Below are 115,343 nucleotides of genomic sequence, written 5' to 3'. Positions count from 1 at the left end.
TCCAGGTGTCGGTGCCCGCAGCCGTGCCGGCCTTGCCGGAGGCTGTCACGGTCAACGCCGTACGGCCGGCCGCACGATCAAGCGTCGGCGTGCCGTCCACAATGGTAGGCGAAGTCAACTCAGAGGTGGAACGAACCGCAATCACGGTACCCGCTGGCGTTGCCAGACCCTTGGGGGTACCGATGTACAGCGTGGTGCTGCCGAACTTGCAGGCCTTGGGGTCCAGCAGAGGCAGGGTCACGCTGGTGACCAGCTTGCCCGATGCGTCATACAAGGCCGCATCGCCTACGGAAGTCACCCACACGTGCAGTGTGTCACTGATCAGCGTACCCTGGCCTGTTTGAGTGGAGAACACAACGGGAACCTTCACGCCGTCATCGGGACGTGGATTCTGCACCTGGTATTCGACCGAGCAGCCACCATTGGTCGTCGTGCAGCCGCCGCGGCCGGACGTACCCACACGGCCATAAGGAGTCTGGGCCACAACCGGCACGCCATCGGCGACAGGGTTGCCATTCTTGTCCACGATCTTCACGTTAAGGGTGGAGGAGTCGCCGGACAGATCCGCATCCAGATTGAACTTGGAAGCCGACAGGTCAAAACCCAGTTGCGTCGATACGCCCGTGGTGACGGTCAGTGTGTCGGATTGCGAACCAATATTACGGCCACGCACCGTTGCCTTGACGATCACGGAGGTCGGCTGGCTCTTGGAGTTGACAGAAGCCGTGATTTCGCCGGAGGAGTTGCTCGTTCCGGAAGTCGTGTTCAGCACGACGGCACCTGCAGGCACTACGCTGAAATCAACCACCACACCCTTGATCGGCGCGCCGCTGTTGTCCACAACGGTGAACGTGAGCAGAGCAGTTTCGGAACGGCCATTACCGCCCGCACCCGCGATCACGATCGATTGATCCGCCGGAACCGCGCCCTTGAAGTTGAGGGCTGTCGCTACAGCCTGCGGGTCCTGGATCACGGCGGCAGAGACCGACACATTCTGCTTGCCGGACAACGTCACTTCGGCGCCGGTCTTGTCAGTGATGGCTGCCTCAGCGACCAACTGTGTCGCACCCAAGGCCGTCAGCGAGGATGCCTTGAGTTCGACCTCGGCAATGCCACTCGCATTGGTCAGGGCCGTGGCGGACTCTGGGGCGAATGTGAGGATACCTGCACCACTCTCAGAGAACTTCACGATGGCATTCGCAATGCCCGCACCGGCCTTATCTTTCAAGGTGGCCTTGGCATGCACGGTCAGATCGGAGGAAGCGAAGTTACTGATGGCCGCATCCGCGCCGGCCACCGTGCCATATGCCTGAACGGTCAGGGTGCCATTAGCTCCTGGCCCCGTTCCGTCATCAGGCTTGGACGCGTTACCGCCACCTCCACCACATGCAACCAACCAGAGCAACGATGCAATCGTCGCAATTTTCCCTACTACTTTCATTTCATTCACCTTGCAAATTAACGGACGGGGCCTCGATCAGAAATCACCTTGGGGGTAATGAATACCAGTACTTCATTCTTGGTGGATTCACGCGAGCGGTTTTTGAACAGATTACCCAGCACGGGTACATCACCCAGCACGGGGATCTTGTTTTCCTGATTGGTTTCTTCCATGGTGAAAATACCACCGATCACGACGGTTCCACCGTTCTCAACAAGCACTTGCGTCTTGACGTGCTTGGTATCGATGGCGACGCCCTGCATCGTCGTCTCGCCGCGGCTGTCCTTGTTGACGTCCAGATCCAGGATGATGTTGCCTTCCGGAGTGATCTGCGGCGTCACCTCCAGCTTCAGCACAGCCTTCTTGAACGAGATGGTGGTAGCCCCGTTGGGTGCCGTCACCGAATATGGGTACTCCGTACCTTGCTCGATCAATGCCTTGGTCTGGTCAGCCGTAATGAGACGAGGGCTCGAGACAATCTTGCCTTGGCCATCCGCCTCCATCGCCGACAGTTCCAAGGTCAGGAATCGGTTGGCCGCAGAATTGAAAATCGACAATGCGAAATTCCCGAAATTAGGAACGTTCGACAACGAAGCAGGCAAATTGACAAATTGCCCTGGCGTGTATCCGGTCCCATCCACACCGGCTGCATTGGAGGCATTTCCATAGCTGGTGCCCAGTGCAACGCGGTTGCCCCCTCCAATGCTGTACCCGCCATCGCCTCCCTTGTTGGCCCGCAAGTCACCGCCACCCAGCCGAATGCCTAGGGCACGCCCGAACGTGTCACGTGCTTCGACAATGCGGGCCTCAATCAAAACTTGGCGAACCGGCACGTCCAGATTCAGGAGCAATTGGCGTACTTCCTCCAGTTTGCTGGGCGTATCCGTCACGAACAGCTGGTTGGTGCGTGGCTCTGCGATCGCATTGCCGCGTGCCGTCAGGAAGCGGTTATTGCCACCAGAACCGCCACTGCTGGTATTGGTCGTCAGTTGCGCCAGCATGTCGGCCGCCTTCGCATAATTCAACTGGAACGACTGCGTGCGCAGGGGCTCGAGCTTTTCAATCGCCAGCGCTGCCTCGAAGTCCTTCTTCGTGCGCTCGTCGATCTCGTCCTTCGGTGCAATCCACAGCACCGTTCCAGACTTGCGCATACCCAGGCCCTTGGCATCCATGATGATCTGGAGCGCCTGATCCCACGGAACGTCCTTCAGGCGCAGCGTCAACGCACCCGTCACCGTGTCGGAGGTCACGATATTGAAGTTCGTGAAGTCCGCGATCACCTGGAGCAGCGAGCGTACTTCAATGTTCTGGAAGTTCAACGACAGCTTTTCCCCCGTGAAACCCGGACCTTGCGAGAGCTTGTTCAGATCCACCTTCTTCTGGCGAACCTCGATCACGAACTGGTTGTCGCTCTGATACGCGCTGTGCGTCCAGTCACCTACGGATTCGATGACCATCTTCACGCGCTCACCGTCCTGGCTGCTGCTGATCATCTGAACGGGCGTGCCGAAGTCGGAGACATCCAAACGACGACGCAGGCCTTCAGGCAACGACGAGCGCATGAACTCGACGACCAGCGACTTGTTCTGCTGCTTGATATCCACGCCGACCTGACTGTTGGTAAGGCCGACAACGACACGTCCCGCGCCATCTGCGCCACGGCGGAAGTCCACATCCTTGAGCGGCAGAGTATCGCGATTCTGGTCTTCCGAGAACTTGGTGGCCACTGGCGCAGGCACCGAGGCATTGCCCCCCACCGCGCCCAGGATCACCAGCAGGCTGTTGCCCTGGATCTCCGTGGAATAGGTCGTTGCCTGCTTCAGGTTGATGACCACCCGCGAACGGGAGGCTCCCTGTGCAATGTTGGCCGACTTGACATTGCCTTGGTTGATCTCGATGGCATTCTTGCCCGTGCCATTGGAGACATCCGCAAAGTCCAACGCGATCCGCGCAGGAGTCTGCACGACAAAGCCCGCGGGAACTTCCGTCAGCGGTTCGGAAAGATCGATGCGTATCACCTCTGCACCGCTCTGGGTGAAACCTGTGACGGACTGGATCACCCCCCCGGCACTGGCGAGCGTCGAGCCCGCCATGGCAAACAAGGCGATGCCCGCCGTCCACAGTTTCTCTCGAAGATTATTTTTCTTGCTGATCATTGCTTTCCCTCTGGACCTTCCTGCAGGTCGAGCGTTGCCGGACGTTCGATCCAGTCACCCGTCGGGTCCTGGACAATTTCTCTCATATGAACGTTGGTTTCCGAAATCTTCGTCACAAGCCCGTAGTTCGGGCCCAGGTGATTGCCGACCCGTACCTGATACAGCAGCTTGTCCACCCTGATCAGGGCGATCGGCACACCGTTCTTGTTCATGCTGCCCACCATCTTGATGGCGTCCAGCGGATACGCCTCGAGAGGCTCCTTGCGGCGCGCAAGCTCGGGGGTAATCAACGCCGAGTTGGCGGACGCATTGTTGGAGTCCCGCTTCAACGCCTGCGTGAGACGCAGGGATGCAAAGGGGTCCTGGCCGCTGTCCGCTGAATAATCAGCAGGGAAAAACTGTTTGGGCTCGTCGATCGGAGTGATCCGCGGTTTGATCGTTGCCCGTTGCTCCGTCATCCAGGTGCGCAATTCGTCTTCGTCGTCTGACGCGCACCCTGACAAAAGCACAGAGTTCAAAGCAATCAATATCAAGAGGGTTGAGTGCTTCATTTCTTCTTCCTCGCAGCATCCGCAGCCTTCTTTTGCTCGAGGATTTCCTCTTGGTCGAGATAACGGAAGGTCTTGGCCGTGGCTTCCATGGCCAGCGTTCCCGCCTCCTTGCCGACAGGGCTGAGCGACAGATTGTTGAGTGTCACGATGCGAGAAAGATTGGCAATATCGGAAGCAAATGCACCAATGTCCGGGTAGTTGCCGGTCACTCGAACCGCGATAGGCAATTCAGCGTAGTAGTCCTTGAGAACCACCTGTCCCGGCCGGAATGTCTCGAACTGCAGGCTGCGGCCCAAACCGGCTTGGTTGATATCCGATAGCAACGCCGACATTTCAGCCTTGCTCGGCAGTTGCTTTTCAAGCTGCGTCACATATTGCTGCACCTGCTCACGCTGCTTCTTCAATGCTTCAAGACTGATCGCCTTCGTCAGCTTCTTGGTGTAGTCCTCGCGCAGCGTCAACTCCGTGGCTTGCTCTGCCTTGAGCTGATCCTCGGCATCCTGAAGCCACATATACCAACCAATACCGATCACCACCACGGCAATCATGATGCACAGAAGCAACTTGGGCAGTACGGGCCAAAGCGATGGATCCTTGGGATCCAGGTTCGAGAACTGCCTCTGCAGAGTCGTCTGAAACTGCGAGAAATCCAATTTGGGGGAGCGTTTACTTGCCATTCGCATTCCCCTTGGGCAGCTTGGCCTTTTCCGCCTTCTCCGCCTTTTCAGCGGCATCGGCTTCTTTCTTCAAATCCGAGGCCCGCATCAAACGGAAACGCATCTTGAATGACGCCACCCTGCGCACATCTTTCGGAGAAAGAGTTGCATTGGCCGCCACGATTTCCAGCAATTCAGGCTTGGCAAACCATGGGGTATTGCCGGAGATATTGCGAAGCAGTTCAGACACACGTTCCTGGGACTGCGCCATGCCATGCATCTCAACCGTCTGATCCACTTGCTTGACACTGGTGATGTAAATACCATCAGGCATCTGCGCCACCAACTCGGTCAGCAGATGCACCGGCAGATTGCGATCGGCCTGCAGATCCTCCACGGCCTTCTGGCGTGCGCGCAGTGCGGCGATCTCGCTCTCGATCGTGGCAATTTCCTTGATCTGTTCGTCAAGTTGCTTGATTTCCCGAGTCAGGAACGCATTGCGCGCCTGCTGGTTCTCGATCTGGTTCTGGAACCACCAGTACACGCCACCGGCAATGGCTGCGCCGATCAGCGCCGCCATGACCATGGTGACTTGAAACGCCTCTTTCCTGCGTTTCTTTGCAGCTTCTCTATGAGGAAGCAGGTTGATCAAAATCACTGCAGAAACCTCCGCATCGCCAATCCGCACGAAGTCAGATAGGTTGGCGCCTCTCGCACCATTTTCTTCAGACGCACCGAGCCGGCAATCTCCATGCCGTCAAAGGGATTGACCGTGGAGCATGCAAATCCAGTGCCCTTTGTCACGGCCTCGGTCAGCCCTGAAAGCGGAGCAGAACCACCGGCCAGCATGATGTGATCCACGCGGTTGTAGGGTGTGCTGGTGAAGAAGAACTGCAGCGCGCGCGCAATTTCCTGCGACAGGCTGTCCACGAAGGGGCGCTGCACCGCGGAAACATAATCCTCCGGCAGATCACCGCCGCGCTTCTTGGATTCGGCCTCTTCCTGGGAAAAGCCGTATTGGCGGACGATCAGCTGCGTGAGCTGTGCACCACCGAATGCCTGATCCCGGTCGTAGAGCACCTCGTCGTTGCGGAGTACCTGCATGCTGGTGGTCATCGCGCCAATCTCGAACAATGCAACGACGGCATCCTTGCCCTTGTTGGGCAGTGATTCGACGAGACGGTTGGCAGCCATGCGTGATGCGTTGGACTCGATGTCCACCACTACCGCCTTGAGGCCTGCGGCCTCAGCCAGTCCCTGGCGATCCTGCACCTTTTCCTTGCGCGATGCAGCAATCAGGACGTCGACGTCATCGGGCGCCGACTTGCTCTGCCCAATAACGCAGAAATCGAGGCTCACCTCGTCCAAAGAGAAAGGGATGTATTGATTTGCTTCAGATTCGACCTGAACTTCCATCTCCTGCTCGCTCAATCCGGCGGGCAGAGTGATGCGCTTGGTGATCACTGCCGACGAAGGCAGTGCCAGGGCCACGTGCTTGGTGCGCGTTCCGCTTTTCTTCACGAGACGCCGGATGGCCTCGGCCACCTCATCGAATTTTTCGATGTTGCCATCGGTGATCCACCCTCTCTCCAGTGGCTCGATGGCACAGCGCTCGAGCACCAGGTTGCCTGTCTTGTCACGGCCCAACTCCACGAGCTTGACGCTGGACGAACTGATGTCTATCCCAAGCAATGGGGCAGACTGCCGACCAAAAATAGACCCCATTGCTATCAAGATCGCCTCCCAAAATTTCTACCTATGCAGTGCAACAATACTTAACACTTCACATGAATGCTATCAGTAAGGTACTTATCCAGCAAAGAGTTTTGGCTCGCGATAGTGATCCAGCCGTTGTCAAAAGCAGACGTTCCCCCCGAGACGAGCACCCCTGCCTCCCGCAGTTGTGGTGCTACACATGATGAAACGCCGGGCAACACGACAGTTTTTATAATGCACGGCTATCCTGTGAGAGCCTATGCCGCGAACCGACACTCCTTCGACCCCCAAAAATACACCTCACCCCCACCGCTCCGTGCTGTCATGGATCACTCGCATCCTTGCTTGGCTGGTCGGTATTGCGGTAGCGGGTGTGGTGGCAGGTGCCATCGTGGTGGCCATCGGTCTGGCCATGGCCTACCCCAACCTGCCGGATATCTCGCAGTTGGCTGACTATCGCCCCAAACTGCCGCTCAGAGTCTACTCACAGGAAGGCGCTTTGCTGGGCGAGTTCGGAGAAGAACGCCGAAATTTGACTCCGATCAATGAGATTCCGGATGTCATGAAGAATGCCGTGCTGGCCATCGAGGACTCGCGCTTCTTCGAGCATGGCGGTGTGGACTACAAGGGCATGGTGCGAGCCGCTCTCGCCAACCTCGGCAAGGTCAAAAGCCAGGGCGCCTCGACCATCACCATGCAGGTGGCCCGGAATGTCTATCTGTCATCCGAAAAGACGTTCACCCGCAAGATCTACGAAATCCTGCTCACGTTCAAGCTCGAGCATCTGCTGACCAAGAACCAGATTCTCGAGATCTACATGAACCAGATCTATCTGGGCAATCGCGCCTATGGTTTTGCTGCTGCGGCCGAGACCTATTTCGGCAAGCCACTGAAATCCATCACCATCGCCGAGGCCGCGATGCTGGCCGGCCTGCCCAAGGCGCCTTCGGCCTACAACCCCATCAGCAACCCCAAGCGCGCACGCAGCCGACAGCTCTACATCATCGAGCGCATGCAGGAAAACGGCTTCATCACGGCCGCACAGGCAGCGGAAGCCAAGCAGGAGGATCTCAAGCTGCGCTCCGGCAGCGACGACACCCGCATCCACGCCGAATACGTGGCCGAGATGGTGCGCCAGATGATCTTCGCGCAGTACGGCAACGAGGCCTACACGCGCGGACTGAACGTCTACACCACGCTGAATGCCGGCGACCAGGAAACTGCCTACCTGGCCCTGCGCAAGGGCATCATGGACTATGAACGTCGCCAGCACTATCGCGGCCCCGAGCGCTTTGTCGAGCTGCCCAAGGATGCCGCCGAGGCTGAGGACGCCATCGACGACGCTCTGGCCAACCACCCCGACAACGGCAACGTGCTTGCTGCCGTCGTGCTCGAGGCATCGGCCAAGAAGGTGGTGGTGGCACGCGCGAATGGCGAGCCCATCACGATCACGGGTGACGGCCTCAAGCCGGTGCAATCCGGACTGAGCGACAAGGCACCGCCCAACATCAAGCTTCGCCGCGGGGCCATCGTGCGCGTCGTCCAGACACCCAAGCAGGGCTGGGAGATCACGCAACTGCCCGAGGTGGAGGGCGCATTCGTCTCGTCCGACCCGCGCACGGGCGCCATCAAGGCCCTGGTGGGGGGATTCGACTTCGACAAGAACAAGTTCAATCACGTCACCCAGGCATGGCGCCAGCCAGGCTCGAGCTTCAAGCCGTTCATCTACTCCGCCGCGCTGGAAAAGGGCTTTTCCCCCTCCACGGTCATCAACGATGCGCCGCTGTTCTTCAGCGCGGGTGTCACCGGTGGCCAGCCCTGGGAGCCCAAGAACTACGACGGACGCTACGACGGTCCCATGACCATGCGCACGGGACTGGCGCGCTCCAAGAATCTCGTCTCCATCCGCGTGCTGCAGGCCGTGGGGCCGAAGTTTGCCCAGAGCTGGGTGACGCGCTTCGGCTTTGATGCGGACAAGCAGCCTGCCTACCTGACGATGGCGCTGGGCGCGGGCTCGGTGACGCCCATGCAGCTCATGACGGGCTACTCGGTCTTCGCCAATGGCGGCTACCGCGTGAATCCCTACCTGATCGCCCGCGTGACGGACCACCGCGGCCATGTGATCTCGGAAGTGCAGCCTCCTTCGCTCGCCAATTCCGAGCGTGCCATCGATGCCCGCAACGCCTTCATCATGGACAGCCTGCTGCAGGAAGTCGCCCGTTCGGGCACCGCGGCCCGCGCGCAGGGCACGCTCAAGCGCCCCGACATCTATGGCAAGACAGGGACGACCAACGACGCATTCGATGCCTGGTTTGCCGGCTTCCAGCCGACGAACGTGGCCGTCACCTGGATCGGCTACGACACGCCGCGCAACCTGGGTAGCCGTGAAACCGGCGGCGGCCTGAGCCTGCCCATCTGGATCAGCTACATGGAGCGGGCACTCAAGGGCGTCCCCGTTTCGGAACCTACCGTGCCGCCTGGCCTCGTGAATGTGAGTGGTGACTGGATGTACGAGGAATATGCACGCAGCGGCGGTGTTGCCAACGTGGGACTCGACTCCGGGGGGGCTGCATCCGGCGTTGCACCGACCGCACCGCCCGCCACCGAAGAGCGCAACAAGATCCTGGATCTGTTCCGCAATTGAAACAGGCCGCCATCAGGCGGCCTTTTTTATTGAAGTACCGAGTCAACAACATTCGGCACGCAAATGAAGCGCTATACGCCTGCACTGGCATGCTCAAACGAAGCCTCCGGCTTCGACTGTTCAACCGTGCGGAGGCGCCGATACAGGGCTTGATCCTTCGTTGCGCCTCCTTGCCTACCAAAAGGTATGTCTGCGTCGGCGACGCCTCGTCTCAAACCCTGTCTCGGCGTTGTGGTGCGAGTTCCAAGCGCCTCGGTCACTTCGCAGGCTCACTGCTCAAGCAAAAGCGGAATCCACCTCCTTTCGGCAGCCCCTTGTCAAGCTTCGATCTTGAAAACGAGTGCCTGCCCTGACTGCGCGCTCGCATCGCGGCTCAGTTCTGCGAAGAACTCGCCACTCCCCTTGGTGTCGCGCCACACCTCGCCATCGAACTTGTAGTGGTAGCCACCACTCTGGGCCGCCATCCAGATTTCGTGCAGCGGCTTCTGCAGGTTGACCACGATCTGGCTGCGGTTGCTGAAGGTGATGGTCACCAACCCGCCGGAGCGCTGGCTGTCCAGGTCGGCATCCGTGTTTTCGTTGATGGTGTCGCAGCATTGTTCGATGGCCAGAAGAACTTTTTCTGCGCGATCCATGAATTCAAGGTCAGTCATTACAATTCAGATATGTTGAAGTCTTGCCAAATTCTATTCAGGACCATTGCCCTTGGCGGGATTGCGGTGGTCACTGTTGCCTGCGGGCAGCGCGGCCCGCTGTATCTGCCGACCGAGCCGGCCGCCGCACAGCGCGCCACCCTGCCGGAAACGCTGAATCCAGCCAGGAAGCCGTCCCGGGAGGCGGCCCCCGCAAGCACCGCCGAGCCCAGCCCGGCCTCCCGTTCGCAGCCATGATAGCGTGAGGCGGCAACGACACTCCTTGCCCTCGTGTCTCGCCCTGCCCCGGGTCGCGTCTTGATTTCAATCAATACGACTTATTGATATCCCGCATAAATTGCAGCTTTTGATTCAAAGCTGCTTTATGTCACTGGAACCCGTAGAACTTTACCGAGACAAGCGCCATATCTGCCTGATGTTCTCGGACCTGATCGAGGAAGATGGCGCGGCAGTTCAAGCGAATCAGTTCCTGATCGTCGACGGCGATACCGGTGCCATCCTGGATCCGGGCGGAAATCTCGCGTTCAACGAACTGTTCATGGGAATGACGAAGTACTTCCCGCCGAGCAGGCTCTCCTATCTGGTGGCCTCCCACGCCGATCCGGACATCATCGCCTCGCTGGATCGCTGGATGACCAGCACCAAGGCGCAATTGGTCATCTCGCGCATCTGGGAGCGCTTTGCACCGCATTTCACCAAGGTTGGCAAGACGGAAAACCGCGTGATCGGCGTCCCGGACCAGGGCGCACAGCTTCCCCTGGGGCAATCCGTGCTGCACCTCCTGCCCGCGCACTTCATGCATGCGGAAGGCAATTTCCACTTCTACGACCCCATCAGCAAGATTCTGTTCAGCGGCGATCTGGGCGTGTCGATGATGTCGGGCACGGAAGCTCGCGAGCCCGTGACCGATCTGCTCCCGCACATCGCGCGCATGGAAGGCTTCCACAGGCGCTACATGGTGTCCAACAAGATCTTGCGGCTGTGGACACGCATGGCCCGGCAGCTGGATGTCGCCATGATTGTTCCGCAGCATGGCGCCCCGATCAAAGGCACCCAGGCGATCAACGACTTCTACAATTGGCTGGATGGCCTCGCCTGCGGCATCGACCTGTTCGATGAACGAAGCTACCAGTTGCCCACGGGCAGGATCGACCCGGTCTCCCGCCAGTTTCGACCCTGATCCTGCCCAGCGCGCTGACTGGTTCGCCGACTATTTCGCTGCTGTCGGCAGCAGGCACTGCCGAGTCCTTCAGGCCGCCGCCTGCCGCCGGCTGCGCAGCCGCCACGCCACCCGCGCCAGCAGCAGCCCGGCCACGATGAACGCATAGACAAAGACTTCGGCAAAGTTGTTCTTGCCTGCGCGCATCCAGAAGAAATGCAGCAGTGCAAGACCAGCGCAGAGGTAGACGGCGCGGTGCAGCATCTGCCAGCGCTTGCCGCCCAGGGCCCTGACGGCCGCTTTGGGGGATGTGATCGCCAACGCGGTCAGCAGAAGGAATGCCGCGAATCCCACCAGGATGAATGGCCGCTTGGCGATGTCACGCAGCAACTCGGGAAGCTCGAACCCCATGTCGAACCAGGCATAGGAAAGCAGGTGCAGTGCCGCATAGAAGTAGGCAAACAGACCCAGCATGCGTCGCAGCCTCCCGAGCGATGGCAGCGCCAGCCATTGCCGCAGGGGCGTGACTGCCAGCACCACGCAGAGCATGCGAAGCGTCCAGTCCCCCGTGGAACGCACCAGCGCCTCGGCTGGGTTGGCGCCCAGCTGATCATTGAACGCGGCGTACAGCAACCATGAGAATGGGACAAGGCACAGCATGAAGGCCAGCGGCTTGACCCACCGGCCGCGCAGCACGGCATCCGTCGCTTGGGAAGAATTTTTCTGCATCACGAAAGAATGAATGCCGGCCCGCCGAACCTCAAGACCCCGCCCTGTCCATCAGTAGTACTTCTTGAGATCCATGCCGGCATACAGCTGGCCGACCTGCGCCTCGTAGCCGTTGAACATCAGCGTCTTGCGCTTGCGGGCGAACAGGCCGTCTTCACCGATGCGCCGCTCCGTGGCCTGGCTCCAGCGCGGATGGTCCACATCGGGATTCACGTTGGAGTAAAAGCCGTACTCATTCTTCGCGGCCTTGTTCCAGGCCGTGCCCGGCTCCTTGTCGGTGAGCACGATCTTGACGATGCTCTTGGCACTCTTGAAGCCGTACTTCCATGGCACGACCAGGCGCACCGGCGCACCATTCTGATTCGGCAGCACCTCGCCATACATGCCGAAGGACAGCAGCGTGAGCGGATGCATCGCCTCGTCCAGCCGCAAGCCCTCCGTGTAGGGCCAGTCCAGCACGCGCGAGCCCACGAACGGCATCGTCGCCTTGTCGGCCAGCGTGACGAACTCCACATACTTTGCCGCCGCCGTCGGCTCCACACGCTTGAGCAGCTCCGACAGCGAATAGCCGATCCAGGGAATCACCATCGACCAGCCCTCCACGCAGCGCAGCCGGTAGACACGCTCCTCCTGGGCGCTGAGCTTGAGAAGCTCCTCGATGCCGAAGGTCATGGGCTTGCCGACCAGCCCCGTCACCTCCACCTTCCACGGTCGGGTACGCAAGGTTCCGGCATGGCGAGCGGGATCCGACTTGTCCGTGCCGAACTCGTAGAAGTTGTTGTAGGTGGTGGCGTCCTTGTAGGCCGTGAGCTTTTCCATCGTGGCCGCCCCGCTCACCTTCGAGCGCATGGAAGGCAGTGTGGCCAGCTTGCCCGACAGGGTATAGCCCGCGTCCCCCTGGGCGGCCTGTGCCACGCCTGGCAACAGACCCAGGGCACCGGACGCCGCCGCCCCTCCGGCCACCAGCCCCTGCATGAATTGCCGGCGCTCATAGGCCGCACGCGGTGTGATCTCCGAGGGATGAGGGTGGTTGAAACCGCTGTCGTTTGTACGAATCAACATGACTTGTGCCTCCGCATCTGTTGCGCATGGGCCCGCACCGGAGAGCACGGGCACATCACATGGAGTCAGCCGGACCGCTCAAAGTTCACCGTAACTGTGCAGGCCGCTCAGGAACATGTTCACGCCGAGGAAGGCGAAGGTGGTGACCGCCAGCCCAACCAGCGCCCACCAGGCCGACATGGTGCCGCGCAGGCCCTTCATGAGGCGCATGTGCAACCAGGCTGCATAGTTCAGCCACACGATCAGCGCCCAGGTCTCCTTCGGGTCCCAGCTCCAGTATCCGCCCCAGGCCTCTGCCGCCCACAGCGCGCCCAGCACGGTGGCAATGGTGAAGAAGGCGAAACCCACGGCGATCGCCTTGTACATCACGTCGTCCAGCACCTCGAGTGCAGGCAGGCGCTCCGCGATGGTCTTTCGTGCCAGCAGGATGCCCGCGACGATCAGGGCGGAAATACCGAAATAGATCATCCAGTAGGAGCTGCCCGTCTGCTGCGTCTGGCGGAACGCCAGCGGCTCGAAACACAGCGCCACGCCCAGCAGCCACAGCGGTGCCAACTTGTACCAGCGCGTCTCACTGGCCTGCTGCTTGATCAGGTAGGCAAACGCCACCATGGCCGACAGCGCGAAGGTCCCGTAGCCAACGAAGTTGGCCGGCACGTGCAGCTTCATCCACCAGCTCTTGAGCGCAGGAACCAGAGGCTGGATCTGCTGCGCATCGCGCGCCACGGTGTACCAGAGCAGAAATCCGACTGCGGCGCTCACCACCAGCATCACGAAGCCGCCCAGCGCACGCGTCTTGTACTGGCCTTCGAAATAGAGGTAGAACAATGCCGTCATCCAGCAGAACATGACGAACACTTCATACAGGTTGCTGACCGGGATGTGGCCGATGTCCGGACCGATCTGGTAGCTCTCGTACCAGCGCACCATCGTGCCGATCAGCGCCATGCCGACGGCAGTCCATGCCACGCGGGAACCGAGCTTCATCATCGTCTCGCTCTCGCCCTTCACGAACATGCCGACCCAGTAGAACACCGTGCTGATGAAGAACAGCATGCTCATCCACAGGATCGCGGACTGGCTGGAGATGAAGTACTTGAGCAGGAAAACGCTGTCGGCACGCGCCAGGTCGCCCGCCCCGTCGTTCTGATACAGGCCGATCGCCCCCAGTGCCGCCGCGGCGACCACCAGCATCAGTGTTGCGAGCGGGCGCCAGAACCAGCCCAGCCAGATGGCGCAGGGAATGGTTCCGATCAGGATGCCCTTCTCGTAGACATCCATGGCATGACCATAGCGCTGCAGCGCGAAGATGCCTCCCGCCGCGACAAGCAGCGCGAACACCCAGTCGAACCAGTTGCGTCGCGCGAAAAACCCCTCATTGAGGGTCATGGTAGTGGTCGTCGTCGTGGCGGTGTTCATGTTGCGTTACCTCCGGGGTGGCTTGCGATCCCCAATAATTTTCCGCTCAATGTCTCGAACTCTTTGTCTCCGTCCAGAGTCTTGCGATTCGTGGACATGGCCATCACGGCCTTCGAACCCTGGTCTGCCGGTGTGAACCAGATCCAGATGCGGCGCTCGCGCACATACAGCATCGCGAACACGCCGATGATCAGGAACAGGCAGCCCAGATACACGATGGTCTTGCCAGGAGCGCGAGCCACCTGGAAAACACTCGCCTGCACCTGCTCGAAATTCTTCAACTCGAAGAATACCGGCGCAGGATACAGCTGTACATCACTGAGCGACAGAACGGCCTGGGTCATGAAGGCCTGTGTCTTCTCATCGGGAGCCATCGGGGCCAGACCTGCCTTGTGCCGCGAAAGCTGTGCCAGTTCGTACAGCGCACCGTTGAGGATGCGGACCAGCACCTCGCCCGCACGGCTGCGTTCCGCCTCCGGCACATTGGCCTCGATGAAATCGGATACCGCCTGCAAGCCCACCAGTTTCTGGCCGTTGCGCGAGTCGCCTTCCGCAAACAGCGTCAGCGCACGCAGCGCGGACTGGTAGAGCTGGTTGGAGAGTTCCGGCCGCTTGTCATCCAGCGCCTGCATGGTATAGCGCTTCACAGCAGCCTCGCGCGCCGCAGGGTCTGACAACGCCTGGCGCAGGCGCAGGAAGCCGTCGATGGAGCCCTCCGTGTCCACGGGCACGCGCAGGTAGCGGAATGGATCGGCGGGCGTCTCGCGCACGCCCAGCAGGAAGACCGGCAGGCCATCCCCCGTGTCGACCGGCAGCATGTAGTTGACGAACTCGCGCGCCTGGCCCGACGCGTCGCGCAGCTTGTAGGTGATGCTCGGGCCCACATTGCGCAGGTCGCGCTTGGTCGCACTCTTGTTGCCTGCACCCAGGCGCGACTCGATCGAGTGCTTGAGGTCGACCTTGCGCACGTCCACTTCGGAGCCGCCGCCACCGCTCAGATTTTCCACGTTCAGCACGCGCAGCGCGGTGAATTCGAGCGTGGCCGGCTGGCCGCCGATCTCCTCGGCGGGCAACTTCAGCGAACCGCCGATCTCGCCCTCCACCATGAACGGCCTGATGCCCTGCTGGAACGAACGCGCCTGCAGATGCACCTTGGAGCCTCCGTCATCGAAGCTCGACTGGTAGATCTCCACGCCCTTGTAGCTGGCCGGGTGATTCACCTCGACACGCGTTTCCTTCTTCTCGCCCGTTTCCTTGTCGTGGATGATGATCTCGCTCGCGAACAGCTTGGGCATGCCAGTGGAGTAATAGTCCACGATGAACTTCTTGAGCTCGATCGCAAACGGCAGTTCCTGCAAGAGAATGCCGTCGGACTGGTTGAGGATCGCCGTGCTCGACTGCGTTCCTTCGGCCACCAGCAGGTTGCCGCGGAACGTGGGGTTGCGCTCGGAGAGACGATGCGTATCCGAAACTTCCGAGATCAGGCCACCGCCCGTGTACGGTGTCTTCCCGCCCAGCAGCATCTGCGCACGGACGACCAGGTCGCCGTCGAACAAGCCCCCCAGGCAGATCAGCACGATGGCACTGTGGGCAGCGATATAGCCCAGCTTGTTGGCCGCGCCGGCCTTCGCCGCCAGCATCCAGCCGGTGCCAGCTCCTGCGGCCGTGTCGCGCTGCTGCAGCTTGACTTTCCAGCCTCCGGAGACCAGCAGCTTGCCCAGGCGCTGCGCCTCGTCCTGCGGAGCGCCGGTCAGCTCCGCGCTGGCCTTGTGGTGAAAGGCGTTCAGGCTTTTTTCGCGGATGTTTTCCTTGTACGTGCGAATGTCCGCCAGATACTTGGGCGCGTGCCTGGCAACGCACAGCGATGTGCTCACCACCAGGAACGCGAGGATCAGCAGGAACCACCAGGCGCTGTATACCGCATTGAGCTTGAGGGAGAGGAACAGGTCCGCCCAGAACGGGCCGAACTGGTTCACATAGTTCACCGCGGGTTCATGCTGCTTGAGCACGGTGCCGATCACCGAGGCAATGCAGATCACCGTGAGCAGTGATATGGCAAATCGCATCGACGCCAGCAGTTCTGTCAGTGAGCGCCCTTTCTGGGTGCTGGTTGACGCGGGAAGTTCAGGAGCAGCGTCGGACATGAAATCGAGGGACGTGAAGAATGAAAAGGGCGGGCCATCTCGAGAAGATGAGCCCGCCCGTATTGGGTTTGATTATCGGCGGTTGGTTCCGTCAATATCTCCCACGGAACAGAATCTGGCTTTGAGCGAAATACTTTAACGCAGGCCAGCAATGTAATCGGCCACCGCCTTGATCTCGCGATCGTTCAATTTGGAGGCCTCCTGGGTCATGACAAGATTGTTGCCACGCTTTCCGTCACGGAAATCCACCAGCTGCTTCGCTGTGTAGTCGGCATGCTGGCCGCTGATGCGGGGATACTGGGAAGGAATACCGGCACCATTGGGGCTGTGGCAGGCCGCACAGGCAGCGATATTGCGATCCTGAATGCCGCCGCGGTAGATCTTCTCGCCCAGCGAAACCAGCTCCTTGTCCTTGGAGAAGCCCGGCTTGGCCTTCTTGGAGGCCAGCCAGGCCGAGACATTGCGCATGTCATCGTCGGACAGCGTGGCCGCCATGCCCTTCATGACAGGATCATTGCGCTTGCCGGACTTGAATTCCTGGAGTTGCTTGACCAGGTACTCGGGATGCTGCTGCGCCAGGACCGGATTGGCGGCAATCGCGGAATTACCGTCGGCGGCGTGGCAGGCCACGCAGATGGCATAACTGGCCTCGCCCTTTGCAAGGTCTGGCTTGGAAGTTTTGGATGCCGGCTCACCGGCAGCAAACGAAGGAACGGCAGCTCCGGCAACCGTGATGGCCATCAGCAAGGAGGCAAGCAACTTCATATCGAGGGTTCTTTTCTTATGAGTGCAAAACTCCGCCATTCTACAATGAGGGGCTTTTTGCGCCATCCCTTGGAAACCCGATATATGTCAATAAATCAACAAGTGTCTATGACTGATGCTTCAAACACAGTACCCGACGCAAAGACGGCAATGGGATGGATGCATACAGCACGATTTCTCACCACTGCCGCGCAGCTGGACCAGCTGCCTGTCGTGTCGGTGCCGGAAATCGCCTTCGTCGGCCGCTCGAACGCGGGCAAATCCACCTGCATCAATACGCTGACGCAGCAAAAGCAGCTGGCCTTTGCCTCGAAGAAGCCCGGCCGCACGCAGCACATCAACCTTTTCTCTCTCGGCAAGCAGGGCGTGACCGACGCGGTGCTGGCCGACCTGCCCGGCTACGGCTATGCGGCCGTGTCGCGCTCCGACAAGCTGCGCTGGCAACGCGTGATGCTCAACTACCTGGTGAGCCGCCCCAGCCTGACCGCCATCGTGCTGCTGTGCGACCCGCGCCTGGGGCTGACCGAACTCGACGAGGCACTGCTTGAGGCCGTGCGCCCGCGCGTCGAGCAGGGCCTGAAGTTCCTGGTGATCCTGACCAAGGCCGACAAGCTCACCCGCAGCGAGCAGGCCAAGGCGCTGTCCATCACCCGGCTCAATGCGGGCGGCGGTGAGGTGCGCCTGTTCTCGGCGCTCAAGAAGCAGGGAGTGGACGAGGTGGCCCAATTGCTGTGGCAATGGGCGCACCCGCCGGCAGGAGAGCCCGCCCCCGGAGCACAGGCCCCGGACGATGGCGGCGTGCAGGATGCGGAGACCCCGTCAGAGGACGACTGAGCCACTCCCGGAGGAGCGGCGGCTACCGCTCAGCTCCGCTCATAGAGCGAAGGCTGACCTTCAGGACGTGTCTTGAACCGCTTGTGCACCCAGTAGTACTGCGACGGCATCCTCATGATCGCCGCCTGCAGTTCCCGATTCATGCGCGCGGTGTCGGCGACATGGTCCTCGGTGGGAAAGTTTTCCCAAGCAGGCGTGAGGTGCGCCACGTAACCCTCGGGCGTCATTTCGTTGTACAGCGCCACCACCTTGGCACGCCCCAGGCGCGCAAAGCGTGACAGCGACGGAATGGTGGCCGTATCCGGCACGGCAAAGAACGGGACGAAGACTGAATCGTTCCTGCCATAGTCCATGTCGGGCAGCAGGTACAGCAGCCCGCCCTTGCGCAGGCACGAGATGATGGGCTTGACGCCGTCTGCGCGGTTAAGCATGCGTACACGGCCAAAGCGCTGGCGCCCCTGCATGAACCATGCGTCCAGCACCGGATCGGGGTTGGTCGCAAAGATCGAGGTGAATTCGCGCTCGGTGTTGAGCGGCAGCGCCAGCCCCCCCGCGTCCATGCTGTAGAAATGCGGTGCAAAGACGATGGTGGGCGTATCCCCCTCCAGTTCATCGATGGCGCCCTCGAGCCTCACCCGGCTGCGCACCAGCGCCTCGGATCCGAACCACAACCAGCTGCGATCGAGGAAGGTCTGGCAAAAGGCCTCGAAGGTCTGCTTCGCGAGCGTCCGGCGCTCGGATTCCCCCATCTCGGGAAAGCACAGTTCCAGATTGCGCAATGCGACACGGCGGCGCTGCCCCGCCAGCACGAACAACAACCGCCCGACGTACTTTCCCAGCGCCCGCAGCAGCGGCAGTGGCAGCTTCGCGAGCAGATGCATCATGCCCACCCCCAGGCTGCTCAAGCTCATGCCTGCCCCTCCGCTGCGCTCTCGCCGGCTGCAGCCGGTGACTCGACCCGCGGCTGCTTGTATCGGCCGTAGCCCCACAGGTACTGCTCTGGGCACTGACGAATGGTCCGCTCCATGGCGGCGTTGATTTCCTGCACGGCGATTTCCAATGTCGGCGACAGCGGCGTCGCCAGTTCTTCCAGATACAGCACGTAGCCGCGCCCCCAGGAAAGGCGTTCGCAGCGCGCCACGATGATGGCCGCCCCGGTCTGCAAAGCCAGGCGTGCGGCCAGCGTCATCGTATAGGCATCGCGCCCAAAGAACGGAGACCATACCCCCAGTCCCTGCGGAGGCACCTGGTCCGGCAGCAATCCCACCGCCGCGCCCTTGCGCAGTGCCTTGATCATCTGGCGCACGCCGGCAAGCGTGGTCGGAACCGCCTGTACGCCGGGCCGGTTGCGCGCCGTCTCCAGGATCTGCGCAAGCCAGGCCTGACGTGCCGGACGGTACAGCACCGTGATGTCGCCATGCTGCGACGACCAGCGCCGTGCCGCATCCTGCACCGACAGCTCGAAACACCCGATGTGCGGCGTGAGGAACAGAATGCCCTTGCCCCTGGCATAGGCCTTGAGCGCGACCTCCTCGTTGACCATCGTGCAGCGTGGTAGCTTGCCAAGCCAGATGCGCGGCATCTCGAACACCATGCGTCCCGCATGCCCCACGGCGGCACTCACTGCGCCGAAGCCGTACCCCGCCTGCCTCGCGTTGGCGACAAAGCGCCTGCGGTAGGTGGGCGACAGCGCAAACGTCACCCAGCCCATGGCCGCCCCTACGCTGTGAAGTAGGCCTATCGGCAATGCGGACAACAGTCGAAAGAAGGAAAGCATTAGAATGTGAGCTGTCGCTGAGTTAATGAGCAACTTGCAGGGCGACGTAAAACAAGTCTGCTAAAGCGTTCGCCAAGGCTCCTATGCTTGGGCAACGCCCCAAAAGCTGAAACTAGGAGTTTATTCAATGGCGAGCGACTTTCTCTTTACATCGGAATCGGTATCCGAAGGCCACCCCGACAAGGTGGCGGACCAGATCTCCGATGCGATTCTTGACGCTATTTTCGCGCAAGACCCCCACAGCCGCGTGGCAGCCGAGACACTGACCAACACCGGTCTGGTGGTATTGGCTGGTGAAATCACCACCGGCGCCAACGTGGACTACATCCAGGTGGCCCGCGACACCATCAAGCGCATCGGCTACGACAACACCGAATACGGCATCGACTACAAGGGCTGCGCCGTGCTCGTGGCATACGACAAGCAGAGCCAGGACATCGCCCAGGGCGTGGACGCCGCGAGCGACGACCAGCTCAACATCGGCGCCGGTGACCAGGGCCTGATGTTCGGCTACGCCTGCGACGAAACGCCGGAGCTCATGCCCGCGCCGATCTACTACGCGCACCGCCTCGTCGAGCGCCAGGCGCAACTGCGCAAGGACGGCCGCCTGCCGTTCCTGCGCCCCGACGCCAAGAGCCAGGTCACGATGCGCTATGTGGACGGCAAGCCCCACAGCATCGACACCGTCGTGCTGTCCACCCAGCACAGCCCCGACCAGTCGGAATCGGCCACCAAGATGAAGGCCAGCTTCACCGAAGCCATCATCGAGGAAATCATCAAACCCGTGCTGCCCAAGGAGTGGCTGCAGGAGACCAAGTACCTGATCAACCCCACCGGCCGCTTCGTGGTTGGCGGCCCTCAGGGCGACTGCGGCCTGACCGGCCGCAAGATCATCGTCGACACCTACGGAGGTGCCTGCCCCCATGGCGGTGGCGCCTTCTCCGGCAAGGACCCAACGAAGGTGGACCGCTCGGCAGCCTACGCGGCCCGCTACGTGGCAAAGAACGTGGTGGCCGCAGGCCTGGCGCGCCAATGCCAGGTGCAAGTCGCCTATGCGATCGGCGTGGCTCGCCCGATGAACATCACCGTGTACACCGAAGGCACGGGCGTGATTCCCGATGCGGAAATCGCCAAGATCGTGGCAGCCAACTTCGACCTGCGCCCACGCGGCATCATCGAGATGCTGGACCTGCGTCGCCCGATCTACCAGAAGACGGCAGCCTACGGCCACTTCGGCCGCGAAGAACCCGAGTTCACCTGGGAAAAGACTGACAAGGTGGCTGCACTGCGTGCAGCCGCAGGCCTGTAAGGCCTCGCGCCTGCGTGCTTGGCAGGCTTTCGGTGAGGCTCATATCGCTTGCGATGTGAAGGGCCAAAGGCCCGTGCCGGAGCCAACGCACGGACAAAGTGGCAGCGCTTCGCGCGGCTGCAGGCCTGAAATAAACTGCGCGGAGACCCCTCCTCCGCGTCCTTGCTCGAAGAAGCCGGACATGCCGTCACCACGGCGTGGCTGGCTTTTTTGCTTGCGTGACACTGCCACGCCACCGACGTCCCGCTGTCGTTCTTTGCCTACGCGCGATGTTCGCATGCACCCACCGCCCCTACCTCCAGTGCCGCTTAAGCTGCTTATACAGATTCGCCTCGCGGCGGATCCATGGATCGCAGACACTCATCAAGCCACTGGAGGTTTTCATGCTCAAATGGGCCATCATCTTTGCCATCATCTCGTTGATTGCAGGCGTATTCGGTTTCACTGGCGTCGCGGCAGGCGCCGCCAGCATTGCCAAGCTACTGTTCTTCATCTTCCTGGTGATCGCAGTGATCTTCATCGTGCTGGCCATTCTGGGCATCGGCGCCGTCAGCTAGCCCCCGTCTCTCTCGAGAAAGAACTGCCCGCAGCGATGCGGGCATTTTTCTTGCCGGAGAGAGCATCCAGCACACCCCGAGCTACAGCCCGCGCTCCAGCATCGACAGGCGCTGCCGATAGGCCTCTCGCACCCTGTACAGCTGAGCGGGACGGTGCGCGGCCCCACCCTGCATGGCCCCCTCCACTGGCTCGAGCACATTGAGCTCCTCCATCTTGCGCCGGAAGCTCACCTTGTTCAGCGGCTCGCCGAGCACCGCCTCATAGGTACGCTGAAGCTGCGGCAATGTGAACTCCGCGCCGCACAGATGGACGGGCAGCGAGGAGTATTGGCTCTTGCTGCGAACGCGCTCTATCGCGCCCGCCACCATGGCGTCATGGTCGAACGGCAAGCGCCCCAGGTTTGCCGCATCGTGGAGCCTTGCCACTGACGGGCGTGTGGTGCTCCGCCGATGCAGCGCCTGCTCCAGATCCTCCAGCGGCACCAGCGCACAGTACACCACCGCGATCGACCAGCCACGCGGGTCGCGCGCCAGGCCCGAATAGGTGCCCAACTGCTCCAGATAAGGCGCCTCGAGACCTGTTTTTTCCCTGAGCACACGCGTCGCGCTCGCTGCGGCGTCGGCATCCTCCTGCGGATGCACGAACCCACCGGGCAGCGCCCAGGCGCCCTCGAATGGAGCCCTGTCTCGCTGCGCGAGCAACACCTCCAGCCGTGTGTCGCGCAGCGTCAACAGCACGACATCCACAGTGCAGATGACGGATGGATGCAGGGACGGCGTGGCGGAATCGGACATGTCGGACAAGTAACCCAAGGCAGCTCAAGGATGGTTCAATGCGGACCCTGCACTGGCTGAAGGGGCCTCGTTAGATTCAAAGTATTACAAAGGCGCTAGCGTAACAGCAAGCCTCCCTCCCATCCAGTTCTTCTGTCCTAGAGTGTTCATCACATCTTAGTTGCATTATTAAACTAACATGGATACACTGCAGTCCAAGAGCTTTGATTGAAGGGCAGACATCCATGACAGCAAACTCCACCAGCGGCGACCAGTTGCTCATCATCGATCCGCAAAATGACTTCTGCGATCTTCCAGAAGACTGGTGCGGCATGGCACCGCGCACCCGGGACAGAACCGCGCCCTCTCTTCCGGTGAAGGGCGCGCATGCCGACATGCAGCGCCTCGCGCAATTCGTTCAGCGCAATGCAGCGCACATCTCGGGCATCACCATCACGCTCGACTCCCACCAGCGCTACGACGTCGCCCATCCCGGCTTCTGGCGCACGCGCGAGGGCGGCGAGGTGACGCCATTCACACAGATTACAGCCGCGCAGGTTCGCAGCGGCGACTACCAGCCACGCGACATGCAGTCCATCGAACGCGTCCTCGCCTACATGGATGCATTGGAATCCCAGGGCCGCTACATGCTGATGGTCTGGCCCGTGCACTGCGAGATCGGCAGTTGGGGGCACGGCGTGCACGCCGACGTGCTGGCCGCTTGCGACGCATGGCAACTTGCGCACTCCAAAGCGGTCCGCAATGTCTTCAAGGGCATGAATCCCTGGACAGAAAACTACAGCGCCATCCGTGCCGAAGTTCCCGATCCGGCGGATCCGCAGACCGCAACCAACACGCCATTGCTGCTGGATCTCGCGCAGGCCGACCGTCTCATCATCGCGGGCGAAGCCAGCAGCCACTGCGTGCGCTCCACCACCGAACACATCGTGCAGATGCTGCCGGGGCTGGTTCCCGGATGGACGGCAAAGCGCATCACGCTGCTCACCGACTGCATGAGCCCCGTGGGCGGATTCGAATCCGAACATGCCGCGTTTCTCGAATCCATGCACACTCTGGGAGCACAGTTGGCACAATCGCCCACGCTCTGAAGGCCCGGACACCATGCATAACCCCGACAAGCCCGTCATCACCAGCCTGCTGGACACCGACCTGTACAAGTTCACCATGTGGCAGGCGCTGCTGCATCGCCATCCGCAGGTGCAGGTCGAATACCGATTCGTGTGCCGCAACAAGCCGGCCTATCCGCTCACCGAGCTGCTGGATGAGCTCAACGCGGAACTCGATTCGCTGTGCAGCCTGCGGTTCGCTCCCGACGAGCTCGACTACATCGGCTCGCTGCGCTTCATGAAGAGCGACTTCATCGACTTCCTGCGCATCTTCCAGTTCCAGCGCTCCTTCATCCAGGCGCATGCCGAAGGTGAAACGCTGCACATCGTCGCCAGCGGCCCGCAGGTGCACGTGATGGCGTTCGAGATCTTCGTGCTGGCCATCGTCAACGAACTGTATTTCCGCCGCGCCGACCAGCAGGCCGCCATCGCGGAAGGACGCCGGCGCCTGGCCGAGAAGATCACCCATGTGCAGGCGCTCGCACGCGAGGCGAAGCGGCGCCATCCGTTCGAGATGTTCGACTTCGGCGTGCGCCGGCGCTTCAGCGGCGAATGGCAGCGTGAAGTGGTGCAGACCTTCGCGGAGCAGACACCCGAGTGGTTCAAGGGAACGAGCAATGTGCTTCTGGCGCGCGATCTCAACCTGGTTCCGATCGGCACCATGGCGCACGAGTACCTTCAGACCTACCAGGCGCTGGGTGTGCGGCTGCGTGACTTCCAGAAAATGGCGCTCGAGGAATGGGTGCAGGAGTACCGCGGCGACCTCGGGATCGCGCTCACCGACACCGTCGGCATGGACGCTTTCCTTGCAGACTTCGACCTGTATTTCGCCAAGCTCTTCGATGGCCTGCGCCATGACTCGGGAGACCCCTACGCATGGGGAGAAAAGGCGCTTGCGCACTACCAGCGTCTGCGTATCGATGCCAACACCAAGCGCTTCGTGTTCTCCGACGGGCTGAACGTGGACAGCGCGCTTGCGCTCTACCATCACTTCGGCGACCGCGTGCAGCTGGGCTTCGGCATCGGCACGCAGCTCACCAACGACATGGGCCTCACGCAGCTGAACATCGTCATGAAGATCACGCGCGCCAATGGCCAGCCGGTCGCCAAGCTCTCGGACAGCCCGGGCAAGACCATGTGCGATGACGAGACCTTCCTTGCCTACCTGCGCCAGGTCTTCAGCGTGGCCGAACCTCAATGACCCCCAGGAGAAACACTCCATGCTCCGCATCACACTCGCACAGTTGAATCTCACCGTCGGCGACATCGAGGGCAACGTCGAAAGAATGATCGCCGCAGCGCGTCAGGCCGCGCTGGACAAATCGGACATGATCGTGTTCACCGAGCTCGCACTGTGCGCCTATTACCCGGGCGACATGCTGGACGACAAGCACTTTCTCAATCGCATCGAAGAAGGGCTCGCCACACTCAAGCGCGCATCGACCACGCTGCCCAGGCTGCACTGGGTGATCGGCGCCCCCACGCGGCGCGACGGCCCCGGCAAGCATCTGCACAACAGCCTGGTCGTGCTCAAGGACGGAGAGGTGCGTCTCCAGTACGACAAGCAGCTTCTGCCCACCTACAACATCTTCGACGAACATCGCCATTTCGAGCCCGGCCCCGACGTGGCCAAGGTGCTGCGCATCGGCCAGACCCAGGTCGGCTTCCTGATCTGCGAGGATGGCTGGAACGACAAAGGCGGCGACTACGCCACCAATCCCTTCATGCGCATGGCCGATGCGGCGCCCGAAGTGGTGGTGAGCATCAATGCGAGCCCCAGCAATGTCGGCAAGCGCGAGCAGCGGCACCAGGTGTTTGCCGATGCAGCCCGCAGGCACAACCTCACGATCCTGTATGTGAACCAGGTCGGCGGCCATGACCAGATCGTCTACGACGGCGCGTCCTTCGCCGTCGAACCCGAGCGCGGCGTGGTGTTCGAGGCGCAGCGCTTCGCGGAGGACATCCGCACACTGCAGCTCGTCGATGGGCGTTTCGGGCTGAACGGGCATGAAACGCTCGCCTCCGTACCCAAGGAGGGCCTGCCCACCATGTCGTTCTACCGCGAGCAGATCGTGCTGGGCCTGCGCGACTATGCCCGGCGCTGCGGCTTCAGCAAGGTGCTGGTGGGCAGCTCGGGCGGCATCGACAGCGCGCTCACGCTGGCCCTCGCCACCGAGGCCATGGGCGCAGAGAACGTGGTCGCCATCACCATGCCCTCGCACTTCTCCAGCGCAGGCTCGGTGGATGACTCCAGGGCCCTGTGCGACAACCTGGGCATCAGGCTGTACACCCACCCCATTGCCGATCTCGTGCAGCAGTATTCGGCGCAATTTCTCGCGGCCTTCGAACAACCGCTGAAAGGCCTGCCGCTGGAGAACCTGCAGGCGCGCATCCGCGGCACGATCCTGATGGAGTACTCGAACGCATTCGGCAACCTGCTGCTCACCACCGGCAACAAGTCGGAACTGTCGGTAGGCTACTGCACGCTCTATGGCGACACCAACGGCGGCCTCGGCCTGATCGGCGACCTGTACAAGACGGAAGTGTTCGCCCTTTCGCAGCACATCAACGACCATGCGGGACGCGAGATCATTCCGCAGGCGATCATCGAGAAGGAGCCCTCCGCCGAGCTGGCCCCCGGCCAGCGAGACGCCGACAGCCTGCCACCCTACCCCGTCCTCGACGAGATCCTCAAGATGCTCATCGAAGGCGAAGGCCTGTCGGCCGGCGAATACGACCGAGCACGCCAGTTCATGCAGCGCCAGCAGGCCAGCAAGAAGGGGCGCGAACTCATCCAGCGCGTGCGCCTGATGGTCGCGCGCAGCGAATACAAGCGCCGCCAGGCACCACCGATCATCCGCGTGCGCGCGAGGGCGTTCGGCTCCGGCCGGCAGATGCCGATCGCGGCACGCTACATTTGAAGGTTCCCAGCCTCCGTCCACCCACCCGCCGACAGCCCCCGGGGGTGGAGTTCATCGCACAGTTCCGTTCCGTTTCATGTACGACACCGCCATCCTCATCGGCCGCTTCGAGCCCGTCCACACCGGACACCTTGCGTTGCTGACACATGCACTTCAGGCCGCCAGACAGGTCATCGTCATCGTCGGCTCCGCGTTCCAGGCGCGCTCGCCCAAGAACCCGTTCTCTTGGGAGGAACGCGCCGACATGCTGCTCGGCAGCCTTGAAGAGCACGAGCGGGCGCGCGTTGACGTCGTTCCCGTGCGCGACTACTACGACGAGGCGCGCTGGGTGCATGCGGTCCGCAAGGCCGTTGAAGGGCATACGTCACCCGGCACGCGCATCGGCCTGGTCGGCCACTTCAAGGATGCCAGCAGCAGCTACCTGAGCGCCTTCCCAGGCTGGGAACTCATCTCCCTTCCCCGGCAGGGCGAGATCGACGCCACCATGATCCGCAACGCCTATTTCGGCGCTACCGGGCAGACCGCGCCCATCGCGCTGGCACCGTTCCACGACGTCCTGCCGCCCTCGACCCGCGGCCTGCTGGAGCGATTCGCGGGACAACCGGAGTTCAAGGAACTCCAGAACGAATGGCGCATGCTGCGCGGCTACCGCGAAGCCTGGGCCAGCGCGCCCTATGCCCCGGTTTTCGTCACGGTCGACGCACTTCTGCGCTGCAACGACCAGATCCTTCTAATCCGCCGCGCGCACGCACCAGGGCGCGGCCTGCTCGCCCTGCCCGGCGGTTTCATCGAGCAGCGCGAAAGCATCTGGCAGTCCTGCCTGCGCGAGCTCGTGGAAGAAACGCACTGCGACGTGCCGGCCGAGTCCCTGCGGCAGGCACTCAGGGAAGTCCACGTCTTCGACCACCCCGACCGCAGCCAGCGCGGCCGTACGATCACCCACGCACACTATTTCGATCTGGGCCGGCGCGCCGCACTTCCAGAGGTGCGGGCCGACGATGACGCCGCCCAGGTCGTGTGGGTGCCCATCCAGGAAATCGCAAGCCACGAGGCGGCATTTTTCGAGGACCATTTCCAGATCCTCAATCATTTTCTCAAGGAACAAATCCAAACGGATTTGTAATTCTGTGCCGCTATGATGCCTGCCTTCCGGCTAGGTTTTCATAAGAATAAAGCTGCGGCATGAACCTCCTTTTTCCCCGTTCGGTATGGACCAGAGCCTTGTATATCGCTCTGGTCTTCACCTTTTGCGCCATCAGCGTGCGTTTTTTCTGGGGATATCCGCGCTGCCAGAACGATGAGCTGAACTGGGTTCAGATTGCCCACAATCTCGATTCGGGCCATGACTGGCCTGTTTCCGGCCCTTCGTTCATTTATGTATTGCGCAACCTGAGGGAGCAGACGCAAATGCATTACCGCGACCTGATTTCAGGTCTGGGCATTGCGAGCGTTTTCATTGGTTCGCTGCTGATCATCCTGGGATATTCAAGGCTGCGCATTGCCAAGCCGGGGCTCACGCTGGTGGCGCTCGCCCTGTCCAGCTATTTCTGGGTTCCGCTGCTGGAAGCCAGGCCACAGCAATGGGGGCAGATATTGGTTTTCCTCGGTGCCATCAGCGCCTGGCTGTGGCTTCACAAAAGAGGCGGCGGGCTGTTCTTCCCGATTCTGCTGCTGGTATCGGTCACGCACATCCTGAGCCATGCGATCCTGGTATTCGTCTGCACCACCCTCGCCCTGGCCGATTATTTCGAGAATCGCCCGCTGACCCGCCGTCATGCCATTCTCATCGCCTGCATGCTGGCCAGCCTGATGGTCTACGTGCTTCCTGCGGGGCCTTACCAGACCATGCTGCGCGATATTGAACAGAACCATCTGCGCCGCCTGCTTTCGATCATTCCCTATCTGGCTGCCATGGTTCTCGCCGGCATCTTCGCGGTCATGGCGCTCAAACCCCGCCTGCACTGGCGGGAGCATTGGTCACGTGCGACCATCGGTTATGCGCTCACCCATGAGAACGTCATCTGCATCGCCCTGCTCTGCATTTTCTTCGTCATCATGGCGGTGCAGGCCACCGTCCTGCCTTCCGCCTCGTGGCTGCCCTATGGCGGCTCAATCTCGACCTTCCTGGTCTTCCAGGCCGGCAACCTGGTCTTCGCGGTGCTTTTTGCGCGCGGCACCTTCGCATTTCTGCGCGCCATCACCCATCAGCAGATCGAGATCTTGAGCGCACGCATGGTCATATGGTCACTGCTGTCCTTCGCCATCCTGGGATGCGCCATCCTGGCAGCTTCCTTCTTCCTGCTGGACACGAATTGGCTGCTTCGCCTGATCAACTACGCCATTTTGTTTGCCGCCCCGATCGCGGCCCTGGGCTTGGCCGAGATTCATATCTTTCGGCAATACAGAATTCTCCAGGCGATGGCATTGCCGCTGTTTGTTGTAAGCATCTGTCAAGCCGTCCGTCCCGAGGGTTTTCTGGGCTGTTGATTCCATTGCCTCTCGATGAGATGCAAATGACAATCAGATACATGCCTGCGATTTAGCTCCCATGGTTTGATAGACTCGCCAGTCGCCGATGTCTGGCCTGTCACACCCACTTCCAATGGCAAAAATCTCCAAGGCTTCCGTCATATTCGCGATTCTGTTGATCGCTGCCATATTGTGCGTCTACGGACCGGGCCTGAACAATCAACTGATCTTCGACGATCTTCGCCTTGTCGAGTTGAATTTCTTCGACGCCTACGGCAGCCTGCTGCAATTCAAGCAGCGCATGCTGTCCTATGGCAGCTTCGTCTGGGTGCAGGATCTGTTCGGCGAGGGCTGGTGGAAGCAACGTATCTTCAACCTCGTGCTGCACGTCCTGACAGTCGGCGCGCTCTACGCGCTGTTCAAGTCCCTGCTGTCACGCACGCAATTCCCGCACGACATCGAGCATCAGGATCACTTCCAGGCTTCGCGCGATGCGGCCCTGCGTGTGGGGCTGATCGTTTTTGCACTGAATCCCGTGGCCGTCTATGTGGTCGGCTATCTCATCCAGCGTTCGATCCTGATGGCCACGTTGTTCGCCGTCCTCGCCTGCTTCACCTACGTGCGCGGGCTCGAGACAGGCCGTATCGGCTGGTTCATCGGCGCGGTGCTCTGCTACGTGGCCGCTGCGCTGTCCAAGGAACAGGCCGCGCTCACCGTGGCGATGGCCGTGCCGCTCTACATCTATGTGCGCCGCCCCACCTGGAAGAAGATCATGATCGTGTCGGGTGCCACGGCCGCCGTGCTGGCGCTCGCTGTCGGCGCCGTGCTCAGCATCTACGGCAACCTGATCGGCAACCTCATCGACAACCAGTCGGTTGCCTACCTCAAGCAATTGCAGGCCATCGACCCGAACATCGGCGGCAAGGTCTACGGGCTCAGCATCCTGAACCAGGCTGCACTCTTCTTCGTCTATGGCTTCCTCTGGGTCATCCCCTATGTCGGCGCCATGTCCATCGACATGCGTCCGGCGTTTCCGATGTCCTTTGGCTCGGCGCTGCACCTGATCGGCGCGCTGGCCTACGTCGCCCTGCTGCTCACCTCGATCTGGGTCGTGCTGCGCAAGGATGGCGTGCTGCGTTTCGCCGCACTGTGCCTGCTGTTTCCGCTGCTCTGGTTTGCGACCGAATTCGCCACCGTCTGGCTGCAGGATCCGCTCGTGCTCTATCGCAGCTATCTCTGGGCCGTCGGCATTCCAGGCCTGATCGCGATCGTGCTGACCGGCTTCAAGCCGCGCACCATCTACATCATTGGCGTGATCCTGGCGCTCGTCTTCGGCGGGCTCGCTGCCGAGCGCGTAATGTCCATGCAGACCCCCGAATCCGTCTGGGAAGATGCCGCCAGCAAGGTCGACCTGAAGGCCCCCGCCAATGCGGTCGGCCGCTATCGACCCTATCTGAACCTGGGCACCGAACGCATGGCCCGCGGCCGGTTCGTACAGGCTGAGCGGGACTTCATCACCGCCGATGCACTCAACGACCTGAACGGCAATGCACGCTTCAGCATCGGCGTGGCCCAGTCGCAGCAGAAGAAGTATCCCGACGCGATCCGCTCGTTCAAGGCCGCTGAAGACAAGGGCTATACCGGGCAGACGCTGTGGTACCAGCGCGCAGAGGTCTACGCCGCACTCGGCCACCCGAAGGAGGCGTTCGATGCCTACGGAACCGCACTCACCACGGGCGGCTCGGACGTCAACGACAACGAGGGCGCCAAGCAGCTCACGGAGCAGATCCACCTGCGCCGCGCCGAGATGGGCATGTCCATCCAGAAGTATGACGATGCGGTGAAGGACTACGAAGCCGCGCTCAAGACATCGCCGCAGAGCTCGCGTGCACGGGTCGGCCTGGCCATGGCGCTGACGGGCAAGGGCGAATCGGCCAAGGCCAAGGAGCAGATGGATGCGCTGATCGCCAAGACCCCGAGCGGACCAGCGTTCTACGCACGTGCCATGGCGCAATATGGCTTGAAGAACATTGCGGAAGCGCTCAAGGATCTGGATCAGGCCACGCAGGCAGATCCGGCCAACGCGCAGCGTTACGCCATGGCCAAGGCGCAGATCAGCAGCGCCTCCGCGCCCAAGCAGTGACCCCCTCAACATGGCACTGCGGGTACTGCATATCGGTAAGTTCTACCCGCCCTACCGGGGCGGGATGGAGGTTTTTCTCTCCGACTTGATCAACGAGCAGCGCAAGCAGGGCATTGATGCCCATGCGCTGGTGCATGGCGATCCCGAACCGGATGACCCTCCATGGATTCAGCGCGTACCAGTGCAATTCAGCCTGGTCTACGCGCCCATGGCCGCCGGCTTTCGCGGCGCCATGGCCAAAGCCATCGAGCGTATCCAACCGGATGTCCTGCATCTGCATTTGCCCAACAACTCGGCACTGTGGGCACTGACGCTGCCAAGCGCGCGCAAGATTCCCTGGGTCATCCATTGGCAATCCGATATCGTGTTCTCCGATATCAAGTGGTCAGTTGCGTTGGCGTACATGGTCTACAAGCCGTTCGAGCAAGCGCTGCTGGAGCGCACGGCCCAGATCATCGCGACGTCGCCTCCGTATCTGGAAGCCAGCAAGGCACTGAGCAACTGGCACAACAAGACCGCCATCATTCCTCTGGGCATCAATGTCGCCGAGGCACCCGCTCCCGTTGAATTGCCCAAGGAATTGGGCTGGCGCGCCGACACCCAGCTCAAACTGCTGTCCGTGGGCCGACTCGCCTACTACAAAGGCTTCGGCACCCTGATCGAAGCAGTGAGCACCATGCAAGGCGTGGAGCTGTTGATCGTTGGCGAAGGCGAACAGCGCGCAGAACTCGAAGCCAAGATCAGCGCATCGGGCCGCCCAGGGGAACCGCCGCGCGTGCGATTGCTCGGCGCGTTGGACGATGCGCAGAAGCACTCGTTGCTCGCCCAATGCGACGTCTTCTGCCTCGCCTCCTGCGAGCGCACGGAAGCCTTCGGCATCGTGGTGCTGGAGGCCATGATGCACGGACGCCCCTGCATCGTGACCGATCTTCCGGGCTCGGGCATGCCATGGATCGTGTCCCAGGCAAAAAGCGGGCTGCGCGTACCCTACGAAGACGTGCACGCATGGCGCAGCCACATCGCCCGCATGCAGCATGATGCCGATCTGCGCAAGCGCTGCGGCGAAGCTGGCATCAAGGCCATCAAACGCATGTTCAGCATCGGCCCGTGCGAGCGTGAAATCAATCGCCATTACCGAAGCCTGGTACCCGAGTCCGTCGCCATTCCCTCCCACAAGGGACTGATGGTCGTCGTGAGCGCCCGCAATCAGGAAAAGCACATAGCACACATCATTCAGCGCGTGACTGCCCTGGCACCAAAAGCCAAAGTACTGGTGGTCGACAACCGCAGCACTGACGCCACCAGTCATCTAGCAGAAATGAGCGGAGCTGTGGTGCTACGCCCCCTGCTCGCAATGACTACCTGGGGCGCAATGCAAACCGGCCTACGCTATGCACAAGCCCACGGCTACGAAACCGTGGTCACCATCGATGCCGACAGCTACTACGAAGTGGAAGAGCTGCCAACCCTGCTGCATGAGGTCCGCCAGAATCCCAAGGCCGATCTATCGGTCGCCTACTTTGCCACCCAGCACAGCGTCGTACGCCGTTTCGCGTGGCAGTGGTATCGCGCGCTCACGGGCTTCAAGATGAAGGATTTCGTATCCGGCTTCCGTGTCTTCCGACGCAACGCCATCGCCGTGGCGGTGTCCTCGGATGCCACGTTGCTGGACTATCAGGACCTCGGAATCTACATCCTGATGCGTAAGCATGGGCTTCATATTCTGGAGGTGCCACTGACGATGGTCACCGCCAAAGAAGACAACTCGGGTATTTTCCGCTCCTGGGGCAAGGCGGTTCGCTACTTCGCCGTATCCAGCTTGATGGCCTTGGCGCATGGACGGAAATCCATAATTAATCGAATATAGAAAGCAATTCCATAAATCGTCACAACGGCATTCAACCGATTCAAATCCATTGAACGCAATACTCACAACACAGAATACAAGAAGCCAAAATCACTACAGACGCTCATTGTACTCAAAATAAGTTTTCGCTTTTAAATTTCGATTTATGCAACCAAACCAATAAAAAGCAGCCACCGAATTGACTGGATTCAATGCAAATCCAAAGAAATATTATTAATGTCACTCACAGATCAAAAAAAATCAACAGTCATAAGTACAAAAAGGCAAAAAATAGTAGAAGCCTCGTTGATTTTCTCATGCCTGATTGCGGCAGCCATCTTTGTTGTTCGCCGCGGACAAGATACGAACTGGGATTTACTAAATTATCATTATTATCAAGGATACTCCCTGATAAATGGTAGATTCTCGAACGACTTAGCCGCAGCCAATCTACAATCCTTCTTTAATCCTATCGCCAATGCATTGGCCTACTTGGCACTCAAGCATCTTTCCTTCCCATTCAGTGCCTGGTCGATTTTATTAATTCAACTCATTAGCATACCGGCAATTGCATTACTGGCAAAAGAGATTGCAAAAAGCCTTGGCTATTCACGAAGCTCCCCCTCCACCATCCCTGCTGTTCTCCTAAGTCTCTTGGCACCGCTTTGGATTAGTGAACTTGGCACCACCTTCTTCTCCTCATGGACTCTGCCATTGCTTCTCTGGGGAATCTATCTACTCCTCACAGCACATAAAAAAGACCTGATTTCAAGGAACCGAATACTGATAGCTGGCATATTATTTGGTCTTGCGGTAGGCTTAAAACTAACAAATGCTCCCTTCGCCCTCAGTGCAATTTTCATTTTTGCCATCTTGAATTACCAGAACGGCTGGCGAACATTTACACTGAACTGCACATTTTTTTTACTCACCTGCGGCATTGGTTTTTCAATAGTTGGATGGTGGTACTGGATCCTCTGGAATGACTGGCAAAGTCCCGTCTTTCCACTTTACAACGCTATTTTTAAATCAGAATTTTATGATTTCGTGAATTTCAGAGATATGCGTTGGCATTTCTCCTCAATTCAAGAAATATTTTTCTTTATAACCCAATCAGCTTGGGGAACCAACAAAACATCAGAAATTTATTTTGCAGACGCCAGATATTTATTTGCAGCCTTACTTCTGCCCGCTGCGATTATTTGCAAACCTGCAATAAGACTTAACAAACAATTAACAGCATTTTTGCTGTTCATGGCATTGAGTTTCCTTTTATGGTCGCTCATGTTTTCCTACCAAAGATACCTCATGCCTTTCGAGGTACTTCTAGGGTTGCTAATCTGGATCTTGGTTGCACGTATCGTGGACAATAACTTGTTGCGTTGGACGATCATGCTTTCTTTAACCATCTGTTCGGCTTTGACAATGAAAGTGCCTGATTGGGGTCACATACCAGTGATTAAGGCCAGTGAAAACCCTTTTGACATTGAAATAGCTGAACAGCTACATGCCGACCCGGCCCATTACTTGGTTATCGGAGCCCCCATCTCATACCTACTCCCATCGCTCCATCCGGAAAGTATTTTTTATGGCATTGGCTTTTCGAGGCAAATGGATGATCTAATTTTCAAAAGACTATCCACACCCTCCAATTTACCCATACGAATTCTAACTAGCAACCATGATGCAGCATCAATATCTGGGAGCCTTAGGCGGCTAAACTATAGTCCTTTAGAAGATTCGCTTGAGTGCAGATCATTCAAAACAGCCATTGATCGCTATACTATTTGTGAAGTACGATTTGGAAAGCAATTTTCGTACGAATCAGAAAATGCAGTAGCATCCGTCAGTTTTTCCAAGAATGAGTATTGGAAAACAGAGGGGATTCTATGGGATCGCGGCTTAAGCTCTCTGGAAGCATGGGGACTTTGGTCAGATGGAGATCAGGTTGAATTTGGCTTCCCTAATTGCTTGCCCCCAGGAGGCTATAAAATATTGACCACAGCTCATGCCTTTGGTCCCAATGTAGCTCTCCCCGTTATATTCAATTTGGACAACCAAGAAATACCTCAAAAGTTCTCTTCCACTGATAGCTTACAGATCGCTCATTTCGAAAACAACAGCGTGTGCCTTGATAAACTATCAATTCACATCCCCAAACCCACCTCGCCGCTGGAATTGGGTTTAAGTGCAGATCCCCGAAAGTTAGGCATCGGCATTGTTAATCTAAAGATCGTCAAGGAATAGCCATGATTCGTGTTGCCATCGTTTTACCCGCATTCAATGAAGAAAAAACAATTTCTTCTACCATTGAAGATTTTCACACTCATCTGCCCGATGCCGAAATATGGGTTATCAACAATAGATCGGTGGATTCAACTGAATCTCTTGCACGGGAAACTCTTGAGCGCCTAAAATGTCATGGAGGTGTAATCAATGAGCCTCGTGCAGGCAAGGGGAATGCCGTGCGGCGTGCATTTATTGAAATTGATGCAGATATTTATATCCTTGCCGATGCAGATATGACCTACCCCGCATTCCAAGCCCATGACTTAATCACCCCTATCGTGAATGGAACGGCAGATATGGTTGTGGGAGACCGTCACAGCGCCGGCCACTACGCGGCAGAGAATAAGCGAGCCTTTCATGGGTTCGGTAATTGTCTTGTTCGCGATTTAGTGAACAAGCTGTTTGGCGCCAAACTTGCAGACATCATGAGTGGATACAGAGCATTCAACCGCAGATTTGTCAAAAATTATCCAATTCTCGTCGAAGGGTTCGAAATTGAGACAGATATGACCTTGCATGCACTTGACAAACGATTTCGCATATTGGAAGTTCCCGTCGAATATCGGGACCGCCCTGAAGGCAGTTTTTCCAAATTAAATACCTTTCGCGATGGTATGAGAGTAATAAATACGATCACCACCGTACTGAGATACTATCGACCATTAGCTTTTTTTGGCACTTCGGCATTAATATTCGCAGCACTTGGACTTCTCGCAGGAATTCCAGTATTAGGGGATTGGCTGCGGGAAGGCTACATCCATCACATACCGCTTGCAATTCTAGCGACGGGCCTGCAAATCGTCGCACTCATTCTCGCGGCAATCGGGTTAATACTTGATTCAATCACACATCAAGATAAACGCCAATTTGAATGCGAACTCCTGAATCGCTAAACTTCACTTTCTGAATGAAACAGTTTACCAATATCGATTTAGAAAGCGAGGCAAAACATTTGCATCGTTGCCTTTTCCGTAAATCTATTTCATCTGCTTTCATTAAGGCTTATGAAGAAGCCCACAAGCGTTTACCAGATCTGCAAAACATTTCAGTCGACGAATCTCGCACTCTGCACATCATATCGACTAGGCAACTAAATGCAGTTGCCATTGAGCCATGGTTACGTGGCAAGAAGCAACAACGACATGCCCTGTCGGCAAAGCTGCTGCTGGTCTCCTATATTGCAGAATGCGATGGCAAGCATCCCGGATATTCGCGACAGCGCCAATTTGGGCGTGGTATATGGATTTTTCTTTTATTCAGTGGCTTCTTTGGTTTGCTTTACGGACTCTATTTGAAGGTTCGACATGGACTGCTTTGAGCGCGTTATCGTCGGCTCTGGTCCTGCAGGAGTAGCCGCTGCACGAAGCTCCCCAAGACAAGGAACATGCATAGTTGATGTGGGAGATGTATCCCAGCAATCATTCCAGTATCCATCACTAATCTCCGCACTAACTGCAGGAGATTCTGAAGCACTGCTCGGCCCCAATGGTGAAATGCTAGCGAATCTCACGGAAGCAGGCCGCATACACCCAAAGTTGCGCGCTTTTGACTTGCGATTTGTAATGCAGGGAGAGTCGTTTCACGTTCGTGATTCAATTGGAAAAGCAATTATCCATGGCGCGGGCAGCCATGCGGCAGGGGGTATGTCCAATGTATGGGGCGCCCAACTGCTTCGTTACACCGAAACCGATATTAGTGAGGCTGGCGGCTGGCCATTAGCGATATCGCAACTCATATCTTATTACGAAGATTTGGAAAAACACATTGGGATCTCTGGTCAAGCAGATGACATGCAAGATTTTCTAGGAGGTGCGCTGCCCTGCATGCCCCCCGTTCCCATGGTTCCAGCGGCTTCGCGCTTATATGCGAATTATCTTTCACACCGAACCCCAAAAAATATATTGCTATTAGGACGGTCTCGTTTAGCAGTAGCAAGCCAAGCCTGTCAATCGTATTCAGCACATAGTTTAGGAGAGACAGAGTTCTTCACGAGTGGACAAGCAGGGCTCTATACTGCAAAGCGCACTCTTGAGGAATTGAGGGCAGAGGGAAAGGTCACCTATCTCGGACAACACCAATTACTCGGCTGGCGAGAATCAGCCGAATATGTAGAATTGGATCTACGGAATCTCAAATCAAACGAAAGTTGCGTGGTTCGTACACAGCATCTTTTACTTGGCTGCGGCACCATACAAACGGCTCGGTTGGTACTGCAGCAAGGCGGAGAATATGGTCGCGCACTGCCTTTCATTGACCACCCTCCAACGCTGCTCCCTCTGTTCATGCCTAGCATGTTCGGTAGCAAGCTGCCCTCATGCAGCTTCCCTGTACAGTTGATTGGTACACTCAACGGGATTGGGCGACGTGACATGGTCAGTTTGTACTATCCAGGTGGTCTACTATGGAGCGACCTGCTTCCTGACATTCCTTTGCCCATGAATGCGGCGATTCGTATAATGGGGTCGTTGATAGGAGGAATGCTCGTCGCCCAAATATGGGAGACTGCCCGTCCTATGGCAGGTAATACTCTCAGCCTCAATAAAAATAATGGCATTGAGATCGTCTACGAAAAACAAGCTGAATGCACAATACTGCCACATTTACTGCCAGCACTCTCTTCACTTGGAGCATATTCACTCGGGCGTTTCGCTTCTCATTCACCACCGGGGTGGGGGTTTCATCATGCGGGTTGCCTTCCAATGCGGCATGCGCCCAATGAATATGAAACCCATGTGGACGGCAGGCTCTGGAACAGCAACCGTGTAAGAGTGATCGATGGCAGTGTCCTACCATCGTTGCCAGCAAAAAATCATTCATTGACATTGATGGCGAATGCAGCACGCATCGCCGAAGAGGTTACGCAATGCGGGTACTGATCTTTGGCGCTGCGGGGTTTATCGGCTCCCACATAGTTATCGATGCTACCGCTGCGGGACATGATGTCATCGCACTTTGCCGAGCAGGCAAAGTGGTCAATTTCAAAGGCCGGACGCTTTCGTGGTCGCTCGGCCAATCCGTGCCTTCCTCCATATTAGAAGATGTAGATTGTGCAATCCACTTGGCACATGACTTTGGCAGTAATGATGGTGCTCGTCTTACACGGGATGGAACATTAGCATGCGTTGCACAATTACGTGCAGCTGGTGTTCGCAGACATATCTTTTTCTCATCCTATTCTGCAGGTGCTCACGCCGATTCTATTTATGGCCAAACCAAGTTCGCCCTCGAACAAGAGCTTTCTAGACATTCAGATGTAGTCATTGTTAGACCCGGGCTTGTCTTGGGAAATGGAGGCCTGTATGGGCGCATTTGCAAATGGGCACGTCGTTTACCACTGATCCCACTGCCCGATGGCGGGCATGGACAGGTTCCCGTAGTCACCATAGAGCGCCTGAGTTGTAACACGTTGATGCTTGCCAGTATGGAAGAGCCTTCGCGAGAGGCCAACTTGTTCGAGCCAGACCTCCGCAGTCTGCGACAATTGGTGTTGGATGCAGCCTTGGAAGCTGGACGACATCCATGGATTTTACCTGTGCCATCCAAGCTGGTAACTGCAGGTTTGAGGCTAGCTGAGTTGCTACGAATACCCTTGCCTGTGAATGCGGATAATCTGAATGGCTTCCTTGCGAACCAGCAGGCACAACATGTCTCAACTATGCGAGAACAGAACAAATGATCGTAGAACGTTTGCGGCAATGGCTGTATGAACCCGAGGTGCGTGGGGTTGATGTGGATGACAACAGTCTTTTGGCCAAGCACGCTTCTGTGCTACATGGCAAGCGTTTGTTGCGATCGGCATTCGAAACGTTCTATCGTGATATGGGGGCACTATGCGATCATTATTTTGCAGCGCCAGGAATTGAGGTCGAATTGGGAACAGGTGCCGGCTTCTTCAAACGCCTGCGCCCCACATTAATGACCTCTGATGTTCGCAAGGGAAAGGGGATTGACTTAGAACTCGACGCTCAGTCTATGAATTTGAAGAACGAGTCAGTACGTTGTATCTATGCAATCAATGTATTTCATCACCTCCCCAACCCAGAGCTATTTTTTGAAGAACTAACGCGGGTACTGCACTCCGGTGGCGGGTGCATCTTGATCGAGCCACATGGTGGATTTTCTTCAGCACTATTGCACCGGCATCTCCACAGCGATGAACATTTCGACCCCAAAGCAAAGGGTTGGCGCACATCAGAAATTGCAGGTCCCCTATCAGGAGCCAATCAAGCATTGGCAGACATTGTTTTTCGACGGGACCTAGATCTCTTTGAAAAACTATATGGATCCCAACTAGAAATCGTATATCGTGGCTATGAGTTAAACGCACTGCGGTATCTACTTTCAGGCGGACTAAATTTTCGTCAATTGATGCCTTCATTCATGGATAAGCCGCTGACTTGGATGGAAAAATTGGGACGCCCATTAGCACGATACTGGTCACTACATCAAATCATCGTTATCCGCAGGCGAACATGATTCGCGAGTATGCAAAATTCTTTATCAATGGTGGCATTTTAGGTGTTGCGGCTTGGGGGCTGCAACTTCTTATTTATCATGCGTTGGACAATAATACTTCAACGTCATATGCAATTGCAAGCATATTAACTTATTTACCATTGGTCTTGGTAAACTACATGATTCAGCGCAGATGGATTTTTAAAAAATCTGGAATATTCTCCCGCTTTGTGATTGCCAACCTGTCGATCATGCTTTTTGTATCATTAGCATCACCATTATTCCGAAGAATCATAGATTTGCTTTTTGGTATACCTTGGGGTGATAATGGCGGCTTTGTTGCGGCAGCGCTCATAGGCTCAATACCATCCTTTTTCATCAAGCGTCACTGGGTTTTTGGAAAATCGTTTCACGATCAATAAGAGAATTTTTCGAGAATGGATGACCATGTAGGCACTGCCAAAAACCTCTTTTTGAAAACTCGTCTCAGTCAAATAATATTCAAGGTATTAGTTGCTTATAGATCGCACTTGTGCTTCTCACACATTGCTCCCACGTGAATGCACGTGAGCGCTGCACTCCACGAATCGACGCAGCGGCATTCCACTGATCGTTTTCCAGACCACTACGCAGGGCCTCGGCAATCGCCTGTTCATCCTCAGGCTGCACCGTCAGCGCCACATCACCGACCACCTCCGGCAGCGACGATGTTGACGACGTCAGGACTGGCGCGCCAGATGCCATCGCCTCCAACGGCGGCAAGCCGAAACCTTCATACAAGGATGGGAAGCAAAACAGCCGCGCACCCGCATACAGGTACGGCAGATCTTCCTGCGCCACAAAATCCAGGTATTTGAGCCAGCCCGCCTGCGTGGCCTTTTCCATCAGGTCGTGAATCTCGTCGGCCTGCCAGCCGCGTGAGCCACCGAGCACCAATGGGAAATGTTTTCGCAGAGCCTCCGGCAACCGGCCATAGGCACGAATCAGCCGTGCCAGATTCTTGCGCGGCTCAATGGTGCCGACGTAAAGCGAATAGCCCCCGTGCTGCAGACCAAGTCGCTGCATCACGGGCAAGGTCTCCTGATGTGATCTTGGGTGAAAAGAAGCGTCCACACCCAAGGGCACGGCACTGATGCGATCCTCGGGCCACCCGAAATGATCAATCACCTCACGCCTTACCGACTCCGCATCGGTGATCAGATGATCTGCCCTTGACACCGACTTTGGCAGGTCGCGATGCAGCAACTCCACCCGCGCAGCAGGATGGAACTGTGGGCAGACGATATGCGAGAGATCATGGATCGTCGCCACGGATTTGCCGGGAAACGGCGGCAAGAAATAATTAGGTGAATGAAACAGCGAATCCGCAAACGGCTTCATCTTCTGCCTCGACCAGATCGGCATCAACATCGAGTACGCGCGAACCGCCAGCTTGTTCCCTGCCAACACACGCCGCAAGGTGGGCTTGTTCAACTCCTGCGTCGAAACCGTTTTGGCCCGATCCAGCACCGCCTGTTCGCTGATCCACTGTCCCAGCGAATAGAAGCGCAGCGACTCGACCTCCTCGCAGTGAGGAAGCCTTGTCGCCAATTCGAAGGCATAACGACCAATTCCGGTCAAGGGCGCATGAATCGCATCCGCGCCCAGAATCACCTTCACCACGTCACACCGCTCCCGCGCTATCTGACAGCATCCAGGCGAGCGTATCCTCCAGCGGACGCGGACTCCACGCCCCCGCCAGCTCCCTGAGGCGCGAAGCATCACCGCAAAGCGTCTTCACCTCGTTGGCGCGCACAAAGGCCGGATTCATGACGGCCTCGATCTCCTGCCCGGTAATGTGCTGCGCCATCTGCAGCACTTCGCGCAGCGAAATCAGACGACCCGAGCACACATTGACGACTTGCCCCACCGCAGACCTGGAATCCAGCAGTGCACGGTAGGCGACAGCGACATCCCGCACATCGGAAAAATCGCGCCAGACTTCCATGTTCCCAAGCTCGATCACCGGCGCCTTGCGGCGGAAATGGCTCACGATCTTGGGCAGCAGAAAGCTCTCGGACTGCCCCACACCCGTGTAGTTGAACGGTCGCGTAATCGTGATCGGAAGCTTGTCCATCCACAACCGCGCCATGTATTCCATCGCCAGCTTGCTGACGGCGTAATCATTGGCGGGATTGGGCAGCGTCGCCTCCGAAAGCTCCCCCTCTGTGGAGTTGCCATAGATGTTGGCGCTGCTTGCCAGCAGCACGCGCTCCGGCTTGCTCTCGCCGTCCAGAGTCGCCAACGCCGCCAGCAGGTTGCGCGTACCAACCACATTCACGTCGTAGAACGCGCGCGCGTTGCTGTGCCCGACAAATGCAATCGCAGCGAGGTGAACCACGGCTTTCGGCTGAACCTCCTGAACCCAAGCCGTCAAAGCCGCGTCATCCAGCAGATCCACATGCCGATAGCGTGGCCGAGCGGTTTCGGGCTGAGAACCCAGCCCCCACACCTCCCAGCCGTGTTGCTCGAGTTCACGGGTCAGATAGTGGCCCGTGAAACCATTGATGCCAGTGATCAGAACTCGCCGCACTTGCACATCCTCAGAACGAAAAGCCCGCTTCATTGCGGCGAATATCCGCCTCGACCATCATCTGGCACAGTTGTTCCAGCGTCGTCGTAGGCTTCCAGCCCAACTCGCGCTGCGCCTTCTCAGGGTTGCCGATCAGCAACTCCACTTCCGCAGGACGATAGAACTTCGGATTCACGCGTACCAGAGTCTTGCCAGTGGCTGCATCGATGGCCACTTCAGATTCTGCGGCACCTTCCCACTTCAACTCGAACCCGGCAGCCTTGCCCGCCATCGTCACGAAGTCGCGAACTGTCTCGGTGCGATTGGTCGCGAGCACATACGTATCAGGCTTTTCTGCCTGAAGAATGCGCCACATGCCTTCCACATAGTCCTTGGCATAACCCCAATCGCGCTTGGCATCCATGTTGCCCAACTCCAGAACATCCAGCTTGCCGAGCTTGATCTTGGCCAGGCTGTCAGTGATCTTGCGCGTCACGAATTCACGGCCGCGCAGCGGGCTTTCATGGTTGAACAAAATACCGCTGGAACCAAAAATGTCATAGCTCTCGCGATAGTTCACCGTCATCCAGTGCGCGTACAACTTGGCCACCCCATAAGGGCTGCGCGGATAGAACGGCGTCGATTCGCGCTGAGGAATCTCCTGCACCTTGCCGAACATCTCCGACGTGCTTGCCTGATAGAAGCGGATCTTTGGATTGACGATGCGGATTGCTTCTAGCAAGTTCACCGGACCGATACCCGTGATTTCTGCGGTTGTCACTGGCTGCTCGAACGACACACCCACAAAGCTCTGCGCAGCGAGGTTGTAGACCTCTGTGGCTTCCGTCGTCTGCAGCAGACGAATGCTGGCAGACAAATCCGTCAGATCGTATTCGACGAGATGGAGATTCGGGTGATTCTGAATACCCAATTCTTCGATGCGCCAAAAGTTGACAGAACTGGTGCGACGGTAGGTGCCGTAGACCTTGTAACCCTTCGCCAACAAGAGTTCTGCCAAATACGCGCCATCTTGGCCAGAAATGCCTGTTACTACTGCTATTTTCACGATTTCTCCTAAAGTTTTAAATATCTAAACAGGTGGCATTGCAAAAAAACCACATCAATCCAAAGACCTAAAATAATCAAAAATATAAAAAATCCATTCACTCTAGCAGCAACATCAACAAATAGTCCACGCGCACATTAACCTGCAAGCCTCTAAAAAAGAGATAGAAAACCCAAACATTCAATCACCTACCAGTTAATATAGAATATATTTTTCTTACCGGAGATGTAATCCTCCATGACGCACTCTTCCTAATGTCAACCAAATTCTTTTCGAGTTCTACAATCCTGAGATTTAAAAAATCAACCTCATTCATCCCCTCGGAGGATGATTGCAGCCCTGTATTATTTTCAGACGCTCCCGAAAGCTGCTGCAACAACACCTTGACTGGCTCATGTGCTGCGGGCCAGGTCAATTCCGCGGGAATAGCAACATAGTCCCAGAAATTTTGCAACCTTGATGACGTAACAAAATCATCCTTTGAAAGCAGGACGCCAAATATTGAATATATAGAATAACCCATGCCTGAGAAATATTCAAAGACATCTGCGGATGAATAGTCATAATTGACAAGCGCTGCATCGCCCAACTCAAAAGACACATACGGTCGCAATCTTCGAATCAAATTTTCCGCACCACGTAAAATCATTAACTCCGCACCCTCAGCATCTAACTTCATAAATTTCAATGATGTCAGGTCATACAAAACATCATCAAGACGCTTAACCTCCACATTAACATGCATTCGTCTAATGCTTTGATCATGGTAGATTCTTTCCTTGAAACCACTGTATTCAGGAAAGTCGGGCACCTCTACAAACGTCAATTCGCCAGTAATATCCGCTAGTGCGTGATTAAACAATTTAATATTTCCATCAATATTTCCTTGAATACCATCACTAAGTTTTTTAAACTGCACTGGAAGTGGCTCAAAAGCGTACACCAGTCCCCTAGTTCCAATTGAGCTTGCCATAGGAAATGTGTGGCGACCTATATGCGCACCGACATCTACGGCAATATCCCCATTTTGAAGAACTTGACAATAAAATCGCTCTAGCATCCGCTCATAATCTGGGCTCATCTTTAACCCCTTACAAGTACATAGGCCATCACAAACGACTGATCAAACGATCATATTAGTACCCAATCAACTTAAAGAAACTCGTTGATTTTCTTTTCGACAAGGCTACAACTATCTCGCCAAGTCCTTGGCTTATAGTTTTTTAGAATTTCATTTTCTTGTTTTTTAAGCAACTCAGGATTGGTAGAGTAAATATATAACGCGCTAGCCCAATCCCGTGGACTGAAGGGGTCCACATAATGAACTAAATCACCACCTACCTCAGGAAGAGATCCCTCGTTTGATGCAAGGACGACCTTTCCTGCCGACAGTGCCTCCCCAACAGGCAATCCCCAGCCTTCATAGAATGAAGGATAAACGCAAAACTTCGTATTTTTGTAGAGTGCACCAAGCTCAGAATCAGTAACATGATTAAGTTGCACAATTTTTCCCTGAACAAGTGGATCCAATCGTATGTCTGCCAATAGATCACTGACACCCCATCCAGGCATTCCAACAAACACTAAAGTTGGCATTACATCCAATTGCCCCGCCTTTGCAAGCAAATGATAGGCTTGATAGAGAACCTCGTGGTTTTTGCGTCGCTCTATACTGGATACAAAAAGAATAAAGTCCCTTTGCATAACATTTTGAACCTCAACACCAATATCACTGGAGATAGTTGGAATGTTGTCGCCAAGTGGGAAATAGCATGTACTGACATTTCTCGCGCCTGTCGACTCGATAAATTTTCTCAAATCATGTTCTGTCTGTTTTGAAATACAGAGAACCAGTTCAGCTCCCTCAGCTACATCGATAAAATAGGACGAAAATTGTTGTGCAACCGCACCAACGCAATATTGAGGATACAGAATTGGAATCAAATCGTAGCAGCAAGCAATAATTTTCACCCCCTCATCAACGCGCAAATCATAGAACTTTTGCTGCACCCCTTCATTCCAATCAAGACCCACTGATATCAGAATATCGCCGGGTTTAAATATTGATTCGATTTTTTCGACTTTATCACCTGCAGAATGCTCTGATTTTATCTTAGAAGTGGATTGAAAATTTTTTACCTTTCTTCGATTAAGATACCCCCCAGACGCGGCTGCACCCATGAGTACAAGCGGTTTAAATACCCACGTGCAAAATTTGGTGCGATGGTCAATCCAACCTGAGCTATGGCGATCAATAATTGTTCTGTCGATAGAAGTGGTACAGCATATGTTGGGTTCACCACTGCAGAAGGCGCACTATTTTGGTGCGAATTTGAATGTTCAGCTTTAATTGACCGATCGATTTCGCACTCTTGAAATGCTACACCATTCCAAATGCATGCCTTGAATACCGAGGAAGGATAGAGCGCCCCCAATCCACGGAAAAGCTCCTGCTCTACACGAACAATACCGACAGCAGGTCTATTCCATTTGGACGTGGTCGTCACGTTCATCCATATTGTTGGGTTATTATTACGCATCGAAACTTATCCCTGGCGCGATTTGAGATTTTTGATAAATTCTGGCAAAGATCCAATGGAATTTTCCCACAATAAATCTTTTCGCAAGTTACGCTCTTCCAGCCGTAAACTCAGGCTGGGGATTTGCATCAATTCCCTCAATTTACGCTTAAACGCATCAGGCTCATCAATTACAAAAACTCCATTAGCCCCATAATATTTTTCAAAACCACGCATGGCAACCTTGGTCGCTAGCACATATTTCCCAGACCAAAGTGCCTCCGCAGTTTTGAGATTTGTTCCCCCCCCCTGAGTGAGCGGTAAAACGATACATTGAGCCTCTTCGAGCAACCCATTTAGGCAAGATTGAGGGACAAGCCCCGGTGCAATGACACGCTCTGAAAGCTTTGCTGATTCACTTAGTCGTGGATCCTGCATAATCGCAGGGCCTGCGCCGCCAGCAATGACCAAACGCTGCCGTGGGTTCAATGAGCCAAAGCCTCCGCCAAAAATTTCAAAAAACCCCTGAATATTTGGCGGGTGTGCGCTTGCACAGTAAAGTGCATATTTACTACCTCCCGTCAACGCCGCGGCTTCAGTCCGCCCCTCTGGAGATACACTCCACGCTTGGACACCATTTGGTGCTAGACAAACAGGGGTATTACAGTTAGCTTTTATCCAGTCAACATCGTTCTGAGACACCCCTACCACGCCATCAGCGTTAGTCATCGCATTGATTTCACATTGAAGAATTAACTTCTCAGCTTCTGCCGCAGCATCACTCCCAAAATAACTCTGAACAATCTCTTTCTTCAACCTATGCTCAATGTTTTGGGAGCCGTAAATTAATTTAGGAAATCGAGAAAGACTGTTCGCCATCAAGAATGCAAAAGGCATAAGCCATGGCTGCTCAACATGAATAATATCCGGAATGGCTTTTATTTTTTTTCTCAGCCGTTCATACCATATTCCTCCAACCTCTGAAAACACTTTGGATATCCCAAAGTCTTCCATCAGAAATGGATTTTTCAGATAGGCATGAAAGCTGTGATTGCCAGGATACTCCACGAACCCATCTTCGGCATGATAAGCCCGGCTTCCTAAGACCCCCGCGACTTGAACATTTAATCCAGCTCGCCTATATTCATCCGCTATATTCTTGACTCTTAGTTGACCACCATGGCTCGCATTCTGAACTGGATAAGTACACAACAATAGAAGATTCATATTTATTTACTAAAAATACTCAAAATCTTTCGTAGCGGTGCCGTAATTCGCCATGATGAACTTTTCAGCAGTGCATCATGGCGACCCTCTAGTTCATGCATTTTCTCAAGCAACGATTTTTGATTCATATCCAGCTCCGAGACTCTACGAAGTAAATCTTGGCTGTGCCGGACCAATTCCGCAGTCACGCCTTTCATTTCCACAAGTGAAGATATTTTTTCCTCTTTGAAGCTTTCATAACGCATACACAATGCATCTAGATTGACGCCGTATTCTGCGTTAAAAGGCGCATCAAAATTCAACGCCATCGCGGAGTCAATACTTTTTTGCGCAACCACAGCATAATCAGGACTCACACCAGATAAAATATCAATAATCCGAATATCAGTCGCTGTACGAAGATCTGGCCTCTCCTGCAATCGAACAACCCGACTACGTGCGTACCCCTCATAATCTGCGATATATTGAAGGAGCATGGGAGGAATTGGGCGTATATGCGTTGGATCCAGATAAAAATTACGCGTAGCAACCACAATATTTTCCGGATTAGGTGTCTCCATTATCAAAAGTCCTCCTGGCATCAGAACTCGTTTTGATTCCGTTATGACTGTACGTAACTGCTCAAAAGTAATATGCTCAACCACATGAAAGGCGGAAATGACCGCCATACTTTCATCACTTAGCGACCTAAGGTGAGCAACAGCATCACCTTGCAATGCAGGGAGTTTTAATTCCCTCGCGGCTTGAAGCATCCCCTCATCCAGATCCATGCCAAATGGATTAAAGCCATGCTCAAGCATTAATTCCAGCCATTCGCCTCGTCCACAGCCAATATCGAAGGATGCAGCGCCAGGATACAATTGCCGCAAGGGCTCAATGAAGGGAAGATATTGCTTTCGAAGTTCCTTTATCATACTTCGTGGCGCATAAAATCGCTCCTCGAATGCACGATAGAATCCTGTTGAACTCATTTAAAAAAACCTACAATAGGTGGAATCCAAGTCCCACCCGTAAATTGATCACGATTTAGATTAACCACATTAAACATCAGCGCGAGATCACGCCATTCATAATTGGCGGCCAGATGGTTATCCGAGACATGCAATGCGGTGGAAATTGAATAAGATCCCAGCCCGATATTTGCAGGAAAAGAAAAAACCAACTTAATGAAATCTCCTGCCTTGAGGTCATTCATCTTGAAATTCAAGAGATGAGTGTTTGTCCCATAAACGGCCTGCCCTAATCGATCCCGAATCATGTACCCAAAGACGAGTTCAGGGAGATCGGCATTAAGTTGTACAATAACTTTCAATTGAACATTTTCGCCAACATTAATGTACTCAGCCGGCTGCCGTTTTTCATTAAGCAATTCAATAGATGCAATGCGCGCTTCGCCACTTCCAGAAACTGTCTGAACTCTTCCATCATCCATTTTCTTTTGTTCTATGGTGGAATTTTCACGTTCTGCGATTAATGCATTGTAGTAATCCATCACCTCTTCGGGCTTTGAATCCTTAATGATATATCCGTCCTCTAGCAATATAGCCCTATCGCACAAATTCTGAATCGAATTCCTATCATGAGAAACAATAAGCAACGTTGTTCCTCTCTCGCGAAATTCACGAATTCTCCCAAAACTCTTGTGTTGAAAATAGGCGTCACCAACCGATAATGCTTCATCAACGATCAATATATCGGGACGCACGGCAGTTGCCACACTAAATGCCAATCGCATTTGCATTCCGCTTGAGTATGTACGAACCGGCCGATCAATGTACTCCCCTATTTCAGCAAAATCCTCAATGGCAGGCATGCACCTTACGATTTCATCAGATTGCAAACCCAATAGTTGGCCCGCCATAAATACATTCTGGCGCCCAGTGAAGTCTGGGTGAAACCCCATTCCCAACTCGAGAAGTGCAGCAATGCGCCCATTCCGTTGAATACTTCCATTGGTGGGTTGCGTAGTGCCTGTTATTATCTTTAGCAACGTACTTTTACCCGCACCATTGACACCTACAATTCCAACAGCCTCTCCGGGAGTCACAGAGAAAGTAATATCACGCAAAATCCAAGTTTTTTCGTGATGTGGCCTACCGGTAACCCATTCGGATACCCTGGCCCATTTAGACGGGTACCGTTTATAAGCTTTACCAATGCTTGAAACAACAAGGCTACTCATCAGAGTTCATCCACCAATTCGCCTACGCGGGACAGGAAAAAATGAGCCCCTAGCAGTAAAAAAAACAGCGTCAGTAGCACTAAAGGCCATAGATCAAAAAAGTTTGGCCACAAACGGTCGAGAAAAATTCCTTGATAGGCCAATATCAAGGGTTGCATAGGATTGAATTTTAAAACTGCCTGAACGCCTGCCGGTAGTGCAGTCCACGTATAAACAATTGGTGTCAGCCAAAACCAGAACTGAAGAACAATCCCCATCAGTTGACCAACATCTCGAAAGAAGACATTTAGAGTGCCAAGAAATATGCCGAACCCCAGTGCAAAAAGTAACTGCAAAATTAGCAATGGAATTACTGCGAGCAGCACCCATCCGGGCCAATGCCCGACAACTGCCAAAAAAATCAGATAGACCGCAAGCAGTATTCCAAAATTAATCAGAGATGATAATATTGAAATAGCGGGGAGACAAATCCTCGGGAAATTTGACTTCTTTATAAGATTCCCGTTATCCAGGAATACGTTATTAAGGCGCCCTAGGGTTTCCGCAAAGAGCCCCCATGTAATGACGCCGGCGCACAAATAAATACTAAAGGCAAACGGTGTACTTTCATGACCGGGCAACGATGCACGCATCAATTTACCGAAAATCACTGTGTAAATAACTATCATAGTCAGTGGGTTGGCCACCGACCAAAAGGCTCCCAAGAGCGACTCACGATATCGGCCATGGAACTCGCGCATTACGCTGCTCCAGATGAATCCGCGGTAGGCCCAAAGGGCCTTTATCATCGGCAAACCTGGCATCAGTTATTGACTCCAGCTTTCTCTGCTACACGACCATACGTATCTTCGAAACGAACGATATCGTCCTCGCCAAGATAGCTTCCGGATTGCACTTCCACGATCTCCAGCGGTAATTTGCCGGGATTGCGCAGACGATGAACATGCCCCAAAGGAATGAACGTGGATTCGTTTTCGCCAAGCAGCAGCACCTGATCACCGTTGGTAACCTCGGCTGTACCCTTGACCACGACCCAGTGCTCTGCGCGATGGTGGTGCATTTGCAGGCTGAGCGAGGCACCCGGATTGACCACGATGCGCTTGACCTGGAAACGCTCGCCGTAATCAATGCTGTCGTACCAGCCCCATGGGCGGTGCACCTTGCGATGCGAATGTGCCAATGCCTGTCCGTACGTCTGCAAATGAGCGACGATTTTTTTGACATCCTGCGTGCGACGCATGTCTGCAACGAGAATGGCATCGGGCGTTTCCACAACTGCGATGTTGTCCAACCCCACGCCCGTCACCAAGCGGCTGCTCGACAGGAACAAAGAGTTTGTGCAGCCGTGTTGAACAGCGTTGCCAATGATCGCGTTCCCATCGGCGTCGTGTTCGCGCACTGCCCACAGGGCATCCCAGGCACCGACGTCCGACCAGCCGGCCTTGAGTGGCACAACACGCGCCTGAATGCCCAGTTCAGGCATCTTGGGCAGGCGCTCCATGACGGCATAGTCGATCGAGTCCGATGGGCTGGATTGGAAGGCATTGCTTTCAGGGCGCACAAAATCCATGTCGCGCTGAGCGCCGTTCATGGACTGCTCGCAAGCCGACAGGATGTCGGGGCGGAATGCCTTCATGGCCTTGAGCCAGACGCTTGCTCGCACGACGAATAGGCCACTGTTCCACAGATAGTTTCCAGCGGCGAGATAGCTCTGTGCGCGCACCAGATCAGGCTTCTCGACGAAGCTCTGCACCTCGAACGTCCCGCCCTGCTCCGTGGTTCCGTGCTGGATATAGCCGTAACCCGTTTCGGGACGATCCGCGACGATGCCGAATGTCACCATTTGGCCTGCACGCGCAGCGTTGAATGCCACTTGCACGGATTCGTGGAATGCCTTGCGGTCCGAGATGACGTGATCGGCTGGCATCGCGAGCATGACGGGATCCGCGCCCGCAGACACTGCCTGCAATGCAGCAATGGTCAGCGCCGGTGCGGTATTACGGCCGGTCGGCTCAAGAAGAATCCTGGCGTTCTCGATTTGGGCCTGCTGCAATTGCGTGGCCACCAGAAAACGATGTTCGATATTGCAGACCAGAAGCGGAGCTGCCAAGGCAACATCACCGGAAATGCCGTGTAGGCGCGTAGCGGTGTCCTGCAACATGCTGGAGTCACCGGCAAGTGCATGAAACTGCTTGGGATAGGTTTCGCGAGAAAGTGGCCACAGGCGCGTGCCGGAGCCACCGCAGAGAATGACGGGAAGTAGCTGATCAGTCATGGTAAGTGGAGATGGCCTGCGATGCGGATACGGAAATAGATGCGTGTCCAGCGGAATTGCGTGGAAGGTTTTCCATATCCGCTTCGAGCATCGCAAGACGTTGATTCAAACGGCGCACATCACGTTCAATACGCGTGTTCACCATATCTGCGTGCAGGGCCTTGATGAAAAGGACGATGCAAGCAAAGAGCAGCAGCAGCGCTGGCGGATAGGAAATACCCACCGAATACGCAATACGATCCACCAGGCCCGGCCAAGCGCCAAGCAGCGCCGCAGCGGCTGCAACGGCCACCCAGAACAGGCCGTGCATCAGATAGAGATGATCGCGGCGAATCAGATACAAGATCAGAATCGCCAACCCCACGCCGAGCAGCAGGGTTGTAGTTTGCAAGGACGCCATATCAGCCTGTGATTCCAGCAGGAGCGCAATGCATGGCGACTGTTCGCTCCTGTGGCCGCTTGGTGTCGAGTGCGCTCAGCGACTCACACCACGCATGACCCGATCCATGCAATGCTTCCCGCCTACCCTATTGAAACCCGTTACCGGGTTGGACAAAGCTGCCAATTGTAGGCGCATCACCCCTGATTCCAAGCCCTTGGCTGGAACCAATAGTACGAGCCTATTAATTGAGCCTGAGGACCGATTTTCTCGGCCAATCGCTTGACCCGCTTGCTTACTGGATTTCTCCACGATGGACACTGAAATCTTCAATTCCCAACTGATTTTCGATGTGTAGTACCACGTTGCACATTACTGACAATCACAAGCTGCATTCGCTTATTTGCAATCTATTACCAGGGTAACTTCGCCATACCATGCAATTTCATACGGATATGTGACTCATCAATAGCTTGCACTGACTCGACCATTCCCAGATCACGCGAATCCAGCGAACAGTTCCGTGACTTCAGTCATCTCAGCGAGAACAAAATTCCCCTCACGCCGAAATGCTCAACCGCGAATGCCCGACACCACCGCCCTTTTCCACACGAATCTGCGTGGCGATGCGTTCCTTCAGGCCTTCGACGTGGCTGATGATGCCCACCATCTTTCCGGTGGCGTTGAGCGTGTCGAGCGCGCTGAGGGCCACATCCAGGGTTTCTGCGTCCAGCGTGCCGAAGCCTTCGTCGAGGAACAGGGAGTCGATGGAGGTTCTGTGGCTCACCAGGTCCGAGAGCGCAAGCGCCAGCGCAAGACTCACCAGGAAGCTCTCTCCGCCCGAGAGGGTGCGCGTGTCGCGGGTGGCGTCTGCCTGCCATTGGTCGACGATTTCCAGCTCCAGCTCACCCGATGACCTGCGCCGCAGCACGTAGCGGCCGTGCAGGCGTTCGAGTTGCCGGTTGGCCAGCGTGAGCAGGTGGTCCAGCGTCAGGCCTTGCGCAAACTTGCGGAACTTGTCCCCCTTGGCCGAGCCCACCAGGGCGTCGAGGCGTTGCCAGAGATCGTATTCACCCGCCTGGGCGGCGATCTGCTGCAGCAACTCCTGCTGGTTGGCACGCAACTCGTCATCGCGCCTGAGCATGGCATGGAGGCCGCCCAATTGCTCGCTGAGCTGCCTGGACTCTGCATCAAACTGCGCAATGCCGCGCTCCAGCTCCTCGCGATTCGCCTCGGTGGCATTGCGGGCTCGCAGTTCGGCATGTTGCGCCTGCAAGGTCTGCAGCAGTTGCACGGCCACCTGTTGCTCACGCTCGCGCTGCTGCTGGCGTGTTTGCAGTTGCTGGCGCTCTTCGGGTGACAGGCGCGCGGCGAAGAATGCGTCTTCATCCGCGAACGGGCTGCCCTGCAAGGCGCCTTGCCACCGCTGACCAGCATCGGCCTCGTCCGCTCGATGCTGCACCAAGGTGCTGTCCAGCACCTGCAGGCTGCCGACCAGTTGTTCCGCCTTGCGAGCGAGGCGCTCGATGCGGGCGCTGCAGTCGGCGAGCGCCTGCCCGGCATTCAGATCGGCCTCGATGTCGGCCACTTCATCTGTGATCTTGTCCGTGAAGGCTGCGACTCGATCGCGCCATTGCGCAAGCTGCGCGCGCGTTGCCTCGCAGGCGCCGCGCCTGCGCTCAAGCTCCACGCCAATGGCCTGGATGCGCTCCTGCTTCTGCGCCCATGTCCGGCGCTCTTCCTCGCGCTCTCGCAGCCATGCGTCGGCGTCCACAGGCAAGCCCGTCAGATCGGCAAAGCCCGCCGCACACAATGCGCTCAGCAATTGCGCCTGCAGTGTCTGCTGCGCGGCGCGCTGGTGTTCCAGTGATTGCGTCACCTCCAATGCCTTCTGCGCCAGGGCTTCTGCTTGTTGCTGCAGGCGCAGCGCTTCCTCGCGCGCGCCGTGAACAGCCTTTGCCAGTTCGGATTGCTGCTTGCTGGCGAACTGCCATTGCTGCTCCACCGTCTCGACGGATTGCAGCTGTTCGCGCAGCGCGCTCGCGTGTTGCAGGGCTGAAGACAACGCCTGCGCGAGGCGCTCGGCCAGTTCCCAGTCCTTGGACTGCAATGGCTCTCCAAGCTGGAATTGCACACGAAGTTCGTCCCATGCGGATTGGTTGGCGCGGCCTTCGTCGATCAGTTGTTGTTCGCGCGTTTGCAGGCTGCGCAATTGGGCCTGCGCGGCAGACGCTGCAGCCACGCCTTCGCGCAGCTTCTGGTCTCCCAGTTGCTGTGCCTGCTTCAGGCGATCCAGTTCGGCTCGCGTGGTCGAGCCGTCGATGTGCTGGTATTGCGCCACGGCCGGGTGTTCCAGCGCTCCGCACAACGGGCACGCCTCGCCGGCGCGCAGGTTCGCGCGATGCTCCGAAAGGCTGCGGATGACCTGCTCCTGTTCAAGCAGCAACTGCTTGTCGGCAACGCGCTCGTTCAGCATCTGTTGCGCGCTCTGCAATTGCACCTGTTCGGCGTCCAGTGCCGCCGAAGTCTTCACAGCCTCCGTGCGCTGACCGCGTACGTCCAGGAACTGCGCCTTCAACTCGCGCTGGCGGCGTGCACTGTCCGCAAGCCGTTCGGTAAGCGCCAGGTTGCGCTCGGCGCGTGCCGACTGCTCGCGCAATGCCGCCAGCGTCTGCGTGCCGAGCAGCCGGGTCAGGCGATCCTGCAGCGCAAGCATCTGCGCTTCACCTTCGGCGTGCGCCCTGGCCGCGACTTCGCTTTGGGCCAGGTGCTGCGTATGGCGGCGCTGAGCCTCCTCCTGCCTGGCCGACGTGTCGCGCAAAAGCGCCTGGCCTGCCTGGATTTCGGCCCGGGCCTTGGCCTGCTGCGCGAACTGCTCGCGCCATGCCCCCAAATGCTCGGCCAGTTGGGCGTGATGTGCGTGCGTCGTGGTCCACTCCGCCAGGGCCGCCTGCTCATTGTCCAATCGCTGCAACTGCTGCGCGGATTGCTCGTCCAGCAGCTTGGCCAACGCAAGCGCCAGCGCATGTTCGCGCCGTTGCGCGTGGGTCTGTTCATCGAGCTCGCGCTGCACCGACTCCCTCTGATCGCGGGATTTGCGGTGCATGGCGCAGGCCGACTGCCACGCAGCGTGCACGGGCTCCAGAGCCTGCGCGGGCTCGCTGGCCGCGAGGCGTTCGCGCTCCGGTGTGGCATGCTGGATCGCCGCATCGGCCTGGTTCGCGCGCTCCTGTGCAGCCAGCAGCGCGACTTCGCTGTCGGCCACTGCCATGCGCCATTGCAGGTGCTCGCGCAGCATGCCGGTCTTGCCCGTGAGTTCCGACTGCTGTGTCTGGATGACTGTCACCTCCTCCTGGATGGCCGTACGCCGCTCTTCACCGAGTAGCTCCATGCCTTCGGCGCGCGAGCGCATGGTGTCCAGCCGGTGCTCTTCGTTGCGTGCGCGCTGGTAAACACGCCGGGATATCTCGCCGTAGATCTCCGTGCCCGTCAGTTCCTCAAGCAGCTCCGCGCGATCATTCGCGTTGGCATTGAGAAACGCGGCAAAGCCGCCTTGCGCGAGCAGCATCGATCGGGTGAAGCGCGGGAAGTCGAGCCGCGTGATCTCCGTGATCTGCTTGAGTTTTTCGCTCACGTGCCGCGTGAGCACCGTGCCGTCGCCCCGGGCCAGCTCGACCTGGGGCGATTGCAGCGCGCCATCCACCCTGTCGCGCGCGCGGCGCTGGCTCCAGGAGGCTCGATAGACCTCGCCGCGCACCTCGAACTCCAGCTCCGCACTGCAGTCGGCCGTATGCCGCGTCATGATGTCGTTGACCGACTTGGACTGCGTGCCCAAACGCGGCGTCTCGTGATAGAGCGCGAGGCAGATGGCGTCCAGCAGGGTCGACTTGCCCGCGCCCGTCGGGCCCGTGATCGCGAACAGGCTGCTTTCCGACAGCGGAGGCGTGGTGAAGTCGATTTCCCAGTCGCCCTTGAGCGAGTTGAGATTGCGAAGTTGGAGACGCCGGATCTTCATGCCGATACCCTGCTTTCTCCGCCTTCCGCGTTCGCATCGTCGCCTGCCTTCACCGCATCGACGACCTGTCCATAGCGCTGCGTGACCGCACCGCGCAGCGCTGCATCCATGTCGGGTTCGTGCTCAAGCCTGCGCGCAAAGACGTCATGCGGATCGAGTTCGTCCAGCGTCGCGCCGCTGTTGTCGAACAGCTGTGCCATGGTCTGCCCGCGCTCTCGGCGAATGCGCAGCACCTCGAGCGGCAGGCCTTCGACCAGCTTCTGGATGCGCGCGGGCAGGTCCGCGAGATAGTCGTCGGTGGTGACGGTGATCTCCAGCCAGACCGTCTGTCCCGCGCCCGCCTGCTGCGCAATGCGCGGCAACGTTTCCGTGATGTAGCCCAGATCACCCCGCACGCTCATCATCGGCTGGAAGATCGGCACGGCCAGCTCGGTGACCGCCTGCAGGCCCGATGCGTCCACGTCCACCAGCAGCACCTGCTTGGACTGTCCCAGCTCATCAAAACTCAGTGTGATCGGCGAGCCGCTGTAGCGGATGTGCTCATGCCCCCCCACTTTCTGGGGCCTGTGGATGTGGCCGAGCGCGAGGTAGTCGACAGGAGGAAATTCCGAGGTAGGAAATGCATCGAGCGTGCCTACATAGATCTCGCGCACCGATTCACTGCTGCTCGCACCCACGGTCGTGAGGTGACCTGTCGCGATGATCGGCAGGCGCTCGCCGGTCTGCTGTTCGATCTCGCCCTGCTTCGCGCAAGCGGCCGCATACACGTTGCGGTAGTACTGGCCTATGGCCTTCTGCATCTGCTGCTGACGGTCCTGGGCGCTCTGGCCAAATTCCGAGGTCACCACGTCCCGCGGACGGATGAAGGGAATCGCGCAGACGATGCAGCCCGGCCTGGGGGCTGCATGGCCCGCATCCGCCGCGCGGCGCGGCAGCACCCGCACATGGGTCTGCGGGTCGGACGCTGAAGGGTAGACATGCGTGGACAGCTGCGCCAGCAAGGCGCTGCTCTCTCGCAGCGTCGCAACGGAGTCATGGTTGCCGCCCAGCAGCAGCAAGGCCGTTCGCGCCTCATGCAGGCGCACCACGAGTTCGCTGTACAGCTCGCGCGCATAGCTGGGCGGCGTGCCTGTGTCGAAGATGTCGCCGGCGATCATCACCGCATCCACCGTGTGCTCCCGCACCTGCACGAGCAACCAGTCTATGAGCGCCGCATGCTCTGCCTGCCGGCTCTTGCCCATGAAGTTCTGGCCGAGGTGCCAGTCGGATGTATGAAGAATTCGCATTGCTCGTGGAATGGGACGGCGTCATGGGCCGTCGGCTGGAGGGGCTGATCCACGTATTTTCCCGGATGGGTATGCCTCCGGATCCACTTTGTGAATCACCTACCCCTTGAAATGCCAAAGAATTGCCTTATTATTAGCACTCGATGCCCTTGAGTGCTAACAAGTTCCATCGGCACAAAGTTGTAACGTGGGTCCGGGACAATCCGGCCCAGCTTCTTCTTCATTCAATCAATCCAGTTGAAACATCAGGAGTAGGTATGAATCTGCGTCCCCTGCACGATCGCGTGATCGTCAAGCGCCTCGAGAACGAAACCAAGACAGCTTCGGGCATCGTGATCCCCGACAGCGCCGCCGAGAAGCCTGACCAGGGCGAAGTCGTGGCCGTGGGCCCCGGCAAGCGTGACGACAAGGGCGCCCTGATCGCCCTGAACGTGAAGGTCGGCGACCGCGTCCTGTTCGGCAAGTATTCCGGCCAGTCCGTGAAGGTGAACGGCGACGAACTCCTCGTGATGAAAGAAGACGACCTGTTCGCGGTCGTCGAAAAGTAAGCCCGCAAGCGGCTTGAAGGCCCGCCCACCCGACCGGTTGCAGCGGGCCGGCTTTTCTTTTCTCTTCATCTGAAAAACCCCATTCAAGAATTTCTTTAGGAGCCAAACATGGCAGCAAAAGACGTAGTTTTCGGCGGCGAAGCACGCGCCCGCATGGTTGAAGGTGTGAACATCCTCGCCAACGCAGTCAAGGTGACCCTGGGCCCGAAGGGCCGCAACGTGGTTCTGGAGCGTTCGTTCGGCGCTCCTACCGTGACCAAGGACGGTGTGTCCGTGGCCAAGGAAATCGAACTCAAGGACAAGCTGCAGAACATGGGCGCCCAGCTCGTGAAGGAAGTGGCCTCCAAGACCAACGACATCGCCGGTGACGGCACCACCACCGCCACCGTGCTGGCCCAGGCCATCGTGCGCGAAGGCTCCAAGTACGTTGCCGCCGGCCTGAACCCCATGGACCTGAAGCGCGGTATCGACAAGGCTGTTGCAGCCCTGGTCGAACAGCTGAAGAACCAGTCCAAGGCCACCACCACTTCCAAGGAAATCGCCCAGGTTGGCTCCATTTCCGCCAACTCCGATGAGTCCGTGGGCAAGATCATTGCCGACGCAATGGACAAGGTCGGCAAGGAAGGCGTGATCACCGTTGAAGACGGCAAGAGCCTGGAAAACGAACTCGACGTCGTCGAAGGCATGCAGTTCGACCGCGGCTACCTGTCGCCCTACTTCATCAACAACCCCGAAAAGCAAGCCGCTATTCTGGACAACCCCTTCGTGCTGCTGTTCGACAAGAAGATCAGCAACATCCGCGACCTGCTGCCCACGCTGGAGCAAGTGGCGAAGGCTGGCCGTCCGCTGCTGATCATCGCTGAAGAAGTCGAAGGCGAAGCCCTGGCGACCCTCGTGGTCAACACCATCCGCGGCATCCTGAAGGTCGTGGCTGTGAAGGCTCCTGGCTTCGGCGACCGCCGCAAGGCCATGCTGGAAGACATCGCCATCCTGACGGGCGGCAAGGTCATCGCTGAAGAAGTCGGCATGTCCCTCGAGAAGGTCACCCTGGCCGACCTGGGCCAGGCCAAGACCATCGAAGTGGGCAAGGAAAACACCATCATCATCGACGGCGCTGGCGCTGGCGCTGACATCGAAGCCCGCGTGAAGCAAATCCGCGTGCAGATCGAAGAAGCGACTTCCGACTACGACCGCGAGAAGCTGCAAGAGCGCGTGGCCAAGCTGGCCGGCGGCGTTGCCGTGATCAAGGTGGGCGCTGCCACCGAAGTCGAAATGAAGGAAAAGAAGGCCCGCGTGGAAGACGCCCTGCACGCTACCCGCGCTGCTGTGGAAGAAGGCATCGTGGCCGGTGGTGGCGTGGCCCTGCTGCGCGCCAAGCAAGCCGTGGGCGCTCTGTCCACAGGCCATGCCGAGCAAGACGCCGGCATCAAGCTGGTGCTCAAGGCCGTGGAAGCTCCGCTGCGTGAAATCGTGGCCAACGCCGGTGGCGAGCCATCGGTGGTCGTGAACGCCGTGCTGAACGGCAACGGCAACTACGGCTTCAACGCTGCCAACGACACCTACGGCGACATGCTGGAAATGGGTATCCTGGACCCAACCAAGGTGACCCGTACTGCACTGCAGAACGCCGCTTCCGTGGCTTCCCTGCTGCTGACGACCGAAGCCATGGTGGCAGAGGCTCCGAAGGATGACGCACCTGCCGGCGGTATGCCCGACATGGGCGGCATGGGTGGCATGGGCGGCATGGGCATGTAATTGCCCCTGTCGTCGGCGGCTGGTGGGTAGAGGCTCCAGCCGTCGATTCCGGAAGTCATTCCAAACAAAAAACCCGCAGGTCTTTGGATCTGCGGGTTTTTTGTTTCTTGCTCATGATGTCATGTGGAACATTGGCGCTTGCTGTGGAGTTGTTTTCCGAGGCCGGGATTGCTCCCGGCCTCCGCCCTCCAACATGGGAAGCAGAAACCTGCAATGAAGCAGCGCCCCATGCATTGCCATGCCAGCCCCGTCGATTCCGTTAGTTGCTTGCGTAAGCCTCGAGCGGCTTGTCGTTAGGCTCCTGCAGCAGTTGCTTGAGCGTGTCGCTCATGGGCAGATTGAGCGGTTTGTTGGTCGGTGGAATCGGCTGCATGAACCACTTGTCGTAGACCTTGGCCACCTCGCCCGACTTCATCATCTCGATCAGGGCTCCGTCGACAGCCTTCTTGAAGGTCGGGTCGTCCTTGCGGAACAGCAGGGCGATGGGCTCGGAGCCCAGCACTTCACCGATGATCTTGTAGCCCTCCGGGTTCTTGCTGCTGGCGATCACGCCGGCGAGCAGGTTGTCGTCGAGCACGAAGGCATCGGCGCGGCCGGACTCGAGCATCAGGAAGCTCTCGTAGTGATCCTTGCCGAGGGCGGTGGGCAGGTTGACGTTGTTGTCCTTGCCATATTTGCGCAGCAGTTGCACCGCCGTCGTTCCGGCCGATGCGGCGATGTTCCGTCCATCCAGTTGCTTGAACGAGGTGATGCCCGAATCGGCTCGCACCGCCATGCGCACCTGGCTCACGTAGGTGGTGACGGCAAACGACACCTGGCGCTGGCGTGCGAGGTTGTTGGTGGTCGGGCCGCAGCCCATGTCCACCGTGCCGTTCTCGACGAGCGGCATCGTGTTCTGGGCCGTGAGCGCCATATATTCGATCTTCGCCTTGGGAGCGACGCGCGCCATCACCTTCTCGCACAGCTCGACGTGGTAGCCCGCATACTTGCGCTCCGCACCAATGGCATAGGCCATGGGGGCCGAGCTCTCGCGCACTCCAAGCACGATCTTGCCGGTGCTCTGGATCTTGTCGAAGGTGCTGCCTTGGGGTTGGGCAGGGGCCTGTGCTTGCGCTTGTACCTGCGCCTGTGCAGCGCCGCCTGCGGCCAGCATGCCGGCCAGCACGAGGCGGGTCAAAACAAACTTCATGATGAAGTGTCCTTCCTGGTTGATGTGGAGGAATTGAATCAACCACTATCACCAGAAGCACATCAGACCCCAATAGAGGTTTGCACCAATGAGGGGGTTAAGCCCCCCGTGCTGCAGGCTCCTGCAGATAGCGCAACAGCCCCGCAGTCGATGGATCCAGTTGCTCTCCGTCGCCGCTGGCAAGCAACGGTTCCAGCTCTCTCGCAAGCACCTTGCCCAGTTCCACGCCCCACTGGTCGAAGCTGTCGATGCCCCAGATCGCACCGCTTGCAAAAACGCGGTGCTCATACAGTGCAATCAATGCACCGAACGATTCCGGATCGAGCCGATCCAGCACCATGAACGTGCTCGGCCGGTTGCCCGGGAAATAGCTGTGGCCACTGCTGCCGGGTCGTCCCACCATCAGCGCCTGCGCCTGCGCCAGCGCGTTGGCAAGCAGGCGCGGGTGGTGTTCGGGCAGGTCGTTGCCCCCCTCCCGCAGTGCGATGAACTCCACCGGCACAGTGTCCGGCCCCTGGTGGATCATCTGGAAGAACGCATGCTGTCCATTGGTGCCAGGCTCGCCCCAGATCACGGGAGACGTGGCGTACGGCAGAACGTCACCCTTGGCGTCGACGCCCTTGCCGTTGCTTTCCATCTCCAGCTGCTGCAGGTAGGCCGGCAGGCGGCGCAGTCCATGGCTGTAGGGTGCGATGCTGCGGCTCGTGAATCCGTGGAAGTTGCGATACCAGACGTCGAGCAGCCCGAGTTGCACGGGCAAGTTCTCCTCGAGCGGCGCCCGGCGGAAATGCTCGTCCATGGCATGCGCGCCGCGCAGCATGCTGCGGAAATTCTCGGCACCGATGGCGATCGCGATCGGCAGGCCGATGGCGGACCACATCGAGTAGCGGCCTCCGACCCAGTCCCAGAAGCCGAGCGTGGTGTCGATGCCGAACTCCGAAGCCGCCTTCAGGTTGGTAGTGAGTGCGATGAAATGTCTGCTGAGCGAGAGCTTGGCCCCGCGCTCAGGCGAGCCGCCATGCGCGAGGAACCACTTGCGCGCGGCATGCGCGTTGAGCATGGTCTCGGCCGTGGTGAAGGTCTTGGAGGCGATCAGGAACAGCGTGCTCTCCGGCTTCACCTTGCGCAGCACATTGCCCAGTTCCATGCCGTCCACGTTGGAGATGAAGTGCAGGCGCTTGGCAGGATGCTCGAAGTCTTCGAGCGCCTTCACCGCCATCGCCGGCCCCAGGTCGGAGCCGCCGATGCCGATGTTCACGATGTCGGTGATCGCCTCATTGGCGCGCACCCCTTCGGCAATCGCCAGCATGGCGTCCAGCGTCTCATGGACATCCGCCAGGCTGTCCGCGATGAATCGATTCGCGGGCTCTTGCCAGCCCTCCTCGCCCGGGCCGGGGCTGCGCAGCAGCCAGTGCATCACTGCGCGGTTTTCCGTGTTGTTGATGGGCTCGCCGGCAAACATCGCATCGCGATAGGCCTCGAGGCCGGATTCGCGCGCCAGTTGCGTCAGCAGGCCGCGGGTGCGGCCATCCAGCAGATTCTTCGAGAGATCGGCGAACACCAGCGGCGCCTTGAGGCTGAAGCGGGAGAAGCGATCGCGGTCAGCCGCGAATGCCTCGTGCAGGCGAAACCCGCGCCCTTCTTCATCGTAGTGCGCCTTCAGCAGTGGCCACGCAGGCGTACGGTCGCAGCGGGTCCGCGGATCGATCATGCAGCCGCCACCATCATCTGTTCGAGCTTGGCCGCATCGGCTGCAAAGGCCCGGATGCCCTCGGCGAGTTTTTCCGTGGCCATGGCGTCGGCGTTCAGGGCGTAGCGGAAGCCGGCTTCGTCGTAGGTGACCGCAGGCAGGTCCAACTGCAGGGCCGCCTGTGGATCGAGCGCACGCTGCACCGGCTCGCTGCTCTCGGCCAGCTTGGCGAGCAGGTCGGGGGCAATGGTCAGCAGGTCGCTGCCGGCCAGCGCAACAATCTGCCCCACGTTGCGGAAGCTGGCCCCCATCACCTCGGTCTTGATGCCGAAGCGCTTGTAATGGTTGTAGATGGCCCGGACCGACTGCACGCCCGGATCGTTGGCGCCGGCCATTTCGGCCTCGTTCCAGCTGGCGCCGGCTTGCTTCTTGTACCAGTCGTAGATACGGCCCACGAACGGCGAAATCAGCTGCACCCGGGCCTGGCCGCACGCAACGGCCTGGGCGAACGAGAACAGCAGCGTCAGGTTGGTGTGGATGCCGCGCTGCTCGAGCTGGCGTGCCGCCTCGATACCCTCCCAGGTGGAGGCAATCTTGATGAGCACGCGATCGATGTGCACGCCCTCGGCCTGGTACAGCTCGACGATGCGCTCTGCGCGCGCCACGGTGGCCTCGGTGTCGAAGGACAGGCGGGCGTCGACCTCGGTCGACACGCGGCCCGGGATGATGGACAGGATCTCGCAGCCGAAGCGCACGATCAGGCGGTCCATCAGTTCATCAATGCTGCGCCCCTTCCAGCGGGTCACGCATTCCTGCATGAGCGGCGCGTACTCCGACTTCTGCACCGCCTTCAGGATCAGCGACGGGTTGGTGGTGGCATCCTGCGGCTGGAATGCGCTGAGCTGGCGAAAGTCGCCCGTGTCGGCGACCACGGTGGTGAACTGTTTGAGCGCTTCAAGTTGATTCATGTCGATCCTCCCCATCAATGGACATCCGGACTCCTCTCTCGGATGACCGATGAGGCTTGGCTAGCCAAGAGTGTATTCGCAGCAGTGATATTGGTTAAACCTGTATTGTCCAACCATGAAACTCGGTAACATCGCTATCGAGTCCACGAGTTACAACTTCACAAGCTTTTTGTGCCATGAGTTTCGATCTGGTTTTGTTTGGAGGTACAGGCGACCTCGCCTGGCGAAAGCTGTTGCCCGCACTGTTCCAGGCCTGGCGCCACGGCTCGCTGCCGCCCGGCGGACGCATTCTGGGGGTCGCCCGCGACGACCTGAGCGACGAGGCCTACCGCGCCCTGATCGCCAGCCGCCTCGATGCGGTGGAGTCGGACAAGCGCCCGAGGAACGAGGAATTCGAGAAATTCGCCCAGTTGCTGCACTACCAGCGCATGGACCTGTCGAGTCCGGCCGACTACGCCCGGCTGGCCGAGTGCCTGCGCGAGCGCAATGCCGACACCGTGGTGCTTTATCTGGCGACAGCCCCCAACCTGTTCACCATCGCGTGCGAGCAGTTGGGCGCCGCAGGCCTCAACACGCCCCAGACCCGCGTGGTGCTCGAGAAACCCCTCGGGCACGACCTTGCGTCCAACCGCTCCATCAACGCGGCCGTGCGCAAGGTGTTCGACGAGCGGCAGATCTTTCGCATCGACCACTATCTCGGCAAGCCCTCGGTGCAGAACCTGCTGGCGCTACGCTTCGGCAATGCGCTGTTCGAGCCGCTTTGGCGGCGCGAGACCGTGGCCAGCGTGGAGATCACCATGGCCGAGAAGATCGGCGTGGAAAAGCGCGGGGCGTTCTATGAAGGCACGGGCGCGTTGCGCGACATGGTGCAGAACCACGCATTGCAACTGCTGTGCGCGATTGCCATGGAGCCTCCGATCAATGCGCACGCCGACGCCATCCGCGACGAAAAGCTCAAGGTGCTGCGTTCGCTGGCGCCATGGACGCCCGCCACCCTGTCACGCGACGTGGTGCGTGGCCAGTACACGGCAGGCAGCCTGAGCGGAGAGCGCGTGAATGGCTACCTGAACGAACCGGGAGTCGCGCCCGACAGCCGCACCGAAACCTTTGTCGCGCTGCGCACCGAAATCGCCAACTGGCGCTGGGCGGGCGTGCCGTTCTACATCCGCACCGGCAAGCGGCTGGCCGCGCACGAAGCCCACATTGCGGTGAATTTCAGGCCTGCACCGCATCCCATCTACCGCACGCCGCTCGGCATGGCGAACAAGCTGGTCATCCACCTGCAGCCGCGGGACGGACTGGCACTGCACCTGTTCTCCGCTGGCAACGACAAGCGCGGCGCACGCGTCTCCGACGCACAGGCGCTCGCACCCGTGCAGCTCGACCTCGATTTCGACAAGCGCTTCGGCAGCGAGCGCGTGGGCGCCTACGAGCGCCTGCTGCTCGACGTGATTGCCGGCCGCCTGAACCTGTTCGTTCGCGCGGACGAACAGGAGGCCGCATGGCGCTGGGTGGAGCCCATCATGCAGTCCTGGAAGGACTCGGACGACCACCCGCGGCCGTATGCCGCTGGCTCATGGGGACCCAGCGCGGCGAGCGCACTGGTCGCCCGCGACGGCAACATCTGGATGGAAGAATGCTAGACAGAATCACCGCATCCCTTCCCTCCCTTGCGCCTGCCGAGCAGCGCGTCGCCAAGCTGGTCCTCGAAGACCCCCGCGCCTTCTCGCACCTGCCCGTGCGTGAACTGGCGGCGCGCGCCGGCGTGAGCAAGCCCACCGTCGTGCGTTTTTGCCGCAGCATGGGCTACGACGGCCTGGCTGATTTCAAGCTCAAGCTCGCCGGCAGCGTGAGCGAGGGCGTGCCCTTCATCCACCGCAGTGTGGACGCCGACGACAAGACCGGGGACGTGCTCGTCAAGGTGGTGGACAACGCGGTGGCTGCCTTCCTGCAGTACCGCAACGCGGCCAGCACCACGGCGCTGCAGCGCGCTGCCAACGCCATTGCCGCCACGTGGCAGACGGGCAAGCGCATCGAATTCTACGGAGCCGGCAACTCGGGCATCGTCGCCCAGGACGGCCAGCACAAATTCTTCCGCCTGGGCATCACCAGCCTCAGCACGAGCGATGGCCACATGCAGGTAATGAGCGCGACGATGCTGGGCAAGGGCGACTGCGTGGTCATCATCAGCAATTCGGGCCGCACGCGCGACCTGATGGATGCGGCCGACATTGCACGCAAGAACGGTGCAACGACGATCGCCATCACGGCCAGCGGATCACCGCTGGCGCACACCTGCGAGATCCACCTGGCGGCCGATCACCCCGAAGGCTACGACCGCTACAGCCCGATGGTCTCGCGCCTGCTGCACCTGCTGATCATCGACGTGCTCGCAACGGCCGTTGCACTGCAGATCGGCGAGCCGCTGCAACCCGTCCTGCAGCAGATGAAAAACAATCTGCGAGCCAAAAGATACACCTGATCCCCCGTGCCGCTTCGCGGCCTCTGGGGAGCATCAAGGCCGCACCGCCTGGAGGGCCAGGCCTTGTTGGCGAGCCGGCGTTGCAGGGCGTTTCTAGTTCCTCAACGCCCGTAGGTGCTTGTGAAACCGGCCTTGGCGATGGTGTTGGCATTCACCATGAAGCCGGCCAGCGCGCACGTCGCATCATCGGGAATCTCCAGTTTCTCGACCGACAGCGCGTGCAGCGTGAAGATGTAGCGATGCGGCTTGTCGCCGGGTGGGGGGCAGAAGCCTCCGAACTCGGAGAGGCCGTAGTCGTTGCGGACATGGCGTGCGCCCTTGGGCAACTGCGCGCCGCCGCGAGCACCCGCATTGGCGGCAAGCTGCGTGGTGTCTGCGGCAATGTCCAGAACAAACCAATGCCACCAGCCCGATCCGGTCGGGGCATCGGGATCGTAGACCGTCAGCGCAAAGCTTTTGGTACCGGCGGGTGCGCCACTCCACTGGAGCACAGGCGACTGGTTCTGGCCGCTGCAGCCAAAGCCGTTGAATTCGAAGCGTGGATCGGCGGCGGCACCGGCCGCAAGGTCCGGGCTGCTCAGGGTGAATGGTGTATTGCTCATGCGGCGTGCATCCTTTCTTGACGGAATGAAGAGAAGAGGAACCTGTGTACCGTAACAGGATAACGCGGCAAAGCCTTCGCACCGCATGGCAGCACGAAGGCTTTGGGTCGAGGATTTCGAATCCTGCCGCTACGAGACCATACAAGGGCAGCCTATTGCGGTCGGGAGTGGTTCAGAGCGGCTCCTGCCTCTACCTCGTCACGTCGACAAAGCTTTTCGTGCTGTACAGCTCGGTCGGCAGGCGTTGGAGCAGCGGGAGGTTCGTTCCCGCATCGCGAGCCTGTTGGTCGATGTAGCTGAAGAACACGTCGGCATCGAGCACGCCGATGTCCAGGCGCCGCGCGGCTGGCACCGCCGCCAGTGTCTTGTAGCCGTCGCCGCCGGTGGCATTGAAGCTCAGCACGAAAAGGCGGTAGGTCCTCTCGGCCACGAGCGGCTCCCACAGGCCGCTGGTGCGGTTGCGCACTTCGACACCCGACACGCGCTGGCCGAAGGCCTGCGCAGCATTCACATCGAAACGCAGGCCGCCCGTGTAGGGATATGGTCCGGTCGAGCCGCCCTTGCCGTAGACCGCCTCGAGGCCATCCTCGAGCATGGACTTCACCTCCGCACCCGTGATCTCCAGGCGGAACAGCATGTTGCCGAACGGCAGCACCTGGATCACCTGCGCAGCCGTCACGCTGCCCGCGAGCGGAATGCGCACGCCTCCGCCGCTCTGCAGGGAAATATCGGCACCGCCGTACTTCGCGTTGGCCACCTCGAGATAGGCCTGGGCGACCAGTTGCTGGATGTCTCCGCCACGCTGGCTCACGCTGCCTTCCGCATTGCACGCGGCACTGGAGCGGCCATAGTCGGGCGAGCCTTCGCCACCTGGCACACGGCGCGAGCACAGTTCCCGGGGCACCGAGGCCGACAGGGTCTGGTTGAACGTGGCGATGCGATCCTTGAACGGCTTGAGCACCTGGTCGGCGGCAGCCGAGGGCGCCGTGGCACGCAGGAAGCCCGCGCTCTTCACGCTGGCCTCGATGGCCTTGGCCTCTTCGGCAGTGGGTGCCTTTCCGCCCACGGTGAAATTGCTGCCGATGAGCACATGCGGCGTGCCGCTGCATTGCGTGACATCGCCATTCGCATCGAACGATACCTTCAGTTCTCCCACCACCTGGGCGTATTCCCATGCCTGCACGATGCAGACCGGCTTGCCGTCCTTGGAGGTGACGCGCGTGGGATAGGCGCCCGAGGGTGTACCCACGCCCGTGCTCTTGAGCGTGGCCGGGCCGAGCAGCGTATGCGAATCGCCACCGACGACCACATCCACGCCGCTGAGGCGCGCCGCCACCTGCTGGTCGTACTCGTAGCCGATGTGGCTCATCACGATGATCTTGTTGATGCCCTGCTGGCGCAGCGCATCGATCTCGCGCTGCGCAGCCGTGGCTTCATCCTCGAACGTCGTGTCCGGATCGGGGCTCGACGAGCCCTTGGTCTTCTGTGCGATCGTGAGGCCCACGATGCCGATCTTCTGGCCACCGCGCTCGAGCACGCGGGACGGCGACACCAACCCTGGTGCCTTGGCTGCATTCAGCGCGGAGGACGCACCGAATTTCACGTTGGCACTGATCACCGGCGTCTTGCATGCGCCCGCATGCAGCAGGTCGATGAAGCCCTTGAGGCCTGCATCGCCCTTGTCGAACTCGTGGTTGCCCAGTGTGAACGCATCGAAGCAGACGGTGTTCATCATCGCGGCATCGGCCTCTCCGTCCTTGCCCGCGCGATTGAAATACAGCGTGCCCGTCAGCGCATCGCCCGCATGCAGCTTGAGCACGTTCTTCGAGGACTTCTCCAGCTCCTGGATCGCGCTGGCCACGCGGGAAAAGCCCCCCGCGTCAACAGCTACCGCCACGGGCGCCGCGCCGCCGGCATGGAGCTGCAGCGTCTTCGACTTGGACTCCAGCGTGGAATGGTGATCGTTGATGTGCAGGATGGTCAGGTCGAGCGGTTCGCCCTTGGTGTCGGAATCGCCATCGCCTCCCCCACAGCCCGCCAGCCCGGCCAGCAGCACCAGCGCCACTGCATGCATGCGCAGGGCGCGCGTAGTCCTCTCGTATTTCGATACTCGCAACGACATCGTCTTTCCCGGATTGTTGGATGGAAAGACCGCATCGTCAAAAACCTTGATGACATGCCCGTGAAGGGCTGGCATGTCCTCATGCCATGCCGTGGATTGCCGCCGGGGCTCCGCAGCCGTCAGGCGGCCGCGAAGCCCGATGCCCTGTTGGCATCCGCGTTCGCTGTCCCATGTGCCGCCGTCAGCCGCCCTTCCTCGATGGCATGGCAGGCCACCTTGGTGCCGCCGTCATCGATCAGTTGCGGGCGCTCCGTGCGGCAACGGTCATTCGCATGCGGGCAGCGCGGATTGAACGCACAGCCGGGCGGCGGGTTCAGCGGATTGGGCACCTCGCCGCGCACGGGCGTGCGGGCGCGGCCCGTGTCGTGCATCTTCGGAATCGCGTCCAGCAGCATGCGCGTGTAGGGGTGGCGCGGGCGGGCGAACAGCTCCTCCTTGTCGGCGATCTCCACCAGGCGCCCGAGGTACATCACGCCCACCTGATCGCTCACGTGGCGCACCACCGCGAGGTTGTGGCTGATGAACAGATAGGTCAGGCTGCGCTCGCGCTGCAGGTCCTTCATGATGTTGAGCACCTGCGCCTGCACCGAGACGTCGAGCGCCGAGGTGGGCTCGTCGCACACCAGGAACTCCGGCTCGGTCGCCAGCGCGCGCGCGATCGAGATGCGCTGGCGCTGGCCGCCCGAGAACTGGTGCGGATACTTGCTCATGTCCGCGGCAGCCAGTCCCACGGACTGCAGCAGCTCGCCCACGCGCTGGCTCAATGCCGCCTTGTCCGCAAGAATGCCGTGCTCGATCAGCGGTTCCGCGATGATGTCGCGCACCAGCCAGCGCGGGTTGAGGCTCGCATAGGGATCCTGGAAGATCATCTGGATGCGGCGGCGCATCGCCCGCGCGTCATGCCCCCGGAATGCGGCATGCGCATCCTGGCCGTCGAACGTGAAGCCGCCGCGCGTGGGGTCGTACAGGCCCACGAGCAGGCGCGCCACCGTGCTCTTGCCGCAGCCCGATTCGCCCACCAGCGCCAGTGTCTTGCCCTTGCGGATCTCGAAGCTCACGCCATCGACCGCGCGCAGCAGGGAGCGCGGCTTGCGCTCCAGCACCCGGTTGAGCCAGGGAGCCGACACGTCGAAGGTCTTGGCCAGGTCACGCGCCTGCACCAGGGGCGCTGTGTCCTCACCCGCATGGGAAGGCCGTGGTATCTGCTGTTGTTGTTGCTGGTTCATGCCGTCGCTCCTGTTGCCGCCTGCCGCTCCTCCTGCGCAAGCCAGCACGAGGCCTGCGTGGCGCCCACGGGCTTCAGTGCGGGTCGCTCCGCGCGGCAGCGATCGAAGGCCTGCGGGCAGCGCGGATTGAAGGCACAGCCCTGGGGAATCGCCGTCAGGCGCGGCATGGCACCGTCGATCTGGTTGAGGCGTTCGCGGTCCTCCTCCATGTCGGGAATCGATGCCATCAGGCCCGACGTATAGGGATGCGCTGGATGGTTGATGACCTCATGCACCGGTCCGATCTCCGCCACGCGTCCGGCATACATCACGGCCACGCGGTCGCAGGTCTCGGCAATCACGCCCATGTCGTGCGTGATCAGCATGACGGCAGCTCCGCGCGAACGGCAGATGTTCTTGAGCAGGCCGATGATCTGCGCCTGGATCGACACGTCAAGCGCCGTGGTCGGCTCGTCCGCCACGATGAGTTCGGGCTCGGCCGCCAGCGCCAGGGCAATCACCACGCGCTGGCGCATGCCGCCCGAGAACTGGTGCGGATAGTGGTCGATGCGCTCCGCGGCTGCCGGGATGCCGGTGTCCTTGAGCAATTCGATGGCCCGCTCGCGAGCCTGCGCGGCATTCATCGGCAGGTGCGTCATGATGGTTTCGACCAGTTGCCGGCCCACCGTGTACAACGGGTTCAGCGAGGTGAGCGGATCCTGGAAGATCGCGCCGATGCGTCGGCCGCGGATGTGGCGCATGGCCTCGCCGGGCAGGTTGTCGATGCGCTCGCCCTTGAGCAGGATCTGCCCCGAGGCAATATGTCCCGGCGGCTCCAGCAGGCCGATGATGGCCGCGCCCGTCAGCGACTTGCCGGCCCCTGACTCCCCCACCACGCCAAGGATTTCTCCCGGTGCGATGGAAAACGATACATCGTCGAGCGCACGCAGGGTGCCGCGTCGCCCGGGGAACTCCACCACCAGATTCTTTACTTCAAGCAAGGACATCGCATTACCTCAGACGCGGATTGAGCGCATCGCGCAGCCAGTCGCCCAGCAGGTTCACCGAGAGGGCGATCAGCACCAGCATCACGCCCGGGAACACGGTGATCCACCATTCGCCCGAGAACAGGTAGTCGTTGCCGATGCGGATCAGCGTGCCGAGCGATGGCGAAGTGGGAGGAGCGCCGACGCCAAGGAACGACAGCGTGGCCTCCGTGATGATGGCCGTCGCCACCTGGATGGTGGCCAGCACCATGACCGGACCGAGCACGTTCGGCAGCACATGACGGCGCATGATGCGCAGCGGCGCAACCCCGGTCACACGTGCCGCCTGCACGTATTCCTTGCCATACTCCACCATCGTGCTGGCGCGCACGGTGCGCGCGTATTGCACCCAGCCGTTGCTGCCTGCGAACGCAATCGCCAGTACCAGCACCGCAAAGGCCACGCCCTCCGCCGCATTGGGATAGACGGCGCGCGCCACGCCGGCAATCAGCAGCGCCACCAGAATCGCGGGAAACGACGACACCACATCACAGGTGCGCATCAGCACCGCATCGATCCAGCCGCGCTTGGCGCCCGAGACCAGACCCAGCGTCACGCCGATCACGATCGACAGCGCCACGGACACCAGCCCCACGATGAGCGAGATGCGCGCGCCGTAGATCAGTGCGGAGAGGATGTCGCGCCCCTGGTCGTCGGTGCCGAGCGGATACTTCCAGCTGCCGTGCTCGACCCATGCCGGAGGAAGCCGCGCATCGGAGAGTTCCAGCGTGGTCAGGTCGAACGGGTTGTGCGGAGCCACCCAGCCCGCGAAGACCGCGCAGAAGGCGCAGATGAACGCAATCACCGCTGCCACGATGGCCACCGGCGAGGATCGGAAGCTGTGGGCTACATCGCTGTCCCACCAGCGCGCAAGAGTCTGTTTGATCGCCATGTTGTCTGTCTGCTCCGTGGTCCGGTCCTGCTCACTCGGCCTCTGCCAGTGGCATGCCCTGCTCAATCAGCCCTGCATGCAGTGCCGCTCCGAGGGGAAGAATGTCGTCATTGAAGTCATAGCGGCTGTTGTGCAGGGTGCTGTTTCCCGCTCCCATGCCCTGCCCTATGCGCAGGTAGGCGCCCGGCTTGCTCTGCAGCATGAAGGAGAAATCCTCCGCGCCCATGCTGGGCTCGAGATCGCGCACCACGTTGTCGGCACCGACGATCGATGCGGCCACGTCGCCCGCGAAACGGGCCTCGCTCTCGGTGTTGATGGTCGCGGGATAGATGCGTTCGTAGCGCACATTGACGCTCGCCCCCATGCCCATCGCCACGCCGTTGCAGACCTCCTGGATGCGGCGCTCGACCATCTCCTGGATGGCGGGGTCGAACGAACGCACCGTGCCCACCAGGGTCGCCGTTCCCGGCAGCACGCTGAAGGCCCCCAGGTCTCCGGCCTGCACTGCGCAGAGGCTCACCACGGCGCTGTCGAGCGCACGCACGTTGCGCGCCACGATGCCCTGCAGCGCGGTGATGATGTGCCCTGCCACCAGCACCACGTCGACGGTCTGATAGGGATGCGCACCATGTCCGCCGCGCCCGGTGATCTCGATGGTGACGCGATCCGCCGCCGCCATCATCGCGCCATCGTTGAGCCCCACGGTGCCGGGCTTCATCTGAGGCCAGTTGTGCATCGCGAAGACCGACTGGATCGGAAAGCGTTCGAACAGGCCGTCCTCGATCATCACCCGCGCGCCGCCCATGCCCTCCTCGGCCGGCTGGAAGATCAGTGCCGCGGTGCCGTCGAAGCAGCGCGTCGCGGCGAGATAGCGTGCTGCCCCCACCAGCATGGTGATGTGTCCGTCATGCCCGCACCCATGCATCAGGCCCTGGCGGGACGACTTCCAGGTGAATTCGTTGTTCTCCTGCATCGGCAAGGCGTCCATGTCGGCGCGCAGGCCAATCATGCTGCCGCTCGCACGGCTCTGGCCGTGGATCAGCGCGACGAGGCCCGTCCTGCCGATCTGCGTATGCACCTCGTCGACACCGCATTGGCGCAAGGCCTCGACGATGCGTGCGCTGGTGAACTTCTCCTCGAAGCCCAGCTCGGGATGGGCATGCAGGTCGCGCCGAAACGATGTGAGTTCCGGATGAAATGCAGCGATGTGGGCGAACGCACGGCCACCCGCCTTGATGCGTGCTGCGGACTGCATGTCAGTGACCTCCCGCCTTGCCACCCACGCGCAGGCGCGGATCGACGACGAAATACAGCAGGTCCACAATCAGGTTGATGACCACGAAGATCAGCGCGATCAGGCACAGGTATGCGGCCATCACCGGGATATCTGCATACATCACCGCCTGGATGAACAGCAACCCCATGCCGGGCCACTGGAACACGGTTTCCGTGATGATGGCGAAGGCGATCAGGCCGCCCAATTGCAGCCCGGTGATGGTCATCACAGGCACCATGGTGTTCTTCAACGCATGGCCGAAATAGATTGCCCGATCGGTCAGGCCGCGGGCGCGGGCGAACTTGATGTAATCGGTGCGTAGCACCTCCAGCATCTCGGCGCGCACCAGGCGCATGATCAGGGTGAGCTGGAAGATCGCCAGCGTGATGGCCGGCAGCGTGATGTGGTGCCATCCCTTCGCGGTGAGCAGACCCGTGCTCCACCAGCCCAGTTGCACCACCTCGCCGCGGCCGAAGCTCGGGAACCAGCCCAGCGTCACCGAGAACACCAGGATCAGCAGAATGCCGATGAGAAAGGTTGGCAGCGATACGCCGAGCAGGGACAGTGTCATGAACACCTGGCTCAGGAACGTGCCGCGCTTGAGTGCCGCATAGACGCCCATGGGAACGCCGACGACGAAGGCGATCACCGCTGCCACCAGCGCCAGTTCAAGCGTGGCTGGAAAGCGCTCGGCAATCAGCCGCGACACCTTGGCGCCCTGGCGCAGGCTCAGGCCGAAATCGCCCTGTGCGGCGTTGATGAGGAAATGCCAGAACTGCACGACGAACGGCTGATCCAGTCCCAGGGATGCCCGGACCTCCTGGATCTGCTGCGGCGTGGCGTCCTGCCCCAACATGGTGATGACCGGGTCACCCACATACTGGAACAGCAGAAAGGCGATGAACGCAACCGTGACCATCACGACCACGGCTTGTATGAGTCTGCGAAGGATGAAGGCAAGCATGTGTGTCGGTCGCGGGAGAAGTCCTGATTCGTCGAGGCCCGGACAGTAATGCAACTTTCATACCGGGGCCATGCGAGGACTATGCCGCTGCCGGCTGGCGAACATGCAACGGGAAATCCCTGACAGACAGAAACGGAGAGTTCGGCGTCCCCCTTCCGCCTAGGGAAAGCAGGGAGGAAAAGCCTTCAGTGCCCCTGCTCGACGCCGGGGATGTCACCCGCACAGGTAGCGCGAAAGGCACAAAGCGCGACGAAATTACCCCCATTTAGAGCACTTTCGAGCAGCGAGCCTGCGCAGTGATCACGCCAAGCGCAAAACTTCTCTGCGCACCCATTTGACTCATCGCGTGTCCTGCCGAGCACATACCGGACACATACGCCCGGGGGTTTTCACCGCTGCGTGCTAAAGCCCATCCATACCTGTGTCTGCGCAGACGCAAAAAAGCCGCCACTCTTTCGAGTGGCGGCTTTTACCTCTAACCTAAGCTGGCATTAAGCCAGCCAGAAATTAGAAGGAGTGGCGGATACCAACTTGCACGCCGGTCTGTGCCTTGCCAGCGCCAGGACCTTCGGTGTTCAGATCCTTGGAAGCCAGGCCCAGGTTTGCACCGTCCTTGTTCTTCAGGTACGACACGTTGCCGTACACAGCAGTGCGCTTGGACAGGTTGTACACGTAGCCCAGGCTCAGCTGGTGCGACTTGCCGTCGTCAAATGCCTTCTGGTCGTACAGAGCGTACTGGATCTTGACTTCGCCAGCGCCCACTGGAGCGGAAGCGCCCAGCATGTAAGCGTTGACCTTCTGGTTGGAACCACCAGAGATCTTGTCCTTGTTCTGTTGGACGATACCGGACAGCTTCACAACGTTCAGGTTGTAGGAAGCGCCAATAGTCAGAGCGTTACGGTCGCGGTTAGCGGCAACGGTGTCACGGTCGTCGTACGACAGAGCCACGCTCAGAGGGCCGTTGTCATATGCAACGTAACCACCGATGTAGCGGCCAGCGTGACCGGAAGTTTGCTCGTCGAAGCCGTAGCCCAGAGCACCGGAGAAGCCACCCATGTTAGGCGAGTAGTACGACAGCATGTTGCTGGAACGGATGCCGTTGGCATCGCCAGCTGTACCGTACCAGTTGCTCCAGCCCATGAATTGGCCGATACCGGTTTGGTTGAACAGGTCGTAGGAGCTGGTCTTCGTGTAGCCAGGAGTCAGGTCACGGCCCAGACGGATTTCACCGAAGTTGCCGGCCAGTTGCACGGTCGAACGACGCTTGAAGTTGAAGCCAGCGGAGTTGCCGTCGTCACCGAAGATTTCGCCTTCGAGCCAGAAGCCAGCCTTCAGACCGCCACCCAGGTCTTCCACGCCGCGGAAGCCGATACGGCTGGTGTAGTTGCCGCTGGTGTACACGCCATACTTGCTGTCGCCAGCAGCGTTGGCCTTGTTCACGTAGCCAATACCCGTGTCAACGATACCGAACAGGGTCACGGAAGATTGAGCCATCGCAGCGCCGGAGGAAGCCAGCACAGCCAGGGCAATCAGTGATTTTTTCATTGCGAGTTACTCCAAGGTTAAACAGAGGGCCCTGGATCAAGGGGACTAGAGGCACATACTTCTGTGCAGCCCGCCGGTTCCCCCGGGCCAACCTCCTGGTGGGGAAGTTAGTCCTATTGCAACAGAGCCAGCGATCTTTCGCAAAGGAATTCCCTCACAAATCGCTGAAAACGGGAAAATCGTTGCAGTCGTGCAACACACTCACCCAGCAAAGCCAAGCATCCAATGAACGCTTCGTCAACTGGGCATTACAGCTAAATTTGTAAACAAGATACAGAAATCCCGCCTTTTTGCCGACAATACACGCCAATGGATCAATTTCTGAGAACTGCCGATTCTGCATTGCGCACCCTGTTTGCCAAACCCAAGGCCAGTGAGCCCTCGCCCGCACGAGGCCGGAGCGAACCTGACCTGGGCGAGGCAGAGCGTCGCCTCTCCGGTGCGCTGATGCGCGTGAACCACGTGGGCGAGGTCTGCGCCCAGGCCCTGTACCTGTCCCAGGCAGCCGTCACGCGCGACCCCCTTCTGCGCGAAGAGCTGCTGGCTGCGGCGCGTGAGGAGATCGATCACCTGGCCTGGACCCAGGAGCGCCTGGACGCCCTGGGCAGTCGCCCCAGCCTGCTCAATCCGCTCTGGTTTGCGGGCGCGTTCGTGATCGGATGGGGGGCCGCCAAGGTCAGCGACCGCATCAGCCTGGGGTTTGTGGTGGAAACCGAACGCCAGGTGTCGGAGCACCTGCAGGGTCACCTGGGCCGGCTACCCGAGGAGGACATGCCATCACGGGAAGTGGTTGCCCGCATGCAACAGGACGAGGAGCGCCACGCCGCCCAGGCGCTTGCCGCCGGCGCACAGGAACTCCCGCCCCTGCGCGCCTGCTCATGAAGGCCGCCGCCAGGGTCATGACGACCACGGCCCACTATATTTGAGGCCGAGGCGGCTCCCCAGGGAGGCCCTTGGCCCTGGGGCCTGTATCAGCCCCTACCTCAGGCTTCGACGATGTCGAACCCCGTGGTGATCTCTGCCGTCTTGCCCAGCATGATGCTGGCCGAGCAGTATTTCTCGTGGCTCATGGCGATGGCGCGCTCCACCGCGCTGGCCGGAATGCCCTTGCCCGTCACCGTGAATTGCATGTGGATCTTGGTGAACACCTTGGGATCGGTCTCCGCGCGCTCCGAGGTGAGCTTGACGCTGCAGCCGCGCACGTCGTGCCGGCCGCGCTTGAGGATCAGCACCACGTCGTAGGCGGTACAGCCGCCGGTTCCCGCGAGCACCGTCTCCATGGGACGAGGTGCCAGGTTCTGCCCGCCGTTCTGCGGATTGTTCGCATCGGGAGCCCCATCCATCGTCAGCACGTGGCCGCTTCCGGTCTCGGCGACAAAACCCATTCCGGAGCGGGTGCCCGTGTTTCCCGTCCAGCTGACTGTGCATTCCATAACTTTTTCCTCAAAAAAATGACTCATTCACGCAACAGCGCGTCGTGTCATAAATAAAACATGGTGATTTTGCTGCATCGCAGCACAGTTGGGAGTACAATTCGCTGCATGCGCTGCTCATTCTTTTGGGTTTGAGCCCTGCGCTCCGATTGTCTCCTCCATCTCCTCAAAGGATGGATTAGGCCCCAGGCTTCACGGCTTGGGGCCCTTTTTTTGCCTTTTTGGACCCGGTCGGCCTGCTTCCCATGTGCGGACAGGCCTGCTTGTTCCTATGATGGCGGCCGATGCACTGCCATTGCCCAGTGCCTGTAGACCGCCAGATGACAACCCAAGACCAATCGCCCAAACACGCCCTCAGCCCCTTCGACTATCTCAAGAAGATCCTCACCGCGCGCGTCTATGACGTCGCCGTCGAATCCGACCTGCAGGTCGCCAAGGCGCTGAGCCGCCGCCTGCACAACAAGGTGCTGCTCAAGCGCGAGGATCAGCAACCCGTTTTCAGCTTCAAGTTGCGCGGCGCCTACAACAAGATGGCGCACCTGACGCCCGAGCAGCTTTCGCGCGGCGTGATCTGCGCATCTGCCGGCAACCATGCCCAGGGCGTGGCGATGAGCGCCTCCAAGCTCGGCGCGCGCGCCGTGATCGTGATGCCCACGACGACCCCGCAGCTCAAGATCGACGCGGTGAAGACCCTCGGCGGCGAGGTGGTGCTGAGCGGTGAAAGCTATTCCGATGCCTATGAGCACGCGGCAAGGCTGCAGGCCGAGCAAGGCCTGACGTTCGTGCATCCTTTCGACGATCCCGACGTGATCGCCGGCCAGGGCACGATCGCCATGGAAGTGCTGCGCCAGCTGCAGGCCCTCGGCAGCAACCGGCTGGATGCCGTGTTCGTCGCGATCGGTGGTGGCGGCCTGATCTCCGGCGTGTCCAACTACATCAAGGCCGTGCGCCCGGACATCAAGGTGATCGGCGTGCAGATGAACGACTCCGATGCGATGGCGCAGTCGGTCGCCCGGCACGAGCGCGTGGCCCTGCCCGACGTGGGCCTGTTCTCCGACGGCACGGCGGTCAAGCTGGTGGGCGAGGAAACCTTCCGCGTGGCCAGCAACCTGGTGGATGACTACATCCGCGTGGACACCGACGCCGTCTGCGCCGCCATCAAGGATATCTTCGTCGACACGCGCTCGATCGTCGAGCCGGCGGGTGCCATGTCGGTGGCCGCGATCAAGCAGTACGTCGCGAAGAACAAGACCAAGGGCGAGACCTATGCCGCGATCCTCTGCGGCGCGAACATGAACTTCGACCGCCTGCGCTTCGTGGCGGAACGCGCCGAAGTCGGCGAAGAGCGCGAGGCGCTGTTCGCCGTGACGATCCCCGAGGAGCGCGGCAGCTTCAAGCGCTTCTGCGAGGCGGTCGGTGCCCTGCCCGGCGGCAGCCGCAACGTGACCGAGTTCAACTACCGCATCAGCGATGCCAAGCGAGCACACGTGTTCGTGGGCCTGTCCACGACCCGTGGCGAATCCGAGAAGATCGCGAAGAACTTCCAGAAGCAGGGGTTCGACTCGCTCGATCTCACGCATGACGAACTGGCCAAGGAGCACCTGCGCCACCTCGTCGGTGGCCATTCCTCGCTCGCGCAGGACGAGCGCCTGATGCGCTTCACCTTCCCCGAGCGGCCGGGCGCGCTGCTCAAGTTCCTGAGCCTGATGCAGCCGCACTGGAACATCAGCCTGTTCCATTACCGCAACCAGGGCGCCGACTACGGCCGCATCCTCGTGGGCATGCAGGTGCCGCCCGAAGACACTGCCGCGTTCGACCAGTTCCTCGAGACGCTGGGCTATCCGTATGTCGAGGAGACGCTGAACCCGGCCTACCGGCTGTTCCTGCAGGCCGGCAGCCACTGAGGCCGCGAGGCGACGCACTCCGACGCGAACCACGCCCATGCAAGCGATACGCCACTATCTGCTCGCCGTGCAGTTCTTCACACGCATTCCGGTGAGCGGACCCCTCGCAGACTGGGTGGGCTACAGCCCGGCCATGCTGCGCGCGAGTGCCGCGCATTTCCCGGGCGTGGGCTGGTTGATCGGCGCACTGGCGGCACTGTGCTTCGGAGCCCTGTCCTGGCTGCTAGGCATGGGGCAGCCGTTCACCCCGCTGGTCGCCGCGGTGCTCAGCACCATCGTCACGGTCATGGCCACCGGCGGCTTTCATGAAGACGGCCTGGCCGATGTCGCCGATGGCCTAGGGGGTGGCTACCAGCGTGAACGGGTTCTCGAGATCATGAAGGACTCGCGCATCGGCGCATTCGGTGCCATGGCGCTGGTGCTGGCATTCGCCGCCAAGTTCGCGCTGCTGGCCCAGCTGGGCAGCCATGGACTGTCCATTCCGCTGTGGTCGCTGTTCTGCGGACATGTCGTCTCGCGGTTCTGGCCGCTCCTGGCGGTGCGCACCCTGCCCCACGTGGGCGACACGGCCACCTCCAAGAGCAAGCCCCTTGCCGACCAGATCGCGCTGTCAGCCCTCTTCACCGCGGCGGTGTGGTGCGTGGCACCCGTGGTGCTGATGGCGCTGGCGCTGGGCTGGCAGAGCGCGTTGCTTGCCATCCTGTTCAGCGGTGTGGGGGCAGCATGGATGCTGTGGCGCTTCAAGATACGCCTGCAGGGGTTCACGGGCGATTGCCTCGGCACGATCCAGCAGGTGGCCGAACTGGCGTTCTACCTGGGCGTGGCGACGGCCGTGGCTGCATTCGGCACGGCTGGAGTGCGGCCTTGGCTGCTGTGAAGCCGACAAACAGGCTCTGGCTCGCGCGACATGGCATGCCCCTGATCGGCACAGGCGTCTGCTACGGAGCCCTGGATGTCGCGGCCGATGCCGAACACACGCGGCAGGCCGCAGAGGCACTGCATGCCGCCCTGCCCGATGACATCGCCCTGGCAGTGCACTCCCCGCTGCAGCGTTGCAGCCAGCTGGCACAGGCACTATCGGAGCTGCGCCAGCCACGGTGGCCCGCGCCGCGCGCCGACAGCCGCCTGCGCGAAATGGACTTCGGACGCTGGGAAGGACACCCCTGGGATGCCATAGCCCGTACCGAGATCGATGCATGGACCGACGATTTCGGCACCTTCGCTCCTGGTGGAGGCGAATCACTGCTGACCATGCTGGTGCGCGTACGCGATGCGCTGGCCGAAGCGCGGCAGCATGCTGCACAGGAGCATGGTGACATTCTCTGGATCACCCATGCCGGCGTCATCCGCTGCGTGCAGTGGCTGCTGATGGAACAACCGGGAGCAGGAAACGGACACCGCGCCCCGCTGGCGCATGAATGGACCATGCCGGCACCCGGGTTCGGAATGTGGTCCTGCGTGCCGCTGGACCCGCCCGGGCCTCCATGATGTCTGCCCAATTGCAAGCCAATTGCAAGGCAGGTGTCAAAAGCGAGTGCAGTTGCTGGCGCTGGCGACCCTCGACGGCTTACATGCCCTGCGCCGGGTGTGAGGCCGTCACTTCCGTCCCCGGCATCATCGGGGACTGCACCTGAGGCACGACGGGTTGGAGCGGCGGCGCTGCGGGCTGGACCGGTACGACCGGCAAGGTGCTCGCGGCTCCGTTGCTGGCCACCTTCAGGGGCATCTGCAGGGTCAGGCTTGCGGGTCCGTCCACAGTCGCACCCAGGTGTGCCTCGCGCCGGCCGAGCGACTGCACCACGAGTCCGTCGGCCACCTCGGCGCCCACGCGGAAAGGCTTGGCGGGCTTGCCATCCACCTCGATCAGCGCCGCACCATGCCCGCTGCGCATGCCGGCGAGAACGCCCACCAGGGTATAGCGGGTGGGCGCGGCCTTGGGAGTGGTGGCCACCACGACCTCGGTGCCGCCCAGCAGCCGCATCAGGGCCTGCACGTCGACCACTGATGGTGCGGGTGGCATGCCGGGTGCCGAAGAACCCTGTGGTCCTGCCGAGAGCCTGAGCCCCCAGAAAACCACACAGGCCATCGCCAGGAACCACAAAATGAAGGTTCCCGCGCGCACCTTCCAACGGCTGTATGTGTTTGTCACCATCGCGCGATTATGATTGACCTGATATACACATTCCAAGTCAACCTGCCGAGATGCTGCAATCTGCCCACGCTTTCGCACGTTCCACCCGCCGCAAGATCGTGCGCGGCTTCACCCTGATCGAATTGATGGTGGTGCTCGTCATCATCGGCGTGCTGGCCGCGCTGATCGTGCCCAACGTGCTCGACCGTGCCGATGACGCGCGCAGCACGGCGGCCCGCACCGACATCACCAACCTGATGCAGGCCCTCAAGATGTATCGCCTCGACAACCAGCGCTACCCGACGGCTGAGCAGGGCCTGCAGGCACTGATCGCCAAGCCGTCGAGCGGCCCGGTTCCCAACAACTGGCGACCCTATCTCGAGAAGCTGCCCAATGATCCATGGGGCCGCCCCTACCAGTACCTGAGCCCCGGCATCAAGGGCGAGGTGGACGTGATGTCGTTTGGCGCTGACGGCCAATCCGGCGGCGAAGGCAAGGATTCCGATATCGGCAGCTGGCAGTAATTGCCAACTTCCCGCATTGCTCGCCATGCCCAATGTGCATCCTTGCATGCCGCCACATCCCCTGACCCGACCATGAGGAGAATGAGCCGCGGCTTCACACTGCTGGAGCTGCTGGTGGTGATGTCCATCATCGCGCTGGCCACGGTCGGCGTGAGCTTTGCCCTGCGCGACACGGGCGGGACCGAGCTGCGGCGCGAGGGCGAGCGGCTCGCTGTGCTGCTGGAGAGCGCCCGTGCCCAATCCCGCGCGTCCGGCACCACCGTGCGCTGGCGCGCGACGGCCAACGGCTTCGTGTTCGAGGGGCTGCCGACACTCAAGATGCCGGATCGCTGGCTGCTCGCGGGCACCCGCACCAACGGCCCGGCGACACTGTGGCTCGGTCCCGAGCCCATCATCAGCGCCCAGCAGGTATGGATCGTCAACGAGGCCTATCCCGGCCGGGCCGTGAGGATCGCCACCGACGGCGTGCGCGCCTTCACCGTGGAGGCCATGCAATGACCCTGCGCCGCCTGCCCCGCCCTCAGACCGGCTTCACGCTGGTCGAGGTGCTGGTGGCGCTCGCCATCGTGGCGATTGCCCTCATGGCCGGGTCACAGGCCACCTCGGCCCTGGTCGTCAACGCGACGCGCCAGACCGACGTGATGCTGGGCCACGTGTGCGCCCAGAACGAACTGGTCAAGGCGCGCCTGTCACGCCAGTTGCCCGCCTTCGGCGATACACAGAGCGTGTGCGAGCAGGCAGGCCGCAGATACCAGGTGGTGACGACGGTGTCGCCGCTGCCCAACCCGCAGTTCCGGCGCGTGGACGCGCAGGTCTATGACGAGCGCTATCCGGTGATCCGCGTTTCCACCATCGTGGGAAGGTACTGACCCATGGCCTTGCTGCGCAGACCCTCGCACCCCGCCGCACGCCGCGCCGCGTTCAGCGTGGCCGGTGGCTTCACGCTGATCGAGCTGATGGTGGCCATCGCCATCCTCGCGGTGATTGCGCTGCTGAGCTGGCGCGGGCTCGACGGCATGGCACGCTCCCAGGTCATCACCCGGGAGCGCTCCGATCAACTGGTCGTGATCCAGAATGCGCTCGCGCAATGGAACGCCGACCTGGATGCGCTGATCGCCATCGACAACACCCAGCCCCTCAGCTGGGATGGCCAGGTGCTGCGCCTCACCCGCCGCAGCTCGCAGCAGCCCGAGCAGGGCGCTGTCGTGGTCGCCTGGGCGCTGCGCATGTCGGGCGACTCGCAGCAATGGCTGCGCTGGCAGTCCCCGCCCGTCAATACGCGCGCCGACTGGAACTCCGCATGGGAGCGCGCTGCGCAATGGGCACGCACCCCGTCGAGCAGCGAGGCGCAGCGCGAAACCCAGCTGTTCCCTCTGGCCGAGTGGCATCTGTATTACTTCGTGGGTGGTGCGTGGGCCAATGCGCTGTCGAGCTCGAACGGCTCGTTTGCCGAACAGACGCTGGGCGGCCTGAGCAAGGCCGCAGCCTCCATTCCCGAGGGCGTGCGCGTACAGATCACCCTGCCCGAGGGACGCGCCATTTCCGGCACCATCACGCAGGACTGGGTGAATCCGCTGCTCGGAGGCAACAAGTCATGACACGGACACAGCGGATGCATCAGCGCGGCGCGGCGCTGCTGGCCGCCATGCTCACCGTCGCGCTGGTGGCCACCTTTGCCGCCACGGCGATGTGGCAGCAGTGGCGCGCCATCGAGGTCGAATCGGCCGAGCGCGCACGCATCCAGTCGGCCTGGATCCTCGTGGGCGCACTCGACTGGTCGCGCCTGATCCTGCGCGAGGACGCGCTCGCACGGGGCGACAGAACCGACAACCTCACCGAGCCGTGGTCGATCCCCCTTGAGGAGGCGCGGCTGTCCACATTCCTTTCCGCGCAGCGCAACGTGTCCGATCCCGGCGCGGCCACCGCGGACACCGAGAACGCCTTTCTGTCGGGCCGCATCACCGATCTCCAGTCGCGCATGAACCTGCGCAACCTGGTGTCGGAAGGCAACAAGCTCAACGAGACCGCGCTCAGGCAATTCACCCGGCTCTTCCAGTATCTGGGCCTGCCGCAGCAGGAGCTCCAGCGGATCGCCCAGAACATGGCGAAGGCAGCACCGGCCGCTCAGGGCAGCAGTGCGCCAAGCCAGCAAAGCCCCCAGAGCCCGCTGATGCCGCAAAGCGTGGGCCAGCTCACCTGGTGGGGCATCCAGCCGTCCACCATCGACCGGCTGGCCCCCCACGTGACGCTGCTGCCGCAGCCTACCCTGCTCAACATCAACACCGCCGATGCCGAGGCGATCTGGGCCAGCGCCATAGGGCTCGACATGCCGGACGCCCAGCGCATCGTACAGTCGCGCGCATCGAACTACTTCAAGAGCGTGGAGGACGCCTCCAAGCTGCTGAGCAAGCCGGAGCTGCTGACCACCCAGTATTTCGACGTGAAGTCCTCCTATTTCGAGATACGCGGTCGCATGCGCATCGACCAGACCGTCGTCGAGGAGCGCTCGCTCGTGTACAAGCAGCAAGGCAACCACACGCGCACCCTCTGGCGCGAGCGGGGCGGCTTCCTGCGCGACTCGGCAGATACACTGGCACCGGGCAAATCTTGAACACTGCGTACAAACGATGCCTGCCACTGTCACGTACGCCGCCTAAAATGGCGCGCGAAAACAAGTCATGAGCATCCTCATCATCTATCTGCCTCCGGGCACACCGGGGCCGGCCACCGCGTACAGCTATACCCTGACCGCCGATGGCCATACTGCAACCCGCCAAGCCAGCGCCGCAGCCACCTTGCTGCCCGACCCGGGCCGCACGGGTGAAGTGGTCGTGGTGGTGCCCGCGCGCGCCATGTCGTGGCAGCGTGTCACGCTGCCCCAGGGTGCGGCAAGCAACCCCACGCGCCTGCGGTCGGTGCTGGAGGGCCTGCTGGAAGAGCAGGTGCTGGACGACCCGGCCCAGTTGCACTTTGCGCTCGAGCCCGATGCCCCCTCCGGTGCCCCGGCCTGGGTGGCGGTGTGCGACCGCAACTGGCTGCGCATGAACCTGCAGGTGCTCGAGGCGGCCGGACGCCCGGCCAGCCGCATCGTGCCAGAATTTGCCCCCGGCACCCAGGGCCCCGAAGGCGAGCGGCTGGTGTATGTGCTGGGCGTGCCCGAGGATGCCCAGCTGGTGCTCACCTCGCAAGGCCCGGACAAGGCCGTGACCGTGCTTCCGCTCAATGCAGCCACGCTCGCGCTGGGCCTGCATCATGGCGATGGCGAGACACCACCCATCGTGCGTGCCGAACCCGCCATGGCAGGCGTGGCCGAGCAGATGCTGGGCCGCCCCGTGGAGATCGCCACCGTGGGCCACCGGTCGCTGGCGGCGGCACGCGGCAACTGGAACCTCGCACAGCTCGAATTCGCCAGCAGCGGACGCACGCGCGCGCTGCGCAGCGTGAGCGGTGCCCTCAACAGCTTTCTGCGCGCACCACAGTGGCGCGCGGGACGCTGGGCGCTGGGCATTGCCCTGATCGCCCAGGTCGTGGGCCTGAACGTCTGGGCCTTCAAGGAAAATCAGTCGCTCAAGGCCAAGGAAGCCGGCGTGCGCAGCATCCTGCAGCAGACCTTTCCGAACGTGAAGGTCATCGTGGATGCGCCCGTTCAGATGGAGCGTGAAGTGACGCAACTGCGCCAGGTGGCGGGCAGCGTGTCGCCGCGCGACCTGGAGCCCCTGATGGCTGCCACGGGTGTGGCCCTGCCGCCCGGGCAGGTGCCGGCCCAGGTGGAGTTTGCCGACGCCGAACTCAAGCTCGGCGGCGTGAACATCAGCCTGGAAGAGCTTGATGCCGTCAATCAGCGCCTGCGCGCCGACGGCTTCACAGCACGCCAGCAGGATCGCCAGATCTGGGTACGCGCAGCGGAGGGCCAGCCATGAACAGGAAAAACGAAACGCTCGACGCCCTCAAGCAACGCTGGAACGCCCTGCAGGGGCGCGAGCAGATGCTCGTGATGGCCGCCGCCGGCCTCGTGGGCCTTGCCCTGGTCTGGTGGGTCGCCCTGGCGCCCGCCATCAAGACGCTGCGCCTCGCCCCGCAGGCACATGCGCAGCTCGACCGGCAACTCCAGCACATGCGCGGCCTGCAACAGGAAGCACTGGAACTGCAGAAGGCGCCGCGCATCCAGGCCAACGATGCGGTCCGCGCGCTGCAGAGCTCGCTCACCCAGTCCATGGGCGCGTCCGCACAGATGACCATCGTCGCCGATCGTGCAACGGTCACGCTCAAGGGCGTGCCTGCCACCTCGCTGGCCCAGTGGCTTGCCCAGGTGCGCAGCACCGCGCGCGTGGTGCCGATCCAGGCCAAGCTGGTGCGCAGCGCCGGCACCAAGGGCAATGCCCCGGCCTTGCCCGCGCACTGGGACGGAACGCTGATCCTGTCGCTGCCCCCATCGAACTGACACGCAAACGCCTTCACCTTCACTTGCCGCACAACGCACAACCCTTTTCCGAACCCGTGGCCCGTAAACAGCTTTCACCGAAACGCCCTTCCGCCAGCATCCGCGCACCCCGGGGCTGGGCGGTGCTGGGCGGCCTGCTGGGCGGATTGACCGTGCTCGGCCTGCAGGCGCCGGCCAGCTGGTTTGCGGCCGGCGTGTTCCAGGCAACGCGCGGACAGGTACAGCTGCAGCAGGCGCGCGGTACGCTGTGGAACGGCTCAGCCCAGCTCGTGCTGACCGGCGGCCAGGGCAGCACCGACCAGTCCGCATTGCCCGGACGGCTGAACTGGCAGTTGCGCCCGGCCTTCGTGGGCGCCAATGTGGAACTGCGCTCCGACTGCTGCACCACCACGCCGATCCAGGCACGTGCCCGCATGCGCCTGAACGGCATGGCGCTGACCGTCACCAACCATGAGAGCCACTGGCCGGCCGCCGTGCTCAGCGGACTGGGCACGCCCTGGAACACGATCCAGCCCCAGGGCAAGCTGTCGCTGTCCACGCAGAATCTGCAGATCGAATGGAATGCGGGCCGCATGGCCACGCAGGGACTGGTGCAGCTCGATGCGCTCGACGTGTCGTCCAAGCTGTCCACGCTGCGTCCCATGGGAAGCTACCGCGTCGCGCTCCAGGGCGGCGAGGCCCCTACGCTGACCCTGACCACGCTGGACGGCGCACTGCTGCTCAACGGCTCGGGCCAGTGGGTGGGCCAGAGGCTGCGCTTCATGGGCGAAGCCAGGGCGGCTCAGGGCCGCGAGGCCGCGCTTGCCAATCTATTGAATATCATTGGGCGGCGCACCGGCGACCGCTCCATCCTCACCGTGGGTTGACCCTATGACTCTTTTGCCTCGACACCGCCTGCGGACTGCTTTGCACTCCATTGCCGCCAGCACCCTGCTGCTGTGCGCCGGCGTTCCCATGCACGCGATCTCCGCGCCCCAGGGCAGCGTGCAGTCCAACGAACCCGTCACCCTGAACTTCGCCAACGCCGACATCGAGGCCGTGGCGCGCACGATCGCCACCATCACCGGCCGCAACGTGGTGGTCGATCCCCGCGTGAAGGGCCAGCTCACGCTGGTCACCGACAAGCCGGTGCAGCCCAGCGTCGCATTCAACCAGTTCCTCGCCGCGCTGCGTCTGCAGGGCTTCACCATTGTCGAGTCCGCGGGCCTGTACAAGGTCGTTCCCGAGGCCGATGCCAAGCTGCAGACAGGCGCAGTCACGGTCACGCAGGGCAGCTCGGGCACGGCCCCGAGCGGCGGGCAGATCGCCACGCAGATCTTCAAGCTCAACTTCGAGAATGCCAACAACCTGGTGCCGGTGCTGCGTCCGCTGATCAGCCCCAACAACACCATCAACGTGAATCCCGGCAACAACTCGCTGGTGATCACCGACTATGGTGACAACCTGCAGCGCATCGCCCGCATCATCGCCGCGATGGACGTCTCCAATGCCAGCGACGTCGAGGTGATTCCGCTGCAGAACGCCATTGCGTCCGACCTCGCGCCACTGGTGCAGAAGCTCGTCGACGGCAGCGGCGGCGGCACGCCCACGGCCACCGGCACCCCCGGCGTGCAGGGCGACGCCTCCTATCGCACCACACTGCTGGCCGAGCCGCGCAGCAACGCACTGATCGTGCGCGCCGCCAATCCGGCGCGCCTCGCGCTGGTGCGCTCGCTGGTCGCCAAGCTCGACCAGGCGCCCGTGGTGGGCAGCTCCGCTGCCACCGGCAACATCCACGTCGTCTACCTGAAGAACGCCGACGCGGTGAAGCTCGCGGCCACCCTGCGCGCCGCCATTTCCAGCGGCTCGATGGGCGGCGGCTCCGGCTCGGGAAGCACCGGCTCCGGCCTGCCCTTCAGCGGCGGCAGCGGCGGGATGACCGGAGGCCTCGGCAGCACCGGCAACAATGGCCTGCAGAACACCAGCACCAGCAGCTCGGGCGGCGGCCTCGGCTCCTCCGGCACCAGCGGCGGCCTGGGCAGTCTCGGCAGCTCGCAGGGTAGCCAGAACCAGCCATCCACCGGCGGACAGATCCAGGCCGATCCGTCGACCAACTCGCTGATCATCACGGCGCCCGAGCCGCAGTACCGCCAGATCCGCGCCGTCATCGACAAGCTCGACGGACGCCGCGCACAGGTGCTGATCGAAAGCCTGATCGTCGAAGTCTCCGCCAGCAAGGTGGCCGAGTTCGGCATCCAGTGGCAGGGCATCATGGGCAAGTACGGCAGCACGCTGGGCGTGATCGGCACCAACTCCGGACAGACCGGCACCAACATCATCGACCTGGCTCTGGCTGCTGCCGGGCTGGGCAGCTCCGGCAGTACCACCAGCGCGCTCTCCTCGGTCAAGCCTTCCGCCGGCATGAACATCGCCATCGCACCGCGCATCAACGGCAAGTACTACCTGGGTGCGCTTGCCAACTTCCTCGAGAACACGGGCGACGCGAATGTGCTGTCCACGCCGAACCTGCTCACGCTCGACAATGAGGAAGCCCAGATCATCATCGGCGAGAACGTTCCGTTCGTGACGGGTTCCTACGCCAACTCCACGGGCAGCTCCACGGTCAATCCGTTCACCACGGTCGAACGCAAGGACGTGGGCCTGATGCTGCGCGTGCGCCCGCAGATCAGCGAGAACGGTAGCGTCAAGCTCACGCTCTACCAGGAAGTCTCCAAGGTCAACAACGACACCGCGAAGAACACCAACGGCCCGACCACCAGCAAGCGCGCGATCGAGTCCTCCGTGCTGGTGCAGGACGGCAACGTGATTGTGATCGGCGGCCTGCTGGAGGACTCCTACGGGCTCGGTCAAGACAAGGTGCCCTTGATGGGTGACCTTCCGGTTGTGGGCGGACTCTTCCGTAACGAACGCCGCAATCGCACCAAAACCAACCTGATGGTGTTCCTTCGCCCCGTCGTGATCCGTGACGATGCCACCAGCGATGCATTGGTGCAGGACCGCTACGAGGCCATCCGTGCCATGCAGTTGAACAACCAGCCCGCGGAAAGCACCATCATGCGCGCGGTGAGCGACGCGCCGGTGCTGCCGCCGCTGAACACGCAGGGCAAGCCATCGGACAACCGCGCGCCGGCCAAGCCCGTGCCCGGACCGCTGCTGCCGATGTCGTCGGCCAGCCCCGCCGAGAAGCCGCAGGCGACACCACAGAACTGGAGTGTGCAGGACCCGAGCTTCACGCCCCAGTGAGGCCTGCGCATCCGCGCCCGCCATCGATCCCCTCAGAGCAACCGCCAGACAGAGAGCCCATGCGCCACCCCCTGCCCTACACCTTCGCGCGATCGACCCAGCTGCTGCTGGAGGACGATGGCCATCAACTGGTGCTTTGGCACGGCGCAGTGCCCGACATGGGCGCGGTATCCGAAGTGCTGCGCAAGCATCCCGTGCAGCAGCTCGCCCAGCTCGACAACCATGCGCTCGCGCAGCGCATCAGCGCTGCCTATTCGCAGTCCGACTCCAGCGCCGCGATGGTCGTGAGCGAGGTCGAGTCCGACGCCGACCTCTCGCGCATGATGCAGGAGCTCCCGGCCGTGGAGGATCTGCTGGAATCGGCGGGAGACGCGCCCATCATCCGCATGCTCAACGCGCTGCTCACGCAGGCCGTGCGTGACGGTGCGAGCGATATCCACATCGAGCCCTACGAACGCCATTCGAGCGTGCGCTTCCGCGTGGACGGCACGCTGCGCGAGGTGGTTCAGCCCAACCGCGCGTTGCACGCGGCGCTGATCTCGCGCCTCAAGATCATGGCGGACCTGGACATCTCCGAAAAGCGCCTGCCACAGGACGGCCGCATCTCGCTGCGCCTCGGGACCCGGGCCATCGACGTGCGCGTGTCCACCCTTCCCAATGCGCATGGCGAGCGCGCCGTGCTGCGTCTGCTCGACAAGAGCGAGAACAAGCTCAGCCTCGAATCGGTGGGCATGCAGGGTCCCGTGCTCTCGCAGTTCGAACGCCTGATCCAGCAGCCGCACGGCATCATCCTGGTGACGGGGCCCACGGGATCGGGCAAGACCACCACGCTGTATGCGGCGCTTGCGCGCCTGGATGCGTCCAGCAGCAACATCATGACCGTCGAGGATCCGATCGAATACGAGCTCGCGGGCGTCGGCCAGACCCAGATCAACAGCAAGATCGACCTCACATTTGCCAAGGCCCTGCGTGCCATCCTGCGCCAGGACCCTGACGTGATCATGATCGGTGAAATCCGCGACTTCGAAACCGCACAGATCGCGATCCAGGCGTCGCTCACGGGCCACCTGGTGCTTGCCACGCTGCACACCAACGACTCCACCAGCGCCATCACGCGCCTCACCGACATGGGTGTCGAGCCGTTCCTGCTGTCGAGTTCGCTGCTTGGCGTCCTGGCCCAGCGGCTGGTGCGCAAGATCGACGCAAGCGATCCGTCCGGCTACCGCGGCCGCACGGGCATCTTCGAGCTGCTGGAAGTGGACGACAGGATCCGCGCGCAGATCCACGGACAGGCCAGTGAATCTGACATTCGCGACCAGGCACTGGCGAGCGGAATGTCGCTCATGCGGACCGATGGAGACCGGCTAGTGGCTGCCGGCATCACCAGCGCGGAAGAGGTGCTGCGCGTCACGCGCGACTGACCCCGGGAAAACAAGACACCGCGGGTCGGTGCAGGTCAGCCTCCGGCCGTCAGGCTCGGCTTGCGGCTCTGCGAGGGAGCGGCATGGCGCGCGAGACCGCGCTTGAGTTCCTTGAGCAGCAGCACGATCTGGCGCGAGGCGTGCTCGCACTGCTTGAACGTATGCTCGGCGCGCGCCTGCTCGCCGCCTTCCAGCAGGGTGATCAGCTCCGCCGCCTTCAAATGGAAATAACGGTTGCGCACCAGCAGCAGGTCGTAGGCGGGCAGGTGTCCCAGCGCCTTGCGTCCCGCATCGTGCAGCCATGCGCCGAGCTCGGAGCTTCGATCATCACGGATCACATCCGGCCGCAACTGCGCGTCGATCTGGCCACCCAGCGCCTGCCAGAGCCAGGGCATCCAGCGCTCGTGGCTCACGACCAGCGCCTCGATATCGAACTCGACGGACAGACGGCTCACCTCGTCGCCGAAGGCCACGAGCTCGCTCGCCTGCAGCGACGGTACCGTGGACCAGTCTTCAGGACGAGCCGGTCTGGCGGAACTGTCTTTCCGGGGCGACGATGCAAACAATCGCTTCAAGAAGTCCATTTTTCCTCCCCGGGGCTGAAGTGCTGGGCCTTCAGCAAGGCGTGGGTTAAGCAACAAGAAACATGAGCGGAGCACCGTCACCCTACGCAATGCCTATCGTTAATGATATTTACAATATAAATTGTTTGAAACTATTATCCTTGCACACCATAGTCTTTAGCAAGATGCAAATGTCATCTAGATGACCTATCGGCATCAAATTGTAATTAGCTGAAAATTGTTTGCATATACCGCAAATGGGTGAAATTCGTGCCCCGCTGTTGACGCACGTCCATCCAGGACAAATGTCCCCGCTCGGCGGAGTTCTTTCGCGGCTTCCACAATGGGCCTATGAGTTCATCCAGATTGCCCGCCCTCTCCATGCTCGACCTGGTCGCCGTCCGCGAAGGCTCCACCGTCGCCGATGCACTGGACATTTCACTTCGCACAGCACAGCACGCCGAACAATTGGGATTCACGCGCTACTGGCTGGCCGAGCATCACAACATGCCCGGCATCGCAAGCTCCGCCACCGCCGTGCTGATCGGCCACATTGCCGGCGCCACCCGCTCCATTCGCGTGGGCTCGGGCGGCATCATGCTGCCCAACCACGCCCCTCTGGTGGTGGCCGAGGCCTTCGGCACGCTGGCTGAGTTGTATCCCGGGCGCATCGACCTGGGACTGGGCCGGGCCCCCGGCACCGACGGCCCGACGATGCGCGCGCTGCGCCGCAACCGTGTCGAGACCGAGGAAGACTTCCCGCGGGAGGTCTCCGAGCTGCAGCGCCTGCTGGCCCCCGCCCAGGAAGGCCAGCAGATCACGGCCGTTCCGGGCGCGGGCACCGAGGTGCCCATCTGGCTGCTCGGCTCCAGCATGTTCTCCGCGCAGCTCGCGGCGGAAAAGGGCCTGCCCTATGCATTCGCCTCGCACTTCGCACCCCGCTTCCTGATGCCCGCCATCGAGATCTACCGGGCCCGCTTCAAGCCCTCGAAGACACTGGACAAGCCCCATGTGATGATCGGGGTTCCGGTGATCGCAGCGCCCACCGACGAGGAAGCGCAGTACCTTGCGAGCAGCACCTACCAGCGCGTCCTGGGCATTCTCACCAACCGCCGCGGACTGCTGCAGCCGCCCGTGGACAACTATCTCGCCAGCCTTGGCCCCCGCGAACGCGAAGCGATCGCCGACTTCCTCGCCATTGGGGTGATCGGTGGGCCCGAGACCGTGCGCAAGGGCTTCGAGACGCTGGCCGAGGCGACCGAGGCCGACGAGTTCATGCTGGTGAGCGACGTGTTCGATCCGGCGCTGCGCCTGCGCTCCCTGGAGATCGCCGCAGCAGCCGCTCGCAACTGATCAAGGGGATGCTGGTTCGGAACGCGTGATCGGCGCGGTCGTCTCGTGAAGCCGGTAGAGCCGCTGCGCGCACCCCCACGGGCATGGTTTTCGATGCGCGGAGGCCGCCCGGACATCGCAGCGTCTCGCCAACCCGCTACCATCAGGGCATTGGCGCCAGGAACCGGACTCCCGGGCAGGGCGCGACCGAACCCCTTGAAAACTACGCATGCCCGCCTTTTCCTTTGAAGCACTGGACGCCGAGGGCCAGACCCGCAAGGGCACGATCGATGCCGACAGCCCCAAGGCTGCACGTAGCCTGCTGCGCGCACAGGCCCTCGTGCCTCTGGCAGTGGAGGCGCTTGCGGCCCACCAGCAGGCGGGCGGAACCACCACGCTCGGCCAGCGCCTGTTCACCCGCCCGGTGTTCAACTCGTCTCAGCTCACGATCTGGACACGCCAGCTCGCTGGCCTGATCGTCTCCGGCCTGCCGCTCGAGCGAGCACTCAGCGCCCTCTCTGAAGAGGCGGACAATGACCGCCAGCGCCATCTGGTCGCCAACCTGCGCGCGGAGGTCAATGCCGGCTCCACCTTCGCGAAGGCGCTGGCGCAGCATCCTCGCGAGTTCTCCGACATCTTCTGTGCGGTGATCGGCGCGGGCGAGCAAAGCGGCCATCTCGGCGAGGTGCTCGACAAACTGGCCGATGACCTGGAAGAACGCCAGGCGCTGCGCTCCAAGCTGATCGGTGCGTCGCTCTATCCTGCGATCGTGACCCTCGTCGCCATCGTCATCGTGCTGTTCCTCGTGGGCTACGTCGTGCCCCAGGTGGCCAACGTCTTCGCGGGTACCAAGCGCGCACTGCCGACCCTCACGGTGGCCATGCTTGCGCTCAGCAGCCTGGTGCGGAACTACGGCTGGCTGATGCTGGGCGTGCTGATTCTGTGCGGGATCGGCATGCGCGCCGCATTGTCGCGCCCGCACTTTCGCACCGTTTTCGATGCATGGTGGCTCAACCTGCCACTGATCGGCAAGCTTGCGCGCGGCTACAACGCAGCCCGCTTCGCCGGCACGCTGGCCATGCTGGCGGGGGCGGGCGTACCCATCCTGAAGGCGCTTCAGGCCGCTGCGGAAACGCTGAACAACCGGGCGATGCGGGCCGACGCGCTCGACGCCCTGGTGCTGGTGCGCGAAGGTGCGCCGCTCGCCTCCGCCATCGCCCAGAAGAAACGCTTTCCAGGCCTGGTCTCCATGTTCGCACGCCTGGGCGAGCAGACCGGCCAGCTCCCGCTGATGCTGCAACGCGCGGCCACCCAGCTCTCCACCGAGGTGCAGCGCCGCGCCATGCAACTGGCCACCATCCTGGAGCCGCTGCTGATCGTGGGCATGGGCCTGATCGTCATGCTGATCGTGCTGGCCGTGCTGATGCCCATCATCCAGCTCAACCAGTTCGTGAAGTAAGCGAAGAACAGAGAAACAAGGAAAAGAGCGCAGGACATGCCCGTCACACTCGACGATCAATTGGTGGTTGCGATCTCCTCGCGCGCGCTGTTCGACTTCGAAGAGGAAAACCGGCTCTTCGACCCCGAGCATCCGCAGGCCTACATGCAACTGCAGCTCGAACGATTGGACATACCCGCGCGCGCCGGCGTGGCGTTCTCGCTGGTCAGGAAGTTGCTCGCGTTCAACACAGAGGAGCGCCAGCGCGTGGAAGTCGTCATGCTCTCGCGCAACGACCCGGTGAGCGGCATGCGCATCTTCCGCTCCACGCAGGCGGCCGGCATCGCGCTGCAGCGCGGTGTGTTCACGCAGGGCGGCGCGCCCTTCAGGTACCTGCGCCCGCTGGGCGCCCACCTGTTTCTCTCGGCCAACGCACAGGACGTTTCGCAGGCACTGCGCCTTGGCCATCCCGCGGCCCACGTCTTCACAGACTCGGTGCGCGCAAGCGATTCGCACCCCAATGAAGTGCGCATTGCCTTCGACGGCGACGCAGTACTGTTTTCCGATGAGGCCGAACAGGTCTACCAGCGCGACGGCCTGGCCGCCTTCCAGCGCCACGAAATGGACAAGGCCGGGCTTCCGCTACCCGAAGGCCCCTTCAAGCCCCTGCTGGCCGCCCTGCACCGCCTGCAGCAGGCAGGCAGCAACGGCATGCGCATCCGCACCGCGCTGGTAACGGCACGCAGCGCCCCGGCACACGAGCGCGCGATCCGCACCCTGATGAACTGGAACATCGCGGTCGATGAGGCCATGTTCCTCGGGGGGCTCGAAAAAGGCCCGTTCCTGCGCGAGTTCGAGCCGGACTTCTTCTTCGACGATCAGACAGGCCACGTCACCTCCGCCGCACGGCATGTCCCTGCGGGTCACGTCAGCAGTGGCATTGCCAACAGCTCTTCCGTGCGTGTTGAGGGTTGAGGTGGCGTGTTCACTACGCTGGCCTGGTGATCTTTATCTCTATCTAGAACGTGCTTTTATCTGGTTATAGGGTGGAGGCCGGGACTGCCCCCGGCCTCCGCCCTACAACCAGTAAACAGCAAAAAAAGACTACAAGAACCGCCCCAACAACCGCCGCGAATGCTTATCCATCGCCCCCACATTGGGCACGCTGTATTGCATCCCGTCACTCGCCGTGATGAGCAGCCGCGTGCGCCCTTCGAGCTTGCGGATGTCCTCCTCCGCCTTCAGCACCAGATCCACCTGCCCCCGATTGGTCTGCACCGTCCAGGTACTGGGCGTCGCAAAGCTCGACACATGCACCAGGCGCTCGATCGTCGGCACGAACTCGCGCGCGGCTAGTTCCTCCTCGATCAATGTGCGCTGCGCGGCAGGGAGCTGGTCGAGACGGTCGATCCACACCAGCTCATGCCCGTCGGTGCCGAACAGGGACAGCCCATCGCTGGGCGCGGTGATGGGAAATGCCCGCACCGGCAGCGCACCGACGTGCGGCACGCCATCGGCCAGAGTCAGCACCAGCCGGCCGTGGGCGTTGCGCGACAGGGTGAAGGATGGTGGCGGCGTGCCCGGGGTCTGGCTAGGAGAGGTCATGGTGTCTTTCTTGGGGTCTTGTTCGGGAACAGGCATGCATGCGGGCATGGATCCACTCATGCATCAGGCATGTTCGCGAAGGGGGGACGCCGGTGCCACGCGCGAAGCCGCGTCGATCACCACGCCTGCCGCTTCGGCATCTTCCTCGGCGCGGCGTGCCTGCGCCATGTACAGGCGCCAGTAGGCACCTTCACACGCCATGAGTTCGTCGTGCGGTCCGACCTCCACGATTTCGCCGCGGTCCATCACCACCAGCCGGTCGGCCTTGCGCAGCGTCGACAGGCGGTGGGCAATGGCAATCGTCGTGCGGCCCTGCACCAGGTTGTCGAGGGCCTTCTGGATTTCCTTTTCCGTCTCGGTATCCACCGCCGACGTGGCCTCGTCGAGGATCAGGATGCGTGGGTCGATCAGCAGCGCGCGCGCAATCGAGATGCGCTGGCGCTCGCCGCCCGACAGGCCCTGCCCGCGCTCACCCACCAGCGAGTCGTAGCCATGGGGAAGTCGCAGGATGAATTCGTGCGCATGCGCTGCGCGCGCGGCCGCGACGATCTCCTCGCGCGTCGCCTCGGGCTTGCCGTAGGCGATGTTCTCGGCGATCGTGCCGAAGAACAGGAACGGCTCCTGGAGCACCAGGCCGATGTTGCGGCGGAAATCGGACACGGCGATGCGGCGCACGTCCACGCCGTCCAGCTGGATCGAGCCTTCGCTCACGTCGTAGAAGCGGCAGATCAGATTGACCAGCGTGCTCTTGCCGGAGCCGCTGTGACCCACCAGGCCGATCATCTCGCCCGGCTTGATCTGCAGGTCCAGATGCTTGATGACCGAGCGGCTGCCGTAGCGGAAGCTCACGTCCTCCATCGTCAGTGCACCCTTCACGGCCCCGAGCTTGACCGGGTTCTGTGGATCGGGCACGTTGCTCACGTGATCAAGGATGTCGAAGATGCGCTTGGCTCCCGCCGCTGCCTTCTGGGTGACCGAGACGATGCGGCTCATGGAATCGAGTCGGCTGTAGAAGCGGCCGATGTAGGCAATGAAGGCCGTCAGCACACCGACGGTGATGCTGCCCCCCGCGACCAGCCAGATGCCGAAGGCCCAGACGATGAGCAGGCCCACCTCGGTCAGGAAGGTCACGGTCGGTGTGAACAGCGACCAGGTCTTGTTCACCTTGTCGTTGGCCTGCAGGTTGGCCAGGTTGGCATCGGCGAACCGGTCGGCCTCGCGCTTTTCCTGGGCGAAGGCCTTCACCACGCGGATGCCGGGAATCGTGTCGGCCAGCACGTTGGTCACTTCCGACCAGACACGGTCGATCTTCTCGAAGCCGGTGCGCAGGCGTTCACGCACCAGATGGATCATCCATGCGATGAACGGCAGCGGCACGAGCGTGGCCAGCGCCAGCCATGGGTTGATGGAGAACAGGATGGCCGCCGTCATCATCATCATCAGCACGTCGGTAGCGAAATCGAGCGCGTTGAGCGAGAGAAACAGATTGATGCGGTCGGTTTCGGCACCGATACGGGCCATCAGGTCACCGGTGCGCTTGCTGCCGTAGTAATCAAGCGAAAGCTTCAGCAAGTGGTTGTAAGTGGTGGTGCGCAGACCCGAGCCGATCCGCTCGGACACCCGCGCCAGCACGAACGTGCGCGCCCAGCCGAGCATCCAGGCCAGCAAGGCCGACAGCAACAGGGCCCCCAGATAAAAGGTCACCATGGCGGGATCGATCTTCTCGCCGTTCTGGAACGGGATCAGAATCTTGTCCATGATCGGAATCGTCAGGTACGGGGCGACCAGCTGTGCCCCGGTCGCCGCCAGCGTCAGCAGGAATCCAAGCAGCAGCTGGTTCTTGTAGGGCTTGGCAAAGCGCCACAGGCGCAGCAGCACCCAGGTGGACGTGTGCGGCGCCTGCTGGCGCGCGCACGCCGGGCATTCGTCGCTGTCGGGCGGCAGGGGCGTATGGCAGGTGGGGCATTGCGCCTCTTCCTCGTCGGACTCGGGCGGAAGCGAGTGGCCGTCGCGTGCAGCTTCGAGCCTGCGCTCGAGCTTTTCAAATCTTTGCATCAGCGCCAGAGCCTGCGGATGCAGCCCCAGCCGGAATCGCCACAGCGCCAGGCGCTGCGCCTCGGAGTGCAGCTCGAGCGTGCCGACGCCGCCGTGGTCCACCAGGCGCAGCGACATGTCGGCCCCAAGCGGCCATTCCTGCACCTCGCCTTCCGCATTGCGGAAAATGAACCGGGCAGACGTGAGCGCAAGAAGCCCTTGCTGGAAGCGCAGATCGGGCGTCAGGTCAACCTGCAGCGTGGCGAGCACGTTCTCATCTGTAGCGAGTTTCGATCGCAGGTCGGTTCCCAGCGGGCCGTTCAAGACACCCGAGGCGTCCAAAGGATGTTGATTTTGCATGTGGTTTATATGTCTGCCCTTGACTCGGCCAGAAAGTCTGTCCGGGCCAGAAGTCGGATTGTGTCCGATTCCCGTTGCCGCACTGCAGCATCCTTTAGTAACGCACTTGCCCCTTTTCGCGCTGACATCCGCCCGCATATGTAGCATTTAGCGCGCACAATGCACACCACAAGTCGACGTTCGCGGCGGATGCACTCCTTCCCCGCCCTCGTCTGAGTTTCAAGCATTCACAAGTTGCAATCCATGGCGACACTCAACGACATCCAACTCTTGCGCACCACCTACCTGCGCGGCCCCAGCGTCTGGACCTACCGACCCGTTCTGGAGGTCTGGCTTGACCTGGGAGAGCTGGAAGACTATCCGTCCAACAAGATCCCCGGCTTCAACGAACGCCTCACCGCCTGGCTGCCCGACCTGATCGAGCACACCTGCGGCGTCGGCGAACGCGGCGGCTTCATCCAGCGTCTGGAGGGTGGCACCTGGATGGGACATGTGCTTGAGCACATCGTCATCGAATTGCTGAACCTGGCCGGCATGCCCGCCGAGTTCGGCCAGACGCGCGAGATTTCGCAGCGCGGCGTCTACCGCATGGTGTTCCGCTGCCCCGAGGAGTCGGTGGCGCGCACGGCTCTTTACTGGGGCCACAAGCTGATCATGGCGGCCATCAACGACCAGCCGTTCGACCGCAAGCCCGCGATCCAGGCCATCAAGACCGCGATCAACGACCGCTACCTCGGCCCCAGCACCGGCTGTATCGTCGACGCCGCCGGCGAGCGCCGCATTCCCCACATCCGCCTGAACGACGGCAACCTCGTGCAGCTCGGTTACGGCGCGGCCCAGCGCCGCATCTGGACCGCCGAGAGCGACCAGACCAGCGCCATCGCCGAAGGCATTGCGCAGGACAAGGATTTCACCAAGCGCCTGCTGGCGGCCTGCGGCGTGCCCGTGCCGGAAGGCCAGATCGTCACGAGCCCCGAAGAGGCCTGGGAAGTGGCCCAGGACATCGGCTTCCCCGTGACCGTGAAGCCCTCCGACGGCAACCATGCGCGCGGCGTGACGCTGGACCTCAGCGCCGAGGACGACATCAAGGCCGCGTTCGCGCTGGCCCAGCCCGAAGGCTCGGACGTGATCGTCGAGAAGTTCATCAACGGCACCGAGCATCGCCTGCTGGTCGTGGGCGGCAAGGTCGTCGCGGCCTGCCGCGGCGAGACCGTGAGCGTCACGGGCAATGGCAAGTCCACGCTGTCCGAACTGGTCGCCGTGGTCAACCAGGATCCGCGCCGCGGACCCGAGCAGGAGTATCCGCTCGACTGGATCAACCTCGAAGCCCCCGCCGTCAAGCTGGAGCTCAAGCGCCAGAATGTCACGCCCGCTTCCGTGCCCGCGCAGGGCGAATCGATTCTGCTGCAGCGCAATGGCAACATGGCGATCGACTGCACCGACGAAGTACATCCCGACGTGGCCTACTACGCCACGCTGGCCGCGAAGATCGTCGGCCTCGACATCGCCGGCATGGACATGATCCTGCAGGACGTCAGCAAGCCCATGAAGGGCCAGGGCGCGATCCTGGAAGTGAACGCCGGCCCCGGATTGCTGATGCACCTGAAGCCCACCAGCGGCGCACCCCGCCCGGTCGGCCAGGCCATCGTCGAGCACCTGTTCCCCACCACCGAGGAAGGCACGGGCTCGGGCCGCATCCCCATCGTCGGCATTGCGGGCACGCGCGAGAACGCGTTCATCGCGCGCCTCGTGGGCTGGCTGCTGCAGCTGTCGGGCAAGCTCACGGGCGTGGCCAGCGAGCAGGGCATGTTCCTGAACAACCGCCAGACGCAGCGCAGCAACACGGCCAACTGGGCCGGTGCGCACCGCCTGCTGACCAACCGTCTCGCGCAGGCCGCCGTGATCGAGACCACGGCACGCTCCATCCTCGAGGAAGGCCTGGCCTACGACCGCTGCCTGGTCGGCGTGGTCACCGACATGGATGGCTTCGAGACACTCAAGGACCACGACGTCCACGAGCAGGAACAGATGACCCGCGTGATGCGCACGCAGATCGACGTGGTGCTCGACGAAGGTGCCGGCGTGCTCAACGCCGACATCGAGCAGGTGGCCGATCTGGCGCGCCTGTGCGACGGCGAAGTGCTGCTGTATTCGCTGCACGCCGACAACGCGCACATCGCCAAGCACCGTGAAGACCATGCCGAAGGCCGCGCCGTATTCGTGAAGAACAACCAGGTGATCCTGGCCACGGGTGCCCAGGAGCGCGTGCTCGGAACGCTCGATGCCCTGTCGCTGCCCGGCGGCCGCAAGCCCGATACCTCTGCCCTGCTGGCCGCGATCGCGGCGGCATGGTCGATGGACATCGCGCCCGACCTGATCGGTGCCGGCATCAAGACCTTCGAATACAACGTCGCCTGACCGGCCGAAACCACAACACGATGATTTCTCTGCGGTGCCGCGCACGATGCGGCAGCGCACAAAGGAAAGAAACAAACATGCAAGTCACCCGCGCCCGAGCCCTTCGCGGTCCGAATCTCTGGAGCCGCAACACCGCGATCGAAGCGGTCGTCCATTGCGACACCAACGAGTGCGTGTACTCCGACATCGCCGGCTTCGAGGAGCGGCTGCGCGCGCGCTTCCCCAAGATCGGCGCACTGCAGCCGCATGGCGCAGACCAGCGTCTCTCGATTGCGCACGTGATCGAAGTGGCCGCGCTGCAGTTGCAGGCCCAGGCGGGCTGCCCCGTCACCTTCAGCCGCACGCATTCCACCGTCGAACCCGGCACGTTCCAGGTGGTCGTCGAATACACCGAGGAAGCCGTCGGCCGCAAGGCCATGGAATACGCCGAAGCGCTGGCACGTGCAGCGCTCGACGACACGCCGTTCGACGCCGACAAGGCCATTGCAGACCTGCGCGAGACCGATGAGGACGAGCGCATCGGCCCCTCGACCGGATCCATCGTCGATGCCGCCGTTGCGCGCGGCATCCCGTTCCGCCGGCTCACCTCGGGCTCGCTGGTGCAGCTCGGCTGGGGCTCCAAGGCCCGCCGCATCCAGGCCGCAGAACTCGACCAGACCAGCGCCGTGGCCGAGTCTATCGCGCAGGACAAGGATCTCACCAAGCGCCTGCTGCATGCCGCGGGCGTGCCCGTGCCGCTCGGCCGCCCCGTCAAGGACATCGAGGACGCTTGGACCGTCGCCCAGGAAGTGGGGCTGCCGGTGGTCGTGAAGCCGCAGGACGGCAACCAGGGCAAGGGCGTGGTCGTGAACATCACCACGCGCGAGGGCCTGGAGGCTGCCTACAAGGTTGCCGAGGAATTCGGCGACGACGTGATGGTCGAGCGCTTCCTGCCCGGCCATGATTTCCGCCTGCTCGTCGTGGGCGGCCAACTGGTGGCTGCCGCGCGCCGCGAGCCACCGCAGGTGCTCGGCGATGGCCAGCACAACATCCGCGAACTGGTCGAGATCGTCAACCGCGATCCGCGCCGCGGCACCGGCCACGGCACTGCGCTCACCAAGATCCGCCTTGACGACATCGCCGTCGCACGCATCGCCACCGAAGGGCTCACGCCCGAATCCGTGCCCGCCCAGGGCCAACGCGTCGTGCTGCGCAACAACGCCAACCTTTCGACCGGTGGCAGCGCCACGGACGTGACCGACGACGTGCATCCCGAAATCGCTGCGCGCGCCATCGAGGCCGCACAGACCATCGGCCTGCACATCTGCGGCGTGGACGTGGTCTGCGAAACCATGCTCAAGCCGCTGGAGGAGCAGAACGGCGGCATCGTCGAAGTGAATGCCGCACCGGGCCTGCGCATGCACCTGGCCCCCTCGTTCGGCAAGCCGCGCAACGTGGGCGTGCCCATGGTCGACGAACTGTTCGCGCCCGGCCAGGACGGACGCATTCCGCTGGTGGCCGTGACCGGCACCAACGGCAAGACCACTACCACGCGTGTGATCGCCCACCTGTTCACCTCGCACGGCTGGCGCACCGCCATGACCAACACCGATGGCGTGTATGTCAATGGCCGCCAGATCGACAGCGGCGACTGCTCCGGACCGCGCAGCGCCCGCAATGCGCTCGCGCATCCCGAGACCGATGCGGCCGTGCTCGAATGCGCGCGCGGCGGCATCCTGCGTGAAGGCCTGGGCTTCGACCGCTGCCAGGTCGCCGTGGTCACCAACGTGGGCGCAGGCGACCACCTGGGCCTGAACTTCATCACCACGGTCGAAGACGTTGCCGTGCTCAAGCGCGTGATCGTGCAGAACGTGGCCACCGATGGCTATGGCGTGCTCAATGCCGCCGATCCGCTGGTGGCGGCCATGGCCAATGTCTGCCCCGGCAAGATCATCTTCTTCGCGGCCGACCGCCATCATCCGGTGATGGCGACGCACCGCGCCCAGGGCAACCGCGTGGTCTACGTGGATGGCGACAGCATCGTGGCGGCCGAAGGTTCGTGGCGCGAGACCATCCCGCTGCGCGACATCCCGATCACCCGCGGCGGCCTGATCACCTTCCAGGTCGAGAACGTGATGGCCGCCATCGGCGCCGCATGGGCCTCCAACCTGCCGTGGCAGACCATCCGACGCGGCCTCGCGGGCTTCATGAACGACAGCGACAACGCGCCGGCACGCTTCAACGTGATGGAATACAAGGGTGCCACCGTGATCGCCGACTACGGCCACAACCCCGATGCCATCCGTGCGCTGGCACAGGCCGTCGAAGCCATGCCCGGCAAGCGTCGCAGCGTGGTGATCTCGGGCGCGGGCGATCGCCGCGACCAGGACATCGTCGAGCAGACGCAGATCCTTGGCCAGTACTTCGACGACGTGATCCTGTACCAGGATGCCTGCCAGCGCGGACGCGAGGACGGCGAGGTGCTCGCACTGCTCAAGCAGGGCCTTGAAGGAGCGCCGCGCACCAGCTACAGCACGGAGATCCACGGCGAGTTCATCGCCATCGACCATGCGCTGGGGCGCCTCACGCCCGGCGACCTCTGCCTGGTGCTGGTCGACCAGGTGGAAGAAGCGCTCGAGCACCTGAACAAGCGCTGCGCCGAAGCCCGGGCCTGAGGCCCTTCATCAGGCCCTTCACCGACACCATGCCCTCACAGCCACAAGCCATGCGCAATCTGTCCTGGAAGACCCTCCTGTCGGCGCTCGCGCTGGCTTGCCTGTCCGTCCCCGCTTCCGCTGCCGATGGCGAGAAGATCGGCACCGTGGACACCGCCTTCAAGCTGCTCGGCCGAGATCACGACATCATCGTGGAGGCCTATGACGACCCTGCCGTGCAGGGCGTCACCTGCTATGTCTCGCGCGCCCGCACAGGCGGCGTGAAGGGGTCTCTGGGCCTCGCGGAGGACCGCGCGGAGGCCTCGATTTCATGCCACCAGGTGGGCGCCGTCTCGTTTCCCCAGCCCTTGAAGCAGCAGGAAGAAGTGTTCAGCGAACGCACGTCCATTCTGTTCAAGCGCCTGCGCGTCGTACGCATGGTGGATGGCAAGCGCAATGCACTGGTCTACATGACCTACTCCGACAAGCTCATCGACGGCTCGCCGCAGAACTCGGTGTCCGCGGTGCCGGTGGCACACGCCACGCCCATCCCCGTCAGGAAGTAAGCTCGCGCCCTCTTGAGGGCGAGCCGATGGTCAGGCCTGATCGGCCAATTTCCTGAGCGCTTGCTCGAACACTTCCACCGGTTGGCCGCCCTGGATCAGGTGCCGATCGTTCACGATCACTGCAGGCACGGAATGGATGCCATGCTGGTGATAGAAGGCCTCGCGCTCGCGCACCTGCTGCGCGAACTCGTCCGACTCGAGGATGGCCTTCGCCCGCGCCTCGTCGAGGCCCAGCTCCCGCACGATGCGCAACAGCACGGCGTGGTCGCCCGGGTTCTGTCCATGGGTGAAATAGGCCGAGAAGAGCGCATGCTTGAGCGCGCGCTGCTGCTCGCCTGAGCCTTCTTCCTCCATCCAGTGCAGCAGCCGGTGCGCATCGAACGTGTTGTAAATGCGGCTGCGCTGGTCCATGTTGAAGGTGAATCCCAGGCCTGCGCCGCGCTCGGTGATGGCCTGCTGGTTCTTGCGCATCTGTTCGGCCGGCGCACCATATTTGCGCTGCAGGTGCTCCATCACATCCTCGCCTTCGGGAGGCATGTCCGAATTCAGCTCGAACGGCTGAAAGTGCAGGTCGATCTGCACCTGGTCCTTGACGCGATCCGCGGCCTGCTCGAGCGCATGCAGGCCGATGGCGCACCATGGGCAGGACACATCGGAGACGAAATCGATCTTGAGTCGGGTGGGTGCGTGGGTGTCGGACATGGCAGGGAACTCCGTGCTGGCGCAATGGAAAAAGTGAAGCCCAAGAGAGAAAAAGAAAGAGAGAGAGGCGTGGATGCAATCTACGCCATTTCGGTTTTCCCCATGCACGGTCGGGACGTCGGCCCTCAGCCTTCGAGCAACGTGCGCAGCTCGGTCTTGAGGACCTTGCCGTAGCTGTTCTTGGGCAGCGCCTGGAGCCATCGGTAGGCCTTGGGCCGCTTGAAGCGAGCGATGTGGTCGAGGCACAGCGCATCGAGTTCGTGCGATGCGAGCTCGGTGCCGTCGGTGCTCACCAGGAACGCGATCACGACCTCGCCCCAGTCCGCATCGCGCTGGCCGATCACGGCGACCTCGCTGACCCGCGGATGCAGGAGCAACACCTCCTCGACCTCGCGCGGATAGATATTGGAGCCGCCCGAGATGATCACGTCCTTGGAGCGGTCACGCAGCGTGAGAAAACCATCGGCATCGAGGCTCCCCACATCGCCCGTGTGCAACCAGCCGCCGCGCAGCGTGCCTTGTGTGGCGGCTTCGTTGGCCCAGTAGCCGGCCATCACAGGCGTGCCGCGCACCACCACCTCGCCCAGCGCATCCACGGGCACGTCGCTGCCGCTGCCATCGACCACGCGCACCTCGACGCAGGCATGGGCCTTTCCGACCGAAGCAATGCGCTGCGCCCAGCGCGCGTGATGCACGTCGGCGATCTGCTCGCGCGAAAGCGCGGTGATCGTCATCGGACATTCACCCTGTCCATAGATCTGCACGAACTTCTGGCCCATGGCATCGAGCGCACGGCGCAGATCCTCGACGTACATCGGCCCGCCGCCGTAGACGATGGTCTTGAAGCCGCTCACATCGGCCCGGGCGCGCTGCACGTGATCGACCAGCCTGTGCACCATCGTAGGCGCCGCGAACAGGCTGAGGCGGCCGACGCTTGCCGCAAGCTCGACCAATTCCGCGGGATCGAACCCGCCGGAAACCGGGATCACATGCCGCGCTCCACGCAGCATGTGGGCATAGTTGTAGAGGCCTGCGCCGTGCGACATCGGCGCGGCGTAGACCATGGCGTCATCCACCTGCACGTCGTCGACGTCGGTGAAGTAGGCCATGGTGGCGGCCAGCAGGTTGCCATGGGTCTGCATCACGCCCTTGGGACGACCCGTCGTGCCCGATGTGTAGAACAGCGATGCCACGTCGTCCGGGGACCGGTCCTGCATCGCCAGCGGCTCACCGCGCGATACGGCAGCTTGCCATGCCTCGCCGCCGAACTCGATCAGCGTGGCGGCATCGATGCCGGCCTCCCGTGCCGCCACGCCCAGTTCGGGGGACGCAAAGGCCAGACGCGCACCCGAGTTCTCCATTACGTAGGCAAATTCCTTGCCGTGCAGCTTGTAGTTCACGGGCACCGACACTGCCCCGGCCCAGTGGATCGCGTGCAGCGCCTCCAGGTACTGCGTGCAGTTGGCCGCGAAGATGGCCACGCGATCGCCCACCTGCACGCCGCAGGCATCCCTCAGGAATCCCGCAAGCCGTGCCACGCGATCTTCCAGCGTGCGGTAGGTGCACACCTCCCTCGCACCCAGAAAGATGGCCGGCCGTTCGCCGTGCGCCAGTGCGGTGCGATGGACGAGCTGTGAAATGTTCATCGGGCGCGCTCCAGGATGCTCACATAGTTCGCCACCGCCGAGCCCCCCATGTTGAAGACCGCCCCCAGCGACGGATCCTTCACCTGGATATCGCCGGCCTCGCCGACCAGCTGCATGGCCGAGAGCACATGCATGGAGACGCCCGTCGCGCCGATGGGATGGCCCTTGGCCTTGAGGCCCCCGGATGCGTTGACCGGCAGGCGGCCATTGCGCAGCACCGTGCCATCGTCGATCACGCGGTGGCCCTGCCCCGCCCCGGCAAGTCCCATGGCCTCGTAGGTCAGCAATTCGGCGATCGTGAAACAGTCGTGCACTTCGGCGAACGAGAGATCATCGACGGAACAGCCCGCCTGGTCGAAGGACTGCTGCCACGCGCGACGCGGCCCCTCGAACTGCACGACATCGCGGCCCTGCATGGGAAGAAAGTCATTGACCTGCGCGCGCGAGCGGAACCGCACCGCGCGCCCGAAGTTCGCCAGCATGTCGTCGCTGGCCAGGATCAGCGCCGCGGCACCGTCCGAGACCAGCGAGCAGTCGGTCTTGCGCAGCGGTGCGGCGATCATCGGGTTCTTGTCGGACACCGTGTTGCAGAACTCGAAGCCCAGGTCACGGCGCATATGCGCCCACGGATTGAGTGCGCCATTCGCATGGTTCTTGGCGGCAATGCGCGCCAGCGTCGCGCTGTTGTCGCCATGGCGTGCAAAGTATGCTTGCGCGATCTTCGCGAAGATGCCGGGAAAGCCGCCATCACCGGGTTGCACCTCACCGGAGTAGCCGCAATCACCTAGAATCCGCGTGACCTCCGCCCCGCTCACCGCGGTCATCTTTTCCGCCCCGACGACCAGCGCCACGCGCGCACGGCCCGACTCGATCGCATCGCAGGCTGCATAGACGGCCGCGGAGCCCGAGGCACAGGCATTCTCCAGGCGCGTCGCGGGCTTCCAGCGCAGATGCGGGTCGGCCTGCAGCGCGAGCGACGAGGCAAAGATGTCAGGCGCGAATCCGCCGTTGAGGTTGCCCAGCCAGACGCCATCGACGGCCTTGCCATCGATGCCGGCATGCTGCATGGCCCCCGAGGCGGCCTTAGTGATCAGCGCCTCCAGCGACAAACCGTCGAGTTTGCCAAAGGGAAGATGCGCCCAGCCTACGATCGACACGCCCATGTTCGTCTCCTTGATTCTTGAATGGACCGATGATGACGATGGTACGAACCGCAGGCGCCGGCGTACAGTCGCAAAACTACACTAGGGTTAGTACCCAATCCGCTGATGACCGACGATCTCTTCCCCGACGCACCCGGCCTCGCGGAGCCCCTGTGGATAGGCACGCACGCCGTGCTGCTCAGGCGCTTCGCACTGGATCTCGCCGATCGATTGCTGGACGACATCGGGCAAATCGCCCTGGCCGCGCCCTGGCGCCACATGGTCACGCCGGGAGGCCAATCCATGTCGGTGGCCACGACGAGCTGCGGCGACCTGGGCTGGGTGAGCGATGCGCGCGGCTACCGGTACGTGCATGACGACCCGCTGTCGCAGCAGCCCTGGCCACCGATTCCCCGGCACTGGCTCGACCTGGCGGCCAGAGCGCGTTTGGCGTCGGGCCTGTTCACCGGCTGCGCTCCGCCGGATGCGTGCCTGATCAATCGCTACGCGCCCGGCACACGGCTGTCGCTGCACCAGGACCGCGACGAACGCGATTTCTCGGCGCCCATCATCTCCGTGTCGCTGGGCGTACCCGCTCGCTTCATGTGGGGAGGACTCACGCGGGGCGAACGCCATCGCACGATTCCGCTGGAACACGGCGATGTGCTGCTGTGGGGTGGCGAAGATCGCCTGCGCTTTCATGGCGTGATGCCTGTCGCCGAGGGATATCATCCCCGCACCGAAGCATTTCGCTACAACATCACGATGCGCCGGGCAGGTTGAGCTGCTTTCTGCGGCAACAATGGCCGCTGAGTCCCCAGGACAGGTGGGGCCATCTGCCCCGTGGTGGGCTTACCCGGCCGACTTGGCTACCATGATCCGCAAGCCGGATATACCTGGGAACCTCGGCTCCAGCGCCTGTGGCATCCAGCCGGGAAATGCCCCCGGGCTTTCCCATTTCATTGAATCGATCGATCAATCAATCGATCCCCTCTCCAGAACCTGCAAGGAGTTTTGTGCGCATCCTCTACGTTGAAGACAATCGACAATTGCGTGAGTCCATTTCCGTCCTGCTGCAAGGCGAGCAGCGACAGGTGGTCTGCTGCGTCAGCGCGGAAGAGGCGCGCGAACTCGATGCGCAGGGCGCATTCGATCTGATCATCACCGACGTCACATTGCCCGGCATGTCGGGCATTGAGCTCTGCACCTCCCTGCTGGCGGACGACCCCGAGCGCTGGGTGGTCCTCTGCACGGGTCATCACATGGACGAACACTCCAAGCCGCAGGGTGCCAACGTGCATCTGCTGATCAAGCCGTTCGGAGTGGATGAACTGGAATCCCTCGTTGACGCCGCTGCGCAAGGCACAGGCCAGCGCACCTGACCCGCCGCGCGCTGCCACTCGCCATGTAGTAAGGGGATAACACCCGCTCGGTGCAAACCGCGCCAACAATCCTGAAAACCGTTTCTCACGACGCTCTTTCTTTCATTTTCAGGAGACAGACATGGCAGGCAAGAAGATTTTGATGATCTGCGGAGACTACTGCGAGGACTACGAGACCATGGTGCCGTTCCAGGCCCTGCTGGCCGTGGGACACACGGTGCACGCGGTCTGCCCGGACAAGTCCGCCGGGGACAGTATCAAGACCGCCATCCATGACTTCGAGGGCGCCCAGACCTACAGCGAGAAGCCGGGCCACAACTTCACGCTGAACGCAAGCTTCGACGCCATCGATGTCACCTCGTACGATGCCCTCGTGGTGCCGGGCGGGCGCGGTCCCGAGTACCTGCGGACCTATCCCTCGGTGGTGAGTGCCGTGCGCCACTTCTTCGATGCCAACAAGCCCGTGGCCGCAATCTGCCATGGTGCGCAGCTTCTGGCCGGAGCGGGCGTGCTCAAGGGCCGTACCTGCTCCGCCTACCCCGCCTGCCGTGCCGAGGTGGAACTGGCCGGCGGCACCTACGCCGACATCGCCGTGGACAAGGCGCATACCGACGGCAACCTGGTATCGGCACCCGCCTGGCCCGCGCACCCTGCCTGGATCGCCCAGTTCCTCGCCGTGCTCGGAACCCGCATCCAGCACTGATCCAAGAGGCTGTTGGCCGCGTGCGGCCCGCGGCCTGTCGCTGCATGCACAATGTCGGCTGCCTTCCACCCACAGAGACAGAAGGAGACATACCAGCCATGTGCGAAGTATTCATCAGCGCCGACCCCGACCTGTATGCCAGCCGTGCACGCTCGGTGCGCCTGCACGGCGTCGTGACCAGCATCCGCCTTGAGAACCTGTTCTGGCGTGTACTCGAGGAAATCGCCCAACGCGACGGCATGAGCATCCCCCAGCTGTGCGCCCGGCTGCACGACGAATTGCAGCAGGCCCACGGCAGCGTGGAGAACTTCACCTCGTTCCTGCGGGTGTGCTGCGGACGCTATCTCGCGCTTCAGCTCGCGGGCGGCATCCCCCGGGACACCTCCATCTCCATTCGCAGCCTCGACGCGCGGCAGGTGCTGGCCACGGAGTGGCGCATGCCGGCGGCGGTGGTGAATGCTGTAGCTCAGGGGCAGCGGCACGCCGGTTGAGGTTCCATTGCACCCGTCGGCCCATCGTTCTCTGCGTTTGCTTGGGAAGGGGATGGGGCGTGCTTTGTGTTTGTTTTTTTAGGATCTTTTGTTGGGTGGTTAAGGGTAGAGGCCGGGAGTGCCCCCGGCGGGGCACTCCCAGCCTCCACCCTATAACCAAGTAAAGAGACGCTCTACAGCGTTACCACTCGCAAAAAAAGGGGCCCCGCCACGAGGCAGCATCAACGCTCCCGAAACGCCTCCCGCGCCTTGTTGAAAGGCTTGACCAGATACTGCAGCACCGTCTTGCTGCCCGTGTGGATCTCGACCGTGGCGATCATGCCGGGGCTGATCGGAAAGGTCCTGTCGCCGCGCCGCAGGTGATCCGCCTCGGTGCGGATGAAGACGCGGTAGTAGTACTGGTCGCGCTTGACATCGTCCTGAAGGGTATCGGGCGAGATGGTCACCACGTGGGCCGGCAGGCCACCGTAGATCGCGTAGTCGTAGGCCGTGATCTTCACGGTGGCCGGCTGTCCGGGGTGGATGAAGGCCACATCGCGTGGCGAAACTCGCGCCTCGACCAGCAGCTTTTCATCAAGCGGCACGATCTCCATCAACCTTCCGTTCGGTGGGATCACGCCACCGATGGTGGTGACCGCGATGTCCTTCACCACGCCGCGCACCGGTGACGTGAAAGTGAGCCTCGTAAGCGAGTCCGCTCGCCCGCGTGCCACCTGCCGCAGCGATTCGATTTCCGCATGGGCCTTGGCGAGTTCCTCGCGTGCCTTCACGAGGTACTGGCTGCGAGCTTCTGCGATGCGGGTTTCCAGGTCATTCGCCTGCCGCCTGAGGCGCAGCACCTCGACATCGCTGGCCGCACCGCGCGCCACCAGGGGCTCCGTCAACGCGAGCTCCTTTCTCACCAGCGCCAACGCCTCCTTCAGTCCTGCCAGCGACCCTGCCAGCGCGTCACGCCGGGAGTTGTACAGCGCGGTCTCGGTGCGCACCAGCACCGGATCCTCCTGCACTTCATCGGGAAACCTCAGCGGCGTCGCATTCACTTCCGCGATCAGGCGCGCCGCGGTGGCCTGCGCCGCACGCAGCCGCACCACGCTCTCCTGCACCGTCGCCTCGCTTCGGGTGCGATCCAGCTGTGCCAGCACCTGTCCGGCCTCGACGATGTCACCCTCCTTGACCAGCAGCTCGACGAGGATGCCGCCCTCCAGCGACTGGATCACCTGCTCGTGGCTCGAAGGGACCACCTTGCCCGTCCCCACCGACACCTCGGCCAGCTCGAAGCGCCATGCCCACACCACGAACACGGCCAGCATCAAGGCGATGACCCATACCACGAGCATGGCCGCAGGCAGCTTCGCCAGATACCTGGGTGAACTCACCGGCAATGGCGGTGGATTGCGGCGTGGGCCTCCCGCCTTCACACCGGCAGGCCCGGGCAGGCGCTGCACGATGACGGAACTCGTCCCGGCACCAACCCGCGCCCCATCCGATGCTGCGGGCCTGGACTCCGATCGCTCCATTCCTGCTTGCGCGTCATGCCTTGCCATTCGACAACTCCCCCAGTACATGTTTTTTGGGCCCGTCCATGACGATGCGGCCGTTGTCGACGATGATGATGCGGTCCACCCACTGCAGCACCGGCATGCGATGCGTGGCCACCAGCAACGTCCGCGGCGCCAGCCACGGCGACATGGATTCGATCACCTGGTGCTCGGTCACCTCATCGAAGTGGGCCGTGGGTTCGTCGAGCAGCAGCACGGAAGGCCGACGCACGACGGTGCGGGCCAGCAGCAGCGCCTGCCGCTGCCCGCCCGAGAGCCCGGAGCCTCCCTCCTGAATGATTTCATCGAGCCCTTCGGGTCGCCCCTGGACCAGGCTCAGCGCGCCGGCCATGCGCAGTGCCGCCATCAGTTCGGCATCACTGGCCATGGGTCGCCCCATTTGCAGGTTCTCGCGGATCGTGCCGTGAAACAGATGGGCGTTCTGCGCGAGCAGGCCCACATCGCGGCGCACATCCGAAGGATCGATCAGGGACAGGTCGATCCCGTCCAGCGTGATGCTGCCTGCCGTGGGCCGGTACATGCCGGCCAGCAGTTGCAGCAGCGTCGACTTGCCCGCACCCATCCGGCCAAGAATCGCGATCTTCTCGCCTGCCTCGATGCGCAGGTGGGGCAACTCCAGCGCCGGCCTTCGGGCCTCCTCGGAATACTGAAAGCGCACACCGGTGGCCCGGTACTCACCCTTCAGATGGGGGACATGCACCCGCCGTGCGTCGTCCGGCACGTCGACAGGACGCTCCATCAATTTGTTCAGGCCTTCACGCGCCACCCTCGCCTGCTGCCAGCGCGCCAGCAGGCTGGCGATCTGTGCGAGCGGCGCGAGCATGCGCGAGGCAAGGATCGAGCTGCCCACCAGCGCACCGGTGGTCATGTCCCCCGTCATCACGCGATAGCTGCCGATCAGCAGCACGACGGCAAACACCACGCTCTGCAGCTCCTGCGTCCAGGTCATCAGCAGGCCTGTAAGGAACCGCTGGCGCATGCCGATGTCGGCTGCCACGGCATTCACGTGGTTCCAGCGATTCTGGAAGCGCGGCTCGGCGCGGAGTGTCTTGATGTCGTCCATACCCTGCACGGCCTCTACCAGCATGGCATTGCGCAACGCGGATTCACGCATGCCCGCGTTGGCCAGACGCGCCAGCGGCCTCTGGACGAACAGGCCCGGCAACAGCAGCAGCGGCAGCGCGGCGACCGGCACCCATACGATCGAGCCTCCAACGAGCCAGAGCACGACCACGAACAGAAAGAAGAACGGCAGGTCGGCCGCAGCGCTCACGGTGGTGGAGGTGAGCAGTTCTCGCACCTGGTCGATCTCGCGGATCTGCGCGATGAAGCTGCCCGTGGAGCGTGGCCGCACCTCGTTGCGAAGCCGCAGCGCGCGCCCGAACACCACGTCCGAAATCTGCAGATCGGCGCGCTTGCCGAGCACATCGACGATGTAGGCCCGGGACATGCGCAGCGCGAATTCGAAACAGATGGCCAGCATCACGCCGCCGAACAGTACCCAGAGCGTGGATTCGGACTGCGAGGGCACGACACGGTCGTAGACCTGCATGGAAAACAGCATGCCCGAGAGCGCGAGCAGATTGGCCATCAAGGATGCAAGAAGTACATCGCCATAGCGGTGCCAATCACGCAGGACAATCTTGCGAAACCAGCTCGGTCGCCACGGCTTGATGTACTCGTCGACGCGAGCGTCGGCAATCTCCGCGAGCGGGCGCAGCAGGGCCACGCGCATCACATGCGTCACGAGCGTCTCACCGTCGATCACCGTTTCGGCCCCGTGCTCGCTACTGAATGCCACGCTGGCCTGCTTCTGTGCATTGACGGTCCTGATGACGCCGATGCGACCATCCGACAATTCCACGGCCAGTGGGAGACGCCAGGGGTCCAGCATGGAAGCCTCGAAGCGTGCCAGCTTCAGACTCATTCCCAGTTGGCGTGCCATGACTTCGAGCAGATCATCCAGCGGCGTTCCACGCTCCCACGCCAGCGCCACGCGTGCATGCTCGATCGACGTCCCCATGCCGTAGTGACGGCTGATGGTCAGCATCGCGTCCAGCCATGCCGCGTATTCTTTGGGCAGATCCATCTTCATTCAGCTCCTGTCCGCATCCGACCGGCGCGCATGGGACGTCTTGAAAGTCAAAGAGTGCAAGGGTGCAAAGGGACCAGGCAGGCCCTGCTCGCATGGCCGCTTCATGGAAGCAGCTCCATGCCCTGCACCAGGGTGTTGTTCAGGCTGAAAAACTCGCGCAGGCGACCCGTTGCCGCGATGAACTCGAGCCGGTATTGCCACAGGTCATGAACCAAGGCCTGCGCTTCAGCCTCTGCCTGGTGAATTTCCTGCTCGGCATTGAGCAGATCCAGAACGGAACGGGTGCCCAGCTGGTACTGCTCGCGGTAGAGATCGCGCACCGAAAGAATGCTTTTTCGGCGGTTTTCCACATCGGCAAGGCGTCCCTGCGCACCCAGCGCCATCTCGCGCCATGCACGGGCCTGGTCACCTGCCAGCAACACGGCGGTTTCGATGCGCTCGCCCGCCGCAATCTCTTCCGCCGCAGCCGCTCTGATCTGCGCGTCCAGCGCACCGCCCTGATAGAGCGGAACGCTCACATTCACATTCAGGGAGTGATAGATGCCATTGCGCTCGGACGTGCTGGGGTTGACGCCCCGGATCGCCTTGTTGCCGCTGGCATCCAGCGTGATGGTGGGAAGCCTGGACGCCCGGCTGGTGGCCAGCTGCGCCTTCGCGGCCTGGCGCTCGGCCTGTGCCAGCAATACGTCGGGCAGCAGACGGAATTCGGGATCGGCTGTCATCCAGAGCGTGGGATGCTCCAGCCCCGGAAGTACCTCGATCCTGCGCGCGCCCTCACTCCCGACCAACGTGCGCAGCTTCTGCCGCCATTGCGCCAGCTCGGCCTTCATCTGGCCGAGGTAGGCATGCGCTCCCTGTGCCCGCGCCTGGGCCTGTATCGGATCGGCCCTGGTGCTGAGTCCGGCCTTCGCACGCAACTGCGCCAGCTCGAGCACGCTGTCGACGGCATCGACCTGCCCTCCGGCAATTTCAGTGAGTGCCTGATAGCGATGCACCATGAGCGCGGCCTCGGCAGCCTGCTGTGCCACGAGATCGATCTGCCGCAACACGATGGCCTGCTGCCTGCGCACCAGCGCCTGACTGCGATGCACCTGGCTGTCGACCTTGCCAAAGTCATACAGCATCTGCGATGCCGAGGCCTGGGCCAGCATGCTGGAGTTGCCCGAACGCCCATTGCTTGTGCCAGTGCCCATGCCCACGCGAACCTGGGGGTAGTAGCCCGCCCGCGCGTAGTCCACCCCTGCCGCCTGCTGCGACAGCGTGGCGATTGCATCGGCAATGGTCGGGTGCTGCTGGACGGCCAGTTGAACCGCCCTGGCCATTGCCAGCGATTGCGTGCCTGGAGAGGCGCCTTCATCGCCGGAAGCACTGGCCGCGCGTAGCTCTGGCACATCCACCTCACGCGCCAGATCAGACGGCGCGAGCCGCTTGTGGGCCTGCGGGATTGGCGCACCGAGAGTTCCGGACGCAGGGATGGGCACAAATGCCGATGCCGATGCCGATGCCGATGCCGCCACGGGCGATACCTTGGCCGGCATCGTTGCGGATACCTCTGCCTGCGCCCCGCCGCTAGATCCAAGGATCAGCCATGCCGGCGCACATGCCACCGCAATGGATGCGTATTTCCACCGCCTGGGCGTGCGCACGACAAGCGTGGTACGCAATCCTGGCGCCTCTGAACACATGATTGTGTGTTTCATGACCTATCCAAACTCCCCCCACCGCCGCCCTTTTTCGGACAGCGCCTTTATTTTTCATTAATCCCCTGGAACATGAAGCGCAGCCGTTCCATATTCAACCGCATCAAAATATATCAGTATCAAAACAATAACTACTCGATATCCATTCAAACACATCAAAATTAAACGCATTCAAACAGACACATCCGCAATCACAGCAACGACAAGGCCATGAGCCCAGAAAGTTACTTGAAAATGACTCTGACTGATCCGGCATTGATGTCACATCCGTAGTCAGCCTACTAGTAAATCAGTAACTTCATTTTAAAAATTCATTAACCATTGCCTCAACGGCCATTCATTCGTCCAAACGAAATGCTCGCTCAAATTGAACGATATTCAGCAAGCAAGAAGGCAATTGAATAATTTATTCAATTGCTATCGCTCATATTCCATAAATCAATAAATATGTCGGGTCGGTCGTCTACCGGGAGCGATTTCTCACAGGCACCGCTGCG

The 115,343-nt window shown here is 61.0% G+C and carries 99 protein-coding genes and 1 pseudogene (1 of these 100 running past the window's edge); 49 read left to right on the top strand and 51 right to left on the bottom strand.

The genetic code is table 11. The features are described 5' to 3' along the window. The 6 genes in view from H9K76_RS03875 to H9K76_RS03850 are tightly spaced (at most 17 nt apart) and all read right to left on the bottom strand, a layout consistent with a single transcriptional unit that may run on beyond the window. Window positions 1-1,441 carry the 5' portion of an Ig-like domain-containing protein gene (locus tag H9K76_RS03875; RefSeq protein WP_187598269.1) on the bottom strand. Its footprint begins 146 nt before the window's first position, so the window shows 1,441 of its 1,587 coding nt (coding positions 1-1,441); its start codon is at window positions 1,439-1,441; the stop codon falls past the left edge of the window. 17 nt (window positions 1,442-1,458) lie between these two features. Continuing rightward, complete coding sequence (locus H9K76_RS03870; RefSeq protein WP_187598268.1) at window positions 1,459-3,597, bottom strand: type IV pilus secretin PilQ; 2,139 nt, start codon at window positions 3,595-3,597, stop codon at window positions 1,459-1,461. Next, window positions 3,594-4,148, bottom strand: coding sequence for a pilus assembly protein PilP (locus H9K76_RS03865; RefSeq protein ID WP_187598267.1), 555 nt, complete (start codon window positions 4,146-4,148; stop codon window positions 3,594-3,596). The genes H9K76_RS03870 and H9K76_RS03865 overlap by 4 nt, the downstream gene beginning before the upstream one ends. Further along, window positions 4,145-4,825 carry a type IV pilus inner membrane component PilO gene (locus H9K76_RS03860; protein ID WP_187598266.1) on the bottom strand — a complete coding sequence of 227 codons (681 nt, stop codon included), beginning with the start codon at window positions 4,823-4,825 and terminating at the stop codon, window positions 4,145-4,147. Before H9K76_RS03860 ends, H9K76_RS03865 begins: the two co-directional genes overlap by 4 nt. Then, window positions 4,815-5,462, bottom strand: coding sequence for a PilN domain-containing protein (locus tag H9K76_RS03855; protein ID WP_187598265.1), 648 nt, complete (start codon window positions 5,460-5,462; stop codon window positions 4,815-4,817). The genes H9K76_RS03860 and H9K76_RS03855 overlap by 11 nt, the downstream gene beginning before the upstream one ends. Beyond that, window positions 5,459-6,538 carry a pilus assembly protein PilM gene (locus H9K76_RS03850; protein WP_246475283.1) on the bottom strand — a complete coding sequence of 360 codons (1,080 nt, stop codon included), beginning with the start codon at window positions 6,536-6,538 and terminating at the stop codon, window positions 5,459-5,461. The genes H9K76_RS03855 and H9K76_RS03850 overlap by 4 nt, the downstream gene beginning before the upstream one ends. Before the next feature lie 241 nt (window positions 6,539-6,779). On the opposite strand from H9K76_RS03850, the gene H9K76_RS03845 reads away from it, so the two are divergent. Further along, the gene (locus H9K76_RS03845) at window positions 6,780-9,164 is read left to right on the top strand and encodes a penicillin-binding protein 1A (RefSeq protein ID WP_187598263.1); all 2,385 of its coding nucleotides are present in this window, start codon (window positions 6,780-6,782) and stop codon (window positions 9,162-9,164) included. 317 nt (window positions 9,165-9,481) lie between these two features. Here the strand turns inward: H9K76_RS03845 and cyaY are convergent, their stop codons facing one another. Beyond that, the gene (cyaY, locus tag H9K76_RS03840; protein WP_187598262.1) at window positions 9,482-9,817 is read right to left on the bottom strand and encodes an iron donor protein CyaY; all 336 of its coding nucleotides are present in this window, start codon (window positions 9,815-9,817) and stop codon (window positions 9,482-9,484) included. 12 nt (window positions 9,818-9,829) lie between these two features. Here cyaY and lptM point away from each other — a divergent pair, with 12 nt between their 5' ends. Together lptM and H9K76_RS03835 are read left to right on the top strand one after the other, a co-directional pair. After that, entirely contained in the window at window positions 9,830-10,054 is a 225-nt protein-coding gene (lptM, locus tag H9K76_RS23650; protein ID WP_223196275.1) for an LPS translocon maturation chaperone LptM, read from the top strand. Window positions 10,055-10,181: 127 nt separating this feature from the next. After that, on the top strand, window positions 10,182-10,997 hold the full coding sequence (locus H9K76_RS03835) for an oxygen-binding di-iron domain-containing protein (RefSeq protein ID WP_187598261.1): 816 nt from the start codon (window positions 10,182-10,184) through the stop codon (window positions 10,995-10,997). 69 nt (window positions 10,998-11,066) lie between these two features. Here H9K76_RS03835 and H9K76_RS03830 read toward each other — a convergent pair whose 3' ends face one another. From H9K76_RS03830 to H9K76_RS03810, 5 genes are all read right to left on the bottom strand, one after another. Next, window positions 11,067-11,705 carry a protein-methionine-sulfoxide reductase heme-binding subunit MsrQ gene (locus H9K76_RS03830; RefSeq protein ID WP_187598260.1) on the bottom strand — a complete coding sequence of 213 codons (639 nt, stop codon included), beginning with the start codon at window positions 11,703-11,705 and terminating at the stop codon, window positions 11,067-11,069. Window positions 11,706-11,756: 51 nt separating this feature from the next. Further along, window positions 11,757-12,767 carry a protein-methionine-sulfoxide reductase catalytic subunit MsrP gene (msrP, locus tag H9K76_RS03825; protein WP_187598259.1) on the bottom strand — a complete coding sequence of 337 codons (1,011 nt, stop codon included), beginning with the start codon at window positions 12,765-12,767 and terminating at the stop codon, window positions 11,757-11,759. Window positions 12,768-12,845: 78 nt separating this feature from the next. Then, window positions 12,846-14,186 carry a c-type cytochrome biogenesis protein CcsB gene (gene ccsB, locus H9K76_RS03820; protein ID WP_187598258.1) on the bottom strand — a complete coding sequence of 447 codons (1,341 nt, stop codon included), beginning with the start codon at window positions 14,184-14,186 and terminating at the stop codon, window positions 12,846-12,848. Further along, a complete protein-coding gene (locus H9K76_RS03815; protein WP_187598257.1) occupies window positions 14,183-16,330 on the bottom strand; it encodes a cytochrome c biogenesis protein ResB in 2,148 nt (715 codons plus the stop codon). Before H9K76_RS03815 ends, ccsB begins: the two co-directional genes overlap by 4 nt. A 135-nt stretch (window positions 16,331-16,465) precedes the next feature. Then, a complete protein-coding gene (locus H9K76_RS03810) occupies window positions 16,466-17,095 on the bottom strand; it encodes a c-type cytochrome (protein ID WP_187598256.1) in 630 nt (209 codons plus the stop codon). Between the two features lie 84 nt (window positions 17,096-17,179). On the opposite strand from H9K76_RS03810, the gene yihA reads away from it, so the two are divergent. Then, entirely contained in the window at window positions 17,180-17,929 is a 750-nt protein-coding gene (gene yihA / locus H9K76_RS03805; RefSeq protein WP_246475281.1) for a ribosome biogenesis GTP-binding protein YihA/YsxC, read from the top strand. Window positions 17,930-17,958: 29 nt separating this feature from the next. Here yihA and H9K76_RS03800 read toward each other — a convergent pair whose 3' ends face one another. Both H9K76_RS03800 and H9K76_RS03795 read right to left on the bottom strand, forming a co-directional pair. Then, a complete protein-coding gene (locus tag H9K76_RS03800) occupies window positions 17,959-18,840 on the bottom strand; it encodes a lysophospholipid acyltransferase family protein (protein WP_187598255.1) in 882 nt (293 codons plus the stop codon). Next, window positions 18,837-19,706: a lysophospholipid acyltransferase family protein gene (locus tag H9K76_RS03795; RefSeq protein WP_187598254.1), complete on the bottom strand. Its 870-nt coding sequence runs from the start codon at window positions 19,704-19,706 to the stop codon at window positions 18,837-18,839. Before H9K76_RS03795 ends, H9K76_RS03800 begins: the two co-directional genes overlap by 4 nt. A 127-nt stretch (window positions 19,707-19,833) precedes the next feature. Between H9K76_RS03795 and metK the strand changes: the two genes are divergently transcribed. Together metK and H9K76_RS03785 are read left to right on the top strand one after the other, a co-directional pair. Continuing rightward, the gene (gene metK / locus H9K76_RS03790) at window positions 19,834-21,015 is read left to right on the top strand and encodes a methionine adenosyltransferase (RefSeq protein WP_187598253.1); all 1,182 of its coding nucleotides are present in this window, start codon (window positions 19,834-19,836) and stop codon (window positions 21,013-21,015) included. Window positions 21,016-21,398: 383 nt separating this feature from the next. After that, entirely contained in the window at window positions 21,399-21,572 is a 174-nt protein-coding gene (locus tag H9K76_RS03785) for a DUF1328 domain-containing protein (RefSeq protein WP_187598252.1), read from the top strand. Between the two features lie 81 nt (window positions 21,573-21,653). Here the strand turns inward: H9K76_RS03785 and H9K76_RS03780 are convergent, their stop codons facing one another. Beyond that, on the bottom strand, window positions 21,654-22,367 hold the full coding sequence (locus H9K76_RS03780; protein ID WP_187598251.1) for an NUDIX hydrolase: 714 nt from the start codon (window positions 22,365-22,367) through the stop codon (window positions 21,654-21,656). A gap of 224 nt (window positions 22,368-22,591) precedes the next feature. Here H9K76_RS03780 and H9K76_RS03775 point away from each other — a divergent pair, with 224 nt between their 5' ends. From H9K76_RS03775 to H9K76_RS03710, 14 genes are all read left to right on the top strand, one after another. Then, entirely contained in the window at window positions 22,592-23,455 is an 864-nt protein-coding gene (locus tag H9K76_RS03775; protein ID WP_187598250.1) for a cysteine hydrolase family protein, read from the top strand. 13 nt (window positions 23,456-23,468) lie between these two features. Beyond that, on the top strand, window positions 23,469-24,674 hold the full coding sequence (pncB, locus tag H9K76_RS03770) for a nicotinate phosphoribosyltransferase (protein ID WP_187598249.1): 1,206 nt from the start codon (window positions 23,469-23,471) through the stop codon (window positions 24,672-24,674). Window positions 24,675-24,693: 19 nt separating this feature from the next. After that, window positions 24,694-26,394, top strand: coding sequence for an NAD+ synthase (locus tag H9K76_RS03765; RefSeq protein WP_187598248.1), 1,701 nt, complete (start codon window positions 24,694-24,696; stop codon window positions 26,392-26,394). A gap of 76 nt (window positions 26,395-26,470) precedes the next feature. Further along, window positions 26,471-27,517, top strand: a complete 1,047-nt coding sequence (locus H9K76_RS03760; protein WP_187598247.1) for a bifunctional nicotinamide-nucleotide adenylyltransferase/Nudix hydroxylase — start codon at window positions 26,471-26,473, stop codon at window positions 27,515-27,517. 59 nt (window positions 27,518-27,576) lie between these two features. Beyond that, window positions 27,577-28,881, top strand: a complete 1,305-nt coding sequence (locus tag H9K76_RS03755; RefSeq protein ID WP_187598246.1) for a hypothetical protein — start codon at window positions 27,577-27,579, stop codon at window positions 28,879-28,881. A 115-nt stretch (window positions 28,882-28,996) separates the two neighbouring features. Continuing rightward, complete coding sequence (locus H9K76_RS03750) at window positions 28,997-31,006, top strand: tetratricopeptide repeat protein (protein ID WP_187598245.1); 2,010 nt, start codon at window positions 28,997-28,999, stop codon at window positions 31,004-31,006. 10 nt (window positions 31,007-31,016) lie between these two features. Continuing rightward, a complete protein-coding gene (locus tag H9K76_RS03745) occupies window positions 31,017-32,873 on the top strand; it encodes a glycosyltransferase (protein WP_187598244.1) in 1,857 nt (618 codons plus the stop codon). Window positions 32,874-33,089: 216 nt separating this feature from the next. Next, window positions 33,090-35,099: a glycosyltransferase family 87 protein gene (locus H9K76_RS03740; RefSeq protein WP_187598243.1), complete on the top strand. Its 2,010-nt coding sequence runs from the start codon at window positions 33,090-33,092 to the stop codon at window positions 35,097-35,099. A gap of 2 nt (window positions 35,100-35,101) precedes the next feature. Continuing rightward, window positions 35,102-36,034: a glycosyltransferase gene (locus tag H9K76_RS03735; RefSeq protein WP_187598242.1), complete on the top strand. Its 933-nt coding sequence runs from the start codon at window positions 35,102-35,104 to the stop codon at window positions 36,032-36,034. A gap of 14 nt (window positions 36,035-36,048) precedes the next feature. Beyond that, on the top strand, window positions 36,049-36,459 hold the full coding sequence (locus H9K76_RS03730; protein WP_187598241.1) for a hypothetical protein: 411 nt from the start codon (window positions 36,049-36,051) through the stop codon (window positions 36,457-36,459). Further along, window positions 36,446-38,017: a GMC oxidoreductase gene (locus tag H9K76_RS03725; RefSeq protein ID WP_187598240.1), complete on the top strand. Its 1,572-nt coding sequence runs from the start codon at window positions 36,446-36,448 to the stop codon at window positions 38,015-38,017. Before H9K76_RS03730 ends, H9K76_RS03725 begins: the two co-directional genes overlap by 14 nt. Continuing rightward, window positions 38,005-38,817: an NAD-dependent epimerase/dehydratase family protein gene (locus tag H9K76_RS03720; RefSeq protein WP_187598239.1), complete on the top strand. Its 813-nt coding sequence runs from the start codon at window positions 38,005-38,007 to the stop codon at window positions 38,815-38,817. Before H9K76_RS03725 ends, H9K76_RS03720 begins: the two co-directional genes overlap by 13 nt. Further along, window positions 38,814-39,617, top strand: a complete 804-nt coding sequence (locus H9K76_RS03715) for a methyltransferase domain-containing protein (RefSeq protein WP_187598238.1) — start codon at window positions 38,814-38,816, stop codon at window positions 39,615-39,617. The genes H9K76_RS03720 and H9K76_RS03715 overlap by 4 nt, the downstream gene beginning before the upstream one ends. Next, complete coding sequence (locus H9K76_RS03710; protein ID WP_187598237.1) at window positions 39,614-40,018, top strand: GtrA family protein; 405 nt, start codon at window positions 39,614-39,616, stop codon at window positions 40,016-40,018. Before H9K76_RS03715 ends, H9K76_RS03710 begins: the two co-directional genes overlap by 4 nt. A 79-nt stretch (window positions 40,019-40,097) precedes the next feature. On the opposite strand, the gene H9K76_RS03705 is transcribed toward H9K76_RS03710, so the two are convergent. The 14 genes from H9K76_RS03705 to sbcD form a co-directional block, all read right to left on the bottom strand. Continuing rightward, window positions 40,098-41,258, bottom strand: coding sequence for a glycosyltransferase family 4 protein (locus tag H9K76_RS03705; RefSeq protein ID WP_187598236.1), 1,161 nt, complete (start codon window positions 41,256-41,258; stop codon window positions 40,098-40,100). Between the two features lies 1 nt (window position 41,259). Next, window positions 41,260-42,201, bottom strand: a complete 942-nt coding sequence (locus H9K76_RS03700; RefSeq protein WP_187598235.1) for an NAD-dependent epimerase/dehydratase family protein — start codon at window positions 42,199-42,201, stop codon at window positions 41,260-41,262. After that, entirely contained in the window at window positions 42,179-43,213 is a 1,035-nt protein-coding gene (gmd, locus tag H9K76_RS03695) for a GDP-mannose 4,6-dehydratase (RefSeq protein ID WP_187598234.1), read from the bottom strand. The genes H9K76_RS03700 and gmd overlap by 23 nt, the downstream gene beginning before the upstream one ends. Window positions 43,214-43,397: 184 nt before the next feature. Next, complete coding sequence (locus tag H9K76_RS03690) at window positions 43,398-44,294, bottom strand: FkbM family methyltransferase (RefSeq protein ID WP_187598233.1); 897 nt, start codon at window positions 44,292-44,294, stop codon at window positions 43,398-43,400. Between the two features lie 71 nt (window positions 44,295-44,365). Continuing rightward, complete coding sequence (locus H9K76_RS03685) at window positions 44,366-45,394, bottom strand: glycosyltransferase family 4 protein (RefSeq protein ID WP_187598232.1); 1,029 nt, start codon at window positions 45,392-45,394, stop codon at window positions 44,366-44,368. Further along, window positions 45,349-45,726 carry a hypothetical protein gene (locus H9K76_RS03680; RefSeq protein ID WP_187598231.1) on the bottom strand — a complete coding sequence of 126 codons (378 nt, stop codon included), beginning with the start codon at window positions 45,724-45,726 and terminating at the stop codon, window positions 45,349-45,351. Before H9K76_RS03680 ends, H9K76_RS03685 begins: the two co-directional genes overlap by 46 nt. A 33-nt stretch (window positions 45,727-45,759) precedes the next feature. Beyond that, on the bottom strand, window positions 45,760-46,959 hold the full coding sequence (locus H9K76_RS03675) for a glycosyltransferase (protein WP_187598230.1): 1,200 nt from the start codon (window positions 46,957-46,959) through the stop codon (window positions 45,760-45,762). A gap of 2 nt (window positions 46,960-46,961) precedes the next feature. Further along, window positions 46,962-47,930 carry a class I SAM-dependent methyltransferase gene (locus H9K76_RS03670; protein WP_187598229.1) on the bottom strand — a complete coding sequence of 323 codons (969 nt, stop codon included), beginning with the start codon at window positions 47,928-47,930 and terminating at the stop codon, window positions 46,962-46,964. Further along, window positions 47,927-49,141, bottom strand: coding sequence for an ABC transporter ATP-binding protein (locus tag H9K76_RS03665; protein WP_187598228.1), 1,215 nt, complete (start codon window positions 49,139-49,141; stop codon window positions 47,927-47,929). Before H9K76_RS03665 ends, H9K76_RS03670 begins: the two co-directional genes overlap by 4 nt. Beyond that, a complete protein-coding gene (locus H9K76_RS03660) occupies window positions 49,141-49,881 on the bottom strand; it encodes an ABC transporter permease (RefSeq protein ID WP_187598227.1) in 741 nt (246 codons plus the stop codon). Before H9K76_RS03660 ends, H9K76_RS03665 begins: the two co-directional genes overlap by 1 nt. A 62-nt stretch (window positions 49,882-49,943) precedes the next feature. Further along, the gene (locus tag H9K76_RS03655) at window positions 49,944-51,416 is read right to left on the bottom strand and encodes a mannose-1-phosphate guanylyltransferase/mannose-6-phosphate isomerase (protein WP_187598226.1); all 1,473 of its coding nucleotides are present in this window, start codon (window positions 51,414-51,416) and stop codon (window positions 49,944-49,946) included. Then, entirely contained in the window at window positions 51,409-51,816 is a 408-nt protein-coding gene (locus tag H9K76_RS03650) for a DUF2304 domain-containing protein (protein WP_187598225.1), read from the bottom strand. Before H9K76_RS03650 ends, H9K76_RS03655 begins: the two co-directional genes overlap by 8 nt. A gap of 538 nt (window positions 51,817-52,354) precedes the next feature. Beyond that, window positions 52,355-55,810 (bottom strand): AAA family ATPase, encoded by a 3,456-nt coding sequence (locus H9K76_RS03645; RefSeq protein ID WP_187598224.1) that lies wholly within the window; start codon window positions 55,808-55,810, stop codon window positions 52,355-52,357. Then, window positions 55,807-57,096 carry an exonuclease subunit SbcD gene (gene sbcD / locus H9K76_RS03640; RefSeq protein ID WP_187598223.1) on the bottom strand — a complete coding sequence of 430 codons (1,290 nt, stop codon included), beginning with the start codon at window positions 57,094-57,096 and terminating at the stop codon, window positions 55,807-55,809. The genes H9K76_RS03645 and sbcD overlap by 4 nt, the downstream gene beginning before the upstream one ends. Before the next feature lie 257 nt (window positions 57,097-57,353). Between sbcD and H9K76_RS03635 the strand changes: the two genes are divergently transcribed. Both H9K76_RS03635 and groL read left to right on the top strand, forming a co-directional pair. After that, window positions 57,354-57,644, top strand: coding sequence for a co-chaperone GroES (locus H9K76_RS03635; protein WP_187598222.1), 291 nt, complete (start codon window positions 57,354-57,356; stop codon window positions 57,642-57,644). 108 nt (window positions 57,645-57,752) lie between these two features. Then, window positions 57,753-59,399: a chaperonin GroEL gene (gene groL / locus H9K76_RS03630; protein ID WP_187598221.1), complete on the top strand. Its 1,647-nt coding sequence runs from the start codon at window positions 57,753-57,755 to the stop codon at window positions 59,397-59,399. Between the two features lie 259 nt (window positions 59,400-59,658). Here the strand turns inward: groL and H9K76_RS03625 are convergent, their stop codons facing one another. The 3 genes from H9K76_RS03625 to tal form a co-directional block, all read right to left on the bottom strand. Next, window positions 59,659-60,588 (bottom strand): transporter substrate-binding domain-containing protein, encoded by a 930-nt coding sequence (locus H9K76_RS03625; RefSeq protein ID WP_187598220.1) that lies wholly within the window; start codon window positions 60,586-60,588, stop codon window positions 59,659-59,661. Window positions 60,589-60,685: 97 nt separating this feature from the next. Beyond that, complete coding sequence (gene pgi / locus H9K76_RS03620) at window positions 60,686-62,299, bottom strand: glucose-6-phosphate isomerase (RefSeq protein ID WP_187598219.1); 1,614 nt, start codon at window positions 62,297-62,299, stop codon at window positions 60,686-60,688. Further along, a complete protein-coding gene (tal, locus tag H9K76_RS03615) occupies window positions 62,296-63,246 on the bottom strand; it encodes a transaldolase (RefSeq protein ID WP_187598218.1) in 951 nt (316 codons plus the stop codon). The genes pgi and tal overlap by 4 nt, the downstream gene beginning before the upstream one ends. Before the next feature lie 176 nt (window positions 63,247-63,422). Here tal and zwf point away from each other — a divergent pair, with 176 nt between their 5' ends. Both zwf and H9K76_RS03605 read left to right on the top strand, forming a co-directional pair. After that, window positions 63,423-64,889 (top strand): glucose-6-phosphate dehydrogenase, encoded by a 1,467-nt coding sequence (gene zwf, locus H9K76_RS03610; protein ID WP_187598217.1) that lies wholly within the window; start codon window positions 63,423-63,425, stop codon window positions 64,887-64,889. Continuing rightward, window positions 64,883-65,728 (top strand): MurR/RpiR family transcriptional regulator, encoded by an 846-nt coding sequence (locus H9K76_RS03605; RefSeq protein WP_187598216.1) that lies wholly within the window; start codon window positions 64,883-64,885, stop codon window positions 65,726-65,728. The genes zwf and H9K76_RS03605 overlap by 7 nt, the downstream gene beginning before the upstream one ends. 101 nt (window positions 65,729-65,829) lie before the next feature. Here H9K76_RS03605 and H9K76_RS03600 read toward each other — a convergent pair whose 3' ends face one another. From H9K76_RS03600 to H9K76_RS03565, 8 genes are all read right to left on the bottom strand, one after another. Continuing rightward, complete coding sequence (locus H9K76_RS03600; RefSeq protein ID WP_187598215.1) at window positions 65,830-66,330, bottom strand: YbhB/YbcL family Raf kinase inhibitor-like protein; 501 nt, start codon at window positions 66,328-66,330, stop codon at window positions 65,830-65,832. Between the two features lie 190 nt (window positions 66,331-66,520). Further along, window positions 66,521-68,452: a bifunctional metallophosphatase/5'-nucleotidase gene (locus H9K76_RS03595; protein WP_187598214.1), complete on the bottom strand. Its 1,932-nt coding sequence runs from the start codon at window positions 68,450-68,452 to the stop codon at window positions 66,521-66,523. A 119-nt stretch (window positions 68,453-68,571) separates the two neighbouring features. Further along, window positions 68,572-69,678 (bottom strand): ABC transporter ATP-binding protein, encoded by a 1,107-nt coding sequence (locus H9K76_RS03590; RefSeq protein WP_187598213.1) that lies wholly within the window; start codon window positions 69,676-69,678, stop codon window positions 68,572-68,574. Further along, window positions 69,675-70,664: an ABC transporter ATP-binding protein gene (locus tag H9K76_RS03585; protein ID WP_187598212.1), complete on the bottom strand. Its 990-nt coding sequence runs from the start codon at window positions 70,662-70,664 to the stop codon at window positions 69,675-69,677. The genes H9K76_RS03590 and H9K76_RS03585 overlap by 4 nt, the downstream gene beginning before the upstream one ends. A gap of 4 nt (window positions 70,665-70,668) precedes the next feature. Next, window positions 70,669-71,589 (bottom strand): ABC transporter permease, encoded by a 921-nt coding sequence (locus H9K76_RS03580; RefSeq protein ID WP_187600438.1) that lies wholly within the window; start codon window positions 71,587-71,589, stop codon window positions 70,669-70,671. Window positions 71,590-71,626: 37 nt separating this feature from the next. Further along, entirely contained in the window at window positions 71,627-72,850 is a 1,224-nt protein-coding gene (locus H9K76_RS03575; RefSeq protein ID WP_187598211.1) for a M20 aminoacylase family protein, read from the bottom strand. Window position 72,851: 1 nt separating this feature from the next. Continuing rightward, complete coding sequence (locus tag H9K76_RS03570; RefSeq protein ID WP_187598210.1) at window positions 72,852-73,835, bottom strand: ABC transporter permease; 984 nt, start codon at window positions 73,833-73,835, stop codon at window positions 72,852-72,854. 507 nt (window positions 73,836-74,342) lie between these two features. Then, a complete protein-coding gene (locus H9K76_RS03565; RefSeq protein WP_187598209.1) occupies window positions 74,343-75,380 on the bottom strand; it encodes a porin in 1,038 nt (345 codons plus the stop codon). Window positions 75,381-75,689: 309 nt separating this feature from the next. Here H9K76_RS03565 and coq7 point away from each other — a divergent pair. Next, window positions 75,690-76,306, top strand: a pseudogene (gene coq7 / locus H9K76_RS03560) (2-polyprenyl-3-methyl-6-methoxy-1,4-benzoquinone monooxygenase). Between the two features lie 57 nt (window positions 76,307-76,363). Here the strand turns inward: coq7 and H9K76_RS03555 are convergent. After that, window positions 76,364-76,813 carry an OsmC family protein gene (locus H9K76_RS03555; protein WP_187598208.1) on the bottom strand — a complete coding sequence of 150 codons (450 nt, stop codon included), beginning with the start codon at window positions 76,811-76,813 and terminating at the stop codon, window positions 76,364-76,366. A 320-nt stretch (window positions 76,814-77,133) separates the two neighbouring features. Between H9K76_RS03555 and ilvA the strand changes: the two genes are divergently transcribed. From ilvA to H9K76_RS03540, 3 genes are read left to right on the top strand one after another with little or no spacing between them, the layout of a single operon-like run. After that, the gene (gene ilvA / locus H9K76_RS03550; protein ID WP_187598207.1) at window positions 77,134-78,717 is read left to right on the top strand and encodes a threonine ammonia-lyase, biosynthetic; all 1,584 of its coding nucleotides are present in this window, start codon (window positions 77,134-77,136) and stop codon (window positions 78,715-78,717) included. Between the two features lie 37 nt (window positions 78,718-78,754). After that, the gene (locus H9K76_RS03545) at window positions 78,755-79,594 is read left to right on the top strand and encodes an adenosylcobinamide-GDP ribazoletransferase (RefSeq protein WP_187598206.1); all 840 of its coding nucleotides are present in this window, start codon (window positions 78,755-78,757) and stop codon (window positions 79,592-79,594) included. A 35-nt stretch (window positions 79,595-79,629) separates the two neighbouring features. Beyond that, on the top strand, window positions 79,630-80,205 hold the full coding sequence (locus H9K76_RS03540) for a histidine phosphatase family protein (RefSeq protein WP_187600823.1): 576 nt from the start codon (window positions 79,630-79,632) through the stop codon (window positions 80,203-80,205). Between the two features lie 79 nt (window positions 80,206-80,284). Here H9K76_RS03540 and H9K76_RS03535 read toward each other — a convergent pair whose 3' ends face one another. Then, window positions 80,285-80,869 (bottom strand): type II secretion system protein N, encoded by a 585-nt coding sequence (locus H9K76_RS03535; protein ID WP_343066298.1) that lies wholly within the window; start codon window positions 80,867-80,869, stop codon window positions 80,285-80,287. 50 nt (window positions 80,870-80,919) lie between these two features. On the opposite strand from H9K76_RS03535, the gene gspG reads away from it, so the two are divergent. The 10 genes from gspG (at window position 80,920) to H9K76_RS03485 (ending at window position 90,477) form a co-directional block, all read left to right on the top strand. After that, entirely contained in the window at window positions 80,920-81,372 is a 453-nt protein-coding gene (gene gspG, locus H9K76_RS03530) for a type II secretion system major pseudopilin GspG (RefSeq protein ID WP_187598205.1), read from the top strand. A gap of 72 nt (window positions 81,373-81,444) precedes the next feature. Then, window positions 81,445-81,870, top strand: coding sequence for a pilus assembly FimT family protein (locus H9K76_RS03525; protein ID WP_187598204.1), 426 nt, complete (start codon window positions 81,445-81,447; stop codon window positions 81,868-81,870). Further along, window positions 81,867-82,241, top strand: coding sequence for a type II secretion system minor pseudopilin GspI (gene gspI / locus H9K76_RS03520; protein ID WP_187598203.1), 375 nt, complete (start codon window positions 81,867-81,869; stop codon window positions 82,239-82,241). The genes H9K76_RS03525 and gspI overlap by 4 nt, the downstream gene beginning before the upstream one ends. Window positions 82,242-82,244: 3 nt before the next feature. Next, a complete protein-coding gene (locus tag H9K76_RS03515) occupies window positions 82,245-82,970 on the top strand; it encodes a prepilin-type N-terminal cleavage/methylation domain-containing protein (RefSeq protein WP_187598202.1) in 726 nt (241 codons plus the stop codon). Beyond that, window positions 82,967-83,983 carry a type II secretion system minor pseudopilin GspK gene (gene gspK, locus H9K76_RS03510; RefSeq protein ID WP_187598201.1) on the top strand — a complete coding sequence of 339 codons (1,017 nt, stop codon included), beginning with the start codon at window positions 82,967-82,969 and terminating at the stop codon, window positions 83,981-83,983. The genes H9K76_RS03515 and gspK overlap by 4 nt, the downstream gene beginning before the upstream one ends. A 67-nt stretch (window positions 83,984-84,050) precedes the next feature. Beyond that, window positions 84,051-85,292, top strand: coding sequence for a type II secretion system protein GspL (gene gspL / locus H9K76_RS03505; protein WP_187598200.1), 1,242 nt, complete (start codon window positions 84,051-84,053; stop codon window positions 85,290-85,292). Continuing rightward, on the top strand, window positions 85,289-85,813 hold the full coding sequence (gene gspM, locus H9K76_RS03500; protein ID WP_187598199.1) for a type II secretion system protein GspM: 525 nt from the start codon (window positions 85,289-85,291) through the stop codon (window positions 85,811-85,813). The genes gspL and gspM overlap by 4 nt, the downstream gene beginning before the upstream one ends. A 56-nt stretch (window positions 85,814-85,869) precedes the next feature. Next, entirely contained in the window at window positions 85,870-86,679 is an 810-nt protein-coding gene (gene gspN, locus H9K76_RS03495; RefSeq protein WP_246475280.1) for a type II secretion system protein N, read from the top strand. Between the two features lie 4 nt (window positions 86,680-86,683). Then, a complete protein-coding gene (gene gspD / locus H9K76_RS03490) occupies window positions 86,684-89,056 on the top strand; it encodes a type II secretion system secretin GspD (protein ID WP_187598198.1) in 2,373 nt (790 codons plus the stop codon). 59 nt (window positions 89,057-89,115) lie between these two features. Continuing rightward, complete coding sequence (locus tag H9K76_RS03485; protein WP_187598197.1) at window positions 89,116-90,477, top strand: GspE/PulE family protein; 1,362 nt, start codon at window positions 89,116-89,118, stop codon at window positions 90,475-90,477. A gap of 35 nt (window positions 90,478-90,512) precedes the next feature. On the opposite strand, the gene H9K76_RS03480 is transcribed toward H9K76_RS03485, so the two are convergent. After that, window positions 90,513-91,061, bottom strand: coding sequence for a CZB domain-containing protein (locus H9K76_RS03480; protein WP_187598196.1), 549 nt, complete (start codon window positions 91,059-91,061; stop codon window positions 90,513-90,515). A 330-nt stretch (window positions 91,062-91,391) separates the two neighbouring features. Here H9K76_RS03480 and H9K76_RS03475 point away from each other — a divergent pair, with 330 nt between their 5' ends. The 3 genes from H9K76_RS03475 to H9K76_RS03465 all read left to right on the top strand — a co-directional run bounded on the left by H9K76_RS03475 (window position 91,392) and on the right by H9K76_RS03465 (window position 94,785). Beyond that, window positions 91,392-92,393: an LLM class flavin-dependent oxidoreductase gene (locus tag H9K76_RS03475; protein ID WP_187598195.1), complete on the top strand. Its 1,002-nt coding sequence runs from the start codon at window positions 91,392-91,394 to the stop codon at window positions 92,391-92,393. Window positions 92,394-92,601: 208 nt separating this feature from the next. Next, the gene (gspF, locus tag H9K76_RS03470) at window positions 92,602-93,831 is read left to right on the top strand and encodes a type II secretion system inner membrane protein GspF (RefSeq protein WP_187598194.1); all 1,230 of its coding nucleotides are present in this window, start codon (window positions 92,602-92,604) and stop codon (window positions 93,829-93,831) included. Between the two features lie 36 nt (window positions 93,832-93,867). Then, window positions 93,868-94,785, top strand: a complete 918-nt coding sequence (locus H9K76_RS03465) for a 5'-nucleotidase (protein ID WP_187598193.1) — start codon at window positions 93,868-93,870, stop codon at window positions 94,783-94,785. 129 nt (window positions 94,786-94,914) lie between these two features. On the opposite strand, the gene H9K76_RS03460 is transcribed toward H9K76_RS03465, so the two are convergent. Together H9K76_RS03460 and H9K76_RS03455 are read right to left on the bottom strand one after the other, a co-directional pair. Beyond that, window positions 94,915-95,415, bottom strand: coding sequence for a cyanophycin metabolism-associated DUF1854 family protein (locus H9K76_RS03460; RefSeq protein WP_187598192.1), 501 nt, complete (start codon window positions 95,413-95,415; stop codon window positions 94,915-94,917). A 63-nt stretch (window positions 95,416-95,478) separates the two neighbouring features. Continuing rightward, window positions 95,479-97,809 (bottom strand): cyanophycin metabolism-associated ABC transporter, encoded by a 2,331-nt coding sequence (locus H9K76_RS03455; RefSeq protein WP_187598191.1) that lies wholly within the window; start codon window positions 97,807-97,809, stop codon window positions 95,479-95,481. 243 nt (window positions 97,810-98,052) lie between these two features. Here H9K76_RS03455 and H9K76_RS03450 point away from each other — a divergent pair, with 243 nt between their 5' ends. From H9K76_RS03450 to H9K76_RS03440, 3 genes are all read left to right on the top strand, one after another. Then, window positions 98,053-100,227, top strand: coding sequence for a cyanophycin synthetase (locus tag H9K76_RS03450; RefSeq protein ID WP_187598190.1), 2,175 nt, complete (start codon window positions 98,053-98,055; stop codon window positions 100,225-100,227). A 77-nt stretch (window positions 100,228-100,304) separates the two neighbouring features. Continuing rightward, on the top strand, window positions 100,305-102,881 hold the full coding sequence (gene cphA, locus H9K76_RS03445) for a cyanophycin synthetase (protein WP_187598189.1): 2,577 nt from the start codon (window positions 100,305-100,307) through the stop codon (window positions 102,879-102,881). Window positions 102,882-102,931: 50 nt separating this feature from the next. Further along, the gene (locus H9K76_RS03440) at window positions 102,932-103,426 is read left to right on the top strand and encodes a CreA family protein (protein ID WP_187598188.1); all 495 of its coding nucleotides are present in this window, start codon (window positions 102,932-102,934) and stop codon (window positions 103,424-103,426) included. Window positions 103,427-103,456: 30 nt separating this feature from the next. Here the strand turns inward: H9K76_RS03440 and H9K76_RS03435 are convergent, their stop codons facing one another. From H9K76_RS03435 to H9K76_RS03425, 3 genes are all read right to left on the bottom strand, one after another. Continuing rightward, window positions 103,457-104,128 (bottom strand): DsbA family oxidoreductase, encoded by a 672-nt coding sequence (locus tag H9K76_RS03435; RefSeq protein WP_187598187.1) that lies wholly within the window; start codon window positions 104,126-104,128, stop codon window positions 103,457-103,459. A 125-nt stretch (window positions 104,129-104,253) separates the two neighbouring features. After that, the gene (locus H9K76_RS03430; RefSeq protein WP_187598186.1) at window positions 104,254-105,774 is read right to left on the bottom strand and encodes an AMP-binding protein; all 1,521 of its coding nucleotides are present in this window, start codon (window positions 105,772-105,774) and stop codon (window positions 104,254-104,256) included. Beyond that, window positions 105,771-106,937, bottom strand: coding sequence for an acetyl-CoA acetyltransferase (locus tag H9K76_RS03425; RefSeq protein WP_187598185.1), 1,167 nt, complete (start codon window positions 106,935-106,937; stop codon window positions 105,771-105,773). The genes H9K76_RS03430 and H9K76_RS03425 overlap by 4 nt, the downstream gene beginning before the upstream one ends. A gap of 105 nt (window positions 106,938-107,042) precedes the next feature. Between H9K76_RS03425 and alkB the strand changes: the two genes are divergently transcribed. From alkB to H9K76_RS03405, 4 genes are all read left to right on the top strand, one after another. Continuing rightward, window positions 107,043-107,699: a DNA oxidative demethylase AlkB gene (gene alkB, locus H9K76_RS03420; protein ID WP_187598184.1), complete on the top strand. Its 657-nt coding sequence runs from the start codon at window positions 107,043-107,045 to the stop codon at window positions 107,697-107,699. Window positions 107,700-107,932: 233 nt separating this feature from the next. Beyond that, entirely contained in the window at window positions 107,933-108,298 is a 366-nt protein-coding gene (locus H9K76_RS03415) for a response regulator (RefSeq protein WP_187598183.1), read from the top strand. 121 nt (window positions 108,299-108,419) lie between these two features. Further along, on the top strand, window positions 108,420-109,001 hold the full coding sequence (locus tag H9K76_RS03410) for a DJ-1/PfpI family protein (protein ID WP_187598182.1): 582 nt from the start codon (window positions 108,420-108,422) through the stop codon (window positions 108,999-109,001). A gap of 98 nt (window positions 109,002-109,099) precedes the next feature. Next, window positions 109,100-109,492, top strand: coding sequence for a ribbon-helix-helix domain-containing protein (locus tag H9K76_RS03405; protein WP_187598181.1), 393 nt, complete (start codon window positions 109,100-109,102; stop codon window positions 109,490-109,492). Window positions 109,493-109,713: 221 nt separating this feature from the next. Here H9K76_RS03405 and H9K76_RS03400 read toward each other — a convergent pair whose 3' ends face one another. From H9K76_RS03400 to H9K76_RS03390, 3 genes are all read right to left on the bottom strand, one after another. Continuing rightward, a complete protein-coding gene (locus tag H9K76_RS03400; RefSeq protein WP_223196292.1) occupies window positions 109,714-110,829 on the bottom strand; it encodes an HlyD family type I secretion periplasmic adaptor subunit in 1,116 nt (371 codons plus the stop codon). Between the two features lie 193 nt (window positions 110,830-111,022). Further along, window positions 111,023-113,140 (bottom strand): type I secretion system permease/ATPase, encoded by a 2,118-nt coding sequence (locus H9K76_RS03395; RefSeq protein WP_187598180.1) that lies wholly within the window; start codon window positions 113,138-113,140, stop codon window positions 111,023-111,025. Between the two features lie 107 nt (window positions 113,141-113,247). Further along, the gene (locus tag H9K76_RS03390; protein ID WP_246475277.1) at window positions 113,248-114,537 is read right to left on the bottom strand and encodes a TolC family protein; all 1,290 of its coding nucleotides are present in this window, start codon (window positions 114,535-114,537) and stop codon (window positions 113,248-113,250) included. An 82-nt stretch (window positions 114,538-114,619) separates the two neighbouring features. Between H9K76_RS03390 and H9K76_RS03385 the strand changes: the two genes are divergently transcribed. Beyond that, complete coding sequence (locus H9K76_RS03385; RefSeq protein ID WP_187600822.1) at window positions 114,620-114,907, top strand: hypothetical protein; 288 nt, start codon at window positions 114,620-114,622, stop codon at window positions 114,905-114,907. The last annotated feature ends 436 nt before the right edge of the window (window positions 114,908-115,343 follow it).

It is taken from the genome of Diaphorobacter ruginosibacter (assembly GCF_014395975.1).
Taxonomy (GTDB): domain Bacteria; phylum Pseudomonadota; class Gammaproteobacteria; order Burkholderiales; family Burkholderiaceae_C; genus Diaphorobacter_A; species Diaphorobacter_A ruginosibacter.
The sequence above is the reverse complement of the archived record's forward strand: the minus strand, read 5'-3'. Positions and strand labels throughout refer to the sequence as shown.

Coding starts and splice junctions, on each gene's coding strand:
- H9K76_RS03870 (WP_187598268.1), bottom strand. CDS start 3,597: ATGATCAGCAAGAAAAATAATCTTCGAGAGAAACTGTGGACGGCGGGC.
- H9K76_RS03865 (WP_187598267.1), bottom strand. CDS start 4,148: ATGAAGCACTCAACCCTCTTGATATTGATTGCTTTGAACTCTGTGCTT.
- H9K76_RS03860 (WP_187598266.1), bottom strand. CDS start 4,825: ATGGCAAGTAAACGCTCCCCCAAATTGGATTTCTCGCAGTTTCAGACG.
- H9K76_RS03845 (WP_187598263.1), top strand. CDS start 6,780: ATGCCGCGAACCGACACTCCTTCGACCCCCAAAAATACACCTCACCCC.
- cyaY (WP_187598262.1), bottom strand. CDS start 9,817: ATGACTGACCTTGAATTCATGGATCGCGCAGAAAAAGTTCTTCTGGCC.
- lptM (WP_223196275.1), top strand. CDS start 9,830: ATGTTGAAGTCTTGCCAAATTCTATTCAGGACCATTGCCCTTGGCGGG.
- H9K76_RS03835 (WP_187598261.1), top strand. CDS start 10,182: ATGTCACTGGAACCCGTAGAACTTTACCGAGACAAGCGCCATATCTGC.
- H9K76_RS03830 (WP_187598260.1), bottom strand. CDS start 11,705: ATGCAGAAAAATTCTTCCCAAGCGACGGATGCCGTGCTGCGCGGCCGG.
- msrP (WP_187598259.1), bottom strand. CDS start 12,767: ATGTTGATTCGTACAAACGACAGCGGTTTCAACCACCCTCATCCCTCG.
- ccsB (WP_187598258.1), bottom strand. CDS start 14,186: ATGAACACCGCCACGACGACGACCACTACCATGACCCTCAATGAGGGG.
- H9K76_RS03815 (WP_187598257.1), bottom strand. CDS start 16,330: ATGTCCGACGCTGCTCCTGAACTTCCCGCGTCAACCAGCACCCAGAAA.
- H9K76_RS03810 (WP_187598256.1), bottom strand. CDS start 17,095: ATGAAGTTGCTTGCCTCCTTGCTGATGGCCATCACGGTTGCCGGAGCT.
- yihA (WP_246475281.1), top strand. CDS start 17,180: ATGTCAATAAATCAACAAGTGTCTATGACTGATGCTTCAAACACAGTA.
- H9K76_RS03800 (WP_187598255.1), bottom strand. CDS start 18,840: ATGAGCTTGAGCAGCCTGGGGGTGGGCATGATGCATCTGCTCGCGAAG.
- H9K76_RS03795 (WP_187598254.1), bottom strand. CDS start 19,706: ATGCTTTCCTTCTTTCGACTGTTGTCCGCATTGCCGATAGGCCTACTT.
- metK (WP_187598253.1), top strand. CDS start 19,834: ATGGCGAGCGACTTTCTCTTTACATCGGAATCGGTATCCGAAGGCCAC.
- H9K76_RS03785 (WP_187598252.1), top strand. CDS start 21,399: ATGCTCAAATGGGCCATCATCTTTGCCATCATCTCGTTGATTGCAGGC.
- H9K76_RS03780 (WP_187598251.1), bottom strand. CDS start 22,367: ATGTCCGATTCCGCCACGCCGTCCCTGCATCCATCCGTCATCTGCACT.
- H9K76_RS03775 (WP_187598250.1), top strand. CDS start 22,592: ATGACAGCAAACTCCACCAGCGGCGACCAGTTGCTCATCATCGATCCG.
- pncB (WP_187598249.1), top strand. CDS start 23,469: ATGCATAACCCCGACAAGCCCGTCATCACCAGCCTGCTGGACACCGAC.
- H9K76_RS03765 (WP_187598248.1), top strand. CDS start 24,694: ATGCTCCGCATCACACTCGCACAGTTGAATCTCACCGTCGGCGACATC.
- H9K76_RS03760 (WP_187598247.1), top strand. CDS start 26,471: ATGTACGACACCGCCATCCTCATCGGCCGCTTCGAGCCCGTCCACACC.
- H9K76_RS03755 (WP_187598246.1), top strand. CDS start 27,577: ATGAACCTCCTTTTTCCCCGTTCGGTATGGACCAGAGCCTTGTATATC.
- H9K76_RS03750 (WP_187598245.1), top strand. CDS start 28,997: ATGGCAAAAATCTCCAAGGCTTCCGTCATATTCGCGATTCTGTTGATC.
- H9K76_RS03745 (WP_187598244.1), top strand. CDS start 31,017: ATGGCACTGCGGGTACTGCATATCGGTAAGTTCTACCCGCCCTACCGG.
- H9K76_RS03740 (WP_187598243.1), top strand. CDS start 33,090: ATGTCACTCACAGATCAAAAAAAATCAACAGTCATAAGTACAAAAAGG.
- H9K76_RS03735 (WP_187598242.1), top strand. CDS start 35,102: ATGATTCGTGTTGCCATCGTTTTACCCGCATTCAATGAAGAAAAAACA.
- H9K76_RS03730 (WP_187598241.1), top strand. CDS start 36,049: ATGAAACAGTTTACCAATATCGATTTAGAAAGCGAGGCAAAACATTTG.
- H9K76_RS03725 (WP_187598240.1), top strand. CDS start 36,446: ATGGACTGCTTTGAGCGCGTTATCGTCGGCTCTGGTCCTGCAGGAGTA.
- H9K76_RS03720 (WP_187598239.1), top strand. CDS start 38,005: ATGCGGGTACTGATCTTTGGCGCTGCGGGGTTTATCGGCTCCCACATA.
- H9K76_RS03715 (WP_187598238.1), top strand. CDS start 38,814: ATGATCGTAGAACGTTTGCGGCAATGGCTGTATGAACCCGAGGTGCGT.
- H9K76_RS03710 (WP_187598237.1), top strand. CDS start 39,614: ATGATTCGCGAGTATGCAAAATTCTTTATCAATGGTGGCATTTTAGGT.
- H9K76_RS03700 (WP_187598235.1), bottom strand. CDS start 42,201: ATGAAGCGGGCTTTTCGTTCTGAGGATGTGCAAGTGCGGCGAGTTCTG.
- H9K76_RS03690 (WP_187598233.1), bottom strand. CDS start 44,294: ATGAGCCCAGATTATGAGCGGATGCTAGAGCGATTTTATTGTCAAGTT.
- H9K76_RS03685 (WP_187598232.1), bottom strand. CDS start 45,394: ATGGGTGCAGCCGCGTCTGGGGGGTATCTTAATCGAAGAAAGGTAAAA.
- H9K76_RS03680 (WP_187598231.1), bottom strand. CDS start 45,726: ATGAACGTGACGACCACGTCCAAATGGAATAGACCTGCTGTCGGTATT.
- H9K76_RS03675 (WP_187598230.1), bottom strand. CDS start 46,959: ATGAATCTTCTATTGTTGTGTACTTATCCAGTTCAGAATGCGAGCCAT.
- H9K76_RS03670 (WP_187598229.1), bottom strand. CDS start 47,930: ATGAGTTCAACAGGATTCTATCGTGCATTCGAGGAGCGATTTTATGCG.
- H9K76_RS03665 (WP_187598228.1), bottom strand. CDS start 49,141: ATGAGTAGCCTTGTTGTTTCAAGCATTGGTAAAGCTTATAAACGGTAC.
- H9K76_RS03660 (WP_187598227.1), bottom strand. CDS start 49,881: ATGCGCGAGTTCCATGGCCGATATCGTGAGTCGCTCTTGGGAGCCTTT.
- H9K76_RS03655 (WP_187598226.1), bottom strand. CDS start 51,416: ATGACTGATCAGCTACTTCCCGTCATTCTCTGCGGTGGCTCCGGCACG.
- H9K76_RS03650 (WP_187598225.1), bottom strand. CDS start 51,816: ATGGCGTCCTTGCAAACTACAACCCTGCTGCTCGGCGTGGGGTTGGCG.
- H9K76_RS03645 (WP_187598224.1), bottom strand. CDS start 55,810: ATGAAGATCCGGCGTCTCCAACTTCGCAATCTCAACTCGCTCAAGGGC.
- sbcD (WP_187598223.1), bottom strand. CDS start 57,096: ATGCGAATTCTTCATACATCCGACTGGCACCTCGGCCAGAACTTCATG.
- H9K76_RS03635 (WP_187598222.1), top strand. CDS start 57,354: ATGAATCTGCGTCCCCTGCACGATCGCGTGATCGTCAAGCGCCTCGAG.
- groL (WP_187598221.1), top strand. CDS start 57,753: ATGGCAGCAAAAGACGTAGTTTTCGGCGGCGAAGCACGCGCCCGCATG.
- H9K76_RS03625 (WP_187598220.1), bottom strand. CDS start 60,588: ATGAAGTTTGTTTTGACCCGCCTCGTGCTGGCCGGCATGCTGGCCGCA.
- pgi (WP_187598219.1), bottom strand. CDS start 62,299: ATGATCGATCCGCGGACCCGCTGCGACCGTACGCCTGCGTGGCCACTG.
- tal (WP_187598218.1), bottom strand. CDS start 63,246: ATGAATCAACTTGAAGCGCTCAAACAGTTCACCACCGTGGTCGCCGAC.
- zwf (WP_187598217.1), top strand. CDS start 63,423: ATGAGTTTCGATCTGGTTTTGTTTGGAGGTACAGGCGACCTCGCCTGG.
- H9K76_RS03605 (WP_187598216.1), top strand. CDS start 64,883: ATGCTAGACAGAATCACCGCATCCCTTCCCTCCCTTGCGCCTGCCGAG.
- H9K76_RS03600 (WP_187598215.1), bottom strand. CDS start 66,330: ATGAGCAATACACCATTCACCCTGAGCAGCCCGGACCTTGCGGCCGGT.
- H9K76_RS03595 (WP_187598214.1), bottom strand. CDS start 68,452: ATGTCGTTGCGAGTATCGAAATACGAGAGGACTACGCGCGCCCTGCGC.
- H9K76_RS03590 (WP_187598213.1), bottom strand. CDS start 69,678: ATGAACCAGCAACAACAACAGCAGATACCACGGCCTTCCCATGCGGGT.
- H9K76_RS03585 (WP_187598212.1), bottom strand. CDS start 70,664: ATGTCCTTGCTTGAAGTAAAGAATCTGGTGGTGGAGTTCCCCGGGCGA.
- H9K76_RS03575 (WP_187598211.1), bottom strand. CDS start 72,850: ATGCAGTCCGCAGCACGCATCAAGGCGGGTGGCCGTGCGTTCGCCCAC.
- H9K76_RS03570 (WP_187598210.1), bottom strand. CDS start 73,835: ATGCTTGCCTTCATCCTTCGCAGACTCATACAAGCCGTGGTCGTGATG.
- H9K76_RS03565 (WP_187598209.1), bottom strand. CDS start 75,380: ATGAAAAAATCACTGATTGCCCTGGCTGTGCTGGCTTCCTCCGGCGCT.
- H9K76_RS03555 (WP_187598208.1), bottom strand. CDS start 76,813: ATGGAATGCACAGTCAGCTGGACGGGAAACACGGGCACCCGCTCCGGA.
- ilvA (WP_187598207.1), top strand. CDS start 77,134: ATGACAACCCAAGACCAATCGCCCAAACACGCCCTCAGCCCCTTCGAC.
- H9K76_RS03545 (WP_187598206.1), top strand. CDS start 78,755: ATGCAAGCGATACGCCACTATCTGCTCGCCGTGCAGTTCTTCACACGC.
- H9K76_RS03540 (WP_187600823.1), top strand. CDS start 79,630: ATGCCCCTGATCGGCACAGGCGTCTGCTACGGAGCCCTGGATGTCGCG.
- H9K76_RS03535 (WP_343066298.1), bottom strand. CDS start 80,869: ATGGTGACAAACACATACAGCCGTTGGAAGGTGCGCGCGGGAACCTTC.
- gspG (WP_187598205.1), top strand. CDS start 80,920: ATGCTGCAATCTGCCCACGCTTTCGCACGTTCCACCCGCCGCAAGATC.
- H9K76_RS03525 (WP_187598204.1), top strand. CDS start 81,445: ATGAGGAGAATGAGCCGCGGCTTCACACTGCTGGAGCTGCTGGTGGTG.
- gspI (WP_187598203.1), top strand. CDS start 81,867: ATGACCCTGCGCCGCCTGCCCCGCCCTCAGACCGGCTTCACGCTGGTC.
- H9K76_RS03515 (WP_187598202.1), top strand. CDS start 82,245: ATGGCCTTGCTGCGCAGACCCTCGCACCCCGCCGCACGCCGCGCCGCG.
- gspK (WP_187598201.1), top strand. CDS start 82,967: ATGACACGGACACAGCGGATGCATCAGCGCGGCGCGGCGCTGCTGGCC.
- gspL (WP_187598200.1), top strand. CDS start 84,051: ATGAGCATCCTCATCATCTATCTGCCTCCGGGCACACCGGGGCCGGCC.
- gspM (WP_187598199.1), top strand. CDS start 85,289: ATGAACAGGAAAAACGAAACGCTCGACGCCCTCAAGCAACGCTGGAAC.
- gspD (WP_187598198.1), top strand. CDS start 86,684: ATGACTCTTTTGCCTCGACACCGCCTGCGGACTGCTTTGCACTCCATT.
- H9K76_RS03485 (WP_187598197.1), top strand. CDS start 89,116: ATGCGCCACCCCCTGCCCTACACCTTCGCGCGATCGACCCAGCTGCTG.
- H9K76_RS03480 (WP_187598196.1), bottom strand. CDS start 91,061: ATGGACTTCTTGAAGCGATTGTTTGCATCGTCGCCCCGGAAAGACAGT.
- H9K76_RS03475 (WP_187598195.1), top strand. CDS start 91,392: ATGAGTTCATCCAGATTGCCCGCCCTCTCCATGCTCGACCTGGTCGCC.
- gspF (WP_187598194.1), top strand. CDS start 92,602: ATGCCCGCCTTTTCCTTTGAAGCACTGGACGCCGAGGGCCAGACCCGC.
- H9K76_RS03465 (WP_187598193.1), top strand. CDS start 93,868: ATGCCCGTCACACTCGACGATCAATTGGTGGTTGCGATCTCCTCGCGC.
- H9K76_RS03460 (WP_187598192.1), bottom strand. CDS start 95,415: ATGACCTCTCCTAGCCAGACCCCGGGCACGCCGCCACCATCCTTCACC.
- H9K76_RS03455 (WP_187598191.1), bottom strand. CDS start 97,809: ATGCAAAATCAACATCCTTTGGACGCCTCGGGTGTCTTGAACGGCCCG.
- H9K76_RS03450 (WP_187598190.1), top strand. CDS start 98,053: ATGGCGACACTCAACGACATCCAACTCTTGCGCACCACCTACCTGCGC.
- cphA (WP_187598189.1), top strand. CDS start 100,305: ATGCAAGTCACCCGCGCCCGAGCCCTTCGCGGTCCGAATCTCTGGAGC.
- H9K76_RS03440 (WP_187598188.1), top strand. CDS start 102,932: ATGCGCAATCTGTCCTGGAAGACCCTCCTGTCGGCGCTCGCGCTGGCT.
- H9K76_RS03435 (WP_187598187.1), bottom strand. CDS start 104,128: ATGTCCGACACCCACGCACCCACCCGACTCAAGATCGATTTCGTCTCC.
- H9K76_RS03430 (WP_187598186.1), bottom strand. CDS start 105,774: ATGAACATTTCACAGCTCGTCCATCGCACCGCACTGGCGCACGGCGAA.
- H9K76_RS03425 (WP_187598185.1), bottom strand. CDS start 106,937: ATGGGCGTGTCGATCGTAGGCTGGGCGCATCTTCCCTTTGGCAAACTC.
- alkB (WP_187598184.1), top strand. CDS start 107,043: ATGACCGACGATCTCTTCCCCGACGCACCCGGCCTCGCGGAGCCCCTG.
- H9K76_RS03410 (WP_187598182.1), top strand. CDS start 108,420: ATGGCAGGCAAGAAGATTTTGATGATCTGCGGAGACTACTGCGAGGAC.
- H9K76_RS03405 (WP_187598181.1), top strand. CDS start 109,100: ATGTGCGAAGTATTCATCAGCGCCGACCCCGACCTGTATGCCAGCCGT.
- H9K76_RS03400 (WP_223196292.1), bottom strand. CDS start 110,829: ATGCTCGTGGTATGGGTCATCGCCTTGATGCTGGCCGTGTTCGTGGTG.
- H9K76_RS03395 (WP_187598180.1), bottom strand. CDS start 113,140: ATGGATCTGCCCAAAGAATACGCGGCATGGCTGGACGCGATGCTGACC.
- H9K76_RS03385 (WP_187600822.1), top strand. CDS start 114,620: ATGGGCACAAATGCCGATGCCGATGCCGATGCCGATGCCGCCACGGGC.